This is a genomic window from Proteus sp. G2300 (assembly GCF_009915965.1).
GTDB classification, from domain to species: Bacteria; Pseudomonadota; Gammaproteobacteria; order Enterobacterales; family Enterobacteriaceae; genus Proteus; species Proteus vulgaris.
The window spans coordinates 1-115,343 of record NZ_JAABNK010000023.1 but is presented as its reverse complement, the minus strand read 5'-3'; the positions used below and the strand labels follow the sequence as shown (position 1 = coordinate 115,343).

101 protein-coding genes and 2 pseudogenes (1 of these 103 running past the window's edge) are annotated in these 115,343 nt (G+C 36.5%); 54 read left to right on the top strand and 49 right to left on the bottom strand.

Annotated features, from left to right (window positions below):
* The 11 genes and pseudogenes from GWI97_RS12065 to GWI97_RS12015 all read left to right on the top strand — a co-directional run.
* Positions 1 to 857, top strand: the 3' portion of a protein-coding gene (locus tag GWI97_RS12065; protein ID WP_224215490.1) for a LacI family DNA-binding transcriptional regulator. It extends 157 nt beyond the left edge of the window; only the last 857 of its 1,014 coding nucleotides appear in the window; its start codon lies off the left edge, out of view; its stop codon occupies positions 855 to 857.
* An 82-nt stretch (positions 858 to 939) separates the two neighbouring features.
* A pseudogene (locus GWI97_RS18635) lies at positions 940 to 1,809 on the top strand (AraC family transcriptional regulator).
* Between the two features lie 82 nt (positions 1,810 to 1,891).
* Positions 1,892 to 2,599, top strand: coding sequence for an AzlC family ABC transporter permease (locus tag GWI97_RS12055; RefSeq protein WP_052038502.1), 708 nt, complete (start codon positions 1,892 to 1,894; stop codon positions 2,597 to 2,599).
* The gene (locus GWI97_RS12050) at positions 2,596 to 2,910 is read left to right on the top strand and encodes an AzlD domain-containing protein (RefSeq protein WP_036936833.1); all 315 of its coding nucleotides are present in this window, start codon (positions 2,596 to 2,598) and stop codon (positions 2,908 to 2,910) included. The genes GWI97_RS12055 and GWI97_RS12050 overlap by 4 nt, the downstream gene beginning before the upstream one ends.
* A gap of 313 nt (positions 2,911 to 3,223) precedes the next feature.
* Positions 3,224 to 4,468: a PfkB family carbohydrate kinase gene (locus tag GWI97_RS12045; RefSeq protein WP_087802403.1), complete on the top strand. Its 1,245-nt coding sequence runs from the start codon at positions 3,224 to 3,226 to the stop codon at positions 4,466 to 4,468.
* Positions 4,468 to 5,412, top strand: a complete 945-nt coding sequence (locus GWI97_RS12040) for a tripartite tricarboxylate transporter substrate binding protein (protein ID WP_036936838.1) — start codon at positions 4,468 to 4,470, stop codon at positions 5,410 to 5,412. The genes GWI97_RS12045 and GWI97_RS12040 overlap by 1 nt, the downstream gene beginning before the upstream one ends.
* A gap of 31 nt (positions 5,413 to 5,443) precedes the next feature.
* Entirely contained in the window at positions 5,444 to 5,869 is a 426-nt protein-coding gene (locus GWI97_RS12035; protein ID WP_036936840.1) for a tripartite tricarboxylate transporter TctB family protein, read from the top strand.
* A 27-nt stretch (positions 5,870 to 5,896) separates the two neighbouring features.
* Positions 5,897 to 7,387 carry a tripartite tricarboxylate transporter permease gene (locus tag GWI97_RS12030; protein WP_036936843.1) on the top strand — a complete coding sequence of 497 codons (1,491 nt, stop codon included), beginning with the start codon at positions 5,897 to 5,899 and terminating at the stop codon, positions 7,385 to 7,387.
* A 140-nt stretch (positions 7,388 to 7,527) separates the two neighbouring features.
* The gene (locus GWI97_RS12025; protein WP_036936846.1) at positions 7,528 to 8,523 is read left to right on the top strand and encodes a dihydroxyacetone kinase subunit DhaK; all 996 of its coding nucleotides are present in this window, start codon (positions 7,528 to 7,530) and stop codon (positions 8,521 to 8,523) included.
* A 2-nt stretch (positions 8,524 to 8,525) separates the two neighbouring features.
* Positions 8,526 to 9,131, top strand: coding sequence for a dihydroxyacetone kinase subunit L (locus GWI97_RS12020; protein WP_036936849.1), 606 nt, complete (start codon positions 8,526 to 8,528; stop codon positions 9,129 to 9,131).
* Positions 9,132 to 9,149: 18 nt separating this feature from the next.
* A complete protein-coding gene (locus tag GWI97_RS12015) occupies positions 9,150 to 10,061 on the top strand; it encodes a dihydrodipicolinate synthase family protein (protein ID WP_036936851.1) in 912 nt (303 codons plus the stop codon).
* 116 nt (positions 10,062 to 10,177) lie between these two features.
* Here the strand turns inward: GWI97_RS12015 and GWI97_RS12010 are convergent, their stop codons facing one another.
* From GWI97_RS12010 to GWI97_RS11970, 9 genes are all read right to left on the bottom strand, one after another.
* Positions 10,178 to 11,146: a threo-3-hydroxy-L-aspartate ammonia-lyase gene (locus tag GWI97_RS12010; RefSeq protein WP_087802405.1), complete on the bottom strand. Its 969-nt coding sequence runs from the start codon at positions 11,144 to 11,146 to the stop codon at positions 10,178 to 10,180.
* A complete protein-coding gene (locus tag GWI97_RS12005) occupies positions 11,139 to 11,540 on the bottom strand; it encodes a RidA family protein (protein ID WP_036936855.1) in 402 nt (133 codons plus the stop codon). Before GWI97_RS12005 ends, GWI97_RS12010 begins: the two co-directional genes overlap by 8 nt.
* Positions 11,541 to 11,627: 87 nt before the next feature.
* Entirely contained in the window at positions 11,628 to 12,407 is a 780-nt protein-coding gene (locus GWI97_RS12000) for a hypothetical protein (protein WP_123822103.1), read from the bottom strand.
* Positions 12,408 to 12,545: 138 nt separating this feature from the next.
* Positions 12,546 to 14,996 carry a glycogen/starch/alpha-glucan family phosphorylase gene (glgP, locus tag GWI97_RS11995; RefSeq protein ID WP_161752000.1) on the bottom strand — a complete coding sequence of 817 codons (2,451 nt, stop codon included), beginning with the start codon at positions 14,994 to 14,996 and terminating at the stop codon, positions 12,546 to 12,548.
* Positions 14,997 to 15,040: 44 nt separating this feature from the next.
* On the bottom strand, positions 15,041 to 16,471 hold the full coding sequence (gene glgA, locus GWI97_RS11990) for a glycogen synthase GlgA (RefSeq protein WP_123822102.1): 1,431 nt from the start codon (positions 16,469 to 16,471) through the stop codon (positions 15,041 to 15,043).
* Entirely contained in the window at positions 16,468 to 17,811 is a 1,344-nt protein-coding gene (gene glgC / locus GWI97_RS11985; protein ID WP_052038503.1) for a glucose-1-phosphate adenylyltransferase, read from the bottom strand. Before glgC ends, glgA begins: the two co-directional genes overlap by 4 nt.
* A 30-nt stretch (positions 17,812 to 17,841) precedes the next feature.
* A complete protein-coding gene (glgX, locus tag GWI97_RS11980; protein WP_052038504.1) occupies positions 17,842 to 19,902 on the bottom strand; it encodes a glycogen debranching protein GlgX in 2,061 nt (686 codons plus the stop codon).
* Position 19,903: 1 nt separating this feature from the next.
* Positions 19,904 to 22,090: a 1,4-alpha-glucan branching protein GlgB gene (gene glgB / locus GWI97_RS11975; RefSeq protein ID WP_036936862.1), complete on the bottom strand. Its 2,187-nt coding sequence runs from the start codon at positions 22,088 to 22,090 to the stop codon at positions 19,904 to 19,906.
* A 365-nt stretch (positions 22,091 to 22,455) separates the two neighbouring features.
* The gene (locus GWI97_RS11970) at positions 22,456 to 22,680 is read right to left on the bottom strand and encodes a hypothetical protein (protein ID WP_036936864.1); all 225 of its coding nucleotides are present in this window, start codon (positions 22,678 to 22,680) and stop codon (positions 22,456 to 22,458) included.
* Between the two features lie 738 nt (positions 22,681 to 23,418).
* Between GWI97_RS11970 and GWI97_RS11965 the strand changes: the two genes are divergently transcribed.
* Entirely contained in the window at positions 23,419 to 23,988 is a 570-nt protein-coding gene (locus tag GWI97_RS11965; RefSeq protein ID WP_036936866.1) for an Ail/Lom family outer membrane beta-barrel protein, read from the top strand.
* Complete coding sequence (locus tag GWI97_RS11960) at positions 23,954 to 24,211, top strand: hypothetical protein (RefSeq protein ID WP_082239467.1); 258 nt, start codon at positions 23,954 to 23,956, stop codon at positions 24,209 to 24,211. Before GWI97_RS11965 ends, GWI97_RS11960 begins: the two co-directional genes overlap by 35 nt.
* Positions 24,212 to 24,310: 99 nt before the next feature.
* Here the strand turns inward: GWI97_RS11960 and GWI97_RS11955 are convergent, their stop codons facing one another.
* Together GWI97_RS11955 and GWI97_RS18475 are read right to left on the bottom strand one after the other, a co-directional pair.
* A complete protein-coding gene (locus GWI97_RS11955; protein WP_036936870.1) occupies positions 24,311 to 25,078 on the bottom strand; it encodes a GNAT family N-acetyltransferase in 768 nt (255 codons plus the stop codon).
* 236 nt (positions 25,079 to 25,314) lie between these two features.
* Positions 25,315 to 25,443: a hypothetical protein gene (locus GWI97_RS18475; protein WP_257474710.1), complete on the bottom strand. Its 129-nt coding sequence runs from the start codon at positions 25,441 to 25,443 to the stop codon at positions 25,315 to 25,317.
* 544 nt (positions 25,444 to 25,987) lie between these two features.
* On the opposite strand from GWI97_RS18475, the gene leuE reads away from it, so the two are divergent.
* The 4 genes from leuE (at position 25,988) to yqfB (ending at position 29,032) form a co-directional block, all read left to right on the top strand.
* Entirely contained in the window at positions 25,988 to 26,635 is a 648-nt protein-coding gene (gene leuE / locus GWI97_RS11950) for a leucine efflux protein LeuE (RefSeq protein WP_036936872.1), read from the top strand.
* A gap of 481 nt (positions 26,636 to 27,116) precedes the next feature.
* Entirely contained in the window at positions 27,117 to 27,737 is a 621-nt protein-coding gene (locus GWI97_RS11945) for a DNA-3-methyladenine glycosylase family protein (RefSeq protein ID WP_087802420.1), read from the top strand.
* Between the two features lie 65 nt (positions 27,738 to 27,802).
* The gene (gene ada / locus GWI97_RS11940) at positions 27,803 to 28,651 is read left to right on the top strand and encodes a bifunctional DNA-binding transcriptional regulator/O6-methylguanine-DNA methyltransferase Ada (protein ID WP_036936877.1); all 849 of its coding nucleotides are present in this window, start codon (positions 27,803 to 27,805) and stop codon (positions 28,649 to 28,651) included.
* Positions 28,652 to 28,711: 60 nt separating this feature from the next.
* Complete coding sequence (gene yqfB / locus GWI97_RS11935; protein WP_036936879.1) at positions 28,712 to 29,032, top strand: N(4)-acetylcytidine aminohydrolase; 321 nt, start codon at positions 28,712 to 28,714, stop codon at positions 29,030 to 29,032.
* 59 nt (positions 29,033 to 29,091) lie between these two features.
* Here yqfB and GWI97_RS11930 read toward each other — a convergent pair whose 3' ends face one another.
* Positions 29,092 to 30,825 carry an ABC-F family ATP-binding cassette domain-containing protein gene (locus GWI97_RS11930; protein ID WP_161750657.1) on the bottom strand — a complete coding sequence of 578 codons (1,734 nt, stop codon included), beginning with the start codon at positions 30,823 to 30,825 and terminating at the stop codon, positions 29,092 to 29,094.
* A gap of 656 nt (positions 30,826 to 31,481) precedes the next feature.
* Here GWI97_RS11930 and ddlA point away from each other — a divergent pair.
* The 5 genes from ddlA (at position 31,482) to GWI97_RS11905 (ending at position 37,024) form a co-directional block, all read left to right on the top strand.
* The gene (ddlA, locus tag GWI97_RS11925; RefSeq protein ID WP_036936884.1) at positions 31,482 to 32,582 is read left to right on the top strand and encodes a D-alanine--D-alanine ligase; all 1,101 of its coding nucleotides are present in this window, start codon (positions 31,482 to 31,484) and stop codon (positions 32,580 to 32,582) included.
* Between the two features lie 747 nt (positions 32,583 to 33,329).
* Positions 33,330 to 33,707 (top strand): lysozyme inhibitor LprI family protein, encoded by a 378-nt coding sequence (locus tag GWI97_RS11920; RefSeq protein WP_224215474.1) that lies wholly within the window; start codon positions 33,330 to 33,332, stop codon positions 33,705 to 33,707.
* A gap of 204 nt (positions 33,708 to 33,911) precedes the next feature.
* Entirely contained in the window at positions 33,912 to 34,445 is a 534-nt protein-coding gene (locus GWI97_RS11915) for a carbapenem self-resistance protein CarG family protein (protein WP_036936889.1), read from the top strand.
* 218 nt (positions 34,446 to 34,663) lie between these two features.
* Positions 34,664 to 35,464: a MetQ/NlpA family lipoprotein gene (locus GWI97_RS11910; RefSeq protein ID WP_036936891.1), complete on the top strand. Its 801-nt coding sequence runs from the start codon at positions 34,664 to 34,666 to the stop codon at positions 35,462 to 35,464.
* A gap of 276 nt (positions 35,465 to 35,740) precedes the next feature.
* Positions 35,741 to 37,024 (top strand): cystathionine gamma-synthase family protein, encoded by a 1,284-nt coding sequence (locus GWI97_RS11905; RefSeq protein ID WP_103004735.1) that lies wholly within the window; start codon positions 35,741 to 35,743, stop codon positions 37,022 to 37,024.
* Between the two features lie 251 nt (positions 37,025 to 37,275).
* On the opposite strand, the gene ydeE is transcribed toward GWI97_RS11905, so the two are convergent.
* The gene (ydeE, locus tag GWI97_RS11900) at positions 37,276 to 38,463 is read right to left on the bottom strand and encodes an efflux MFS transporter YdeE (RefSeq protein WP_036936895.1); all 1,188 of its coding nucleotides are present in this window, start codon (positions 38,461 to 38,463) and stop codon (positions 37,276 to 37,278) included.
* A 302-nt stretch (positions 38,464 to 38,765) separates the two neighbouring features.
* On the opposite strand from ydeE, the pseudogene GWI97_RS11895 reads away from it, so the two are divergent.
* Positions 38,766 to 39,118: pseudogene (locus tag GWI97_RS11895) on the top strand (acetyl-CoA carboxylase carboxyl transferase subunit alpha); the annotation flags it as partial.
* 359 nt (positions 39,119 to 39,477) lie between these two features.
* On the opposite strand, the gene fhuB reads toward GWI97_RS11895, so the two are convergent.
* The 10 genes from fhuB to GWI97_RS11840 all read right to left on the bottom strand — a co-directional run bounded on the left by fhuB (position 39,478) and on the right by GWI97_RS11840 (position 53,241).
* Complete coding sequence (gene fhuB / locus GWI97_RS11885) at positions 39,478 to 41,445, bottom strand: Fe(3+)-hydroxamate ABC transporter permease FhuB (protein ID WP_087802432.1); 1,968 nt, start codon at positions 41,443 to 41,445, stop codon at positions 39,478 to 39,480.
* Positions 41,435 to 42,343, bottom strand: coding sequence for an iron-siderophore ABC transporter substrate-binding protein (locus GWI97_RS11880; protein ID WP_082239468.1), 909 nt, complete (start codon positions 42,341 to 42,343; stop codon positions 41,435 to 41,437). The genes fhuB and GWI97_RS11880 overlap by 11 nt, the downstream gene beginning before the upstream one ends.
* On the bottom strand, positions 42,334 to 43,116 hold the full coding sequence (locus GWI97_RS11875; RefSeq protein WP_087802435.1) for an ABC transporter ATP-binding protein: 783 nt from the start codon (positions 43,114 to 43,116) through the stop codon (positions 42,334 to 42,336). Before GWI97_RS11875 ends, GWI97_RS11880 begins: the two co-directional genes overlap by 10 nt.
* A gap of 73 nt (positions 43,117 to 43,189) precedes the next feature.
* Entirely contained in the window at positions 43,190 to 45,274 is a 2,085-nt protein-coding gene (locus tag GWI97_RS11870; RefSeq protein ID WP_161750653.1) for a TonB-dependent siderophore receptor, read from the bottom strand.
* Between the two features lie 592 nt (positions 45,275 to 45,866).
* Entirely contained in the window at positions 45,867 to 47,465 is a 1,599-nt protein-coding gene (locus GWI97_RS11865) for an ABC-F family ATPase (RefSeq protein ID WP_036936904.1), read from the bottom strand.
* 216 nt (positions 47,466 to 47,681) lie between these two features.
* On the bottom strand, positions 47,682 to 48,311 hold the full coding sequence (locus GWI97_RS11860; protein WP_087802441.1) for an NAD(P)H-binding protein: 630 nt from the start codon (positions 48,309 to 48,311) through the stop codon (positions 47,682 to 47,684).
* Between the two features lie 6 nt (positions 48,312 to 48,317).
* Complete coding sequence (gene hutX, locus GWI97_RS11855; RefSeq protein ID WP_202609285.1) at positions 48,318 to 48,806, bottom strand: heme utilization cystosolic carrier protein HutX; 489 nt, start codon at positions 48,804 to 48,806, stop codon at positions 48,318 to 48,320.
* Positions 48,807 to 48,848: 42 nt separating this feature from the next.
* On the bottom strand, positions 48,849 to 50,195 hold the full coding sequence (gene hutW / locus GWI97_RS11850) for a heme anaerobic degradation radical SAM methyltransferase ChuW/HutW (RefSeq protein ID WP_052038506.1): 1,347 nt from the start codon (positions 50,193 to 50,195) through the stop codon (positions 48,849 to 48,851).
* Between the two features lie 20 nt (positions 50,196 to 50,215).
* A complete protein-coding gene (locus GWI97_RS11845) occupies positions 50,216 to 51,100 on the bottom strand; it encodes a heme/hemin ABC transporter substrate-binding protein (protein ID WP_272927551.1) in 885 nt (294 codons plus the stop codon).
* Positions 51,101 to 51,102: 2 nt separating this feature from the next.
* A complete protein-coding gene (locus GWI97_RS11840) occupies positions 51,103 to 53,241 on the bottom strand; it encodes a TonB-dependent receptor plug domain-containing protein (protein WP_036936912.1) in 2,139 nt (712 codons plus the stop codon).
* Between the two features lie 402 nt (positions 53,242 to 53,643).
* Between GWI97_RS11840 and GWI97_RS11835 the strand changes: the two genes are divergently transcribed.
* The gene (locus tag GWI97_RS11835) at positions 53,644 to 54,099 is read left to right on the top strand and encodes a YaiI/YqxD family protein (protein ID WP_036936915.1); all 456 of its coding nucleotides are present in this window, start codon (positions 53,644 to 53,646) and stop codon (positions 54,097 to 54,099) included.
* Positions 54,100 to 54,205: 106 nt separating this feature from the next.
* On the opposite strand, the gene GWI97_RS11830 is transcribed toward GWI97_RS11835, so the two are convergent.
* Positions 54,206 to 55,447, bottom strand: coding sequence for a TerD family protein (locus GWI97_RS11830; protein WP_123822100.1), 1,242 nt, complete (start codon positions 55,445 to 55,447; stop codon positions 54,206 to 54,208).
* Between the two features lie 172 nt (positions 55,448 to 55,619).
* Between GWI97_RS11830 and GWI97_RS11825 the strand changes: the two genes are divergently transcribed.
* Together GWI97_RS11825 and GWI97_RS11820 are read left to right on the top strand one after the other, a co-directional pair.
* Positions 55,620 to 57,020 (top strand): amidohydrolase, encoded by a 1,401-nt coding sequence (locus GWI97_RS11825; RefSeq protein ID WP_161751999.1) that lies wholly within the window; start codon positions 55,620 to 55,622, stop codon positions 57,018 to 57,020.
* 347 nt (positions 57,021 to 57,367) lie between these two features.
* Positions 57,368 to 59,020: a DUF4139 domain-containing protein gene (locus tag GWI97_RS11820; protein ID WP_226905418.1), complete on the top strand. Its 1,653-nt coding sequence runs from the start codon at positions 57,368 to 57,370 to the stop codon at positions 59,018 to 59,020.
* 186 nt (positions 59,021 to 59,206) lie between these two features.
* Here GWI97_RS11820 and GWI97_RS11815 read toward each other — a convergent pair whose 3' ends face one another.
* Positions 59,207 to 60,007 carry a helix-turn-helix transcriptional regulator gene (locus tag GWI97_RS11815; protein WP_036936924.1) on the bottom strand — a complete coding sequence of 267 codons (801 nt, stop codon included), beginning with the start codon at positions 60,005 to 60,007 and terminating at the stop codon, positions 59,207 to 59,209.
* A gap of 93 nt (positions 60,008 to 60,100) precedes the next feature.
* Here GWI97_RS11815 and GWI97_RS11810 point away from each other — a divergent pair, with 93 nt between their 5' ends.
* Positions 60,101 to 61,495: an MFS transporter gene (locus tag GWI97_RS11810; RefSeq protein WP_036936927.1), complete on the top strand. Its 1,395-nt coding sequence runs from the start codon at positions 60,101 to 60,103 to the stop codon at positions 61,493 to 61,495.
* A 315-nt stretch (positions 61,496 to 61,810) separates the two neighbouring features.
* Here GWI97_RS11810 and mnmH read toward each other — a convergent pair whose 3' ends face one another.
* Entirely contained in the window at positions 61,811 to 62,899 is a 1,089-nt protein-coding gene (gene mnmH, locus GWI97_RS11805) for a tRNA 2-selenouridine(34) synthase MnmH (RefSeq protein ID WP_036936933.1), read from the bottom strand.
* 266 nt (positions 62,900 to 63,165) lie between these two features.
* Here mnmH and GWI97_RS11800 point away from each other — a divergent pair, with 266 nt between their 5' ends.
* The 4 genes from GWI97_RS11800 to GWI97_RS11785 are packed head-to-tail and all read left to right on the top strand — an operon-like array spanning position 63,166 to position 67,803.
* Positions 63,166 to 63,447 carry a YtcA family lipoprotein gene (locus GWI97_RS11800; RefSeq protein WP_036936935.1) on the top strand — a complete coding sequence of 94 codons (282 nt, stop codon included), beginning with the start codon at positions 63,166 to 63,168 and terminating at the stop codon, positions 63,445 to 63,447.
* 3 nt (positions 63,448 to 63,450) lie between these two features.
* Positions 63,451 to 64,491 carry a multidrug transporter subunit MdtN gene (gene mdtN / locus GWI97_RS11795; protein ID WP_036936938.1) on the top strand — a complete coding sequence of 347 codons (1,041 nt, stop codon included), beginning with the start codon at positions 63,451 to 63,453 and terminating at the stop codon, positions 64,489 to 64,491.
* Positions 64,478 to 66,334 carry an FUSC family protein gene (locus tag GWI97_RS11790; RefSeq protein ID WP_087802450.1) on the top strand — a complete coding sequence of 619 codons (1,857 nt, stop codon included), beginning with the start codon at positions 64,478 to 64,480 and terminating at the stop codon, positions 66,332 to 66,334. The genes mdtN and GWI97_RS11790 overlap by 14 nt, the downstream gene beginning before the upstream one ends.
* Positions 66,334 to 67,803 carry a TolC family protein gene (locus GWI97_RS11785; protein WP_036936943.1) on the top strand — a complete coding sequence of 490 codons (1,470 nt, stop codon included), beginning with the start codon at positions 66,334 to 66,336 and terminating at the stop codon, positions 67,801 to 67,803. Before GWI97_RS11790 ends, GWI97_RS11785 begins: the two co-directional genes overlap by 1 nt.
* A gap of 72 nt (positions 67,804 to 67,875) precedes the next feature.
* On the opposite strand, the gene GWI97_RS11780 is transcribed toward GWI97_RS11785, so the two are convergent.
* Positions 67,876 to 68,964 (bottom strand): linear amide C-N hydrolase, encoded by a 1,089-nt coding sequence (locus GWI97_RS11780; protein WP_036936946.1) that lies wholly within the window; start codon positions 68,962 to 68,964, stop codon positions 67,876 to 67,878.
* 102 nt (positions 68,965 to 69,066) lie between these two features.
* On the opposite strand from GWI97_RS11780, the gene GWI97_RS11775 reads away from it, so the two are divergent.
* From GWI97_RS11775 to GWI97_RS11760, 4 genes are all read left to right on the top strand, one after another.
* The gene (locus tag GWI97_RS11775; RefSeq protein ID WP_036936949.1) at positions 69,067 to 69,480 is read left to right on the top strand and encodes a DUF6122 family protein; all 414 of its coding nucleotides are present in this window, start codon (positions 69,067 to 69,069) and stop codon (positions 69,478 to 69,480) included.
* A gap of 363 nt (positions 69,481 to 69,843) precedes the next feature.
* Complete coding sequence (yegD, locus tag GWI97_RS11770; RefSeq protein WP_036936953.1) at positions 69,844 to 71,196, top strand: molecular chaperone; 1,353 nt, start codon at positions 69,844 to 69,846, stop codon at positions 71,194 to 71,196.
* Positions 71,197 to 71,338: 142 nt separating this feature from the next.
* Positions 71,339 to 72,364, top strand: coding sequence for a threonine aldolase family protein (locus GWI97_RS11765; protein WP_161751998.1), 1,026 nt, complete (start codon positions 71,339 to 71,341; stop codon positions 72,362 to 72,364).
* 150 nt (positions 72,365 to 72,514) lie between these two features.
* Positions 72,515 to 72,778: a DUF3811 domain-containing protein gene (locus GWI97_RS11760; RefSeq protein ID WP_036936959.1), complete on the top strand. Its 264-nt coding sequence runs from the start codon at positions 72,515 to 72,517 to the stop codon at positions 72,776 to 72,778.
* 126 nt (positions 72,779 to 72,904) lie between these two features.
* Here the strand turns inward: GWI97_RS11760 and xylB are convergent, their stop codons facing one another.
* From xylB to GWI97_RS11740, 4 genes are all read right to left on the bottom strand, one after another.
* Positions 72,905 to 74,362, bottom strand: coding sequence for a xylulokinase (gene xylB, locus GWI97_RS11755; protein ID WP_036936961.1), 1,458 nt, complete (start codon positions 74,360 to 74,362; stop codon positions 72,905 to 72,907).
* Positions 74,363 to 74,434: 72 nt separating this feature from the next.
* Positions 74,435 to 75,751, bottom strand: a complete 1,317-nt coding sequence (gene xylA / locus GWI97_RS11750; protein ID WP_036936964.1) for a xylose isomerase — start codon at positions 75,749 to 75,751, stop codon at positions 74,435 to 74,437.
* Between the two features lie 10 nt (positions 75,752 to 75,761).
* Positions 75,762 to 77,237: a Na+/H+ antiporter NhaC gene (gene nhaC, locus GWI97_RS11745; protein ID WP_036936967.1), complete on the bottom strand. Its 1,476-nt coding sequence runs from the start codon at positions 77,235 to 77,237 to the stop codon at positions 75,762 to 75,764.
* Positions 77,238 to 77,243: 6 nt separating this feature from the next.
* Positions 77,244 to 78,413 carry a MalY/PatB family protein gene (locus GWI97_RS11740; RefSeq protein WP_161751997.1) on the bottom strand — a complete coding sequence of 390 codons (1,170 nt, stop codon included), beginning with the start codon at positions 78,411 to 78,413 and terminating at the stop codon, positions 77,244 to 77,246.
* 188 nt (positions 78,414 to 78,601) lie between these two features.
* On the opposite strand from GWI97_RS11740, the gene GWI97_RS11735 reads away from it, so the two are divergent.
* On the top strand, positions 78,602 to 79,768 hold the full coding sequence (locus GWI97_RS11735) for a XylR family transcriptional regulator (RefSeq protein ID WP_036936973.1): 1,167 nt from the start codon (positions 78,602 to 78,604) through the stop codon (positions 79,766 to 79,768).
* A 40-nt stretch (positions 79,769 to 79,808) separates the two neighbouring features.
* On the opposite strand, the gene GWI97_RS11730 is transcribed toward GWI97_RS11735, so the two are convergent.
* The 3 genes from GWI97_RS11730 to GWI97_RS11720 form a co-directional block, all read right to left on the bottom strand.
* A complete protein-coding gene (locus tag GWI97_RS11730; RefSeq protein ID WP_036936975.1) occupies positions 79,809 to 80,099 on the bottom strand; it encodes a VF530 family DNA-binding protein in 291 nt (96 codons plus the stop codon).
* 151 nt (positions 80,100 to 80,250) lie between these two features.
* Positions 80,251 to 81,855, bottom strand: a complete 1,605-nt coding sequence (locus tag GWI97_RS11725) for an MFS transporter (protein WP_161751996.1) — start codon at positions 81,853 to 81,855, stop codon at positions 80,251 to 80,253.
* 63 nt (positions 81,856 to 81,918) lie between these two features.
* Positions 81,919 to 83,787, bottom strand: a complete 1,869-nt coding sequence (locus GWI97_RS11720) for an amidohydrolase (protein WP_087802456.1) — start codon at positions 83,785 to 83,787, stop codon at positions 81,919 to 81,921.
* Between the two features lie 496 nt (positions 83,788 to 84,283).
* On the opposite strand from GWI97_RS11720, the gene GWI97_RS11715 reads away from it, so the two are divergent.
* Both GWI97_RS11715 and GWI97_RS11710 read left to right on the top strand, forming a co-directional pair.
* Complete coding sequence (locus GWI97_RS11715; protein ID WP_036936982.1) at positions 84,284 to 84,601, top strand: antibiotic biosynthesis monooxygenase family protein; 318 nt, start codon at positions 84,284 to 84,286, stop codon at positions 84,599 to 84,601.
* A 70-nt stretch (positions 84,602 to 84,671) separates the two neighbouring features.
* Entirely contained in the window at positions 84,672 to 85,385 is a 714-nt protein-coding gene (locus tag GWI97_RS11710; protein WP_036936984.1) for an ArsR/SmtB family transcription factor, read from the top strand.
* Positions 85,386 to 85,685: 300 nt separating this feature from the next.
* Here the strand turns inward: GWI97_RS11710 and GWI97_RS11705 are convergent, their stop codons facing one another.
* The 6 genes from GWI97_RS11705 to GWI97_RS11680 all read right to left on the bottom strand — a co-directional run bounded on the left by GWI97_RS11705 (position 85,686) and on the right by GWI97_RS11680 (position 90,770).
* Complete coding sequence (locus GWI97_RS11705) at positions 85,686 to 86,333, bottom strand: glutathione S-transferase family protein (RefSeq protein WP_036936986.1); 648 nt, start codon at positions 86,331 to 86,333, stop codon at positions 85,686 to 85,688.
* 141 nt (positions 86,334 to 86,474) lie between these two features.
* Positions 86,475 to 86,900 carry a glutaredoxin-dependent arsenate reductase gene (arsC, locus tag GWI97_RS11700; protein WP_036936988.1) on the bottom strand — a complete coding sequence of 142 codons (426 nt, stop codon included), beginning with the start codon at positions 86,898 to 86,900 and terminating at the stop codon, positions 86,475 to 86,477.
* A gap of 10 nt (positions 86,901 to 86,910) precedes the next feature.
* Positions 86,911 to 88,200, bottom strand: coding sequence for an arsenic transporter (locus tag GWI97_RS11695; protein ID WP_036936989.1), 1,290 nt, complete (start codon positions 88,198 to 88,200; stop codon positions 86,911 to 86,913).
* A gap of 51 nt (positions 88,201 to 88,251) precedes the next feature.
* A complete protein-coding gene (gene arsA / locus GWI97_RS11690) occupies positions 88,252 to 90,003 on the bottom strand; it encodes an arsenical pump-driving ATPase (RefSeq protein ID WP_087802459.1) in 1,752 nt (583 codons plus the stop codon).
* 12 nt (positions 90,004 to 90,015) lie between these two features.
* Positions 90,016 to 90,387 (bottom strand): arsenite efflux transporter metallochaperone ArsD, encoded by a 372-nt coding sequence (arsD, locus tag GWI97_RS11685; protein WP_087802462.1) that lies wholly within the window; start codon positions 90,385 to 90,387, stop codon positions 90,016 to 90,018.
* A gap of 47 nt (positions 90,388 to 90,434) precedes the next feature.
* Positions 90,435 to 90,770 (bottom strand): metalloregulator ArsR/SmtB family transcription factor, encoded by a 336-nt coding sequence (locus GWI97_RS11680; RefSeq protein WP_087802464.1) that lies wholly within the window; start codon positions 90,768 to 90,770, stop codon positions 90,435 to 90,437.
* A gap of 262 nt (positions 90,771 to 91,032) precedes the next feature.
* Here GWI97_RS11680 and dhaT point away from each other — a divergent pair, with 262 nt between their 5' ends.
* The gene (dhaT, locus tag GWI97_RS11675) at positions 91,033 to 92,196 is read left to right on the top strand and encodes a 1,3-propanediol dehydrogenase (RefSeq protein ID WP_036936996.1); all 1,164 of its coding nucleotides are present in this window, start codon (positions 91,033 to 91,035) and stop codon (positions 92,194 to 92,196) included.
* The gene (locus GWI97_RS11670; RefSeq protein WP_036936999.1) at positions 92,171 to 92,362 is read left to right on the top strand and encodes a hypothetical protein; all 192 of its coding nucleotides are present in this window, start codon (positions 92,171 to 92,173) and stop codon (positions 92,360 to 92,362) included. The genes dhaT and GWI97_RS11670 overlap by 26 nt, the downstream gene beginning before the upstream one ends.
* Positions 92,363 to 92,464: 102 nt before the next feature.
* On the opposite strand, the gene tehA is transcribed toward GWI97_RS11670, so the two are convergent.
* A complete protein-coding gene (tehA, locus tag GWI97_RS11665) occupies positions 92,465 to 93,451 on the bottom strand; it encodes a dicarboxylate transporter/tellurite-resistance protein TehA (RefSeq protein WP_036937002.1) in 987 nt (328 codons plus the stop codon).
* Positions 93,452 to 93,679: 228 nt separating this feature from the next.
* Here tehA and osmB point away from each other — a divergent pair, with 228 nt between their 5' ends.
* From osmB to GWI97_RS11645, 4 genes are all read left to right on the top strand, one after another.
* A complete protein-coding gene (gene osmB / locus GWI97_RS11660; protein ID WP_006536908.1) occupies positions 93,680 to 93,901 on the top strand; it encodes an osmotically-inducible lipoprotein OsmB in 222 nt (73 codons plus the stop codon).
* A gap of 384 nt (positions 93,902 to 94,285) precedes the next feature.
* The gene (gene ydfG, locus GWI97_RS11655; protein ID WP_103004748.1) at positions 94,286 to 95,035 is read left to right on the top strand and encodes a bifunctional NADP-dependent 3-hydroxy acid dehydrogenase/3-hydroxypropionate dehydrogenase YdfG; all 750 of its coding nucleotides are present in this window, start codon (positions 94,286 to 94,288) and stop codon (positions 95,033 to 95,035) included.
* A 100-nt stretch (positions 95,036 to 95,135) separates the two neighbouring features.
* The gene (locus GWI97_RS11650) at positions 95,136 to 95,492 is read left to right on the top strand and encodes a DUF1283 family protein (RefSeq protein ID WP_036937006.1); all 357 of its coding nucleotides are present in this window, start codon (positions 95,136 to 95,138) and stop codon (positions 95,490 to 95,492) included.
* A gap of 51 nt (positions 95,493 to 95,543) precedes the next feature.
* Positions 95,544 to 95,780, top strand: coding sequence for a DUF1161 domain-containing protein (locus tag GWI97_RS11645; RefSeq protein ID WP_036937009.1), 237 nt, complete (start codon positions 95,544 to 95,546; stop codon positions 95,778 to 95,780).
* A gap of 289 nt (positions 95,781 to 96,069) precedes the next feature.
* Here the strand turns inward: GWI97_RS11645 and bioD are convergent, their stop codons facing one another.
* The 3 genes from bioD to GWI97_RS11630 form a co-directional block, all read right to left on the bottom strand.
* Complete coding sequence (gene bioD, locus GWI97_RS11640) at positions 96,070 to 96,741, bottom strand: dethiobiotin synthase (RefSeq protein WP_036937012.1); 672 nt, start codon at positions 96,739 to 96,741, stop codon at positions 96,070 to 96,072.
* 196 nt (positions 96,742 to 96,937) lie between these two features.
* Positions 96,938 to 98,149 (bottom strand): sugar metabolism global transcriptional regulator Mlc, encoded by a 1,212-nt coding sequence (mlc, locus tag GWI97_RS11635; protein WP_036937015.1) that lies wholly within the window; start codon positions 98,147 to 98,149, stop codon positions 96,938 to 96,940.
* A gap of 128 nt (positions 98,150 to 98,277) precedes the next feature.
* On the bottom strand, positions 98,278 to 99,192 hold the full coding sequence (locus tag GWI97_RS11630; protein ID WP_087802471.1) for a LysR family transcriptional regulator: 915 nt from the start codon (positions 99,190 to 99,192) through the stop codon (positions 98,278 to 98,280).
* Positions 99,193 to 99,316: 124 nt separating this feature from the next.
* On the opposite strand from GWI97_RS11630, the gene GWI97_RS11625 reads away from it, so the two are divergent.
* From GWI97_RS11625 to tus, 3 genes are all read left to right on the top strand, one after another.
* On the top strand, positions 99,317 to 100,600 hold the full coding sequence (locus GWI97_RS11625; RefSeq protein WP_036937017.1) for an MFS transporter: 1,284 nt from the start codon (positions 99,317 to 99,319) through the stop codon (positions 100,598 to 100,600).
* A 111-nt stretch (positions 100,601 to 100,711) separates the two neighbouring features.
* A complete protein-coding gene (locus tag GWI97_RS18225) occupies positions 100,712 to 100,882 on the top strand; it encodes a hypothetical protein (RefSeq protein WP_158482381.1) in 171 nt (56 codons plus the stop codon).
* Positions 100,883 to 101,059: 177 nt separating this feature from the next.
* Positions 101,060 to 101,992: a DNA replication terminus site-binding protein gene (tus, locus tag GWI97_RS11620; protein ID WP_036937019.1), complete on the top strand. Its 933-nt coding sequence runs from the start codon at positions 101,060 to 101,062 to the stop codon at positions 101,990 to 101,992.
* Here the strand turns inward: tus and GWI97_RS11615 are convergent.
* Together GWI97_RS11615 and fumC are read right to left on the bottom strand one after the other, a co-directional pair.
* Complete coding sequence (locus tag GWI97_RS11615) at positions 101,985 to 102,341, bottom strand: hypothetical protein (protein ID WP_036937023.1); 357 nt, start codon at positions 102,339 to 102,341, stop codon at positions 101,985 to 101,987. The genes tus and GWI97_RS11615 overlap by 8 nt on opposite strands.
* A 77-nt stretch (positions 102,342 to 102,418) precedes the next feature.
* Positions 102,419 to 103,816: a class II fumarate hydratase gene (gene fumC, locus GWI97_RS11610; protein WP_036937027.1), complete on the bottom strand. Its 1,398-nt coding sequence runs from the start codon at positions 103,814 to 103,816 to the stop codon at positions 102,419 to 102,421.
* Positions 103,817 to 104,397: 581 nt separating this feature from the next.
* On the opposite strand from fumC, the gene GWI97_RS11605 reads away from it, so the two are divergent.
* Positions 104,398 to 106,089 carry a YdgA family protein gene (locus GWI97_RS11605; RefSeq protein ID WP_123822092.1) on the top strand — a complete coding sequence of 564 codons (1,692 nt, stop codon included), beginning with the start codon at positions 104,398 to 104,400 and terminating at the stop codon, positions 106,087 to 106,089.
* 97 nt (positions 106,090 to 106,186) lie between these two features.
* Here GWI97_RS11605 and GWI97_RS11600 read toward each other — a convergent pair whose 3' ends face one another.
* Positions 106,187 to 107,155, bottom strand: coding sequence for a VWA domain-containing protein (locus GWI97_RS11600; protein ID WP_087802476.1), 969 nt, complete (start codon positions 107,153 to 107,155; stop codon positions 106,187 to 106,189).
* Positions 107,156 to 107,788: 633 nt separating this feature from the next.
* Between GWI97_RS11600 and add the strand changes: the two genes are divergently transcribed.
* Both add and GWI97_RS11590 read left to right on the top strand, forming a co-directional pair.
* Positions 107,789 to 108,790 carry an adenosine deaminase gene (add, locus tag GWI97_RS11595; RefSeq protein ID WP_036937038.1) on the top strand — a complete coding sequence of 334 codons (1,002 nt, stop codon included), beginning with the start codon at positions 107,789 to 107,791 and terminating at the stop codon, positions 108,788 to 108,790.
* A 125-nt stretch (positions 108,791 to 108,915) separates the two neighbouring features.
* The gene (locus GWI97_RS11590; protein ID WP_036937040.1) at positions 108,916 to 109,350 is read left to right on the top strand and encodes a putative signal transducing protein; all 435 of its coding nucleotides are present in this window, start codon (positions 108,916 to 108,918) and stop codon (positions 109,348 to 109,350) included.
* Between the two features lie 98 nt (positions 109,351 to 109,448).
* Here the strand turns inward: GWI97_RS11590 and GWI97_RS11585 are convergent, their stop codons facing one another.
* Positions 109,449 to 110,438, bottom strand: coding sequence for a bile acid:sodium symporter family protein (locus tag GWI97_RS11585; RefSeq protein ID WP_036937043.1), 990 nt, complete (start codon positions 110,436 to 110,438; stop codon positions 109,449 to 109,451).
* Between the two features lie 22 nt (positions 110,439 to 110,460).
* Positions 110,461 to 111,504 carry an oxidoreductase gene (locus GWI97_RS11580; RefSeq protein ID WP_036937046.1) on the bottom strand — a complete coding sequence of 348 codons (1,044 nt, stop codon included), beginning with the start codon at positions 111,502 to 111,504 and terminating at the stop codon, positions 110,461 to 110,463.
* Between the two features lie 131 nt (positions 111,505 to 111,635).
* Between GWI97_RS11580 and GWI97_RS11575 the strand changes: the two genes are divergently transcribed.
* The 4 genes from GWI97_RS11575 to rsxC all read left to right on the top strand — a co-directional run.
* Entirely contained in the window at positions 111,636 to 112,103 is a 468-nt protein-coding gene (locus tag GWI97_RS11575; RefSeq protein WP_036937049.1) for a DUF2569 domain-containing protein, read from the top strand.
* A gap of 94 nt (positions 112,104 to 112,197) precedes the next feature.
* Positions 112,198 to 112,779: an electron transport complex subunit RsxA gene (gene rsxA, locus GWI97_RS11570; RefSeq protein ID WP_036937052.1), complete on the top strand. Its 582-nt coding sequence runs from the start codon at positions 112,198 to 112,200 to the stop codon at positions 112,777 to 112,779.
* Positions 112,779 to 113,405 carry an electron transport complex subunit RsxB gene (rsxB, locus tag GWI97_RS11565; protein WP_161751995.1) on the top strand — a complete coding sequence of 209 codons (627 nt, stop codon included), beginning with the start codon at positions 112,779 to 112,781 and terminating at the stop codon, positions 113,403 to 113,405. Before rsxA ends, rsxB begins: the two co-directional genes overlap by 1 nt.
* Positions 113,398 to 115,343 (top strand): electron transport complex subunit RsxC (gene rsxC, locus GWI97_RS11560; protein WP_161751994.1); only part of this gene is annotated, 1,946 nt, incomplete at its 3' end. The genes rsxB and rsxC, both read left to right, overlap by 8 nt.

The window sequence follows — 115,343 nt, the reverse complement described above, 5'->3', positions numbered from 1 at the left end:
AGTATCAGCCTAATATTCATGCTCGCTCTTTACGTGATAACCGTAGTTATGCATTAGGGTTGGTTATTCCTGATATTACTAACTATGGCTTTGCTTCTGTGGCGTATGAACTTGAAATATTATGCAGAGAAGCAGGTATTCAATTACTTATTTCTTGTACTGATGAAAATGCTGCTCAAGAAACGCTGGCAATCGAACATCTATTATCACGTCAAATTGATGGTTTGATTGTGGCTTCTTGTTTACAAAGTGATTTTGAATATCAACGTTTAAGTAAACAAATACCTGTTGTGTTATTTGACCGGTATTTTGAAGGAACAACATTACCTTTTGTTGTCACCGATTCAATAACGGCAACACAACAACTTATTGCAGAAATTGCTTCGACAAAAGGTATTGATGAATTTTATTTCCTAGGTGGGCAATCAACGCTTTCACCGACTAAAGATCGTCTTTTGGGTTTCACCCAAGGGCTTTCACAAGCACAAATCAATCTAAAATCAGAGTGGATCATACATGGGCATTATCACCCAAGTTCAGGTTATGAAATGTTTGGCTCTTTGTGTGCATCGCTAGGGCGATCGCCTAAGTTTGTTTTTACTTCTGCTTGTGGCTTATTAGATGGAGTGTTGCGCTATCTAAGTCAAAATAAAATAATGCAAAATGAAGTCTATTTAGCTGGTTTTGATGATCACTATTTGTATGATTCATTATCAATGCCAATAGATACTGTTGCACAAAATAATCCTGAATTAGCATCATATTGTTTCCGACTGGTTATGGGATTAATTAACCAGACAAACTTAGAAGTTCATCAAATTTTTGTTCCAGCAAAAATTCATCAACGACATGAGTAAGACTGAGCAATTTTATGCAATCATCAGTATAGTGTTTATGATACAAGCTGATGATTTTTACTGTTGATGGAGTCAATATTCAATGCGACAAGAGCAGGCTAAACTTATTCACCTTCCTGAGCTTAATCGTCTTGCTTATCTACAAGCTGAGTATTTACATCAAACTTTTTCACGTCATACTCATGAAGGCTTCTGTATTGGTGTAATTGATGATGGCGCACAACAGTTTTATCGTACAGGAAGCGAACATATCGCCCCTAAAGGCGATATTATTATAGTTAATGCTGACGAAGTCCACACCGGCTCCTCTGCGGTAGAATCAGGTTGGGCTTATCAGGCCATTTATCCTACACCGGAATATCTGCAAACATTAACGCGTGATCTACAACAAGAGCAGGGTGCAACACCTTGGTTTCCTGATGCTGTTATTCACGATCCCGGTTTAAGTCAACAACTTTTATTGCTTTTTTCATTACTGAGACAACCCAATAATTATCTTCTAAAAGAGTCTTTATTACTTTCCACAATGGCAATGTTGATTTTGCGTTATAGCAAAACAAGAACTCAAGCAAAGCCATTAAGCGTAATAGGTCAACGATTACAATGGATAAGTGAATAAATGAATGACACACCTGAAAATGAGTTTTCACTTAATACATTGGCTGAAATGGTGAATTTAAGCCCATGGCATTTTTTACGTCAATTTAAAAAAGAGATAGGCATGACTCCTCATGCTTGGCTTATTCAAGCACGGATTCGAAAAGCAAGACAATTACTCTCTTTAGGTCACACACTTACGGATGTGACACAACGTTGTGGTTTTTCTGATCAAAGCCATTTTCATCGTCATTTCAAAAATACCATTGGTGTTACACCAGGCAATTATTTGAAGGGGCTTCAATTGCCTTCTTCTTTGAAATCGCCACTGACTGTAATAAAAAAAACAAAATAGCAATTTTATACAAGCCCATTTATTTTTATTGACTGATAATCATTCCATATAGAATTGATGTCTTAGAAGCGAAGATAGATAAATGGTGAAAAATAATAATGAAAATAGGCAAATAATGCGTGCTTTTGGCCTAGGGGCTTTGCATGTCTTACCTTTATGTCTTGCTGTTATTCCATGGGGAATATTAGCCGGTTCAATGGCTGTTGATGCAGGGTTAACTTTTGCACAAAGTGTCGGAATGTCTGCCATTATTTTTGCGGGGGCGGCACAATTAGTGACATTAGGACTGGTGATTTCTGGTGCCGGTATGTTGACGATTATTGTTTCTGTTTTTTTTATTACTGCTCAACATCTTTTATATGGTTTAACCTTACGTCCTTATGTTGCCCATTTAAAATGGTATCAGCGTATTACCATCGGATTTTTACTGACTGACGAGCTTTTTGCCGTTTCAGCACAACCTAAAGTGAAATTAACACCCGCTTATATGATAGGTGCGGGATTGTGTTTTTATTTAGCGTGGGTGGCAGTCAGTATCGTGGGTATTATTATGGCCAGTCAAGTTTCTGATTTATCTCGTTATCATCTTGATTTCTCTATTGTTGCCACATTATTGGCAATTGTGATCCCATTAATAAAAACATTTAGTACTTTAGTGGGCGTGATCGTCTCTTTTTGCCTCTCAATTGTTTTCAATTGGTTGAATATAGAAGGTGGTGTCGTTATTGGGGGATTAACCGGTATGTTTATCGCGGTTTGTGTTGCGAAAATAAGAGGAGAACAAAAATGACATGGTCGTTATTATTAATTTTGGCACTCGTCATTTTCATGTTGCGTTATTTCTTTCTTGAACCGGCGATCCCCATTAAATTACCGTCAGTGATCAGACAAGCTTTAGGGTATTCTGCACCTTGTTTATTAACCGCTATTTGCGCGCCGATCGTGCTGTTAGAAAAAAGCGAATTTAAAGGTATTATTGACAATCCTTATCTTTGGGGCACCTTATTATGTGTTGGATTAGCGCTTAAAATACGTAATACCTTAGTGGTGGTTTTACTCACATTGGTAGGTTTTTATCTGCTCAATGCCTTTTTAAATTAAATACTCAAGCAATAGTATTTAACGTAATATTTACATTTAAAAATAATCTCTTTTGTATTAATATGTTTCGTTATCTTATCAGCCGTCTTTGAACGGCTGATTCTACCTCTCTTTTCTAGATGACTCTTCATTATTCGACTCGTTTCACCTCTCATTTTTAACGTGTACCAATTGATGTTGTGTTAAAAAAATGTGATCTAAATTGCTTGGATTTGGTTTTACTTCTGTTTTTGGTTTTTTGTTTTGAATACCATCGCAGAATCACAAGCCTGATATCCTTATTCTCGTTATCAATGATACGGAGGCACTTTATATGTTTTCAGAAGAACGGCGACAGGAAATCTACACCATCATCAGGGAACAAAAGAAAGTTAAAGTGGCTCAACTTGCGGAGAAATTCAGCGTGACGCTGGAGACGATTCGCAGTGATTTGAAATACCTTGAAGGAGAAGGGTTGATCAAACGTTGTCATGGTGGCGCCATACTAGGGAAACAAGAAATTAAAAAAATAAGTAAATTCAGTGATAGTTTTGATATTTCATGTTTATTGCACGATTTATTAATCGTTAGAGAACGTAAAGATAGAAAACCAGAAGGGAAAGTCTGTGTGTTAGGATCGTTTGTGGTGGATATTATCGCCAATGTCGAATCTTTTCCGAAAGTTGGTGAATTAGTTAATTCAAAAAGCAATTCGATAGGTCCTGGTGGTAAAGGAACAAATCAGGCGATGGCTGCTAGTTTTTCTGATGCTAAAGTCCATTTAATAACGAAAGTTGGTGAAGATCATTTTAGTAAATACGCTTATAAATATTTACAAGAAAGTGGTATTGATTCTTTCACTATTTTTCAAACAGAAACGGTGCCAACAGGTAGTTCGATTAGTTATTTAGCTGACAAAACACAAAACAATATTACAGCAACTTATTTAGGGGCAAATAATACCTTCTCTCAACAAGAAATTGATATTTCTTTGCCTTATGTAAGTGAAGCAGATGTGTTATTGCTTCAAGGCGAAATTAATATAGAAGCCAATATTAAGGCCGCCTTATTTGCTAAGTCGGTTAATAAAATCGTTATATTGAATGTTGCACCTTATAACGAAAATCTAAAACAACTTTATTTATATCTTGATTTTATTACTTTAAATGCAAACCAAGCATCGCATTGGGCTGATATTGAAATAAACGATATTAATGATGCAAAACAGGCGATCAGTATTATTTCCGGTGACGAAAGTAAGAAAGTGATTATTTATATGGATGAACTTGGTGTGGTTTATTTTGATGGTCGAGCCACATTCCATATTCCACCTATGCCATCATTACGTGTGGATACGATGGCAGCAACAGATGCGTTTAACGGCGCATTTGCTTCAAAGATAGCCGCAGGGGGAACAATGCATGAATGTGTCTTATTTGCTAGTGCTTTCCTCTCTGCCTTCATAGAACAAAAAGGCGTAACAGCAATGCCTGTCCTTTCTCAAGTGCAGGCTCGCCTTAAATCAAGGCTTGAAGATATTCGGCCTCAAATAATCTGCAATGAGAAAAGGTGCGTATAATGAAAAAAACACTTCTGGCATTTACCCTATGCAGTTCCATTTTTACACTTCCGGCTTTTGCTCAATATCCTGAGAAACCGATTACTATCATAGTTCCTTGGGCGGCGGGCGGTAATACTGATACAGTTGCACGATTAGCAGCGAAAGGACTACAAGAAGAATTGGGCGTAACGGTTAATGTCGTCAATAAAACCGGCGGTAGTGGTGTTGTAGGTCATGATGCGATTAAAAATGCAAAACCTGATGGCTATACGCTAGGAATTGCAACGGTTGAAATTACCATGATGCATCACCAAGGTATGACGAACTTAACCTATCAAGATTACACGCCTATCACACGTCTTGCTGTTATCTATGGTGGATTGCAAGTTGGAAAATCATCACCATTTAAAAATGCACAAGAAATTATCGATTACGCCAAAGCAAATCCGGGTAAGTTAAAAGCATCAGGCAGTGGCTTAAATTCAATTTGGCACCTTAATACGATTGGTATGTTGCGTGCGGCAGGGTTACCAGATAATGCTATTCGTTTTATTCCTTCTCAAGGCGCAAGTGCTGCATTACAAGAATTAGCATCAGGAGGTGTCGATATCGTGACTTCTTCATTAGGTGAAGCTGACAGTATGGTAAAAGCCGGTTTAGTGAAACATATGGCTATTATGTCAAACGAAAAATCAACTTTTTACCCTAATGTCCCCTTATTCAAAGAAGCCACACCTTACAATTGGGATCTGCAAGCATGGAATATGTTAGTGGCACCCAAAGGACTCGATAAAGAAGTGCAAGATAAACTCACCGCAGCCATGAAAAAAGTGTATGCATCAGGTGAATTAGCCGAATTTGCAAATAAACAAGGTTTTGAAGTTATCGAATTATACGGCGATGATGCCACTCAATTTATGGCCAATGAAGATAAAAAGTTTGGTGAAATTATAAAGAAATAACTGAGGAAACGGCTGAATAACAGCCGTTTTTATGCTTATGCTAAATCGTCATATTCTATCGCTAATATTTTGTTGCTTTGGTTTATTCCTTATTGTTTATAGCGCGTATTCATTAGGGGATTTTAGTGAATATGGTGCCGCGTTTATGCCTTCTATTATTGGCGGAGGCATGATTATATTTTCATTAATAGATATATTTTCACGTAAACAAGAAAGTGATATTCCATTGGTAACATGGCATGAAATAAAATTTGTCTTCTTAATTATCGGAATTATTCTTTTTTATGTATTCGCATCAGATTATTTAGGTTTTATTTTTACTGGGTTAATTATTACTGCACCATTAATGATGAAATATGCGATCGTAAAACCCATATACAGTTTTATTATTTCAGCTGGTGTGGTGTTAGGTGTGTATTACTTATTTACCGCTGTACTGTTAGTACCGCTACCTTAGCTATTTTCATAAATAGAGAACAACAGTATGGATATATTAATTAACGCACTTGCTTATATTGATTACACAACAGTTCTTGTCGTTATTGGGGCTTGTTTATTTGGTCTATTCGTTGGCGCTATTCCTGGATTAACGTCGACCATGGCTATTGCTTTAATGGTGCCATTTACTTTTTTCCTTGAGCCTATTCCAGCCTTAGCATTAATGATCTCTGTCGGGGCATCATCTATATTTGCCGGTGATATTCCTGGCGCATTATTAAATATTCCAGGTACACCAGCATCAGCAGCTTATACGAATGATGCACATTCTTTAGTAAAACAAGGCAAAACAAATCGTGTATTGGGCATGTCATTAACCAGTTCTGTCATTGGTGGCGTGATTGGAACAATTATATTAGCCTCTACAGCACCTCTATTAGCCGAATTCGCTTTAAAATTTAGTTCTTACGAATATATGTGGTTGTCTTTAATTGGCTTAAGCTGCGCAACTATTGTTTCAGGTTCACATATTAGAAAAAGCTTATTAGCACTGTTCTTTGGTATTGCATTAGCTACTATTGGTTATGATGAATTTACAGGACAAGCCCGTTTTACTTTCGGTGAAGTTTCTTTAATGCAAGGAGTCAGTTTTATTCCAGCCATGATAGGGTTATTCGCCATTTCTGGTGCGATTAAATATTACGTTGAACGTTGGAAAGAAAAGCAAGTTACATTGACGGAAGTGAATACTGAAAATGACTCTTACAATATTTTTAAAGGAGTGGGTTGTATTATTCGGCAGCGTAAAGGCGGTATTTTTCGTAGTGGGATCATCGGGACACTTATTGGTGCTTTACCTGGCGCTGGGGCAGATATTGCAGCTTGGATTTCCTATGCGGTTTCAAAGAAACTATCTAAAAAACCAGAGAAATATGGTCATGGTTCTGAAGAAGGCGTTGTTGATGCATCTGCCAGTAATAATGCCAGTTTAGCAGGAAGTTGGATACCATCTCTAGTCTTTGGTATTCCTGGTGATTCTGCTGCAGCAATTATTATCGGTGTATTGTATATGAAAGATATGCAACCAGGACCAACGTTATTCTTATTTAATCCTGATAAATTATATGCCGTATTTATTATCTTCTTTATTGCCAATCTTATTTTACTGCCCATTGCTTTTATTGTTGTCAATTTACTAAAAAAGATTGTTGCTATCGATAACGCGATTATTTACCCAGCAATTATCCTGTTTAGTATTGTAGGCTCTTATGCAATTACAAATACGATGTCTTCTATTGTGGTGATGTTGGTAATGGGTGTTATTGGTTATTTTCTTCAAGAACGAAAATTTCCAATATCTCCAATTATTCTAGGCATGATATTAGGCCCAATGTTAGAAAAGAATTTGCTCTCATCCTTAATGAAATCTGACGGTGATTTTATTAGTTTTGTCAATAGACCTATTTCAATGGTATTAGCCAGTGTGTTTCTTCTCATTGTTATTATGCAAATGAGAGGTGCATTGAAGTCTAAATAACGTATTTCGTTTTTATACCAAATAAATTAAGTATAAAGATACTTTTTCAGTATCAGGGAAAACTCATCTTAAATAAGTCAAATAACGTTTTTTTAAGATGTCAGAAATCAGCAGATAAATAAAAAATATCGGGTGATCACATGAAAAAAATATTAAATAAGCCAGAAAATTATGTCGATGAAACATTAGCGGGTTTATGCCTTGCTCATAGTGATATTTATCGTCAGCCACAGCCAAGATTGATTACTCGTTCACAAAAAGCGAATAAACCGAAGGTGGGCATTGTAACAGGTGGTGGTTCGGGTCACTTACCTGTATTTACAGGATATGTCGGTGAGGGCTTATTAGATGCAGCTGCTGTAGGCGATGTTTTTGCTTCACCGTCAGCGGATTTAATGACAGATGCCATTCGTGAAGCCAACAGCGGTTTAGGCGTATTACTGCTTTATGGCAATTACGGTGGCGATATCATGAATTTTGATATGGCGACTGAAACGGTAGATTTTGAGGATGATATTCGTTGTACAACCGTATTAGCCACTGATGATGTCGCTTCAGCAAAACCCGAAGAGGCGCATAAACGTCGTGGTGTGGCTGGGATGATTTATGGCTTTAAAATGGCAGGGGCTAAAGCACAGGAAGGTGCATCGCTTGACGAGGTGACTCGTATTGCTAAAAAAACTATGGAAAATACCCGAACAATTGGCTGTGCATTAACATCTTGTACCTTACCTGCAGTAGGACATCCCACCTTTGATATTGGTGAGGATGAAATGGAAATGGGCATGGGAATTCATGGTGAACCGGGAATTTGGCGCGATAAATTACGCAGTGCTGATGATATTGCTCAAGAAATGTTTGAACGTCTGCAAGCGGAATTATCACTCAAAGCCGGTGATAAGGTTTCAGTATTAGTCAATTCATTAGGCGCAACACCACTCGAAGAGCTCTATATTTTATATAACAAAGTTGCACAGTTTGTTGAAAAAACAGGCGCTACAATTATTCATCCATTAATCGGCCGTTATGCCACCTCGATGGAAATGACAGGGGCAAGTTTAACGTTGTGTAAATTAGATGATGAACTTGAAGCCTTAATGAATGCACCTGCTCATTGTGCATTTTGGAGAGTCTAGCGATGAATATCACTATTGATATGCTAAAACAAGGTGTTGAACGCATTGCAACGGCTTGTGAGCAATCTCAGTCAATGCTGTGTGAAGCAGATAGTCTGCTCGGTGATGGGGATTTAGGGATCACCATGCAAAAAGGGTGGCGACAAATTGCAGACGATGCACAAGATTGGCCTGAAGATTTAAGTAAAGTACTTTTTCAATGCAGTAAATCATTACAAAAAGCCTGTGCTTCTTCTTTTGGGACATTGCAAGCAACGGCTTTTATGGCAATGGCGAAATATTGCAAAGAAAATCAGCTACAAGAAATAGCACCCGCCGACATTTCACCACTGTTAACTGTTGCCTATCAAAGCATGATGGCAAGAGGAAAAGGGGAGTTAGGGCAAAAATCAGTACTTGATATTATTTACCAATTATCTGAAGCGCTAAAACCCGCTTTATCTCTGTTTGAATTAAAAACAGTAGCCTTACAGAGTATTGATAATACGCTTAATGAATTTCGTCAAAAACCTAATTTATTAGGTCGAGCGCGTATGTTCCCAGAAAAATCGATGGGTTTAGATGATCCTGGCATGTTGGCAATTAAAGTTATTGTTGAAGCAATCTGATTTAATAAAGGTCTTAATATGAAAAAATTATTTGGCGTTACAGTAGCAATGGTGACTCCATTTGATCCCAATGATCAAGTGGATAGTAAAGCGTTATCCGCATTAACTGACATGTTAGTTACTCAAGGTGTTGATTGTCTCTATCCTTGTGGCACGACAGGAGAGATGTTACGTTTATCAGCATCCGAACGTAAAAGCGTTGCGCAAACCGTTGTCGAAACAGCCAATAAACGCTTACCTGTCTTTATTCATGTTGGCGCAATGACACTAACCGAAACCCTTGAATTAGCGAAACACGCGGTAGAAATTGGTGCTGATGGCATTGGCGTGGTGACGCCACAATTTTTTGGTGCAACAGACAGAGAATTAGAAAACTATTTTGTGACGGTGGCAAACAGTGTGCCGGATAATTTTCCTGTTTATCTGTATAATATTCCACAATGTGCGGCAAATAATATCAAGCCAGAGTTAGCGGCAAAAGTGCAACAACAGTGTAAAAATGTAATTGGGATTAAATACAGTTTTGCTGATAATAATACAACTTTAAGTTACCTTGCTGTAGCTGATAATTTTTCAGTGCTTCATGGTTACGATAAATTATTCCTAGGTTTATTAGATGCAGGTTGTGATGGTACAGTTTCAGGTTGTGCCTGTGTTTTCCCTGAGCCATTTGTGAATATGTACAACGCCTATATTGCAGGTAATCACCAAGAAGCAAAACACTGGCAACAATTTTGTGTGAAATTTAGTGATGCACTTAAATCAGGTGCAAATATGGCAATATTTAAATCGGCACTGACTATGCGTGGCATAGCTGGTGGTCATATGCGTTTACCACAGCTCGACTTACTGCCTGAAGAAAATCAGCAATTAAAAGAGAATTTAGTGCAATTATGTCAAGAGGCGGGGATTACTTTTTCACTTAATTAAAAGAGACTAAGCAAAAAATACTTTCGTTATCTTAATTGAATGGTAATACATTTATATATCTTAAGCAGTATGAAAAAATAATTCATACTGCTTTTTTAATGATTAATAACATCTTTTTATTGTGCTAAAAAACGACCATATTGTGCGATATCGACATTACCACCGCTGATAATAATACCGATTTTCTTACCTTTTAATTTACCACCAAATTGATGAGTAGCCGCTAAACTTAAACAGCCTGTTGGCTCTACAATAATCTTCATACGCTGAGCATAAAATTGCATAGCAGAAATTAATTCTTCATCCGTTGCAGTTAAAATATCATCCACATTGTTACGAATAATCTCAAAAGTATAATTGCCTAAATGTTGCGTTTGCGCACCATCTGCAATTGTTTTTGGGGTATCAATATGGATGATTTCGCCTTTACGTAATGATTGTTGTCCATCATTTCCCGCTAAAGGCTCGACACCATATATTTTACATTGCGGTGAGAGAGCTTTGGTTGATAATAAAGAGCCAGAAAGTAAACCACCACCACCTAATGGAACAAATAGCATATCTAATTCACCAACTTCATCGAACAACTCTTTTGCAACAGTACCTTGCCCTGCAATAATATGGGGATGATCATAAGGTGGAATTAACGTTAATCCTTTTTTTTGTGCCAGTTGTTGGCCAATTTCTTCACGATTTTCTGTATAACGGTTATAGGTGAGCACGTGACCACCATAGCCTTTTGTCGCTTCTATTTTAGCCTTTGGTGCATCCTCAGGCATGATAATTGTTGCAGGAATACCTAATAGCTTTGCCGATAAGGCAATTGCCTGAGCATGATTACCTGATGAGAAAGTTACGACACCATTTTTACGTTGTTGATCATTAAATTGAGATAATGCATTCATCGCACCACGAAACTTAAATGCGCCCATACGCTGAAAGTTTTCACATTTAAAATAAAACTGCGCCCCTGTTAGTTCATTAATAGTACGAGAGGTTAAAACCGGTGTTTTATTAAGATAAGGCTGAATACGTTGATGAGCTTCAGCAACATCTTTATAGGTAGGAATAGGCAATTTATTCATAAGATTGCTCCTTGATCACCACGGCTTCAATTTCAATTTTACTGCCAAAATGGAGCTCTTTTACACCAGCAACGACTCTTGCAGGCCTATGTTCGCCAATCCATGTTGCATATAGCTTATTAACAATAGGCCATTCGTTAATATCTGTCACATAGACTTTAACTTGAACAATATCAGTTTTCTTTGCATTAATTCCGAGAAGACAAGCATTTAAGTTTTCAAGCACTTGTATGATTTGAATTTCAACTGGTTTGTCTGCTAAAGGTTTACCTTGTTTATCTAAAGGCAGTAATCCTGAAACAAACGACATATTATTTGCAGTCACAACATGAGAGTAATGCCCACCGGGTGAAGAGAGGGCTTCAATATTTCGTAGTGTAAGATGTGAGGCCATTTCGTTTTCCCATTTCACTTAAGTTAGATAAAATGTACACTTAACTATACATAATGTCTAATTTTAGATCAATAGTATCATTTATCGCTACAAGTTAAATGCATATTTAGGATAAAAAATGTTATCCTTTGTTTTATTATTTTCTTCTTGAGCTTTTTTTTCAATTATAATTTTAATAGCATCTTTTATTTTAAAAAAATTAACTTTTTGTTCATTTTTTAACAAATCATTGTAGATATTTTCAGCCAAAAAACAGTAAAAATCGTATTTTAAATGACAATCATTAGAAATCCCTAATTTATTTACAGCCTCTACTACGTCAGGAATATCTACTAATTGTTGAATAATAGTGCTTTGAGCCGCACCATTATTTAACTTTATATCTGCTCTATTAGCTATATAAAAAAATATACTTCTTTTACTCTCGTTAGGTATAGCAATATTATAATTTTTACATTGCTTATCTATTTCATGGTGAATTATTGAAGAAGGTAAAACTTCTTTTTCATCCTGACACCATCCAAAAAAAGTTTCATCTGCTTTTGCGTAAGAGTTTCTTAATTCTTTTGCAAATCCCTCTATATCTCCTTTGTTTTTATGTAAAACATCTTGCTTAAGATAAGTATTAAATATTTTATATATTAAGTCTTTACTGATTTTAGAAATATTTACATTTAGATCTATTTCATTTTTTTTGTAATCCATGGGGATCTCTAAACTTGTATTATTAATAGTTTTAATCTTATTTAAAATACTTTCATAATAATTCTCTTTAATGCCAATTTTAATTTTATTAAAAGTATTATCTAAAAAAAAAGAATTATGTAAATAAGGTTTGTTTTTAAAATGTTTTTCAATCTTCATCATAAATACTCCTTCATTCTTAATGCGAAGTTTGACAGAAGAAAAAAACAAGTTCTTTCATAAATAAAACCAATAAACTTAAACAAAAAACCGCGCATAAACCAAAGCGCGGTTACTGTTCTATCCTTATAAATTTAGCTTTTACAATGTAATCGCTGAAGCTTTCCAAATTCTTTGCATATATTCTGTTACTGCACGATCTGCAGAAAAATAGCCCATTTGACAAATAGTTAAAGCTGATTTTCTCAACCAAGCATTTTCATCTTGATAGAGCCGATCCACGCTATCTTGAGTGTCCACATAACTACGGTAATCTGCGAGCACCTGATAATGGTCGCCAAATTCAATAAGGCTATCAAAGATTGATTTATATTTATCAGGATTGTTTTGATTAAAGAAGCCATTGGCGATTTGATTCAGCACAGTATGCAACTCAATATCTTCATCGTAATAGCGACGTGGTGAATAACGCAGCCTTAATTCAGCGACTTCTTGTGCATTATGACCAAAAATAAACATATTTTCAAAACCAACATGTTCACCAATTTCAATATTTGCACCATCCAGAGTTCCGATAGTGAGCGCACCATTTAGCGCAAATTTCATATTCCCTGTACCAGAAGCTTCTGTGCCTGCTAAAGATATTTGCTCAGATAGATCTGCGGCAGGAATAATATGTTGCGCTAAACTCACACCGTAATTAGGAATAAAGATAATTTTTAGTTTATCTTTAATACGCACATCATTATTAATTTTCACAGAAATATCGTTGATAAGATTGATAATTTTCTTCGCATTATAATAAGCAGAAGCCGCTTTACCACCAAAAATAAACACACGAGGAACCCAATTTTGCTCTGGGTTTTGTAAAATACGATTATAACGAGTGATAATGCCTAACACATTGAGCAGTTGACGTTTATATTCATGAATACGTTTTATTTGCACATCAAATAACGCATCAGGATTAATCGTGATATTCAAATCTTGCTGAATAATGTTAGCCAAGTTTTGTTTATTTAATCGTTTTGAATCTTTTAGTTGGTGTAAGAAATTGTTATCTTTTACTAATGGCATTAATTCACCTAATTGCTCTAAATTGGTTCGCCAATAAGTACCAATTTGGTTATCAATGATTTGAGAAAGAGAAGGGTTGGCTAACGCTAGCCAACGACGTGGTGTAATACCATTAGTAATATTGCAGAATTTCTTAGGATAGATCATCGCGAAATCAGCAAATAATGATTGTACCATTAATTGGCTATGGAGCTCAGAAACACCATTGACTTGATGACTAATAATTACCGCAAGCCAAGCCATACGGACATTACGACCATTTTCTTCATCAATAATAGAAATACGGCGTAATAAGTCGTTATCCTCAGCGTGTTGTTCTCTAACGTATTTTAAGAATTTATCATTAATTTGGAAAATGATTTGTAAGTGACGAGGAAGCGAGCGACCAAGCATATCAACAGGCCAAGTCTCTAATGCTTCCCCCATTAATGTATGGTTGGTGTATGAAAATATATGAATGGTTTGTTCCCATGCTTCATCCCAGCTAAATCCGTGATTATCAATAAGCTGGCGCATTAATTCAGGAATAGCAAGAACAGGGTGAGTATCATTAAGATGAATGGCTATAAAATCTTTTAGATTATCAAAGCGTTGATGTAGATGGTAATGGCGTTGCAAAATATCTTGAACAGAGGCACTGACTAAAAAATATTCTTGCTGTAAACGTAACATTTTACCTGATATTGTCGAATCATCTGGATAAAGAATACGAGAGATATTTTCTGAGCGATCTTTTGTTTCTGTCGCCTCTAAGTATTCCCCTTTATTAAATTTACCTAAATTAAACGCACTATTCGCTTTAGCAGACCATAGTCGAATTGTATCTGTTGCCTGCGTGTTATAGCCAGGAACAATAGAATCATAGGGTTGAGCCATCACATTTAAGGTATCAACCCAATAATTATTTTCACCTTCTTGTTGTAAACGCCCACCAAAACCGACTTCAAATAACAGATCATAGCGAGGGAACTCCCAGGGATTCCCTTTTTCAAGCCAGTTATCCGCAACTTCATGTTGTTCACCATTTTCAATTTTCTGACGGAACATGCCGTATTCATAGCGAATACCATAACCTGTCACTGGATAACCTAATGTGGCACAAGAATCAAGAAAACACGCAGCTAAACGACCTAAACCACCATTACCTAAACCAGGATCAGGCTCAAGTTCAATTTGCTTTTCAAGATCAAGCCCTAGTTCTTTTAATGCACCTTTAACTTCGTGATACACTCCTAAAGAGAGCATCGCATTCGTTAAAAAACGGCCCATAAGAAATTCCATCGAAATGTAATAAACCTGTTTTACTTTCGGTGAAAGCTCCGCTTTGGTTGATTTCAACCAACGTTCAACTAAACGGTCTCGTATAGCGTAGGAAGTTGCATTTAACCAATCTGTTGGTGTGGCGTATTTAGGCGAAGTACCAACAATAAACATCAGTTTATAAACAATAGAACGCTTTAACGATTCAACGTCCTTATCTGGTGATGAATAATCAAATTCACATAACTTTTTCATTATAAATCTCTTTTGGTGATCCACAGGTCAAATAGACATCTTGTCTATAAACGGTGATACAGCGCTGCATATGCCTTAGCTGCTGTTTCCCAACTAAAAATAGTTTGGTTCATCGCATCTGTTTGAACTTGTTGCCATTGTTTTGGCATCTCCCACAGGGTAAAGGCACGATTGATAGCAAGGCGCAAATCATCAGGTGTTGCTTCATGGAAAACAAAACCTGTTGCTTGATGATGGGCTAGATTTTCTAATGAACAATCATTCACCGTATCAGCTAATCCACCTGTGTGTCTCACTAAAGGAAGTGCGCCATATTTCAAACCATATAACTGAGTTAATCCACAAGGTTCAAAACGACTAGGCATCATAATCACATCAGCACCCGCGACAATTTGGTGTGAAAAACTTTCGTCATAGCCAATATGAGTAGCAACATGTTGAGGATATTGTTGTTGAGCATGTAAAAATGCGGATTCAAGATGGCTATCACCTGTGCCTAACAACACAAACTGTCCAGCTTGATCAACAATATCGGGTAATACGTCAATCACTAAATCAAGTCCTTTTTGTGATGTTAAACGGCTCACAACAGCAAAAAGAGGGGCATTATTAACAGGTAAACCGCATTTTTTCTGTAATGCTGTTTTATTATCTAGGCGTTTATTGAGGTTGTTTACATCATAGTGACGTATAATTAAGTCATCCGTTGCAGGGGTCCAAATCGCTTCATCTATGCCATTTAATATGCCACTTAATCGTTGTTCATCCGTACGTTGACGCAATAAACCTTCAAGTCCATAACCAAATTCAGGGCGAGTTATCTCTTTGGCATACGTTGGGCTAACCGTCGTAATATGATTTGCATAAAACAAGCCCGCTTTTAAGAATGAAATTTGTCCATAATATTCCAGTCCATTAATTGAAAAGCTGTAATCAGGTAATTCAAGTTGATGCAGATGATAAGGTGAAAACTCGCCTTTATAAGCTAGGTTATGAACTGTAAAAACCGATTTTGCAGAGTAGTGTTTTACAGCCAAATAAGCGCAAGCTAGCCCAGCATGCCAGTCGTGAGCATGAACAATATCAGCATGCCATAAAGGGTCTAATCCTGTGGATAATTCACTGGCAACCCAACCTAATAGGGCAAAACGAAAAACATTATCACTATAAGCATGTTGATATTCATCGTGATAAGGGCTACCTGCTCGTTGATAAAGATGAGGCGCATCAATAAGATAAATATCAACACCTTGATATTGGCCATAAAGTAAAGAAATATTACCTACAAAAGTATCAACATTAGTAACTAATTTAAGATCAGCAATATTATCTTTAATCGCAGGAAAAGCGGGTATAACGACCCGCGCATCTAAGCCTATTTTTTTTTGCGCTAGGGGCAAAGAGCCCATAACGTCCGCTAATCCCCCTGTTTTTAATAGAGGGAATAATTCAGAACAACAATGAAGCACATTCACGAAAATGCCTCCTCATTTTGAGTTTTTTGTTCTGTGTTTTTTTCAGCGGAGTTTTCTTTACGTACCAATTGCTCAAGCATTTCTCTTGTAACGAGTACAATACCTTCTTCAGTGCGATGGAAACGGGCCGCATCATCTTCTGCATCCATACCAATGACGGTCCCTTCTGGGATAGTGCAACTACGGTCAATAATGCAACGTTTTAAATAACAGTGATGATTCACGGTAACATCTGGCAAAATAACGGAATCTTCAATATGGCAGAAAGATTCCACGCGAACTAATGGAAATAAGATTGATGAATAGAGGGTTGAACCATTGATAATACAACCGTCGGCAATCAATGAATTCATCATTTGTCCATGTTCGTCGTGATTATCTTGCACAAATTTTGCAGGTGGTAGTGGCGTCATAAAGGTGCGGATTGGCCAATCTTTGGCATACATATCAAGCTCAGGTGTCACTGAGGCTAAATCAAGGTTAGCAGACCAATATGCTTCAATAGTTCCTACATCACGCCAATAAGGTGGTACTGAAGGATCAGAACTGACACAAGAAAGTTCAAATGGATGAGCTAACACATCGCCACGTTCAGTAATTTTAGGAATAATATCTTGACCAAAGTCATGATGTGAATCAGGATCATGGCTATCTTCTTCTAGTAAATCAAAAAGATAGTCTCTATCAACTACATAAATACCCATACTTGCCAATGAATGATCGGGATCATCTGGAATACACGGTGGGTTAGATGGTTTTTCTAGAAAATTTAGCACTCGACGATTTTCATCGATGTCCATAATACCAAATTGGAATGCATCTTTTTTAGGTACTCGAATACAGGCAACAGTAAATTTTGATTTATTTTCAAAGTGGTCGAGCAATAAACGTGCATAGTTCATTTTATAAATATGATCACCAGCTAAGATCACCACGTATTTAGCTTTGTAGCTACGAAGAATATCAAGGTTTTGATATATCGCATCAGCCGTACCCATATACCAATGATCCGTATTACAACGTTGTTGAGCAGGTAATAAATCAACAAATTCATTCATATCTTCGTTAAAGAACGACCAACCACGTTGAATATGCTGAACTAAGGAGTGCGATTGATATTGAGTTATTACACCAATACGACGAATTCCTGAGTTAAGGCAGTTAGACAGTGTAAAGTCGATAATTCGAAATTTCCCACCAAAGAAAACCGCTGGTTTTGCCCGTTTTGCTGTCAATGCTTTTAAACGCGTACCACGACCTCCCGCTAAAACGAGTGCAATTGCCTCTTTAGGAAGTTGTTGTGCCAACATTAATTTTTGGCCTTGTTCTGTTGTCATCATAGTTATAGCACTCCAATCAAATTACTTAACTCAGGAGGAAATATTGGGTAATTTTTTAGTAGAAGACGGAATATCAAAAACGTTATTTCGCCAAAGAGTGATACTGTTAGGTTGTACTTCACAATGCTGAGACTGTGTTGGGTGACAAAGAGGCCAGCGAGTCGTATCAAGCAAGCAAGACCAAGATCCTTCAGGTAAAGAAAAAACAGCACTGTTTCTTAACGGATTAATCATTAAGATCCATTGTTGCGCTAAAAAAAGTTGTAATGGTGAGGGGGGAAGTTGTTGCCAATCTTCATGGCTCATTGATTGAGCATTTTGATTGAGCCAAATAACGTCTTCGCTATCTTCTTTCCACCATTTAAGCGAACTTAAAGGCGTAATTTGGTGACGTAATTCAATAAGGTGGCGAATGTAATTAGTTAAGTCATAAGGATGTTGAAACCATTTGATCCAACTGACTTTATTATCCTGGCAATAAGCATTGTTATTACCGTATTGCGTATTACCCACTTCATCACCGGCGAGTAAATGAGGAGTTCCTCTAGAAAGCAATAAAGTTGCCAACATATTTCGAATCGCAAGCAATCTGTGTTGACCTATTTTTTCGTTAACAATCAACCCTTCTTCACCAAAATTCACACTGTAATTGGTGTTGTGTCCATCTAGATTTGATTCTCCATTCTCCTCGTTATGTTTGTTCTGATAACTCACCAAATCCCGCAATGTAAAACCATCGTGGCTAGTGATCATATTGATACTAGAATAGGGGGGACGGCCGTTTTTATGGTATAGCTTTGCTGAGCCAGTAATGTTGTCTGCAAATATCGCAATAGACACATCGCGCCATAACCAAAAACGACGAATAACATCGCGATAACTATCATTCCATTCTGTAAATGGCACAGGGAAATGACTAACTTGATAACCATCAGAGCCTAAATCCCAAGGTTCTGCGATAAGTTTAATGCGTGAAAGAAGTGGATCTTGTCGAATAGCCGTTAACAATGGTGATTGCGTATCAAAATAAGGAACGCGACCAAGGCTGGTTGCTAAATCAAAGCGGAAGCCATCAATATGAAATTCGCTAACCCAATAGCGTAGACAATCCATTACCCATTGCACTGTTTCAGGGCGACTTAAATTTAAAGTATTGCCACATCCCGTCCAATTTTGAGCTTTATTTTCGTCGTTTAACCAATAATAACTTTGGTTATCAATACCACGTTGCGAAACAATATAACCTTCAAATTGGTCGCTTAATTCCGCTGTATGGTTAAATACCACATCTAAAATCACTTCAATATTGGCTTTATGTAAGCATCTTACGGCTTCTCGAAATTCATCAATAATATTCCGACCTGAATTGGAATAGTATTGGGTCGATAAAGCAAAGGGGGCTAATACGTTATAACCCCAATAATTTTTTAATCCAATCTTATGGAGATGTGGCTCTGTTAAATGATATTGAACTGGTAATAATTCTAATGCCGTAATGCCGAGCTTTTTTAGGTGTGAAATAAAAGCAGGGTGCCCTAATGCCGCATAAGTGCCTTGTAATTTTTCTGGTATTTCGGGATGTAGTTTTGTCAATCCCTTCACGTGTCCTTCGTAAATAATGGTTTCTGACCACGGTATATTTAAACGCTGATAAGTGCCTTTTTCTTTATAAGAATGGCAAAAACAGCCACTATCATCTGTGATAACTGCTTTAGGTGTAATCGCACTATCATCATGCTCTAATGCATTAAAAACAGGGGAGGTGTAAGGTAATGTATTATCAACAATACCAGTTACCTGTTTTGCATAGGGATCTAATAACAATTGTTGCGGTTGATAGAATAAACCTTGCTCTGGTGCCCAGACGCCTTCAACACGATAACCATAATGCAAACCTGGGCCTGCACCCGGTAAATACCCATGCCAAATAGCCCCCGTTTTGCCGGGTAATGGATAGCGGATCTCTTTGCCTGCTTTATCAAACAAGCAGAGTATGACTTTAGTGGCATTATCACTAAATAGTGTAAAATTTACTCCGTAGCCATCATAATGACTGCCCATAGGAAAAGGGCGACCATAGTCTAAAGACATATTAATCCTTCAATTTTAAATACAATGTCGCAAGTGGTGGTAGCGTCAATGACAATGAGTGAGGTTTACCATTTAATCCTTTTTCGGTTGTCTCAATTTCACCTAAATTTCCCACATTAGTTCCGTTGTAAAATTCAGAGTCACTATTGATTATTTCTTGATATATACCAGCTTTGTTTACACCCACGACATAGTTGTGATGAACGACTGGAGTAAAATTGCTGATAATAATCAATTCATTACCTTGTGTATCTTTTCGGCAAAAAGCAAAAACGGAATTATCATGATCGTCGACAGTAAGCCACTCAAAACCTTCACGCTCAAAATCACATTCATAAAGAGGGCTATTGGTTTGATAAGAAAGATTGAGGTCGCGTACAAAGTGCTGAATACCTTGGTGTGGGCTATTGGGTGTTTCTAGAAGATGCCAATCTAAACTACTGTCATGGTTCCATTCACGCCATTGGGCGAACTCGCATCCCATAAACAGCAATTTTTTCCCAGGATAAGCCCACATAAAACCGAGATAAGCACGTAAATTGGCAAATTTTTGCCAATCATTACCCACCATACGACCAATTAACGATCCTTTGCCATGAACAAATTCATCGTGAGAAAGAGGAAGAATAAAGTTTTCGTTATAGGCATAGAGCACGCCAAAAGTCATCTGATTATGATGAAATTTTCGATAGATAGGATCACGTTGCATATATGCCAACGTGTCATGCATCCATCCCATATTCCATTTGTAGTTAAAACCTAAACCCCCTTCATCTGGCGGTAAGGTAACACCTGGGAAATCAGTAGACTCTTCAGCAATCGTGATGATCCCAGGGCAAGTAGCGCCTAACAATTTATGGGTATAACGAAGAAAATCAATGGCTTCTAAGTTTTCGCGTCCACCGTGTTTATTGGGGATCCATTCACCTTCTTTTCGGCTGTAGTCACGATATAGCATGGAGGCGACAGCATCAAAACGGAAACCATCAAGTGCAAAATGTTCGTGCCAATACAATAAATTACCAGAAAGATAATTTAGTACCTCATTACGACCATAGTTATAAATTAAGGTGTTCCAATCAGGATGGAAGCCTTCACGTCTATCTGCATACTCATAGAGCGACGTGCCATCAAAATTACGTAAACCATAGTCATCTTCAGGGAAATGGCCAGGAACCCAATCTAAAATAACGCTAATTTCAGCCTGATGTGCCGCTTCGATAAAGTCACGGAAATCCATAGGCGACCCAAAGCGACGAGTTGGTGAATATAATCCTAAAGGTTGATATCCCCATGAACCATCAAAAGGATGCTCATTAATAGGCAATAATTCGATATGGGTAAAACCCATTTCTTTCACGTAAGGAATTAACTGTTCAGCTAACTCACGATAGCTTAACCAACTCTGATCGTCTGTATGTCGGCGCCATGAACCTAAATGAACTTCATAAATAGAGATAGGCGCATTACGCTGATTCGCGTGTTGGCGCGATAAAGGCATTGGCTTAACGGATGGTAACGTATTGATAATCGAGGCCGTTTCAGGACGTATTTGTGTTTCAAAAGCGTAAGGATCTGCTTTTAATCGACGTTCGCCATTAGCATCTAAAATTGCGTATTTATAACAATCTCCAAGATGGGCTTGTGGAACAAAAAGCTCCCAAATTCCACTTTCACGACGTAATCGCATAGGAAAACGTCTTTCATCCCAAAATGAGAAATCACCAACGACACTCACACTTTGTGCATTTGGTGCCCATACGGCAAAGGTAATTCCATCAATATCACCTAATTTTGTAGGGTGAGCGCCTAAACACTGATAAGGGCGAGAGTGATGACCTTGTGCTAAGAACCAAATATCCATTTCTTGCAGCAAAATACCGAATTGATAGGGATCATCAACGACACTTTGCGTATTATTTTCCCAAGTAACGTCTAAACAGTAACTAAAACGACGTTTACGTCGAGGAATTACGCCACAAAAAAAACCACTCGGATGTTTAAACTCTAATGTTGCGACTTTTCTGCCATTCTTTCTATCAATAACACTGACTGCAACAGCATCAGGTAAAAACGCACGAACCTCTAAACCTGCCGATGTTTCATGCATACCCAGAAGTGCAAAAGGATCAGAATTATACCCATTTATAAGTTTTTCTATTGCTTTTTTTGTCACAGCTACAGACATTTTATCGTCCTTCGTTGCCAGCGAATAAATTAATAAATTTTATATATAAATATCAGCATAGAACGTTAATTTAAGTTAAACAATAAGTGTTTTTAACAGATTATTTAAAAATATAATAATTATTATGGGTTAATATACTTGTTTTTTAATTTTAATTGATTGATTTAAATTGAGTTTTATGGGTGAGTAGATAAAAGTGGTGAATGATAAATACAGCACAAATAGTGTTTTTACCTAATCAAAAAAAAGAAGAGTAATATTAATTATCTTTAATAAAAAAATAATTAAGCGTTTTTAAAGAGAATACTTTATAGAAATGAAATCATTATTTTTATGAAAAATAAACACTTATTTCATTAGAATAATTAACTTTTCTGTTGTGAGAGCCATTGCTCAAAATCGAGATGTGTTTTTGTTTTTTGTATACTTAATGGCGTTAATACATAGTAATGAACAGGGGCAATTTGGATGGTAGGAAATAAAATCTCTAATGCCTCATGACTTATCTCATTTGATAAAATGGAAATTGGGCCAAATCGAACGCCAATGTCGTTAAGTTTATCAAAAACATCACTTAATTCTTGTGCCAATGTTAATGCATAGAGGGGAAACTCAACGTAAATCTTGTTTGTTAAATATTGTTGAAAAAAAATCCATCTTTTAAAAAGATGGATTAAATAGATCCCAGTGTTGAATAATGACAATGTACATTAATAATCTACTGGTCTTATTAAAAGAAATCAATCAATGCTAATCTTAATTATTAAAAAGTAATATAAAAATACAAAATAGAAGTATTTATTTATTTTTCGTCAGTAAATATCTTTCGAACCTTTATAGTAATTAGTGAAAAAATAAATTGATATATTTATAAAACTATTTGTCAAAAATTCTATTTGGGTGTTTTTTTATTTGTTTTTTTTTGATAAACTGCAGTCGATTTATAATTAATAATTCCAAATAAAATCTTTATTTTCATAGCCATATTACCCAACAAATGTTGGGTATTTTTTTATATTCATCATTTTATAGAAATATCATTGAATAAATTAAATTATTTATATCATTGAAGATTTGTGATTTTAATCACTCTATTTTAATGGTTTTTTTATATAAGATAATTATCTAAGTTTAATATCAAGCCTCAATGGTATAAATAAAGTTTGCTTTATATCTTGGTGCATTGATTGCGCTTTTTATTTAGTATAATTAATACCTTAATATTGTTATTAATTATATAAGGCATCAAGTTTTCTATAGGATTTTAATTTTATTAAAACTATTTTTATATTTAATTAGATTAATACAATCAAAATAAAAGGTGTTTTATGTTTAAAAAAATAGTTATCGGATGCTTATGTTCTTCATGCCTTTTTTTTAGCGTGAATGTTATGGCAACTAATGAGCAGACGATCTCCCTAGGGTATAGTCAAGCTAAGATAGAAGGTATTAAACTCAATGGGGTTAATCTTAATTATCATTATGAACTGAGTAATAATTGGGGGATAGTTGGTTCTTTCACATGGATGAAAGGCGATAAATATTATGCCGAAGAACAAGATAACGATGGATTCACTTCTTCTGCAAAGACAGATGTTAACTACGTTTCGTTATTAGCCGGACCAAGTTATCGTATTAATAATTTTGCAAATTTATATGGATTAGCGGGTATTGCTAAAACTAAATTAAACAATCGAGACTATGGAACTGATGATGGTTATATAGAAAGTAGCTATTACAAATATAAATCAACAGGTATAGCTTGGGGGGCGGGTATACAATTAAATCCTATAAATAACTTAGCTATAAATATTGGGTATGAAGGAACTAAATTTAGCAATAATGAGTTAAATTCCAAAATTCATGGTTTTAATGTTGGTGTTGGTTATCGTTTTTAAAATAGATAACAGAGCGCCAGCAAATTCTTACTATAGCTATCACTTTATTAAATATGCACTGCCTATAACAATTAGTGATTCGGTATGGTTAGGTACGGGGTGCATTATTTTACCTAGCGTAACTATTAGTGATAATTGTGTTATTGGTGCGGGCAATGTAGTAACAAAACCAATTCCAGCTAATTGTGTTGCTGTTGGTAATCCCTGTCGTGTAGTAAGATAAGACAAATCAGTGATAAAGACAAAACCGACACAGAAAGAAGGTTGAAACTTTAATGACTAAAACTCAAGGCTCAATAGCTTATTGAGCCTTATGATTAAGTTACTCTTTAATAAAACTTAAATAGTTAAAGAGTGATTTAAAACCAAACTTACGGTATAGCGCCAAACCATCTGCCGAAGCATCTAAGAAACAACGCTCGACACCTTGCTCACGGCAAAACTCTAAAACATGTTTAATCAAATGAGTAGCATAACCATTGCCTTGATAAGCAACATCTGTCCCAATATCATCAAAACGTGCTAATTTATCATGTAACGTCAGCGTTAATGACGATACGGGCTGGCCTTCAACTAACAGAGCATAATGGAAAATAGTCGCACCATTATCTAATGCTTTTTGGTGATAACGAATATATTCATTAACAATCGTATCATCGCTATCATCTCCCACAGGAAACGCTGTTTTTAACGGATGTGCCCATTGTTCGAGGTTATGATTGGTGAGAATAATATCGCATGGATTATTTCGATAAGAAGGGTAAACTGCTTCTGACAACGTTAAATACATGGCTGTTGTCATACCGTCACCGGTATAACCTGCATTTTTTATAATTTCTTCAAACTCAGGCAATAATGATTCAGGTAAAATCAAAATATGGCCTTTTTTCTGTGAAGAAAAAAGGGTGCTTGCTTGCTGGAACGCGCCTTCTGTTGCACCTTGACGTAAATAAATAAAGTTAAAAATTGGCGCATCCATAGGTGTCATAAAACAATGGGTATGATCACCAATGCGAATATTATTTTCACAAATTTCTGACCAAAAGGCTTTTTCTACTATTTTAAATTCTTTATACAGTTGTGCATCCATAATGGTTCTCTAGCTAAATCGTGATAAGCGATAAGGAGTTAATAGAGGATCCGCTTTTTCGTAAATCAGTGCTTGTGCATAACTAACTTACACAATAAAGGTGACAACGTCACGGTGATATGCATAGTAACAAGATATAATCCTTGGTAAGGAGAGTTTTCTCCAATAATGGGTGTTTCATCTTTAGGCATGAGTTTTTCACCAACAGCAACCAGTTTAATCGTTAGTTTACCTGTTTACGTAAAATTATCATAAAAAGTCGCTTGTGCATGGCATACAATGTGCTCAGGGTGACGTTCATCACTATTATCAATGTAATCTTCAGCCGCAATAATCTCATTTTGAGCAAAGTGACGTAACTCCATTTCTGGCGTTGAGATAGTATAGCGTTTCTACTTTTTTATGCTTAAATGTAAAAAACAGCACAGAATAATGGTTTAGAGAAAAGTAATCTTATTTATCATCTCACTTTTTATGCTAATACATTCAATGATATATTTATAAAAATCATTATTTTTCATAAGTATAGTAGCTATTCTTACTTCTATTTTGACAACATCTAACAGATATAGATCACAAAAAGAATAAAATCCCATAACACAAAACAAACAATAGGGTTTTAGCTCTGATGTTCATCGTTTTTATGGTCTATAAAACCATTATTGTTTTTTATTTTGAATTTTATTACTGTATAAATTTTAATTTCAGCATCATACTATAACGCAAGTTTAAACTAGATTTTCACTCTAAAAACAATCACCAAAATAGACTTATAAACTACTTTTTATTAATAAAAGTAGTTTAATTGACTTATCTTTAAGTTATATGGAGATTATTGTTTTACAAAAAAATTATTATAGATATGATGACTTATATATTCAGTATGTTATTTTTTGAAAAAGGCGTCGTATGTTAGAAAGTTTCGGTATTTCAAATATTTGGACATACCTTTTAGGCGTTATTTTTATTACTTTAGTACCAGGTCCAAATTCGATTTTCGTCCTTACTTCCAGTGCGAAGCATGGTGTAAAAGGGGGGTATAAAGCCGCTCTTGGTGTTTTTACGGGTGATGCATTATTAATTTTTTTGGCATTTTTGGGGGTTGCTTCATTAGTCAAGACTTCACCCGTCTTTTTTATTGTCATTAAATATGCTGGTGCTCTTTATTTAACCTACTTAGGATTAAAAACGTTATATGCAACGTTCCAAAAGAAAAAAGAGACCTCAGAACAAGTATCAGAAGTAACAGTAAAAGCAAAAGAGGGTCTTTATGTTAAGGCGCTATTTTTGAGTATGCTTAACCCTAAAATGATCATTTTTTATGTTTCTTTCTTTATTCAATTTATCGATCCTAAATATGAAAATGCGGGTGTTCCATTTTTTGTGTTAGGTGCAATTTTAGAAACATGTAGCATGATTTATTTATCAATTCTTATTTTTGGCGGAGTGGCTATTACGAATAAAGTAAAACATAACAAACGATTAGCTTCATTATCAAATAGTTGTATAGGTGCTGTGTTCTTACTTTTTGGTGCCAAACTTGCATTAACCGCTTAAAAAATTAACAGCTTAACAAGTAAAAAAGGTTACTTTAAAGTGACCTTTTTTGCTGTATACGCAGTAAAAATAAAAGCAGATACAGTAAAACTCATTGATTTTTTCATAAACCTAAAGTTGCTAATTTGTTTTTTAAATTTAAAGTGATATTTTTCATATTGAACCATAACGTTTAATACTGATGGTGATTGATTAAAATAAATATTAATAAAACCTATAAATTATAGGTAATTATTTAACTTATATTTTTTTATACATTTATATTTTTTATCATGCAATAAATAAGTATTTCTCTGTGAATTTAACAAGTTAAGAATAGTTATTAACTTTATTATTAACGACTTTTGCTTGCGGTATTGATATATAAATAATATTTATTTTATGAGAGCTAAATAACGGGAAAAGCAAGAAATGGAGTGCATAGTATCTCTATATTCACGTTATACTAACTTTAATGTTTCCAGTTTATCTGAGTGAATTTATGTACTTCCAGTATGGTGAAAAAGAAATAAACATCTTAAAGCAACGTGATAAGCGGTTAGCTGCACTCATTGAAAGAATGGGTAACATTAAGCGTCCACTTACCCCTGATTTATTTACAGCATTAGTTAAAAATATTATTGAACAACAAATTTCTGTTTCTGCTGCCATAACGGTACATCAACGGTTATTGAACTTATGCGAAGGCATCTATACTCCAGAACGTATTGCTATATTAACTGAACAAGAAATTCAGCAATGTGGTATGACAATGCGAAAAGCGGGTTACATTATTGGCATTGCAAATTCAGTCATTTCTGGTCAATTAGATTTAAATAAAATCCCCAGCATGCAGGATAAAGAGGTTATTGATACTTTGATTCAGTTAAAAGGCATCGGTATTTGGACTGCTGAAATGTTATTAATTTCATCGCTTAACCGACCAGATATTTTAAGTTGGGGGGATTTGGCCATTCAACGAGGAATAATGCGTCTGTATCATCATAAAACGTTAGATAAAGCGCGCTTTGAGCGCTACCGTAAACGATATTCACCTTATGGTTCTACAGCATCGCTTTATTTATGGGCATTATCTAAAGAGCCTGAGATTATTGCGCAATAAACGGAGTTCTTTATTTATTATGACTGCCGATAATAACCATAATCCCGTATTAAAGGACTGTCATAATGGAAAGTAAGCGTAACCAACTTATTGAGCAAGCCTGTCGTTTTATCGAAAAAAATAACGGTGATGTTTCGCTAGCTCGTATTGCTGAACATGTTATGGCAAGCCCATATCATTTTCATCGTCTCTTTAAATCAATTATGGGTATTACTCCAAAAGATTATGCCAATGCCTATCGCCAAAAATTAATAAAAAAAGCGTTGGCAGAAGATGGCAGTATTACAGAGGCAATTTATCAGTCAGGTTTTAATGCTAATAGCCGTTTTTATGAAAATGCAACCGCAATATTAGGAATGACACCAACGAATTGGCGTAATGGAGGTAAGAATATTGCTATCTTTTTTGCGATTGCGTTGTGTTCTTTAGGTAATATTCTTGTGGCTCAAAGTGAAAAAGGGATTTGCGCTATTATGTTAGGGGATGACGCTGAACAGTTATTGGAAGATTTACAAAAACAATTTCCTCTTGCTGAATTAATTGGTGCAAATAAAGAGTTTGAACAAATAATAGCGCAAGTCATCGGTTTTATTGAATTGCCTAAACAACCTTTATCTTTGCCTCTTGATATTCAAGGCACTGTTTTTCAACAAAAAGTGTGGCAAGCGTTATTAGAAATCCCTTTTGGTAGTACAATGACTTATCAAGAAATTGCCAATAAAATAGGTTCACCTAAAGCCTATCGTGCAGTAGCAAATGCCTGTGCGGCCAATAAGCTTGCCGTAGCGATCCCTTGTCATCGTGTTATTCGTCAAAATGGTGAATTATCAGGTTATCGTTGGGGTATCGAGCGTAAAGCGAAATTACTTCAAACCGAAGCATCAAATAATAAGACAATTGGCAAAAACACATAAAAGATAAATAAGGCGTGATAAGATACTTAGCAAATTATCAATTTATTCGTGAGTAATACGATGTCGTCAATTCCTACAGAAATTACTTTTTTTGAACGTTTAATACCTTCCATTCTTAAAGAAATCAAAGTCATTACTATCAGAGATGAAAGTGAAAGCCATTATAAACCAGGAAGCATTGTTGAATTATTTGCTAATGAACATCGTACTCATTATGGGAAATTGAAAATTATAGCGGTATCGCCTTTACGTTATGAGGATATCAATGAGTATCACGCGCAGCAGGAAGGTATGACACTTCCAGTGTTGAAAGCACTTATCAAAGATATTTATCCAACAACCCAGTCTTTATATCTTATTGAATATGAGTTAGTAAAATAAGAACAAATAAAAAAGGATCACGGTGTGATCCTTTTTGTTTAAACATAATTTTATCTATTTTAAATTAATTTAAGTGCTTGCTTTAGCTGGCTAATCTCTAATTTCCATTGAGTTTGCAAAGCCGGTTTTTGATGGTTAGTTTTACGCGCTAAATCAGCGTTTAATTTCTCTTCTAACTCAATTAACTTCAAGAGTTTTTCATCATCATGTGAGGCTAATGGTGTTGATGAGATATTCTGCAAATTATCTGCCGACTGAGCTTTAGATATTTCCTCAGCTGAAATAAACTGGTAAATCGCTTCAATATCATGATGCTCTGTTAAAACACCATGATGAATATACCAAAACCGATTACAGCTATTTTCAATCAATTCTCTATCATGACTAACCAATAGTACCCCTCCGGGGAATTGACTGATCTGTTCAGCTAATGCTTTTTTACCTTCCATATCAATATGGTTAGTGGGTTCATCTAGCATAAGAAAAGAATACTTAGCCAAACTCAGTCCAACAAACAATAAGCGAGCGCGTTCACCGCCACTTAGCGTGCTTACTTTTTGTCTATGACGTGCATAAACAAAGCCTGCGTTAATCAATGCCATTTTGCGTTGTTCATCTGTTAATGAAGCAAACGGTTTTAATGCATCAGAAAGGGTATCATTATCAATTAATTGCGCAATATTTTGATCGTAATAACCCAGTTCAACGCGAGGATGCAATCTTATTTCACTTTGTTTATGTGTTTTAACTGAACTATGTGACCAGATCATCTTTAGTAGTGATGATTTTCCGCTTCCATTAGCACCGATTATTGCCACTCGATCACCACTTTTAATACGCTGATTTTCGACAGTATATAAAGCTGGGGCATTTTCAGCAGGAATAACCGACAATTGGTTTAATTCACAAAGTTTATCCGCGCGTAATAACGTTCCTGAGAACTGTAATACCCATTGATTTCCTGCAGTGATTCCGGCTTGTTCATCTTTTAAACGAACAATATGTTTTTCCATCTGTTTCGCTTTACGAGATAAATTCTCGTTGTCATAAACGTGCCCCCATATGGCGAGTTGTTTCGCACTTTGGGTAATTCTATCTATCTCTTTTTGTTGAGCATCATGACGATGTTGCGCACTGATATCTTGTTCTTCTTGTGCAACTCTAGCTTGAGAGCAGGGCAAACGAAAAATAGATAGCGACTTATCACGAATGATCCATGTACAATTCGTCACGTTGTCTAATAACGTATTATCATGCGAAACCAAGATAAAACTGCCACGCCACTGTTGAAGAAATGCTTCCAACCATAAAATAGTCGGTAAATCGAGATGGTTACTCGGCTCATCAAGCAATAATAGATCAGGCTTAATAATTAAGGCTCTCGCTAATAATAAACGCGTATGTTGGCCACCACTTAATTGTGAAACGCGTAGATCTTTTTCATTAAACGTAAAACCCATTTCACTGAATAGCAACTCTGCGCGCCAGCCTTCAGATAATCGGTATTCTTCAGGAAGTTTATGAAGTATAGCATCCATTAATGTCATTGACTGTAGCGCTTGTGGCAGGTGCTGTTCTATATAGGCCATTACAATATGATTAGCAATAGAAATAACACCCTCAGTTGGTGTTAATTGGTGTGATAAAAGTTTTAATAATGTACTTTTGCCACAACCGTTATGGCCAATTAAACCAATTTTTTCACCTTTGATTAGGGCTAAAGAAATATCATTTAGTAATAAACCGAGGTTATTATGAAAAGATAGATTTTGTGTAGATAATAATGTGCTCATAGCTTACTCATATTTTAGGCGTAATAACGCCCTGGGGTAATATCTCGCGATAACCCTGTAAGCTGAGGAGAGGTCGTAGTTAACGTCGCTCAGGCAGGTTAACGCAGTAAAATACTGTGAAAGCCTGAGCTATGGCGATTACCAAAGAAGTGTGAGTATTCAATAAGATCACACAAAAGCATAATTAGCCTCCTTTTCTAAGTTTAAATGTTAATCGGTGAGCTGATTCTATCAAGATAGATTTCTTATATGCAATCTAATAACAAAGGTAATACGTGTTATTTCGTGTGAAAAACTATAATTTTGAAACTTTTTAAGGCGTTTAAGTTTATTGATCTTATTATCAATTTTTAAATACACAATATTTCTATCAATAACGGCACTTTTTTGATTGGTATTCAGTTGGACTATTTCATCTAAAGTCCATTTAAATTGATTGTTTTATATCAGGTATGGTGTTTAGCTTATGCAAATAGCATTGTTATCGTTATTGAGCAGTTATCGCTTAACAGCATGATGCTTTTACACTCTAAATCATAGAATTTCATCATTTTATCGTAATTTTTCGCAGATAAGAACTATCAACCTACATTGGGAGTTTTTATCATGATATATTGCTACTTATTCGCTATAGCTGTCCTATAAAAGGTTAGAAAATGAGTAAATTAAGAGTCGCTATTATTTTTGGTGGAAAATCCACAGAACATCAAGTTTCATTACAATCAGCAAAAAATATTATTAATGAATTAGATCGAACGAAATTCGACCTTTGCTTAATCGGTATTAATGAACAAGGCCAGTGGCATGAATATTCAGAAGCTGACTATCTACTCAATAGCGATAATCCTAAAACTATCTCATTAAGCAAACCATTAAGAGCGGTTGCTATTATTCCAGGTAGTGTAAAAAATCAATTTATTTCTTTAGAAGACGGTCAGGCACTGCCTCAAATTGATGTTGTATTTCCGATTGTTCATGGCGCTTATGGTGAAGATGGTACATTACAAGGTTTGTTACACATGATTGATATGCCGTATGTCGGCCCTAATATCATGAGCTCTGCCGCTTGTATGGATAAAGACATTACTAAACGCCTTCTTGATGGTGCTGGATTAGCGGTTGCACCTTTTATTACAATTATGGCGCACCAAATTAATGATATTTCTTACAATGAAATGGTTCGTCAATTAGGACTTCCTTTATTTATTAAGCCTGCAAATCTAGGTTCTTCTGTAGGAATAAGCAAAGTTAATAATGAAGAAGAATTTAATATGGCATTAGCAATGGCGTTTGAATACGACCTTAAAGTGATCGTTGAAAGTGCTATTGTAGGGCGTGAAATAGAGTGTGCCGTTTTAGGTAACGAAAATCCTGAGGTTAGTCCTTGCGGTGAGATCGTATTAAACGATGCCTTTTATGCCTATAACACAAAATATATTGATGACGATGGTGCAAAAGTCGTAGTTCCAGCCGTCATGAATGAAGACACTAGTTTACATATTCGCCAAGTAGCATTAAAAGCATACCGTGTTCTTAACTGCTTAGGTATGGCTCGTGTTGATGTATTCTTAACACAAGATAACCGCGTTGTGATTAATGAAATAAATACATTACCAGGATTTACCAATATCAGCATGTATCCAAAATTATGGCAAAGCGCAGGTTTAGGCTATCAGTCATTAATTACTAAACTAATTGAATTGGCACTGGATCATCATAAAAAAACGGCTATTTTGAAAACAAAGTGTGAACTTTAATTAAACTGAAAGCACGCTAAATTAAAATGTTTAGCGTGCTTTTTAGCTTTAGTAAATTGATTTTATTAAGTGTATTTTCGTGAGCCAGTTACACAAAAAATAACATCAATAGAACTAACAACATCAATAAATTGACAGATCCACGAAAAAATACCGTCGCTAAACCTAACCCAAAGAATATCGGTAATCATTGAACTGTTCTACCATTACAATCCTACCTTGAGAAAGGGAATAAGCGCCTTGTTCGCGCCAATTAATCACACCACCAATAATGCACCGTAAAAACAGATTAATTTGAAACATTTTTTCATCAGTCGAAATATCCTCAATGAGCAATAGGATTATGAACTTCTTTAACAAACATATATATGTATTAATTATCGTAATCGTTCTAATTAATCATTACCGTATAATTAAAGTAGGATACCATATCTATTTTGCTTAATGTTTCTATAAATAGTATTAATTGTTAAAAAAAAGAAATATTGAGTTATCATTTTTGAAAGTTTGTATTAAATGAGTATTTTCTACAAAAAAAATATCAGTATAATTACTCAAGAACAATATGAAACTTAGTTTTGATTATCTTAAATAGAGTGGTTTTACGTTATCTTCACGTAATTGTTATATAAGAAACATTGCTAAAATGATAAGGCTTTGACTTTATTTTTATCTTTTAGATTAAAAAATTAAAGGAACAGCATAAATATCTTTATCTATGTTTTTAATCAAAAAATGGACGATGTGATGAAAAAACTTATCCTATTAAGTGCAATATCTGGTGGTATACTATTTTGGTCTATTCATTTACAAGCTGATAACATTGATTGCCGAAATGCAGCAACACAAACTGAAATAAATCAATGTGTCTATCGAGATTTTCAACAAAAAGATGAAGAGCTTAATCGTATTTATCAACAATATTACACTAAGTTAGATGGAACTCGAAAAGAACAATTAAAACAAGCTCAGCTAGTATGGGTAAATTTTAGAGATCTCTCTTGCCAGTATGAAGCTGATTATTATCAAGGTGGTAGTTTAGCACCAATGGTATATAGCAGTTGTCTAAAAGATAAAACAAAAGAAAGAATTAGTGATCTTAAAAACTACATTGCTTTATATTAAATAAAATATTAAGTCATTCAAAGAATAAAAAATCAAAAAGGACTCTTTTTATAAAAGTCAAATGAGTCCAATGAGTATGTAAATATTTTATGAGTGATATGAATGTAAATTTTGTATTATTTTGAAACATAAAATGCCTTGACTAATCATTGTCACAAAGTAGTCTGATGCCCAAGTAATAAGTCAAAAAAAGAAGCGAATACAATGAATAATATATTTAAACTTGGGCTAGGATTACTTTTTGCATCATTACCTTTTACTTCAATATCAGCTGATATTAAACTGGAATATGGAATAAATCTTATCGATTTTAATGGTGACGGTATTCCCGATGTTGTGGTTAAATCTCAACGATCACTAAATGACTCTCCGTCTATTGATATGGTAACCGTTTATATCAAAGGTAGTGATCAAAAGGTGTATATTGTCCCATCCATATATGCAAATGCCTTAAGCCTTTATAACAATAAGATTACAGGCACCGATATCACTATCTCTGATTTTAAGTTCATTGAAAAAAAGGATAAGGTTGTGTTATTAAGTGCAGAAAAAGTAGGAAATAATTTACAAAAGCCTACACCTATTCGTTTTTCTAGCTATGAAATATCAGAAAAGAAAAAAAAGGATGAAATTCAGTTCAAATGGCAATTTAATCGTTATTGTGTCACTGAATTATCTTATCTTAGCGTTGAAGATGCATATTCTGATACTTGCATAAATAGAATAATTAATGAATAAATCTACAGATCATTAACAAATACATCATATTATGATGATTTTATTTTTTGTTTTATAAAACAATGAATTGTAAAAATATAAAGAAGATTCCTTTCTTTATATGCATTGAGTACTTGTATCATTTCTTGTTCCTTGTTATTAATCTATTGTTAGGATATTTCTTAATTAAAATGATATTAATCGTGCTGTTCTTATCGGGGGCTGTTTAAGAGGGAGATATGAAGGAAATTATTACAGGTTTACTTCTAGCCTCAATATCACTATTTACTGTATCTTGCTCTCAAGAAGATACACATAAAGTAAAGGTGGCAATTAATACAGGGCCTGATCAAGTGATTTGGGATGAAGTGATTCGTTTAGCAAAATTAACAGAAGGGCTAGACGTTGAAGTTGTCGCGTTTAATGATTATGAGCTTCCTAATAAGGCATTAAACAGCAAAGAAGTTGATGCGAATGCGTTTCAATCCATTCCTTACCTTCAAGCACAAATGAAAGAATATAATTATAAATTTCATATCGCGAGTAAAACATATATTTTTCCTTTAGCTGCATATTCTAAAAAAATTAGCGATATAAATGAATTAAGCTCAGGATCGCTTGTTGCGATTTCAAATGAAGTTAGTATGAAAGGGCGAGCGCTTTTATTACTAGCAGAAAACCATCTTATTACCCTCAATGAAAATGTTGGCTTTACCCCAACACTTGATGACATTATCTATAACCCCAAAGAAATTAAGTTCATTGAAGTTGATACACCCAAGCTCACTGAAGCATTAAATGATCCAATGGTGACAATGGCAATTATTAATAATAATTTTTCGTCTCAAATTGGGTTAATTGCAACTCGTGATGGATTAATTCTAGAAAATAAAAACTCGCCTTATGCTAATGTTATCGTAACCCGCGAAGATAACAAAAATGATGAAAATATAAAGAAGCTGATTTCAGTGCTTCACTCACGACAAATCGAGTTGAAGTTTAAAGAAATGTATAAAGGTGATGCAGTAAGAGCATGGTAATGACTTAACTAAAAGATAGAGAGAATCCTTTTTATCTTTTAGTTCCTATTTTTTTCTATCTACCTCTTCTTTTTACCTACAATAATTTGCTCTTATTTGGACTTTTTTGTCTAAATATTACTCAATTCTACTCGTTTCATTATTAACTCTTTTTTTTATTCCTAATTTCGCTATTTTTATATAACTGCGAGTTTTTATACTTTATAAAACATTCTAACAACATGAATTTTTTTCAGTATGATAACTCATCCTCCATTACACAGAAGAAATAAAAAAATGGCTGACGCTCAACTAAAAAAACAATATATCGGTGAACACAAACTTTCGCCTGAAACACTGATGATGAGTTATGGGTATGATCCATTACTTTCTGAAGGTTCAGTAAAACCTCCCATATTTTTAACATCCACTTTTATTTTTAAGAGTGCCGAAGAAGGCAAAGCTTTCTTTGATACCGTTAGTGGAAGAAAGCCTTTACCTGAAGGTGAAAAAGCAGGTTTAGTGTATTCTCGTTTTAATCAGCCTAATAGCGAAATTGTTGAAGATAGACTCGCTGTTTATGAAAATACACAATCTTGTGTATTATTCTCTTCAGGCATGTCAGCAATCACTACAACATTGATGGCCTTAACTCAGCCTGGCGATGTCATTTTACATTCTCAGCCTCTTTATGGTGGAACAGAGACATTAATTGCAAAAACGCTCGCTAAATTTGGTATTCAAGCTACGCCATTTACCGACGGCTTAAATCTTTCGTTGATCCAAGGACAAGCCGATAATGCTAGTCAAAAAGGACGAGTTGCTGTTATTTTTGCAGAAACGCCTGCTAACCCAACTAATTCATTGGTTGATATTAGCGCATTAAAAATTGTTGCCGAGACACTAGAAAAGAAACAGGGCTATCGTCCCATTATTGTTTGTGACAACACCTTATTAGGCCCTATTTATCAACACCCAATTGAGCAAGGAGCTGATATTTCCGTTTACTCTTTGACTAAATATGTGGGGGGGCATTCGGACTTAGTTGCCGGTGCTGCAATGGGCTCTCGTGAACTGATTAATCAAATCCGATTACTACGAGGTGCAATAGGAACACAACTTGATCCTCATTCTTGTTGGATGCTTGGACGCTCTTTAGAAACACTACAAATTAGAATGGAGAAAGCGAACCAGAACGCTTTATTAGTTGCAGAGTTTCTGCGTGATCATGAAAAAGTACAAGCTATTCACTATTTGCCTTTCGCAGATACAAATTCTCTTGAAGGTCAAGTGTTTGCAAAACAATGTACAGGCGCGGGTTCAACATTTTCATTTGATATTGTAGGTGGAGAGAGTGAAGCTTTCCGTTTTCTTAATGCGATGAAAATTTTTAAACTTGCAGTTAGTCTGGGAGGAACAGAATCTTTAGCCTGTCATCCTGGCTCAACAACTCATTCTGGCGTACCGATAGCATTACGGCATAATATTGGTATTCAAAACACTACAATTCGTTTATCTATTGGTATAGAAAATCCGCAAGATTTAATTACTGATTTATCTCAAGCATTAGCGAGTGTTTAATTAGACAATTTAATCCGTTTATATTGAAAAAACACCAGATAACAACCGAGTACCTGGTGTTTTTATTTTCATTTCCTCTGTTTTTGGATCTTAATCTATTCATCTTTAGTTAAACGACAAATATTCTCTACTTCAACTTCATCTAAAATAAAACAGATAATATTGTATTTATTGTTCTATTTATATCTCCCTACAAACTATGAAAAAAAGACACCTTCTAGGTGTCTTTTAGTCTGTGGGTTTTACGGAAATTAGAGTGCAATGACTCTTTTTTTACTGACATTCATTCCTTGTATCATGCAATACCAAGCTAATGCAGAAACGGCCATTAAAATCGCAAACAAAGAAATAGGAGGGAATGAGGTCAGAATAAAACCACTGGCTAATGGATTAAGAGCAGCGCCTAACCAACCTAATGACTGAGCAGAAAAATAGCTTGCTTTCATTCCTAACGGTGCAATGTTATCAATCATCATATACTCACCAGGTGCATAAATTAATTCACCTAAGGTAAATACAGCGATAGCTAATGCCCAAAAGATTAAATTGTTACCCGCAAACATAAAACCGAGTAAGCCCATCATAAAAAATAGCGTACCAAGCGTCATTAATTTACGTAGTCTTTCGGCTGTAACATGCTTACCTACAATATATTGTAAAGAAACGACAATAGCTGCGTTTACAGGTAATACAACTGCAATAACGGACTCTGCCAATTTCGCATCGTAGACGACTAAGATATATTGCGAGATACATGATGCAAAAGAACCAAATGTTAATGTACCGAAAAAAGTTGAGAGCACAAACCAACTCAATGCTCTATCTTTCAGCATTATTTTCGGGTCCCATTTCACACTATTTTCTTCAGCAGTATTTATTGCTTTAGAACGCTGAACGAATAACTGGATCATAAAAAGTGGAACGCTGGCAGAAATGGCAGCAAGCCAGAAGGGTAATTGTGTTCCATACATTAATAATAACGTGCCAATAGGTGGGCCGACCGTCCACCCCATATTGATAAAGGTATAGTTTAGAGAGAATATTTTAGGTTTCGCTGAAACCGATAAAGTTTCAGAAAAATAGGCTTTTAACACGGTTGAAAACACTAAATAGGAGCAGTTAATCACCGAGAAAAAGATAACCACTAAAACCGTACTATGAACCATAGGTATTGCAGCAAAGCCAAAGATAAACGTTATAATAGATAGCAACATATAACGTTTTTTCTCAAATTTATCCGCAAGCATCCCAAAGCCAAGGCTGAAAAAAATACCCGTTGTTAATGCAATCGACATGGCAATACCAATATCATCAACAGGTAATTGATATTCTCGTGATAAATAGATCGCCATAAACGGTAATGTTGCACCTCTGCCTATAGTAAGAAGAAGTGATGAAAATAGCAGTGCGGTTGTGGATCGTGTTTTTTGTGAGAACATATTATCTTTATTCTAATTATTTGTATTTTTCTGGATACGTTATAACTTGTGTGATTCTTTACGGGTGAAAAAAGAATAAATTCGTACTGTATATTAATACATGACTTAGTAATTACTGTATAGATTAAAATTAGAGAAAAAGCTCTTTTTATCTTGTCTTTTTTCTTGCTGACCTTGTAGTAAGATTTAATTATCCCATTTTTGATAATAGTGTTTATCAAATTCCTCTCTATCACCATATTGTTATTTTTTCTAAACTGAACCTATTATTGTTTTATTTACTGCATTAAATCGAGGTCGTTATGTCTGTTATTCATCTTGAATTTGAAAAACCTATTGTTGAATTAGACGAAAAAATAGATGCATTGCTTACTTTTAAGCAATCTCAAGATGAACCCACAGGTATTAATTTAGATGAAGAGATCGTTCGTTTAAGGCAAAAAAGTCTTTCGCTGACAAAATCTATTTTTACTGGTTTAGGGGCTTGAGAAATTGTGTAACTTGCTCGTCATCCCATACGCCCATATACCCTTGACTATATTAAAGCGATTTTTACTGACTTTCAGGAGTTAGCAGGTGATAGAGCTTACGCCGATGATAAAGCGATTGTTGGGGTTTGGCGCGATTAAATGAAATGCCAGTCATGGTGATTGGCATGGTATGCATGTCGTTGTTGATAATTTAGCTCATAGTGAAGAATATACCGCAAAAACACTGGGCAATATGCTATATCAACAATTTACCCAGTTACTAAACTAAATCTCACATTGTGACAACGTCACATTAAAGGTCTGCTTTTATAGAAAAGAGTGATCATAATATCATGATCACCCTTGCTAATTTATATTAAAGGTATTTTGTTATTTAACCGCTTTTTTGTGTATCTTGATAGAAAAACACAGATAGGTTTTCAACGCATTAATTATAAAAACAGTAAAAACCAGGCGTAATTAATAACGATCAAAACCTAAAAATATCAGCAAAAATAAATACCAATATCTTAGGCTTTTCAAATCAACGGCTACGATTTAATAACATTAAGCAAAGGAAATAGCTACCGCCTAAAATAGCGACTAAAGTGCCTGCTGCGATTTGTGCGGGGTAAATAAATATTTGTCCAAGCCAATCAGCCCAAACCATTAAAGTTCCACCAATTAATCCTGAAACCATTAATTGCGATTTAATTTTTTGAGCACCCAGCAAGGCCGCCATATGAGGAGCCACTAAGCCAATAAAAGCAATAGGACCTACCGTTGAAGTCACTAAAGCACATAATAGCGAGACAATAATTAATAATATAATACTTGCGCGCTCCGTATGTAATCCGCGAGCTGAGGCAAAACTTCGACTAATTGATATTAATGCTAGCCAACGTGTTAATAAAAAGACACATCCCACAATCAATGTAATTGCGAATGCAAAATAGAGAGCCTGTTCACTGTTAACGCGATAAGTCGAGCCAGATAACCACAGTAAGATTTTATAACTACTTAATGAGCCTTTGGCTAAGAAAAATTGAATAAAGGCTTCTAAGCTCGCGGTTAATGCAATTCCCGTTAATATTAAACTGGCTGGCGCATATTGGTGCTTTTTTCCTAAGATTAATAGAATAATCATCACAACACAGCTACCTAATAATGCAATTCCCCACTGTGATGTTTGTAAGGTGCTCCCTAAAATTAAGCTCGAAAAAACTAACGAAAAAGTCGCACCTGATGAAACCCCTAAAATATCCGGACTGGCTAATGGATTGTAAATTAAACGTTGTAAAATAACGCCAGCAATAGCTAATGCAATACCTGCAAATAACGCAACTAATAAACGAGGAGAGCGTAATGCCCATTGATAAACAGAAGGTATTTCCCAAAACCACTGATGCTCATTAATATGAATAAAAAGTGTAAGGGCTAACCCGAGCATTAATAATACAAATATTCCTATCACGGTATACTTTGATACTGTTTTAGTCTGAGAATAAAGAGAAATAGACAGCTGATCTTGAGCTCGCATCCTCTTTTGACTAAACCAAATTAATGCAGGAGCACCAATAGCGGCGGCTGTCACACCACTTGGAATAACTGTATTGAGCCACTGACCAATCCATATTGCCAAGCTATCTGTAATCAGTAATAAACATATTCCCATTAAGCCACTGGCAATAAGCTCTTGACGAGCAGTTCTTGCGCCTAATGTTCTGACAATATTAGGTGCAAGTAATCCTATAAAACTAATAACACCAACAACGGTAATCGACACTGAAACTAACCAAGTGCTTAATATAATAAAAAATACAAATGTAGGTAAAACAGGCAATCCCCGAGCCATTGCACCTTCATGACCTAAACGCAATAAAGTGAGAATACGAGGAGCAAACATAAAAATAAGTAAAACAGGTGTAATTCGAGGTAATAACCAAAAAAACATCTCCCAACCATCTTGAGCAAGATCTCCAGCACCCCACATAAAGATATTCTGGGCGAATTGAGCATTTAACGTCACTAATGCGGTTGCAATCGCACCTAATAAGATATTCACCACCATACCGGAAACAACAAGGGGTAAGCCGGTCATATTGCGAATACCTGCAATAATAATTACCAGAAAGAAGGCGAATAAAGCTCCCATTGTCGCAGCGAATGCGCTGTGATCAGCAACCCAATCTGTAAACCAGATATTCACAATAACTAAAGCTAACCAAGCGCCTGATGAAGTCCCTAACGTTAAAGGTGATGTCAGGTTATTTTGCGTTAATTGTTGCATTAAACTGCCGACAACACCGAAAATTCCCCCAATAAGCAGTGTCATTGCTAAACGTGGTAATTGAGCATGAATAAAAAAAACATCGGCAAATAGGGTCTTCGTGTCTAAATGCCCCAGTAAATACCATTGGCGAGATAATGAAAGAGAATTATCAATTTGTAAACTGGTAATACTTAGTAAGATGATTGCCAAAAAATAGAAAGAAAATTGCTTAATGTTCATTATTTGGTGCCATATCTAATAAGCTTTCTGTAATAGCTTCTGCCATTAACATTAACGATGTCACTCCGCCATAGTTCCATACAGGTTTCACGGAATGAAAATGCCCATTCTGTACAAATGGCATGGCTTGCCATAACACGGATTTTTGCAGTTTGCTTTCATCGGGGAATGGCAACATATAAAGGACGTAGCCTTGTTTAATATGTTGCAATACATTCATTCTTCGCTGATCAATTCCCCAAGGTTGAGGAGGTAATGATATGGCAGAATTTAGGCCTAACTTATTGACTACATAATCAGTTGTTGAATTTTCGGTGTATAAAAAAACAGAGGTTAATGTAGAAAAACGGATCACCTCCACTTCAGGCAACGTAATAAATGCCCGCTGTAATTTACACTTTAATTGCACAAAAATGCTGTCCATCTCAGCCAGTTTTTGTTGTGCAAGTGCTGTTTTTCCCAAAAGAGAGGCTAGAGTATTAAAATGTGCCAAAGCAACTTCAGCAGCATTATCTTGGCGAGAAAAGTTAGGCAAATACATGACAGGGGCAATAGTTTTTAATACAGGCAATAAATCTTGTTGTGAACTTGACGCCAAAATAAGATCAGGCTTTAACGATGCCATTTTTTCTAAATTAGGCTCTGCCCGCATACCCACTTCTTCAATCGAATTCGGAGCAACAGGGTGAGCGACCCATTGGTTATACCCAGCAATTTCAGTTGCACCAATAGGAATAACATCAAGTGTTAATACTTGTTCCAGTAAATCCCAATCCAAAACAATAATACGTTGCGGTATTTTATTATTATTTTGTGTAGCATTAACGATGGGCGTAATAAATAAAATAGGCAGACAAAAAAACAGTGATTTAATTATTTTTTGTAATATTACACGCATACCACTGCCACCTTATGTTGTTGTGAATCTTTATTATCAGGATGCTCAATCAGCTTAATGGGTGTTTCATAAAGTGCAGAAAGCCGTTCATCATCAAAAAGTAATGAAGCTTCACCTTCAAATGCAATTTTCCCTTTTTTAAGCGCGATAATATGAGTGGCATAACGTAAGGCAAGGTTAAGATCATGCAAAATAACGATAATACCAACATGTTGAGTTTGATTTAATTCACTCAATAATTCCATTAGTTGATATTGATGATGTATATCTAAAGCGGAAGTAGGTTCATCTAAAATTAAAATAGGTGATTGTTGAGCCAGTAACATTGCAACCCAAGCACGTTGACGTTCACCTCCAGATAAATCATCAGCGAGTGTGTCTGCAAAGGGAAGTACCCCCGCTTTTTCCATTGCCATTGTGATTATTTCATCATCTTTTCTATTCCAACGGCCCAATGTTCCACGCCAAGGGAAACGACCTAATCGCACTAATTCTTTTACTGTTAATCCCGCAGAAGCTGGCAGTTTTTGCGGAAGAAAAGCTATTTTTTTAGCTCGTTCACGTGATTTATAGTGTGAGATATTGCACTTATTCAGTGTGATAGTTCCACTATCTGGCGCTTGCTGACCAGATAATAAACTAACTAAAGTCGATTTACCTGATCCATTATGGCCAAGCACGATAGTTAATCCAGAATCTGAAATACGTAGTGAGGAAATTGATAAAATGGTACGCCCACCGCGAACCATTTGAATATTTGAGAGTTCAAACATGGTCACTCATTTATAAAATAATATTCCTCCATTTATTGTACGATTAGCAATAAATGAAGGAATAAGAAAAAAATTACCAACGATATTTAGCATTCAATAAAACAGAGCGAGATTGGCCGTAATAACAGTAATAATCACAACCAGAGAGATATTCTTTATCAAGAATATTGTTGATATTTAACTGTAATTGCCACTGTTTATTGAAGTTATAGATTGCAGCCATATCCCATAATGTTGCACTTGGTACTGTTAAATCACTGCTCTTCGGATTATCTTTAGATTTACCTAAATAACGCACACCTGTCCCTAAGATTAAATCTTGAGTCCCATTAACTGGAATAGTGTAACTGCCCCAAGCAGATGCGGTATGTTTAGGAATTAAGCCTGCTTGTTGTTTACCTTTATTACCTGTGTCATCGGTTTGCATATCGGTATAGGTATAATTGGCTTTTAACGCTAAACGTTCCGTTAATTGCATTTCACTTGTGAACTCCACGCCTTTAGATGTCACTTTACCGGTTTGTGTTGAAACAAAAGTCGTTGGGTTTGCAACAAGTGCATTCTTCTGTGTGATATCAAACCAAGCAATATTGAAGTAACCATCCATAAAATCAGGTGTGTACTTTATCCCTGCTTCAATTTGATCACCTTTTAACGGTTTATATAGATCGTTAGTCGCAGGGTCGATGGTGCTCATCACTTCAAAAGATTCGGAATAACTCACATAAGGAGACAGGCCATTATCTGCGAGATACATTAATCCTGTATTGAGACTGAATTCACTATCAGTACGTGATTTGTCCTCATTTTTTGCTTGTGCTTTATTTTCTGTTTTTACCCAATCTTGACGTACGCCCGCGACTGCAACCCAGCGATCGTCAAATTTAGTTTGATACTGTGAGTAAAGGCTATATTGTGTTTTGTCGATGGTACGATTGACATTATTAGCAGGATCAAGAGGGGTATATTTACCGTAAACAGGGTGCCACGGATTAATCGTACCAAAGTTGTAATTATCTTGCTCATCACCTTTGGTTTGGTGATATTGTAATTCAGCCCCTGCTAATAGCGTATGCTCGAAATTATCTGTATCCCATTCACCGACAACATTATTATCAAAAGAAATACTTTGATTTTTACCATCACGGAAAACAACACCACGATTCAGTTCTGTTGTAGCAATATCTGAATTAGGGAATGCATAGACACTACGCAATAATAGATCGTTATAACCATAATTTAGACGTTGAGAAAAACGCCAAACATCATTGATATTGCTTTCTAACAAATAACCCGCCGAAATTTGTGTACGTTTATATTTATCGTAACCTGGTTCGCCTAAATTCGTTGAAGGTTTAATTTTACCAAAAGGAGATGAAATTAATGTCCCCGCGGCAGGGAAGAAAGGATTGGTAGGTGTACCATCATCATGCAAATAGGTTGCCATAAAGGTCAGTGCTGTATTGTCAGTTAGATTAATTGCAACACTTGGCGCAAGGTAAATACGCTTACTATCTGTGTGAAATAATTCTCCGTCTGATTTTTTCATTAACCCAACAAGGCGGTAGCGCACACGTTTATCATCAGTGGCACTTGAAACATCAAAACCTAACCCACGTTGGTCATTATTTCCGACTTCAAGAAATACTTCATTTTGAGGCTTAAAGCTGGGTTTCTTTTGTACAACGTTAACCGCGCCACCTGGTGTCGATTCACCGAATAATACGGCCGAAGCGCCTTTTACCACTTCAATTTGTTCAAAACCATAAGGTTCAAGTAGCCATGTATAATAGCCATCACGAAAGAGACGACTATTATCTAAATATGTTGCCGCTTCAAAACCACGTACACGAAGCCAGTCAGTATCGTTATCAGCACCAAAGGGCTGAGAAACAACACCTGAAGTATAACGTAAGGCTTCATCGAGTTTTTGAGGAGCATGAGTTTCGAGATCTTTTTGGGAAATGACAGAAACAGATTTAGGTGTTTCTTGCAAAAGAGTATTTACTTTTAGAGCTTGAGCGCTAACCACAAGCTTCTCAACTTGCTCTGTTTTTGCTGTTTCTTCCGCAAAAGCCGGTGTTGCTGCAATAAAAGGAAGGGAGGCAGAACAAAATAATGCCACTGGTTTTAATTTAAATGCACAAAAATCAATCACAATAGGTCACCGAATAATAATCATTACTATTATCACTATTATTCATACAATCGATACTAAGGTAAATTAATTTATACAAAAATGTCTATAAATAATAATTTTTTGGGTTAATTAACTGATTGTATTCATCCAAACAAGGCGACCACCAACAGAAGTGCTACGATGTAGTGCATTATAGCTTAAACATAAAGTCCACATTTCTGCTACTTATTGTGAATAATTGCTCTGTTCATCACAAAATATAGCATCATTATTTTTTAATAATTTGGAGTTTCCCTGCGTTTAATTGCATACCACTTTGCTATTCCCACCAGATTTAGATAAAGAAACACAGATTGAGTTATTGGAAAAATACTTAAATAGAGAAGAAATATAAAAATGATGGTATTTCTTTATCTTTTAATCAAAATAAAGTATTCCTTATTTTTAAACACAAAGTTATCTATGAATTTATTAAAGATGATAAAAATATGAATGATATTGAAATTTACAAATAAGATTAATCATAAAATAGGGAATAAAATACAGTAAAAAGGCTCGATATATAGTTATCAAGCCTTTGATTATTTATCACTTTACCTATGTTATGAAATTAAAGCATCACACCTTTTTTCGCGAGGAACTCATCATAAGTTCCTTGGAAATTAGTCACTTTTTCAGGTGTAATTTCAATAATGCGGTTTGCTAATGAGCTAACGAACTCACGATCATGAGAAACAAAAATCAAAGTACCTTGATAGAGTTCTAATGCCATATTCAGTGATTCAATAGATTCCATATCCAAGTGGTTGGTTGGTTCATCCATGATCAGAATATTTGGTTTTTGCATCATCAGCTTACCAAATAACATTCTGCCTTTTTCACCACCTGATAAAACTTGAACTGATTTTTTCAAGTCATCTTGAGAGAACAGTAAACGACCTAATACGCTACGTACAGATTGCTCGTCGTCTTCTGGTTTCATCCATAAGCTCATCCAATCAAATACGGTCATATCTACTTCAAAATCAGTTGCATGATCTTGTGCATAATAACCAATATTTGAGTTTTCAGACCATTTTAAACGGCCTGTATCTGGTGTTAATTCACCGACTAATGTTTTAATCATCGTCGATTTACCCACACCGTTATTACCTAGAATGGCAACTTTTTCGCCCACTTCAAGCATCATATTGACGTCTTTAAATAGTGGGGCATTATCATCATAGCCTTTAGAGATATTTTCCACTTCAAGTGCATTACGGAATAATTTTTTATCTTGTTCAAAGCGGATGAATGGGTTTTGGCGGCTTGACGCTTTAACTTCAGCTAATTGAATCTTTTCAATTTGCTTAGCGCGAGAGGTTGCTTGACGTGATTTAGATGCATTAGCGCTGAAGCGACTTACGAAAGATTGTAATTCACTAATCTGTGCTTTTTTCTTCGCATTATCCGCTAATAAACGTTCACGCGCTTGGGTTGCAGCAAACATATATTCATCATAGTTACCCGGATGAACGGCTAATGCGCCATAGTCAAGGTCAGCCATGTGCGTACAGACCATATTTAAGAAGTGACGATCATGGGAAATAATGATCATGGTACTGTTACGTTCATTTAGCGTTTGTTCAAGCCAACGAATAGTATCAATATCCAAGTTATTCGTCGGTTCATCCAGTAACAAAATATCAGGATCAGCGAATAGAGCTTGTGCTAATAACACACGTAATTTCCAACCCGGTGCGACTTCGCTCATCGGGCCATTATGTTGTTCTAATGGAATGCCTACATTTAATAATAATTCGCCAGCACGAGATTCAACGGTATAACCGTCCATTTCGCCGAATTTTACTTCCAGATCGGCAACTCGTAAGCCGTCTTCTTCACTCATTTCTGGTAAGTTATAGATGCGTTCGCGCTCTTGTTTAACTTCCCAAAGTTCAGTGTGACCCATAATCACGGTATCAAGTACTGTATATTCTTCATAAGCAAATTGGTCTTGTTTTAATTTGCCAAGGCGCTCATTAGGATCAAGAAATACGTTACCGCTACTTGGTACTAAATCGCCACCTAAAATTTTCATAAAGGTTGATTTACCGCTACCGTTAGCCCCGATTAAACCATAGCGATTTCCGCCACCGAATTTGACAGAAATGTTTTCAAACAGTGGCTTTGAGCCAAACTGCATAGTGATATTATTGCTGATTAACAAGACGAATACTCATTATTAGTGAATGACAAAAGGTAATGGGGCCGCATTATGCCACAAATTCCCCCCATTAAGACAGTAAAGTGACAAATGACTATTGAGGAAATTTCATTGTAAGCAGAAAACGCATCATAATGTGAGCTGTTGACCATAATAAAAGCAAGAAAAAAGAGATAACACATAGGTTATCTCTTAAGGTAATTGTATGGGTATTAATATCTATGATTTAGTTGGCACTAAACCCGGTTCAACCACCGCATAAACTTGATCGTCTAGCAGATCAGCATCCATAAGTTGAGTCACTAAACGTGCGACATCACGACGATTAACTAAGCCGTGAGTCTCTTCATATTGATAAAGCTGAGCTTTACCCGTTTCTTCACCATTCAGTAATCCGCCAGGTCTTACTATCGCATAATCAAAACGGCTAGTTTGCAGCCATACTTCAGCTAATGATTTTTCTCTAACGGCTTGACCAAAAGTTGCTTTTGCTCTGTCAGATAAGGCAACCCAACTATCGCCACAACCTAAAGAAGAAACCATGAGCATCCGTTGAAAACCCATTCTTTCTGCAGTATCAATCACTGTTCTATGCGCAAGATAATCATTTTCACCGCCCATTGTGGAAATAATGTCTGCTTCTTTTCCCGCTAGTGTTAAAACAGCTTCAACCGCTTTAACGTCAATCGCATCACCGATGACGGTTTTAATTCCTTTCTTTTCTAAACGCTTCGCAGCTTCTTGGTGACGAACTAAAGCCACAATAGGGCGTTGTTGTGCTACACCAATATCAGCAATATGTGCACCAACACCTTTGCCACCAGCGCCAAAAATAATCCAAGTTTTCACGCGTGATTATTCCTCATTTAATTGTTGTGCTAATTGACGGAAGGCTGATAATTGCTCTGGCAATAATTGACGATGTTCGTCTCTGCCAAGGAAAACCTTAAACATAGCAACGCCTTGTTGATTGAAAAATAAGATAGAGGCGGTATCCATCCCCATAAACTTACGTTCAATCATCGCAATAGATTGGCAATTTTCGGCTTTAATATGGCCTGTCATTCCTTTTTTGCCCCGTAAGTTAAAATAGCCATGACGATGAAAACCACTTGGCAATTCACCGCTAAACTCTAAGATAACATCTTGAGTATGCACAAGCGTGGTGACATTACCCCATTTCATCACACTATCCCATACAGTATCGAATTTCTCGCCACGTATTAATGAGCGTAATGGCAAATGTCTCACAACCTCCAACAATGTGGTATTAAATTGTGTTGCAATAGTTTCCAATGTTCCATCAGGCTCAGTCATTAAAAATTGTTGTAACTCTGTATTCATGATGTTGTTTCCATCTTCTAATTAATATTCAGGGTAATAAAATTAACGAGGCGTATTTAACTGCAAAATTAATTGCTGTAAGGATGTCAGCAAGTTACTTGCCCAAAATCGACCTTCATTAGTCAATTTCATACAAAGAAAATCGTCTTCAACAAGACCTGCTTGATACCATTGATTTAATAAAGGAGAGAGTAGCGTCGCTTGTGGGCTTAACTTGGCCAGATCAACACGGCCACACTCAATGCCAGCTTGTAACTCATGACGCCAACGAAAACCACTATCGGTTGCACGACTCATCATCATTAAGGGTTTTTGGCTATCTGTAATTTTTTGATAATAATTGTCTAGTGATCGCTCAATCATCCATGAATAACCATTCACTGTGCCACCAGCACCTGAGCCAAAAGCTAGGCAATCTGCCCCTTGTTTGATTAATAAGTTGTAAAGATTGCGCTCGCGGGTTGTTCTTGCCCAATGGCTATTACTGATCTGACGCCAGCCCACATTTTCCATAAAATCACAACCTTGAAGATAAAGATCACGCCTTTGTATTGGCGAAGGCACAGTAATTCGTTGATTTTCAACCGCTTTACCTAATGGTGTATTAGGCAATAAATTCAATGCATAGAGATCAACACCATCTAAACCAATATCATGAGCAATAGTGAGATCTTCTTGCCAGTTCGTCGCATCTTGCCCAGGTAATCCAAATAATAAATCACACACCACCGCAGCACGATCGCGTAAACAAAGCCCTTTCATAAATTTGGCAGCTTCTTCACCCGTTGAGGTTCTCGCCATTCGTTTACGAATTTTGCTGTTAAAGGTTTGAATACCAATAGAAAAACGGTTTGCGCCTGCATCTAAACAAGCATCGATACGGTTATCATCAAAATTTAAAACTCGACCTTCAAGAGTGATTTCGCAGTCAGGAGCCAAAGGAAGTGATTGCCTCAAATGCGTGATCACACGATAAAGATCTTTGGCCGATAATGCAGAAGGGGTTCCCCCACCAAAATAAACTGCATGAATTGGTGCTGATTGATAAAGTAAACTATCTGATTCAGCCGATATCTCACGCAGTAATGCATCGGTATAGCGCGAACAGGCTTCTTCATGATAGTTATTTTGATAAAACCCACAAAAGGTGCAATGTGTTGCACAAAAAGGGATATGAATATACAACAAACGTTTACAGGCTGGCGTTTTACTTTCTAATAAGGCTTGCCATGTGGATTGCTGCTCTTCTTTTGCGATAGGCACAGAACCACGCCATGGCATGGTGGCGTGTCTATCACGGAAAGGGCTATCACCTTCTAAAGCGAAATGAGCAGTAAGATCAATTTCAGCAGAAGGGGGGATAATATGTGTTACGACTGACTCTTTCATTATTAAATCATTCCTACTTATTATTCAGCATTATTATCTTTTAGTGGATCAGTGGGATAAAATTGTTGATGCAATAACTCTACGGCATCCACAATACGAGGCCCCATTCCCAAAATAAGGGATTGATCAATTTCGATAATGCGTTGATTTTTCCATGCTTGAGTCATCGACACTCCAGGTACAGAAGCTAATCCCTCAGATGCTCTTATTGTGCCCGTTTGATTTTTCTGACTTTGTGTCGTGATAACAATTAACTCTGGATCAGCGGCAATAATGGCCTCTGCGCTATAGATACGATAATTCTCGTGTGTTGCGATATTCTCACCGCCAGCTAATTGAAGGATCGCATCTGCGACACTGGTTTTCCCTGCAACTTGAGGAATTCCACCTCCCGGTGAAAGAAAGAACATCACTTTTACTTTCTGTTTAATTTGATTATTTTTAGCGTTAATAATGGCTAAACGGGATTGTAATGAATCAATTAATGCATCGCCTTGTGTCTGCTTATCCAGAGAAACGGCTAACGTGCGGATGTTTTGAAGCATTAACTCAAAGGTTGCTGGCGTTCTTGGTAAAGAAATCACTTTAACGTTATGTTGTGCAAGCTGACGTAAGACCATTTTAGGCTCAGCATCATCCCATGTTACAAAAGTAGAAGGGCGTAGAGATAAAATGCCTTCAACACTTAACTGTTTCCAATACCCAATATGAGGCAATACCTGTGTTTGTTCGGGGTAAGAAGTGGTTTCATCAACACCAACAACCTTATTGCCAGCATCCATGGCATAAATTAATTCCACAATAGCTCCCCCCGCAATAACCCAACGGTCATTTTTTATATTCTCTTTTGCCGTTAAGCTAAAAGGCAGCAATAATAAACTGAGAATCATTAATATTTTGTTCATCGTTAAAATGCCCATGTCAGACCAACTGCAGCATTAATACCCGTAGCAGGAATAGATTCATGAGCTGTTTGATAACGCTTATTTAAAATATTATTTAAATCAAAGTTAATACGATATTGATCGTTATGGCCAAACTCACTACTAAGTGAAAGGTTTACCGTTGCCCAACCAGCGTAATGTTGTTTGTTTTCAGGATTCCGATGATCTTTCGCTTGCGTTGCAGATCGCAAATATAAATCTGACATTAAATTCATATTATTGAGTAATAAGAGATGTTTAGCTCCAATACGCGTCGTGACTGTAGGTTCTCCTGTATCCCATGTTTTTAGGGTTGGAGTAATAAATTGACGGCGCATCACATTGGCAGAAACATAAGGTGTAATTGACCAACCTTGATATTGTGCCATTACCTCCATGCCATATGTCTTTGCTCGGTCAATATTGTCATAATAGAAGTAATCTGCTCGGCCTGTTTTGCTATTCCCTTCACAAATACGTTCTCCTGCACAAGCGACTGAGGTGATATAATCTTTTGCTTCAGAATAATAAATGGCGCTATCAATATACCAATTATTACCTTTATAACGCGCACCAAACTCCACATTATTAGAGTGTTCAGCCTCTAGGTCACGATTACCATAAGTCACCGCACCACCCGCCGTAGTGTTCATAAATTGCTGAACTAATGTAGGGAATACATAACCTTGTGCAAATGCAAGACGCAGCTCAGTATCTTTAAATCCGGAATAACGTAGATTGGATGAAATAATAAAAGCATTATCTCTGACGGATGTAGAAGACAACGCCTTATAGTTTGTGCCTGTTTTATTATGGTGAACAGTTTCATCACCACTTTGTAATTCTGATTTCAACCAATATTGTCTGGCACCCATTGCCCATGACCAATCATCTGCTATTTTCCAATCATTTTGAGCAAAAATAGAGATATTGGTTTGTTTACTGCGGTTATGTAATAGAGATTGCTTTTCATAATTTACAGCTGGTGGAAATCCTGTTGTACTATTTGAAGATGTTTGGCCAACAGAGGTTTGTTTTACTTTATCTTGTTGATATTGTGCGCCTAAAATTAGTTCATTATTTGCAGGTAATGTAAAGTTTGCCTGCATAGTCATTCCATAAGTATTCTGTGTATCCTCCGACTGTGTTCGGTTTTTAACAGTTAAATTACCAATCCTTGGGCTACCTGTTGGCGTAACGACACCAACGCGGTTTTCAAATTTTCGTTCAATTTGCTGTGTATAAGCATCTATATGAAGCTTTTTAAAATAATCAGCATCAATATCATAATCATAAAATAAGCCGATTTTTTCACGCTCAAGCTTAGGAACTTTAACGCTAAATTCTTGGTATTTTCCTTCATCCGCATAATAAGATTGTGTGGATAAATCATAGCGATCAAGCGAAAGTCCAAATTTGTGTTTATCAATTTTATAGCCTAGCCATGCACCTTGACCGTTATTTCTAAAATGTGTATTAGGTAAACGTCCATCAGGGGTGTCTCTGTCACCATGATCGGCATAACTCCCATTAAAGCGGTATTCAAAATCGCCTATTGTGCCTGAAATTAATGCAGACTCTCGCCATCCCATCGTCGCTGAGTCATAAACAACTTTAATACTGCCACCAAAAGGCTTATCGCCACCTTTTTGGGTGATTAAATTCACCACACCACCAATAGCTTGTGAACCATAAAGTACGGAATAGGGGCCTTTAACCACTTCAATACGCTCTAGTGCCGATTCATCGATTAAAATACCTGCACCAAAATTTTGACCACCTCGTTGATAGGTAACTTCTTGCCCATCAACCAATAAAAGTACGCGTGATGAAGCCTCACCACGGATGCGAATTTGTTTACGGCCGGCGAGGCTATTATCCGTCACTTCAACACCAGGAATATCACGCAATTGATCCGCAATAGAAGAAGCCGTTGATTGACTTAATGACTCTTTATCAATAACTTGAATAGTTGCAGGGCTATTCCATAAAGAGGAAGCGCTACGTGTTGTAGTGACAACCAGCGTTTCTTCTTTAGGTGATACGGTATTAGCAATGGCATATTGAGAGAGTGAGAGTGTTAGAGCAGATAATACGAAGCAAGATTTAAATTGAATACACATAGTTACAGACCTTAATGAGATCAATAATGATTATCATTTGCTTTATAATTTAACTTTTAGTATTCAGCAACCTAAAAATAGCAAATAGAATACATCTTTGATTTAGATCAAAGTAAAAATATGATTTCATGCACATTAGGTGCCTAAATAAACAAAAATGGCATAAAAAGAAGGGTTTTAAGCCCACTTAGTGCTGTTATTTTAGGTTGGGCATTATTAGGGCTACAATTAACTGGCTTACACATTATCGGTATGATTTTGATATTCGTGAGTATTTGGATTAATCAACAGTCAGAAAAACGAGCAAGAGCAAAGCTTTAATCACTTAGTTAGAATTATTGTGTTATTTTAACCCTCTTAACCATGCAATAGTTAATACAGAATAATCAAGAGAGAGTTGTTATGCCTATATGGGTTGATGCTGACGCATGTCCTAAAGTCATCAAAGAAGTGTTATATCGAGCAGCAGACAGAGAAAAAATGATCATCACTTTTGTTGCTAACCAACGATTAAGCGTACCTGCATCGCCTTTTTTACGCACATTACAAGTTTCTGCTGGATTTGATGTTGCGGATAACGAAATTGTCCGCCGTACCAATAAAGATGACTTAGTGATCACTGCCGATATTCCATTAGCGGCTGAAGTGATTGAAAAGGGTGCGGTTGCGCTAAATCCTAGAGGTGAACGATATACTGAAGCAACTATTCGTGAACGCTTAAATATACGTGATTTTATGGATACGATGAGAGCCAGTGGTATTCAAACGGGGGGACCTGCAAGCCTAAACCAACGCGATCGCCAGCTTTTTGCTAATGAATTAGACAAGTGGCTATTACAGCAAAAAAGACGTACTTAACTTCACGAATTATCATCTCTTTAAATAGAAAAACGAGCATTTTAATCATTGCCCGTTTTTCTTTTTTTAAGATAAACGCTAAGTTATTTCTTTTTTTATAATGACATTAAACATAACGTTTTTTGCCTAGCATACTTGGTTTCTTTCCTTTAAAAACATGAGGGCCATCCATCGTTAATTTAAGCTCATCACCAATACGTGTTAACCAAGGAGTGGCTTCACTGCCTGCTCTTGATGTCACACCAGAAGGTTTTAACGTAATACTGTCTTGATCGATTTCAATAATACCAATGACATAGGTGTAAATCATATTATTGAAAAAGCCTTTTTTGTATTCACAAGAGCACTCAACGATTTGATTACCATATTCCATGCGCATTGTCGGTTTTAATGATGCAACAGAAACACAACCATTACTAATAGCAGAATAAACACTACAAACTAATGCCACTTTTCCGCCCATTAATTGAGAAATAGCGGGGTTTATTTCAACAGTCTCACAACCGAGCTGATCTTGACTAACACTAACCACATCACCAGTATGGAAAACAAAAGGATCGGCATTAAAAGCACCACTTTTATCTGGTGCTTGAATAATAGACATTTGACCATTGGGGCGCAAAATACCCACACGAAGATCTAAATCATCGTTATCCTTACCATCACCATTATCTATCCACGTTGCACTGACTAAAATACGTTTAGGTGCATCACTCCCTTTTAGTAAAGAAACACGGTGGCTACTCTCTGGTTTCGTCAGTTTCACTACGCTTTTTTGTATATTAACAGATGGCGTGGGCTTAGGGGCAATAACTGGGGCTGGCTCTTCGACTTCAATACCATAAAGATCACATAGCCCTGCAAGTCCTGATGCAAAACCTTGCCAAACAGAGCGAACTTTATTTTGTCCGTTTCGAATATACAGTTCTAAAACAATAATGCCCGTTTCTTGCGAGAATTGGCTTGGAGCTAATTCAATCACGTCATTATTTATCAATACTTGTGCTTTTAATTGCGCCACAACAGCAAAACCGCCAGCACTTCCATCTTGTGTCAAGGTAATGGCTATTTTGGTAATATTGGCAGGTAAACGGGATAAATCGAAATCAATGCTATGAATAACTGATGAACCTTGAGTAACAGGTGCAATAAATGATGCAGCACCAGATACATGATGAGGGGCATTAAAAAAAACCATATCATCATCATTTACAACTTTGCCTGACTCTGTAACTAAAAAAGCAGTCAGATTAATATCAAGGTTATTGCCTACTGCATGAGAGACTCTAACTTGTCCTTTATTTTCACTTAGTGATGTATTTTCACCTGGTTGTAATATTTTACTCATTAAACCGCTCCTTGATTGATAAGACTAACTGCAAGAAATTGGGATGAAGGAAGTGATAATAACTTCAATTAATTATTTATTCGGTGATCTCTTTCACTTTCATTAGATATCAAAAGCCAATGAATTTATTTATAATCTTAGGGAAATTTTCCCATCAAGACGAGAGGTAATGATGTCATTTTCTAAATCTATGCTTGCTTTGGCTGTAATGGCGGTCTCTTTTTCCAGTTACGCGACAAAACAGGCTGATTTGATGATAGTTGACGGCACTGTTCTAACTATGGATCAGCAAAATAAAATAATTGAACAAGGCACGGTTGTCGTAAAAGAAAATAAAATTATTGCCGTGGGTGGCCCTGAACTTTCTAAAGAATATCAAGCGAATAAAGTACTTGATGTTGATGGTGATATTGTTATGCCCGGTTTGATTAACACTCATACTCATGGCTCTATGACAGTATTTCGTTCATTAGCGGATGATGTTCCTGATAGACTTCACCGCTATATTTTTCCTCTCGAAAATAAAATGGTTTCTCGTGAAATGGTTAGAATTGGCGCGAACCTTGCGAATATCGAGATGGTAAAAGGTGGCGTAACAACTTATGTTGATATGTATTATTTTGAAGATGAAGTAGCTAAAACCGTTGATAAAATGGGGAATCGCGCTGTATTAGGAGAATCTGTTATTAATTTCCCTGTTGCTGATGCGAAAACACCAGAAGAAGGTATTCAATATGCAGTGAATTTTATTAAAGAATATAAAAATCATCCTCGTATTATCCCTGCTTTTGCTCCTCACGCACCTTATACAAACACAACTGAAAGCCTTCAGAAAATAGCTAAACTATCCATAGAACTAGATGTACCGGTAATGATCCATTTAGCTGAAACTGACCGAGAACAAGAAGAAATTGCCAAACGAACAGGCGGTAAAAGTCCTGTTCAATATATGGCAGATATCGGAGCGTTAAATAATAAAATTATTGCGGCGCACGCGATTATGGTTGATGAAAAAGATATTGATTTATTGAAAAAATATGATGTAGGCGTTGCTCATAATATCAGTGCTAATACAAAATCGGCTAAAGGCGTTGCGCCTGTCTTGACTATGTTAGAAAAGGGCGTTCGCGTTGGTTTGGGAACAGATGGTCCGATGTCGAGTAACACGTTAACAACGATGAACGAACTAAATCTTGTGGGTAAAATTCATAAATTAGAGAATAAAGATCGTGCAGCAATGCCACCTTTAACGGTTGTAGAGCTGGCAACTATGGGTTCAGCAAAAGTCTTGCATATGGAAGATAAATTGGGTTCATTAGAATCTGGGAAACTTGCTGATATCATAGTTGTTGATACGAAATCACCTAATATGGTGCCTATGTATAGCCCTTATGCTGCATTAGTTTATGGTGCAAATGGCAGTAATGTCCGCCATACCATTGTAGATGGTAAAATCTTAATGGAAGATCGCCAACTCTTAACAGTTGATGAGAAAGCGATTATTAAAGAAGCACAAGATTTCTCTGATAAAGTACGTAAAACGGTTATCGATAGTGGCGAAGTGGTTAAATAAAAATCGATATCAAACATCTTTATCCTAGGCAGTTTGCTTTTAAACTGCCTTTATTATCATTAAAATATTTCTCTTATTTTTATCCAAACAGGACTAATTAAGATCAAATAACTACTAAATTCTTCACCATTACTAAGATAATCTTGATTATTTATAATGGTTATTTTACCTAATGCAGTAACATCCTGTTTTATCGTAATTTCTACAATCTCATATCATTTTCTCTTTAAGTTTATTCTGTTATCTAAATTATTAGAGATGCAATACTATCTCAATATACTTATACAATAGTGCATTCCTATTTAGCATCCTAGCGACACTGCTCATCAACTATGGATAGAATAAAAATGATGATTAAACCTAATAAACTCACTTTGTCACTTTTTACATTATCGATTATTAGTGCATCTAACGCTTTGGCTAATGAACCTGACTCAGCAGAGCTAACTAAAACGCTTTATCAAGATATAAAACTTAATCAAGCTACTATTTTCTTACGAGGCGCAGAGCTTGAAAATAGTACAACGCTCAATTTGCCAGCAGGGCAAAGTGAAGTCATTTTATCAAATGTTGCAGATAATCTTGACCCAAGAAGCCTATCAATTAGCCTTGATAATGACGATGTGATTATTAACACCATTAATGTTAAGAAAATCCCTATTGCTCCTAGTTACCCTCCTGAAATTGCAGTATTGATGGAAAAACAGAAAGATATTAATAAGCAAATTGAAGAATTAAACATCAATATTAATGTGGGTGATGAACAAATTGCATTACTTAAAGATAAATCATTCTTTGGTTATGGTGATACTCAAACATTAGAGCAATCATCACAAAAATTTGATTTTATTAGCCAAAAAATGACATCGATTCTTAATCAACAAAAAGCAACTCGAGAAGAAATCGCTGAACTCACTGAGCAATTAGAAGAATTAACTCGTAAATTAGAGATTGATATGCCAGTGATTGCAAAAGAGAAAACACAAATTGTTTTATCGGTAGGCACATCAAAAAATATTACCAGTAAAATGCAAATTTCTTATATAACGCCTGATGCAGGATGGTCGCCCGCTTATGATATTCGAAGCCAAGGGATGGATAAGCCGATATTACTCACCTATAAAGCAGACGTTATTCAAAATACGGGCTTAAATTGGGATAAAGTTAAACTGGTTTTAACATCAACTAATCCCTCACTTAATATCACTGCGCCAACCTTATCACCTTGGTATTTATCTCTTTACAATGATAATGCTAAATTTAGAAAAGACAGTATGAGGATGGTAATGCCTGCACCTGTTGCTGTGATGAGTGCTGAAGTTTCGAGTCGAGCTCAAGAGGAAAAAATGAACAAGGGAGTCACTCGATATGTTACAACCAATAATAATGGTATTAATTTAAGTCACGCCATTGCTTTACCTTATACACTAAAAAATAGTACAGAGCCTAATACTTTGGTTATTAATCAAAAAGAGATAACCGCAGATTACCACTATTTAAGCACGCCCAAATTAGTCGAAGAAGTTTATTTACAAGCTGAAATTAAAGATTGGGAAAACTTAAATTTACTTAACGGTCGGGCGAATATCTACTATATGAATAGCTTTGTCGGTAATAGCTATATTAATACTGATGAGTTAGTAGAATTACTTAGCATTCCACTTGGAATAGATAAGAACATTCAAATTAGCCGTATTAATAATGAAAAAATAAGGAAAGAACCAATCTTTATTGGTACTACCATTGAACAAAAAGAAAGCTATACCATTAAAGTAAGAAATACATATAACACACCTGTAAAAGTGACAATTTACGATCAATTACCACTTAGCCAAGAAAATAACATTAACGTGACAAACGCTGATTATAAAGATGGTGTACTTGATAAAGATACAGGTGAAATAGAGTGGAATATCATGTTAGGAGCAAAACAAGAAAAATCCTTACCGTTAAATTATACGCTTTCTTATCCTAAAAACAGACAAGTTATGGGGCTATAATTACGATTTTCAGGTTGATCAAACAAAAATAGAAAAGGGTACAATTGCACCTTTTTCTATTTTAAGTAAACACTACTATTTTGAGTAAGTATAGAAAAAAATAACAGTAAACTTTTAAAGAGTATTTTTCTGCATAAACTGATTAATACTATTTTCCATTTTGGAAATAATATATTTATCCTATTATCAAAAATGATCATGTTTTTTAGGAATATACACTAAGATTCGATTATATTTTTCCAAATCAAATGCTAATGACGTATATTCATAACACTCTTTTTTATTGTCAAAATTTAGTGTTCTTGTTCCATCGCAAGGTGGATATATCTCGTGTTTTTCCCACATACGCTTAAATTCAGGCGACGAACAACTTAATGTAGCAATTAAATTTCGAATATTAGGGTCATTTTTTGTTCTAGCGTGATCACGGCGAAAGCTAGCCAATAATCTATCAGCGATATTTTCCCAATCATCAATACGTGTTTTATAACGAGGATCCATAAACAACAAGTAAAGATAATTACGATTTTCAGCACTATGATCTGAAAAATGGAAATACTTATCAGCTTTTGGATTATAAGCCAAGACATCCCAATGTAGGTTTAAAACATAACAGAGATATTCTGATGGCAAATCTGACAAGATCCGTAAAATAGTTGCAGGGACTTGATGTTCTGTTACACCAGTTTCTGTAGGCTCTCGCATATGCGATAATAAATAAAGATGTTGTCTTTCAGCGCTATTTAATCGTAACGCACTCGCTAAGTTATCTAAGAATTGACTTGATACGCCAATATTTCGTCCTTGTTCAAGCCACGTATACCAAGTCAACCCAACCCCCGAAAGTGCAGCGACTTCTTCTCTACGTAACCCAGGCGTGCGACGGCGCCCTGTACCAGGCAATCCGACAGTTTCAGGTGAAATACTTTGTCTTTTAGTTCGCAGAAAATCTGCTAATTCAGGGCGCGTTCGTTTTCTCTCTGTCATAGCCTATTGCTTCTAGTAATAGTATAAATGGTTAAATTGTATCAGGATAAGCAACTCATTATAGTCTCATTTCTTTAATTAATGAGACAAAAAATGAACAGACAACAACGTATTGCCTTATTTGTCCTGTTATTAGCGGGATTTGTAACTATTTTTGATTTATTCGTTGTTAATGTTGCGATTGTAAATATAGAGAGAACACTCAATGCAACATTAACAGAGCTGACACTCATTATCGTGGGATATGAATTAGCCTTTGGGTTATTACTCATCACAGGAGGCCGATTAGGTGATATTTATGGCCGTCGTACTCTTTACCGTATTGGTATGTTCGGGTTTACTGTGACATCAGTATTATGCGCTATTTCTCCCAATGCCATTTTTCTTGTTATAGCTCGTTGTCTTCAAGGATTGACGGCTGCGCTATTATTTCCTCAAGTATACTCAAGTATTCGTCTTAATTTTGACGAGGCACAAGCTAAAAAAATATTTGGTTTATTAGGTATGACGTTAGGATTAGCTGCAATAGCAGGACAGGCCTTAGGCGGATTGTTAATATCACTCAATGTTTTTGGTCTTGAATGGCGTACTATTTTTTTAATTAACCTTATTATTGGTATTATTGCATTAGGATTTTCTCGTTATTTAATTCAAAGTGAAGCTTTAGATTATATAAAATTAGATATAGGGGGAGTTATTTTATCGGCTTGTGGCATCTCTTTCACCTTACTTCCTTTATTAATGTTACCTATCTGGGGATGGAAATTACATAGCACACTGTTTTTTCTTTTCGGACTCATATTGTTAGTACTTTTCATTTACTATGAAAATAACTTAAAACAACAAGGAAAACAGCCTCTTTTTGATCCCTTTTTATTTACTAATAATCAATATGTCATTGGAATAGGGATTGTTGTTTGTGTCTATGCAACATCATCAGCTTTCCCGATGATGATGTCGATATTATTACAAAGTGGATTTAAACGTACAGTACTTGATTCTGGATTAATTTTTGTTCCATCAAGTATAGGATTTGTTCTTTCATCATTATTAACCCCCAAATGGGTGAAAAAAATGGGTGAAAAAATTATTTATTGGGGGGCTACTCTTTACGCTTTAAGTTATATTTCTTTGATTGTAGGGGTTTATTATTTAATATCACCAGAAAATAGCTCTTTTGTGATCCCATTTCTGTTTTTAGTTGGATTTACTCAAGGGATGATAATGACACCAATGCTTAATTTAGTTTTAGCGAAAGTTAAACCCGAATTTATTGGGATTGCTTCAGGGTTAACAGCAACATTACAACAAGTTGGAGCAGCGCTAGGCGCAACTTGTGTTTCAATTATTTTACAATTTAGCCTGAATCACGCATTCTCAACAGAGGTGATTGAACAATATAAAATAGCTTTTAGTTTTAGTATGATTTTTAATTTTCTTATGGCTATATGCGCCACATTTTTATTAAGGAAAATAGTACATAAATAGTCAATCATCTTATATATAATATCACTTATGCGCTCACGATTAGTGAGCGTTTTTATTATGGTATTAATAATTCAGGAATATGTGCTTACCTTTAATTTTTCAAACAAAGGGCAGGGAATTAATATTAATCGGTTTGTTTTTCTTGAACTTTCTTTAGCGGTCGCTTTTTTCTTTGCTTTTATAATAATCTTAGGGCTATGGTTATATGGAGTTAGAACTAAAAAAAAGCAAAGAGATTAAAAGCCCCTGTAACATAAAATTACAGAGGCTATCCCTTTAAAGCTAAAAATATTTAATACAAAAAATATTATCTATTTAATGGTTTTTAAACCACATTATTATCTCTTCATAACTGCCTTGGTAAATAATTTTATCTTTCTTTTTGCTCAATTGATAACGATACATAGGATCATAATATTCTTTAAGTAAAGGCGTTAACCAAGAAAAATGGGCTTCTGTATTTGCACTTTTTTTCTGTATTTCTAACGCATTTTCTAGCAATTGTGTCAATTCCGCAGCCCGCTGAGAGCCAAGTCGACGACGTATAGCGAATAAACCATGATGTAAATAATCACTGTAAGCCTGCCAGCCTTGTTCTTCGCCATAAACTTCTAAAAAATCGTGGGTCATACGATCAAAATATTCAGCTTTTAAACGTTCAATGCGTTGTTCTAGTGGATCATCAACAACAACAATTGATGCTTCTGTCATTTTTGCTCTTAGCGATTCAGGTAATCCATTCGCACCGATAGCGCGACCTTCATCTTCAAGCACCCAACGCGTATATTTTTGTGATTTTTTCAACATTTCGATACCAAGATGGTTTTCAAATGTTGCTTGAGGAAATTGTTCTTCAACAGTACGGCCAAAAGAAGAACCTCGATGATGAGCAATACCTTCAAGATCAATACCTTCAGGTAATGAACGCACTAATGTCGTTTTTCCATTACCAGTACATCCACCAATAAGAATAATAGGGCGCTGAACGAATTCATTGGTCATTTCAATAATAGTCTGCCTTAACGCCTTATATCCTCCTTCAATTAATGGAAAATCGATGCCTATTTCTTTAAGCCATTGCTGAACGATATGAGAACGCATTCCGCCACGAGCACAGCAAATATAACCATTAGGGAATTGCTCGCAAGCTTCACGCCAAGCAGTAATCCGTTTATCACGAATTTCACCACTCACTAATTGATGTCCTAAATCAACCGCTTTTTGTGAGCCTTGTTGTTTATAACAAGTCCCGACAGCAGCACGTTCTTTATCATTCATTAAGGGCAGATTGATAGCGTTAGGGATAGAACCTTGATTAAATTCAATAGGTGCACGCACATCAATGATGGGGGTGTTATTAGCAAGAATATGTCGAATATTTTGATCTGAAAACGCTAATTCCATAATAAAAATCGTAATATCTAGTCAGGCTGAAAGATTAGCTACTATACTCTTAAAATCATATAACGCCCATAATTACAGTCATATTGAAAACGAAGCTCTACCTTCAATAAGAAAAATTTAAGATAAAGCTATGGATTGAAGTATAAAAAACATCTAACATTTATTCGATATGATGTTTTAAATTAATTCATTAAACAACTGTAAATAAAAACACTATAGTGTTTAAACGAACAAAAAATTTATCGAAAAATGACAGGTACATTACCTTGAACATAATAAGAAAATATTATCGTGTTACTAGCGTGAGCATAATTGCATTACTGTTGTCTGGTTGTTCTCAAGGCCATTCTCCTTTTATTACTCTGTTGGGCGCCTATTTTCCATATTGGATGTTATGTACCGTTATCGGCTTATTAGGGGCTTTGGTTATACGTGTATTACTTATCTATTGGGGTATTGATGATAATTTACCGCTCCCTTTGATTTTTTATTTTGCGATATTGTTATCAATTTCTTTAACTATCTCTTTATTTTATTTTTCTTATTAAATTATGGATAAAAAAATCAAAAAAAAGCTAGCTATTATAATCACTGTGATTGTTTTTATGATCACGCTCATCTTATTGTGGAAAAATATTCAGTTATCAGCGCTAAATCCACTCAGTGAAGATGCAATAATTGATGCTAATAAAATTAACATATCTTCAACTGTACCAGGACGAATTAGCGCTATATATGTCAAAGAAAATAGTAAGGTCAATAAAGGGGATTTATTATTTACAATCGACCCCACCATGTATGCATTGAGAGTTCAGCAAGCAAAAGAGCAACTCATGATTGCTGAAGCAACATTAAGTAATAAACAACGTATTATTATTGCAGAAACATCAAATTCAGAAGTGGCTGAAGCGCAAATAAAACGTGCTGAAGTCAATTTGTTATTAGCGACGCAGTCACTCCATAGATTAGAGCCGTTATTAGCAAAAGGGTTTGTGACTGCACAACAAGTTGATGATGCAAGAACATTAAAACATGATGCAGAAGTCACATTAAAACAAGCACAAAAACAAAACGTTGCCTCAGAGGCCTTAATTAATAATACCGATTCAGAAGTAGCATTAGTGAAATCCTTAAAAACCTCACTGGCAATGGCTGAATGGGAATTAAGTAACACAGAGGTGAAAGCACCAAGTAATGGCTATGTTGCTGGATTAGTGCTGTCACCGGGAGAATTTATTATTTCTGGGCAATCTGTTTTTACCTTAATTGACACGGATACTTGGTATGCTTCAGCTTATTTTAAAGAGACAGATTTAAATAATATAAAAATAGGTAGTTGTGTGGTTATTTATTCAATGATTGACAATAAACACCCCATTAAAGGTAAAGTAGAAGGAATTAGCCGAGGGATCATGTCAACTGACCTTATTAATATCCCAAGGGACTTGCCTTATGTACCTAAATCACTGAATTGGGTTAGAGTTCAACAACGGTTTCCTGTTAAAGTCACAATCACCAATCCACCAGAAGATCTTATGCGGGTTGGGGCTACAGCCACTGTCAATATAATAGCTAACGATGATGATTGTTAAACCGTCCCTCATAGTGAAACAAGTTAAAAAAGACTTGTTGCCTTTTGATTTTCGTTTAGCGACAACTTGGCGCATCGCACTGCTTTGCGCCTTAATGGCTGCTATTGCGATGATCTATGAAATTCCCGAATCTGCCATAAGTTGCTATCTAATTATTTATTTAATCAAAGCCGATGCAGTACAAAATATATTATTATCTATTGGCGTTATTATTTTATGTTCTATTGTAGTGTGTGTTATTTTTTTACTTTTTAACCTCACAATACAAAATATTATTTTACGCTTCTTTTTTATGGCTTTATTCTCAGCCGTTTTTATGTATTTAGCATCTGCAAGTAGCCTTGGTGATATTGGTAATTTAGTTGCTTTAGTTATCGCTTTTTTAATGACTTTAATTGATGATGTACCCGTAGGGGATGTTGCAACAAGAGCACTACTTTATGCGTTACTGATGGCTGTATCTCCAATGCTATTAGTTATTTTATTTAATTTTTTTGTTGGTATTAGCCCTAGAAAATTACTGTTAAACAGAATCGCCTCACGCTTTTCTACCGCAAGCGATTTCTTTTTAGGAAGAAAAGAAAGCCAACTCGAAATCAGTGAATTACTGAGTACCCAAACAGAATGTAAACGCTATTTAATGTTTATAAAAATATTTTATTTGCGAGGAAGAGAGGATATTCACTGGTTAGAGAATATAATTGATAATTCTTATCAGATATTAATTATGTCGTTAACTTTTGATAAAAACACTCCAGCTTCTATACGTTTTCTTCTTTCTAAAAGATGTTTAGATCTTGTCGATTGCTTCACGCATCATCAAATAGACAAAATAAAAGATAAGCAACAAACTCAAAATAAAATAAGTAAACTTCAATTATTAAATACTTTTGATAAGATTTTATTTAATAAAAGAGAAACTAAGTCTGTACAGAAAAAAACACCTTTTTTTGTTAGTGATGCATTTACAAATCCTAACCATAAATACTTTGCGATTAAAACTACGATAGCCGCAATTCTATGTTATATTTTTTATGATTATTTTAAATGGCAGGGTATTCATACTGCAATGATAACTTGTTATGTCGTGGCATTAACATCTGTTGGTGAAACAGTCCATAAATTAACATTGCGGATCACTGGTTGTCTAATTGGAGCACTAATTGGCATGATTTCACTGCTCTATATTATCCCTAATTTATCTGATGTTTTTGAGCTGATGGTACTGATATTTTTCTGTCTATTGCCCGCAGCATGGGTTGCTGTTGGTAATGAGCGTATCTCTTATGCTGGTGTACAAGTTGGGTTAGCATTTTTATTAACAACATTACACGGATTTAAACCTAGCTTTGATATGAATGTGGTGTCTGATCGTATTCTAGGGATTTTGTTGGGTAATATCGTGATGTATATTATTTTCACAAAAGTATGGCCAACAAGTATTATTAATACTATATACAAACAAATTAGTTCTATTTTAGATAATTATACTGAATTAAGATATTCGACAAATAAAAATGATATGTTAGATTTAGTTTCATCCGTAAATGAATCTATTACACAATCGAAGGGTAATATAGACTTACTCATTTTCGAAAAAGAAGATAGCGCAAGAAATAAGAATATAACATTTTTTTTCAAAACATCATTAAATAAAATTTCTTACATTAGTTATCATAATTACGCTCATAAATTTATTTTTGAAGATAAACTCTCTTATTCACAAATCAATGAAGAATCAAAGGATGAATTTAAAAAATCGATTCTTAATAATGAATTAAAAACATTACCAACAAATGAAAGAGAGCGTGTATTTAAACATTTAATAAGAGAAAAATCATAATGATAAATTTAGTCATTAATAATAAGAAAAATATTCTGTCCTCTCTGTTAAGCCTATTACTTGTTGGTTGTATTGATACGAGTAGCTCATTTAAACCGTATTCTCAACAACCTATTAATTATGATAATACAAAATATATTTCTTCATCTACTGAGCAATATTTATCGCCAACGCAAGAAAAAACAACTAAATCCAGTTATGCATTAGCTGATCTTATCGATTTAGGACAACAAAATAACCCAGACACACGTATTGCGTGGGAATTAGCAAAAAAATCAGCAACTGATATTGGTATGATAGAAAGCACATATTTGCCAATTATTACAGCAACTGCACTAGCAGGGTATCAACATGGGAAAATCGATTTACCTAAAAATCCTATTATTGATGATATAAAAACATCGAGTAGTGCTTTTATTCCCGCACTCACATTTAGATGGCTTATTTTTGATTTTGGTAAGCGAGGGGCATTAGTTGATGCTGCTAAACATACTTCTTTAGCAACAAACCTTAATTTTAATCTGATGCATCAGAAAATTATTCATGATGTCTCCGTTGCATATTTTAGTTATGGTGCAGCACAAAAAAAAGTGAGTATCACTCGAAATGCCCTCCAGAGAAGCAAAGACATTTTATATGCCGTTGAACAAAAAAGAGCGAAGGGATTAGCAACGGTATTAGATGTCGCATTAGCTAAACAACAAGTCGCACAAGTTGAATTACAAAACGTGTTAGCCAAAGGTCATGAAAAAGATCAATATCAAATTTTACTGTCTGCTATTGGAGCATCACCTTTTGAAAAAATAACCGTTAATTATGCCGATGATAATTTACTTCCTGATGATATTTCACCATTAACTCATGATGTGATCAAAAAAGCACTTGCACAGCGTCCCGATGTTTTAGCGCAATATGAATTACAGCAAGCGGCCATCAAAGCTGCTGATTCCGTCAAATCAGACTATTTTCCTAAAGTCTATCTTGCTGGCGCGCTTGCAGGAGGAACAGGTAGCTTTGATGTGCAGGGATTGCCCGATATTAGCCAAAGAACTTCATCTTCTAATATCCTGATTGGAGTCAGTATTCCATTATATGAAGGCGGAATGCGTCAGTCTCGAATGGTAAATGCACAGTCAGAGATCCGATTAGCGCAAGAAAATTTACGTAAAAGCCAAGATATGGCGATAAAAGAGATTTCAATAAGTGAAAATACACTCAAGTCAGCACTTGAGGCAAATAAAGCCTCTAAAAATTTAGTAGAGACGACTCAATTAACATATACCGCTAGTGTTGAATTTTATCATAATGGGTTGGGAACCGTAACCGACATTAATACCGCTGAGATTGCATTATTAAATGCACAAATGTCTCAAATTGATGCTTATACAGGATCACAAATTGCAGCTGTTGATTTAGCGTTTGCATTAGGCGAAATCGATAAAGCATTGCCTAATTCAGTATCACGCTAGAATACTTGCTTTTTGTTATTGTATTAGAGGCGGTATTAATAATTCGCCAACCTCTAATACAACGATAAAAGATTATTTATTCAAGTTAATCTGTTCAAAAACAGGTTTATTCATATCTTTAAATTGTGAAAGAGAATACTCGGTATAATTTATATTGTTATAGCCTCTTATTTTCATCACACCATTCGTTAAATCAGATAGCGTAGTCCAAACAGTGTATTCTGTTTGTAGCTGGCTACTAGTGCTTTGACTTTCTCCCATAACATCAGCCGTGATATTTTTCGTTCTATCAAAACGATTCATAATGTGCGCTAGGGTATTCATCGCTTCTGATGTAGATCCCGCTTTAGGTGCGTAGGTTGAAAAATAAGCGGCACGAATAAAACGACCGACAGACGTATCTGATGAGGGTAATTGAGATGTTGCAATACCACTATCAGGCTGTACTACATTGATATTTGCAAGTTTTCCTGAAGATTTATCGATATTCGTTAATTGACTATAATTGTTAAGGTTAGTTAAGTGCCAAGGAAAGTCTGGGCCATTTGTCATTACACGGGTTGGATTTTGATAAACATGTAATTTACCGTTTGTGGCTTCAATAACAATGCTGCCTCCTTTTTTATCATAAAAAGCATAGTGAAAAGGGGATTTTAAGTTACCAAAGTTTTTTAATACAGGAGCCCAAAAATAACCTGATTCAACTGCTTTTTGTACTTCTTCGACCGTTGAGAAATTAGCTAATGCCCATTCACCTAGCGAAGTCACAGGAATAGCTTTATCATAATCCTTTTTATCAAGAGGTGATAATTCAGCGTCTGTTATCATATTTGCACTAAATGATAAACCTGCACTATTTAAACCTTGTAATAAGTTATGATCATCGCCATCAAAAAAGATATCTGTTGTAACGGCTAATATGTCATATTTATTGCTATAACTTAGACTATCTTCACCATTAGGAGCTTTCTTTGTGAATTGTGTATTTTTAGGATAATAGGTGACCCATGAAGGTAAATCAGCGGTCAGTTCAAGTGTCCTACCTTGATAAACATTGTTATTTTTATCGAGTATCGCCAAACTAGAGCAGGCTTCACTTGCCATAGAAACAGCGAGTAATGAGGATAACAGACCAACCAATATTTTATTGCGTTTCATTATAAATTCCTTAAATAAACAACTCCTTTAAATTTAGTTCAAATAAAAAAGACAACAACTATTTGGTAATTAAATGACAAATATTTTTAGAGAATCGGAGATTTTGTGATATTTGAAATCAGTAGAACAATTTTACACTACAGCTTACATTTTCTGGCACCCATTTTATTAGGTTATTTTTTCTGGCGTAAGGATTGGAAGATAGCCTCACTGCTTATGATCGGAACAATGGCCATTGATATTGACCATTTGCTAGCAACACCTATTTTTGATCCCAATCGTTGTAGCGTTGGATTTCATCCATTACACACGGGTTGGGCCGCTTTGGTTTATTTGGGTATATGGTTTTTACCCTCATGGAAATTAAAAGCCATTGCAGTAGGATGTTTATTCCATTTATTTACCGACTCGGTTGACTGCTATTTAGGGGGATTAAAACCCAACCTAACAATAACGATGAGTTGTGATAAAAATTACTTTATATCCAATTTCAGTAATAACTTTATTAGTCAAAAATAGAAAAGGGGTGGTGGATAAACCTCCCTTTATTTTTATTTAAATTGCTTAGTAAATTTTATTAATACACCACCAGCAATCAATAAAATACCTATTAAAATAATGCCTTTATTTATGCAAAAGTACCCAGAGCTTGATGTACAACTTTATATCAAGCTGGCTTAGAGTGGATTTTTTATCAAAGAGGTAAAAAATATAGCCATATTCCTAAAGGTAGTTATCGTGCCAATAACAGTTAAGCCCCCCATACACTAAATTACTTGTCTCATTGACACTCTTTTTGACTTTATAATCTGGTGGTAATTGCAAAAGTCTTGAGGTAGAGTGCTCAGTCTTTTTTTTAATGAAGTCTATTGGGGAGGTTGAATGTTTATAGGCTTTGATTACGGAACATCAAATTGTTCTGTTGCAATCATGAAAGAGGGAAAACCGATTCTTTTGCCTTTAGAAGGTAATGATGTCTATATTCCTTCAACCCTTTGTGCGCCAACCCGTGAATCTGTTTCTGAGCACTTATTTCGCCATTTAAATATTAAACCTTCCAGTGAGATTGGCGAACAATTACTCAGAAAATCGATTGCATTTAATCGAGAAGAGGATATTGAATTAGTCCCTGAAGATATTCTTTTTGGACAATCTGCATTGAGTTTATATCTGCGTGATCCTCGTGATGTCTATTACGTTAAATCACCTAAATCTTTTTTAGGGGCTTCGGGCCTGCATGATATACAAATTAGCTTCTTTGAAGATTTAGTTTGCGCCATGATGGCCAATATTAAACATCAAGCAGAAAAAAGCACACAAGAAGCGATTACAGATACTGTTATTGGCAAACCGATTAACTTTAATGGGTTAGGTGGTGAAGCGTCAAATAAACAAGCAGAAAGTATCCTTATTCGAGCAGCAAAACGCGCGGGCTTTAAGAATATTATGTTTGAATTTGAACCCGTGGCTGCAGGGCTTGAATATGAATCAACGTTAACTAAAGACCAAACGGTATTAGTAGTTGATATTGGCGGTGGTACAACGGACTGTTCATTAATTCAGATGGGCCCTAGCTATCAAGGTAAAACGGATCGTTCAAACACCTTACTTGCTCATAGCGGGCAACGTGTTGGTGGTAATGATCTTGATATTTACCTTGCATTTAAACAACTTATGCCTTTATTTGGTATGACCGGATTAACTTCTTCAGGTATTAAATTACCGCTGAAACAGTTCTGGGATCCTATTGCGATTAATAATGTAGAAGCACAAAAAGATTTTTATTCTCGTCAAAACCTAGCCGCATTAAATCAGCTAAGACGAGATGCTAAAGATCCTGAGAAAATAGCCCGCCTAATCGAAGTGTATAATGAGACATTGGGGTATAGTATCGTTAGACGTGCCGAAGAAGCTAAAATTGCCTTATCAGATTCTCCTGAATATATTGCTAATATCACCTTATTAAGCGAAACATTAGAGTGCACTATTGCGCGAGAACAAATGGTTGGATCTATTGAGTCACCAAAAAGTAAAATGATTGAATTAGTAAATGACGCTGTTCGTCAAAGTGGTGTAAAACCTGATGTTATTTTTATGACTGGAGGGTCCGCGCGTTCACCTATTTTATCTCAGGCGATAGAACAGCAACTACCTAATATTCCTATTGTGAAAGGGAATGATTTTGGTTCCGTTACTGCAGGATTAGCTCGTTGGGGCGAAGTTTGTTTTAAATAATAAGCCGTAAATAATCCGTTTTAAATGCCTTAATTTTTCAATATATTAAAGCGCTTTACATTGAATCAACGTATTGATTAGATGTAGAGCGCTTTTTCTTTATCAAGCACAATAAAAAACACAACATTTAATAGGAGAAAACATGTACCGCTTCCAAAATGATTATAATGAAATTGCACATCCTGCGGTCATGAAGGCAATCACGGATACAGTGGGGCAACGCTATGATGGTTATGGTATGGATACACTTTGTCATCAGGCCGCTAAATTAATAAAACAGCGTATTACACAAAACGAGGCTGATATTCACTTCTTTAATGGCGGTACTATCACCAACTTAACGGCTATTTCTCATTTTTTACGTCCACACCAAGCTGTTATCTCTGTCAGTACTGGACATATCGCTACACATGAAACAGGCGCGATTGAGGCAACTGGGCATAAAGTTATCACCACATTTTCGGCGGATGGTAAATTAACGCCTGCATTATTAAAACCCATTCTTGCTGAACATAACGATGAACATTGGGTACAACCCAAGCTTGTCTATATTACAAATGCTACCGAAATTGGTACGGTTTATCGCAAAGCAGAACTACAAGCACTGCGTAATTTCTGTAATGAGCATAACTTGTGGTTGTACCTTGATGGTGCTCGTTTAGCCGCAGGGCTTATGTCTGCACTAAGCGATCTCACTATTGAAGATATCGCAAACTTAACAGACGCCTTTTATATTGGTGGCACAAAAATTGGTGCAATGTCAGCGGAAACCCTAGTCATTTGTCATCCGACATTGAAAGCTGATTTTCGTTTTAGCTTGAAACAAAAAGGGGGATTGCAAGCTAAAGGCTGGTTATTAGGTGCCCAGTTTGAAGCATTATTTAATGATGATCTCTATTTTAAATTAGGCAAACATATTAATGACATGGCATCGCAATTAACGGAATTCTTCACCGCACAAGGTTTTGATTTTTTAGCCCCTCCAGAATCTAACCAAATATTTGTTATTCTACCTAATACTATTGCAGAAAAATTAACTCAACAGTTTGTTTTCCATAGTGTTTTACTTGAAGAACCTAACTTGAGTTGTTTACGCCTTTGTACTTCTTGGGCAACAACACAGCAAGATATTGATAGTTTTAAAAGCGCATTTCTCCAATTAGCTTAACTCTCTCATTTCAACTTATCATTATGCATTACGCGTTTATTTCGGCGTAATGCATTTTCAATGTAATAAGAATTTAAAATATAGTGATGGTGAGGCACTTTAATGATGTTATATTAAAGACTCCTCACTCAACATAGGTAGGGTAATAGCATGAAGAAACTGACACTCCAAGAAATGACAGATGCCCAACAAATGCGAGTAAGAACCCGAATAGGTCAAGAAAGAAAAAAATTAGGGCGAGAATTAACTAATGCCGAAATGAATAAAGTCAAAGATTCCATTATTACCGAAATCTCCCTCGAAGTTGAAAAAGCCACCAAAAAAGCACAAACCCTCAAAAAGAAACAAAAACGAACCCCAAGTGATGAAACCTACAGTTGGTCTGCCCAAAATCATCGTAGCGGATACCGTTAATCTTTTAATTAGCCCTGGTATATTTATCAGGGCTAAGCCATAAATTCCGAGTACTCTGAACAACAACACCTAATAAAGCGTCTAATGGTGCAAGTAATACATCACTAATAATCAATACCAGTTTTCCTATTGTATTTCCATTGTATCAATTAATGCATATAACTTTTTAAAAGCATGATATTTTTTTTCGTATGCTTTATGTCTTTCTAAATTGGGTGTATGGCGTTTTTCAAGCTTAGGCTGAGAAAGAATAACCCGTGATGAATGTACGGGATTTACCGCTAATTGTGCTAGTCTTGCAGCACCAAGCGCAGGGCCAACATTACCATCTTGACGATAATCAAGGGTTTTTCCTGTAATATCTGCAAGCAATTGTCGCCAATATTCACTTCTGGCACCACCGCCAATTAAGGTAATGTTATTGGCTAATTGTCCAGCATTATCAGCGACTTCAATCCCTTGTCGTAAGGCAAAACTCACACCTTCAAGAACAGCCTGGCATAAGTCGACACGTTGATGTTCATGGGTTAATCCCCAAAATACACCTTTCGCATTTGGGTTGTTATAAGGTGTCCGTTCACCGGAAAGATAAGGCAAAAAGAGTAGAGGGCTATCAACAAAAGTCGCGTGTTCAACTTCTTCAAACATCGCACTTACGCTTTCAATACCTGTTACTTTGCATACCCAATCAAGGCAGGATGCTGCACTCAACATCACCGACATTAAGTGCCAAGTATTAGGTAAAGCATGACAAAAACTATGTACCGCATTATCACTATTTTGAAGAAACTTTTCGCTAACCACAAAATAAACACCTGATGTACCTAAAGAGAGTATCGCTTGGCCGGGTTGATAAACCCCAACACCAATGGCTCCTGCGGCATTGTCTCCGCCACCAGCAATAATAGGCACCTGCTTCATATGCCATTTTTTAGCCACATCAGCTAACAGATAACCGGTGATTTGATTACCTTCAAATAAGGTTGGCATCTGACGGCGCGTTAATCCGGTTGCGCCTAAAAGTTCATCACTCCAATCACGTTTTTGCATGTCTAACCAAAGCGTACCTGCTGAATCTGACATGTCACTGGCAAAATTACCGGTCATCTTCCAGCGCAAAAAATCTTTAGGTAATAAAACATGTGCAATACGTTGAAAAATTTCAGGTTCGTTTTCAGCAACCCATTGTAGTTTAGGCGCTGTAAACCCTGGCATGACTAAATTACCGGTGATTTTTTTAAACTGAGGATATTGTACTTCAAGTGTCTGGCATTGCTGAAAACTACGGCCATCATTCCATAAAATAGCAGGGCGCAAAACTGCTTGTTGATCATCAAGTAAAACGGCACCATGCATTTGCCCACTTAACCCAATCGCTTCTATGTGTTCCATCGGAAAACGACGTCCGAGGTCAATAATGGCTTCTTCTGTAGCATCCCACCATTGCAGGGGATCTTGTTCTGACCATTGAGGGTGAGGGCGTGATATTGCTAAAGGAACTGAGTGAGTGGTGACAACGTCACCTTTTTCATTCATGATGATCGCTTTAACACTCGATGTGCCTAAATCTAACCCTAAATACATGAAGTTACCTCATGATGTTTATTTGATATATAAACACAGCGGAAAATCCGCTGTGTTATAGCCATTGAGCAATTACCCAAAAATATAGCGATTCACTAAGCTTTCTAACATTTCTTGACGCCCACTTTGTAATTGTGGCGCTAATGTGTTGCTTTGTGCGTATTTCGCCACATCCTCAAGACTTAATTTACCTTGTAGGATATTTTGGCCAAATTCGGCGCTCCAGCCTGAATAGCGCTGTGCCGTGAATTTATCAAGGCCACCATCTTGGATCATTCTTGCTGCAATGCGCAATGCCATTGCCATCGTATCCATTCCTGAGATATGTCCATAGAAGAGATCATATTTATCGTTGCTTTGACGACGAACTTTAGCATCAAAGTTTAATCCACCTGTTGTAAAGCCTCCTGATTTCAGAATTTCATACATCACTAATGCATTTTCTTCAACGCTGTTAGGAAATTGGTCTGTATCCCAACCTAATTGAGGATCACCACGGTTAGCATCAACAGAGCCTAAAATCCCCAACGCAATCGCAGTAGCAATTTCATGATGGAAGCTGTGTCCCGCTAATGTCGCGTGATTCGCTTCAATATTTACTTTCACTTCTTTTTCAAGACCAAACTGTTTTAAGAAGCCATAAACGGTTGCAGTGTCATAATCATACTGATGTTTCGTTGGCTCTTGAGGTTTTGGCTCAATCAGCAATGTGCCTTGGAAACCAATTTTGTGTTTATGCTCGACCACCATCTGCATAAAGCGACCCAATTGTTCTCTTTCTTGGCGTAAATCGGTATTTAACAGGGTTTCATAACCTTCACGTCCGCCCCATAATACATAGTTTTCTCCCCCCAGTGCTTTTGTCGCTTTCATCGCTTCACACACTTGTGTTGCGGCCCATGCAAAGACATCAGGATCAGGGTTCGTTGCCGCACCGGCGCCATAACGAGGGTGAGTGAAGCAATTTGCGGTTCCCCATAATAACTTAACGTTGGTTTCTTCTTGTTTTTTCGTTAATACATCGGTGATCGCCGCCATGTTAGAAATATATTCATTGATGCTATTTCCTTCAGAAATCACATCGACATCATGAAAACAATAGAAAGGAACATTTAGCTTATGAAAGAACTCAAAGGCAATATCGGCTTTACGCTTAGCTTGTTCTAAAGCTTCACCGGGTATTTGCCATGGTCTATCAAACGTCCCGATACCAAACATATCAGAACCATTCCAGCAGAAGTTATGCCAATAACAAGCGGCAAATCTGAGGTGATCTTCCATTCGTTTACCCAAAATAATCTCATCAGGGTTATAGTAACGAAACGCTAATGGGTTATCGCTTGTTGTGCCTTCATATTGAATTTGTTCAATTTTATCAAAGTAAGACATGGAACCGTCCTTATTTAGTATCAAGTTGTAATTCTGAATGTGATCCAAGCTCAGCAGTCATTTCTTCCTGCTCTTCTGGTGTTAATTTGGCAATACCAAAGCCCGTAAAACCCCACAGCATGGCAAAGAAGATGCCACTCCAGCACAATACAGCCCAAGGTAAGTAACTTAAGGTGGCAACACCTAACGTACCCGCCATATAAGCGCCTGCGGCAGTCCACGGTAAAATAGGTTCAAAGATAGTGGCGGAGTCTTCTACAGTACGCGCCAGATTTTTAGGATGTAAGCCGCGTTCAATGTAGGCACCACGTAACATTTCGATAGGAATAAGAATGGAGATTTGTCCGTTACAAGTCACACCAATCATGGTTAGTCCGCAAGCAATAGTGGCTAAAATCATTGAACCTGTTGAGTGCACCATTTTTAACAATGCATGGACAATCACTTCTAATGCGCCACTTAACGATAAAGTACCAGCAAAAGAGAGGGCACAGAAACAGATAAGCAAGGTGCTCATCATGGAGTTCATGCCACCGCGATTTAGTAAATTACCCAATAATTCAGGGACTTCTTTACCTTGTATCATCGAGACATTAAAGCCATCAACCGCACTTTTTACGATGTCATGTAAACCAAAACCTTGAATAAGATAAGCGTTAAGCATTGCGATAGCGGCAGAAGCTAACATCACTGGGATAGTGGGTTTTTTCGTGACTGAACCATATAAAATGACTAATACTGGAATGAGAAGAATAAAATTGAAGTTATAAACATTCTCAAGACCATTTGTAATTAATGTCACTTTTTCTGGCACACCTTGACCCGCTAAATCGCCATTCATGCCATAAACTGTCATCACAATCGCCGTTAAAATCAGCGAAGGCAGAGTGGTGTAAAGTAAGTGCCAAATATGTTGATAAAGGTCAATCCTCGCTGCCATTGCGGCAAGGTTGGTATCACCTGATAATGGTGAAAGCTTGTCACCAAAATAAGCCCCAGCAACTACAGCACCGGCTGTGGCAGCAAGATTTGCTTCCATGCCCACAGCAACACCCATAAAAGCGACCCCAATGGTTCCAGCAGAACCCCATGAAGTTCCCGTACAGACCGACACCAATGATGTGACCAATAATGCCGTAACATACAGCATTTCTGGGCTGATCATTTTTAAGCCGTAATAGATCATCAGTGGAATAGTACCACCAATCATCCATGTACCAATTAATAGACCTACACTGATTAAAATCAGCAAGGCTGGCATGGTTTTAGCAATCTTTTGTGAGATAGCGGTTAAGATCTCGTCATAGCGAAACCCCAACCGTTTTACTAACAGTGCAGCCACAACGGTCGAAAGCACCATCAATGGTTCTGGGGGTAAATCAAAAGCGGCATAACCGCCTCCTAATAACACCACCATCGTGAGAATAGGAAAGAGCGATTCAATAAGTGTAGGCGTTCTCGGGCTGTTTATCGTTTGCGTTTTCATTGTAATTTATTCCAAACTGGCGTGAGGTAAGGTACGAATAAGCCGAGTGAAAACGGTTTCTAATATTGAACGAGGCGTCGCGATATTAATGCGGAAAAAACCATCCCCAACCGCACCAAAACCGCGCCCCCAACTCATTTCTACTTCGGCTAATGAAACAAACCAATGTTTTAGTTGTTCTTCAGTTAACTGCATTTTTTGGTAATTAATCCATAGCATGTAAGTGCCATGACTTTGTGTGATAACCCAATTGGGAAAGTGGCGTTCACATTGTTCTTTTACCCAACGTCGATTATCAGCAAGGTACGTTTTTAATTCACTAAGCCATTGTTGGCCTTGTAAGGTATAAGCTTGTAAAAAAGCGGGAACAGAAAAATACCCTGGATTATGAATACCTACGGCAATCAAGCACTGTTTAAATTTTTCACGATATTCAGGGTTAGCAATCACAATATTTGCTATCTCAAGTCCCGCTAAATTGAAGGTTTTAGCTGGGGACGTGCAAATAAAAGAGTGCTGTTCTACATAGGTGTTTAAGGACGAAATAGGGTGATAGATAGCATCGTCAAAGACAAAATCTGCATGTACATCATCAGAAATAATAAAAACGTGATATTTTTGTGCGAATTTCGCTATTTTTATTAAATCAGCTTGTTGCCATACTGTTCCTGTTGGGTTATGCGGTGATAGCAAAATAAAACAAACAGACTGTTTAAATTTATTTTCTAGATCGTCAAAATCAATTTCATAATAGCCATCACGATAAATTAATGGACTTTCTAATAGATCGCGGTGATTTACACAAACGGTATGACTAATAGGATGGTAAGCAGGTGATAAGGTTGTGATTTTATCACCAAGGTGTGTGAAATTTTGAATATAAAGCGAAACGGCCTGAATAACACGAGGACAAAAAACAATAGATTCGGGAGCAACAGTCCACTGGTATTGCGTTTTAAACCAATTTATAGCCACCTCATTCCAATTACAGCTAATGTCGGTATAGCCATAAATCCCTTTAAGATTAAACTGAGTTAATTCATTAATAATAAAATCAGGTGCTGGAATATCCATATCTGCAACAGATAATGGAATAACGTTCTCATTACTATTACACCATTTCGCGCTATAGGTATTTTGCCTAGAAATTAATTTATTAAAGTTATTCTGATACATGAAAAATCTCCTCGGCAATCATGTTTAAAAACAAAATACGCGTTGTAATTAACATTGGTTATTCCTATTTTTTACTTTGCTATTACGAAATTTGGCTTGTGTGATAGTAATCACATAGCGATAAAAGTAAGTTCGAGCAAAATTAAAGCTGTGGTTTAATGCGTGGCTAGGTGATCAGGTAGAGTAAAATGAAAAAAGATAAATACTTTCGTATTGTGCTGTTATTCAACGCTAATAAAGTGTATGACCGCCAAGTGGTTGAGGGTGTTGGGGAATATCTTCAAGCATCACAGTGCCATTGGGATGTATTTATTGAGGAAGATTTCCGTACTCGACTTGATAATATAAGCCATTGGGTTTGTGATGGCATTATTGCGGATTTTGACGATCCGATTATTGCGAAACATTTAAGCCAATCATCGTTAGCGGTAATTGGTGTAGGGGGCTCTTATCATCAAGAAGAAAACTATCCCCCAGTGCCTTATATCGCTACAGATAATTATGCCTTAGTTCAGCAGGCTTTTTTGCATCTAAAACAAAAAGGGCTTAAGCATTTTGCTTTTTATGGTTTACCCGCGAAAGATCACCCTCATTGGTCTAATGAGAGAGAACACGCTTTTCGCCAATTAGTCACTAGAGAAAAATATCCGGGTATTGTTTATAATGGCATGGATATTACACAAGAAAATTGGCAACATGCACAAAATCGTTTATCTGATTGGATACAAACATTGCCACCACAAACAGGGATTATTGCTGTTACCGATGCACGAGCACGTCATTTACTGCAAGTCTGCGATAATTTAACTATTAATGTACCTGAAGAAATCAGCATTATCGGCATTGATGATGAAGATATGACACGTTATTTGTCCCGTATTGCCTTGTCTTCTGTCGTACAAGGCTCACGGCAAATGGGGTATTTAGCCGCGAAGCTGTTACATCAAACTCTAGAAGGGCATGTAACAGAGAAACAACAAAGAATATTAGTTCCTCCCGTTAAAATTGTTGAGCGTCGCTCAACTGATTTTCATTCTTTTAACGATCCTACCGTGGTCCAAGCCATGCATTATATTTATTACAATGCCTGCAAAGGGATAAAAACAGAGCAAGTATTAGATGCTGTTAATATGTCGCGTTCTAATTTAGAGCAACGCTTTAAAAAAGAGATTGGTAAGACAATTCACACCGTTATTTATGAAGAAAAACTCAAACGTGCTCAAAATTTATTAACTACCACAACACTTGCAATCCAAGAAATTTCAGTAATGTGTGGCTACCCATCATTACAATATTTTTACTCTATCTTTAAAAAAGAATTAGGGATGACACCCAAAGAGTTTAGGGATGAGTGATAATGATACTATCAGCACTATTTTATTGATTCATTGAGTGTTACTTTCGACGGCTATTTGCCCAAGGATCACAATCAGAGTGATCGATAACTTCAATCACATCATCAAGATCTTCTTCAAGAGAATCAAGATAGAGCGCCTCTACTTCAGCACGTGCCCAAGGAGTTCTACGCAAAAACTTTAAACTTGATTTCACACTAGGATCACTTCTAAAGCAGTTGATCTTGATCAGTTGACCTAATTTAGTCCAGCCATATTTGGCCACCAGCGCATTGACCTGCATCTCAAGTGTGACACCATGTAGCGGATCTTTAGAAATATGTCCTGTCATGATTTTCTCAAATATGTTGTTTTATTAAAATTTCAAGATAAGAAGCGGTGCAGAGTACAAGAAAGTCGTGGGAGTATCAATAATTAGCTTATTAAACCAAGCCATTAAGCTAATCTATTCGATAGGCTTTAATGACTTGGTAAAAGGTTAATTACTTTTTGCGCGAACGCGAAAAAGCAGAAAAAGAGTGTGTCGCTTTTTTATTACTAATTATTTTATCTAATTGTTGTTGCAACTGTTTATCATCCATTGTCGCACGATCATGTTGACGAAGATGTTCAGCCCACGAGGCTACCATAAAGGTTTCCATATAAGTCTGAGTGTCTTTTTCCATAATGGCATCAGATGAAACAAAAAGTCCCCATGAGTAACCCCCATCTCTTAGCCGAACTGTTTTTAGTTGATTCATTAAATTGAGAAATTGTTCGCGATGAGTTGCATCAATTTGATAATTTACAGTAATTAATACAGGGCCTTTATCCGTTGTAATTTCAATAAGTTCATTATCAAGAGTAAAATGTTCTGAGTGCTGTAAGTTAATGTTGTCATGTTCTAATTTTACACGTAAAACACACAACCAAACTAAAATAATCCCGACGGTTGCACACAATAAGGCTACTGTCACAGAGGTATGTGAGGCAATTTGCCCCCAAACAAGAGAGCCTAATGCCATTGAACCAGAAAATACTGTTAAATAGAGTGCAAGGCCTCTAGCTCGTACCCAATTAGGCAATGCCGTTTGTGCTGAAACCATTAATGTAGAAAGGGTGATTATCCAACTAAATCCTGCAAGCATACTGGCGAAAATAGCAAGATATCTTGAAGTCGCACTGGCAAAAATAAATAACACCAACGCAGTCCCCATTGTACCAATAGCGATTAATGTACTAGTACTTAGTTTTTCACGTAATGTTGATAAACTAAATGCGCCCCCCACTGCACCAATACCAATGCTGGTAGTTAATAAACCGTATAATGTGGCATCCCCGTGTAATGATACCCGTGCTACTAGCGGTAACATTGCCCAATAAGCACTGGCAAAAATAAAGAAGCTGGTGGCTCTTATAATCGTTTTAATCAGTGCGGGACTATAACGCGCATAGCGTAAACCGGAAATCATCGCCGCAACAACAGACTCAGCAGGGAGTTTACCTTCTTCTTTTTGCTCACCGTCCCACCACCATACAGCAAGAATAATAGCAATAAAGCTTAGGGCATTAAGTAAAAACGGTAAATAAAGACCCACTTGAGAAATTAAAATACCAGCAAGTGCGGGGCCTATTGCACGGCTAATATTAATTCCCATACTATTTAAGGCAATACCCGATTTTAATTCATTTGGTGCAACAATACTCGGCACAATCGCTTGCCATGCTGGGCCTAAAAATGCCGCTCCAGAACCTAAAACAAAGGTAATGAATAATAACCAGCCAATGCTAATAACATCGAAATAGACCAGAACTGCCAATAATGAAGCCGCGCAAAGCATCAATATATTGACAAAAATAAGTAATTTTCGTTTATCAAAAATATCAGCAATTGCACCTGCTGGAAGCGCCAATAAGAAAACAGGTAATGTTGTCATGGCTTGAATAGCCGCAATCATAACGGGATCGGGGCTTAGGTTTGTCATCAACCAACCAGCGCCCACATCATTCATCCAAGTACCAATATTAGAAAATAGCGTTGCTATCCATAATATGAAGAAAACACGATTACGTAAGGGTGACCATGCAGAGGTACGTTGCGTTGCCATTGTCTTATCTCTCTTTGTTTGAGATGGTCAGTAAATCATTACCGACCCTCGTTATCATAAAAATTAGAATGCAAAGCAAGAACAGCCTAAAGCGCCCCAAAATGCATTATCATCTGAAATAGGAATGGATGATTGGCGAGCAATATCATGTTGATGCCCATGAACATGGCAAGCCCCACAACATTGATGTAACTGATTTAACACCGCCGTTTTTGTTTCTTGTTGTAAATAAGAGTAATGCCCTGGGACTTTGATCACTGGAGACCAATCGGGTAATACAGGAATAGAAGGGGGCGTTAATGATGAGAATGCGCCATTGGCATACACAATCTTACCATCCACTACCGTTAAAAGTGATTCAATCGCTTTGATCTCATTTTCAGGTACTCGAAAATAATCCGCTGAAAGGGCGATAAAATCGGCAAGCTGACCTGCTTTAATTTGCCCCTTTTTACCTTGTTCATTAGAAAACCACGAACTTCCCATTGTCCATAACATAAGCGCAGTATCTCTGTCTAAACGATTATCACTGTCATACATTTGCATACCCCCGACGGTACGCCCTGACACTAACCAATAAAGCGCTGTCCACGGATTATAGCTAGCAACACGAGTTGCATCCGTACCTAATCCAACAGGTACTTCTGCATTTAGCATTTTGGCAACAGGCGGTGTTTGTTTCAGTGCTTTTGTGCCATAACGTTGTGCAAAATATTCACCTTGAAACGCCATCCGATGCTGAATAGCTAATCCACCGCCAAGTGCTTTAACGCGTTCAATATTTTTTTCACTGATGGTTTCGGCGTGATCGAAAAACCAATGTAATCCATCAAAAGGGATCTCTTTATTCACTTTTTCAAAGACATCTAACATGCGACTAATGGATTCGTTATACGTAGCATGCAAACGAAATGGCCAGCGATGCTCAACTAAATGACGGATCACTTTTTCTAATTCCGTTTCCATATTTTCAGGAAGGTCAGGCCTTGGTTGTAAGAAGTCCTCAAAGTCGGCGGCAGAAAAAACTAACATTTCACCTGCACCGTTATGACGGTAGAAATCACTGCCATCGCCAGGTGATACCATTGATGTCCATTGTTGAAAATCTTCAAACTCTTGTTTGGGTCTTTGAGTAAATAAATTATAAGCAATACGAATAGTTAATTGGTTGTTCTTAGCTAACTCATCTACGACTTGATAATCTTCAGGGTAATTTTGAAAACCACCTCCGGCATCAATTGCACTCGTCACACCAAGACGATTCAATTCTCTCATAAATTGACGAGTTGAATTGACTTGATATTCAAGGGGTAATTTAGGGCCTTTTGCTAATGCAGAATAGAGCAACATAGCGTTGGGTTTTGCTATTAATAATCCAGTCGGGTTACCATGTTCATCACGCTGAATTTCTCCCCCTGGTGGATTAGGTGTCTCTTTGGTATAACCAATCGCACGCAATGCGGCTTTGTTAAGCAATGCGCTATCATAGAGGTGTAAGACAAAAACCGGTGTATCTGGAGAAACCGCATTAATTTCATCCAGCGTTGGCATACGGCGCTCTGCAAATTGAAATTCACTCCAACCACCAACAACACGCACCCACTGTGGTGACGGTGTCACTTGTGCTTGTGACTTTAGCATATCAAGAGCAATAGAAAGAGAAGGTACACCTTCCCAACGTAATTCAAGGTTATAGTTTAATCCACCGCGGATAAGATGAAGATGTGAATCATTAAGCCCAGGAATAATAATATGGTTTTTTAGATCAATGATTTTTGTTTCTGTATTTTGAAACTGCAACGCTTCATCATTTGAACCAATAAAAAGAAATTTACCTTGATGGACAGCTATCGCTTGAGCGATAGGCTTTTCTCTATCAAGAGTATGGATCTCACCATTGATAAATATTTCAGACGCGAAAGTTTTATTCATGATTTTTGATTTCCTATTTAAAAAGAATCAATCCTTTTGTTAAATAAAAGGCGTGAGCGTACCGTGCTTTATCAGCAATACAGATAACTATTTCTTTTTTAAACAAATTAAAAAATAAGCAAGTAAGTTTTTATTTTTATTTTAGTGGGCTTATTAAATTGTAGCTTAAGTTCATTTCATTACTATTTAAAACATTTGCTTTAAGGGAACAAAAAAAATGAACAAAAAACCGTTTACAGTCTAATACCGTTATCAATTTGTTCTTTTATAAGTCAAAATCATACTCAGCAAGCCACCGGAAATAAGAATAAGGTGTGTAAAAATTTCACTTAGCGCTACCTCCATTCTCTGTCATTGTTGCATAACATTACTGTTTAAAGCCAAAGCACGCAAAACTGACAAATAAGGTAACTTTTTAGTATTCATTTCAACAGTTATCGAAATGTGGTTCTTTTTTTTGAATATACTTATTCTCACTAAATAAAGGAGAGCACAAATGATTGCCGTAATATTTGAAGTGAAAATTAAACCCGGAAAACAGGCACGTTATTTATCTTTAGCTGCTGATTTAAAAGCATTACTAATGGATGTTGAAGGATTCATTTCGATAGAGCGCTTTCAAAGCTTATCGACAGAAGGGAAATTATTATCACTTTCTTGGTGGGAAACTGAAGAGGCCATTTTACAATGGAAGATAAATATTTCACATAAAAGTGCACAAAAAGAGGGTCGTGAGTCTATTTTTGATTTCTACAAAATTAGTATTGTTTCCCTTACTCGAGAATATTCATTTAACACAGAAGCCCGTCATTAAATAGACGCATATCCTTGCTACAATAATGTTATTACTCCAATAATACGCTATCAAAGAGTTGAAATATCAAATGACTAAATCAGAAATAAAATCGGAATATCAGCACTCAGTAGAGTCAGCAATAGCTACCGTAGGGGCTGCAATATCTGATATTTCCAGAGTCAAAATACTCTGCGCATTGATGGATGGAAGGGCGTGGACAGCCACTGAATTGGGTATTGCGGCTGATATTTCTGCTTCTACAACCAGTAGTCATTTATCCAAGTTACTAAGTAGAGGCCTGATTTCTGTAATATCTCAAGGAAAATATCGTTATTTCCGATTAGCTAACGATGAAATTGCAAAAATCATTGAAAATCTTATGTATTTTTCACCTAATCATATTTCACAGGCGAAAATCACAACCCCAAAAAATCTAAGAAAAGCACGAACTTGTTACAATCATTTAGCGGGTGAAATCGCTGTTGATATTTATGATTCGCTTTGTCGGCAAAAATGGATAACAGAAGATGGGCATGCTATTACTGCGCTAGGTGTTGAACAATTTAAAAATATAGGTATTGAGTTACATACAAAACATGCACGCAATATTTGCTGTCCATGTTTAGATTGGAGTGAACGCCGTTTTCATTTAGGAGGACAAATTGGTGCCACTTTTCTTAATTATGCAGAAGCGCAGGCATGGTTAATACGACATCAAGGATATAGAGAAGTCACGATCAGCAAGAAAGGTTATAAAGCGTTGACTCAATATTTTAATGTAAAAAGAAAAGAAGAAAAATAGGCGGGGTAAAACCAATTTTCAGAAATAACAAAAACAGGTAGGACATATAATACGTTACCTATTCAATTTAACATAATATACATTATGCGAACTTTGGTATCTAAATACTGATAGACACTGAAATCTCTGTTTTAGGCTGATCGATTATGTTGATTCATTCTTAACTTAAGGCTTATTCGCCAATGCTTTTTCTTCATTCACAAAGAGTTTTAATAATATCTTTTTAGATATCACAACTTCAGCAAAGTTGATTTGAGTGACTTCATTATAAGACATATCGCTGATATGACATTTTGGCTGTTACTTTGTTGCTGGCCGAAGTTCATCATACGAAATAGCGACATGCTCACGATATGCAGGTCTCTTAAGAATTCGTTTATAATAAGCTTCAATGTGTGGTAGTGATTTTCTCTTTATATCAATATCATAATAACGATATAAAACATGTCCAAATTGGATATCTGCAAGTGAAAAATGTTCACACGCCAAATAATCTCTAATAGCGAGTATCTCTTCAGCAATCATTAAGTTATTTTCAAATTGGTCAATAGCCAATCTAATTGCTTCTGCATCCTGCAATTCATTTGGCGTACGAGCAACACGCCAAAAGATAGGCGCTGTAAATGCCAGAGCGATATTTAACTTTGACCATTCCATCCATCGGTCAACTTCTGTTCTCGCCAGTAGATTATTAGGCCAAAAATGCCCTGTTCCATATTGATTAGCCAGATATCGCAATATTGTCCCTGTTTCCCATAATGGAGGATTACAACCATCTTGTAACACAGGAACAGTACGGTTTGGATTCAAACGATAAAATTCGTCAGTGTCAGTCCCACCATAACGATGCCCAATATCATATCTCTGATAAGGCAATCCTAACTCTCCAATACACCACATGAGAGCTTGTACGTTAGATGATGTTTTACGACCCCAAACCGTTAGCAATTGAGTTTCTCCAGAAGATAATTCGATATATCTACAATAATACAGGTATAAATAAGAACATTTCAACTTTGCTGAAAGGCAGGATCCTTATAATGTACTCTATGCTAAAATAGAGAGGAATATATAACTAAAAAAGTTAATTTATACCAACTTATCACCTTTATCATTAACAACTTGTTGCCCATCTTCTTTTGAAAAAGCCCCTTTTTGCTTTTCGGGTAAAATATCTAATACTATTTCAGAAGGTCGACATAGGCGAGTTCCTAATGGAGTGACAACAATAGGTCTATTGATCAGTATGGGATATTGCAACATATAATCAATAAGCTGTTCATCCGTCACCTTAATATCGCCAAGGCCGAGCTTTTCATAGGGTTCAACATTTTTTCTTAATAATGATTGAACTGTTATCCCCATATCCTTAATGAGTTTCTTTAGGATCTGTTTCGATGGTGGCGTATCGAGATAATAGATAATTGTTGGTTCTGCACCACTATTTCTTATCATTTCAAGTGTGTTTCGCGAAGTGCCACAATGGGGATTGTGATAGATTGTAATATTATTCATATTGTCACCACTAATTCATTAATGTAAGCCTAAGAGCTAATGCAACTAATGTCACTGTTAGCACAGGAATGGTCATAATAATGCCGGTCTTAAAGTAATAGCCCCATGTAATGGTCATATTTTTTTGTGATAGAACATGTAGCCACAATAATGTTGCCAAACTTCCTATTGGGGTAATTTTGGGGCCGAGATCTGCACCAATAACATTGGCATAAATCATCGCTTCTTTAATTAAACCGGTTGCATTACTGCCTTCTATTGATAAGGCACCAACAAGAACGGTTGGCATATTGTTCATAATTGAAGATAAAAATGCGGTGATAAATCCCGTACCTAGTGTCGCTTCCCATATTCCTTTTTCTGCCAACACATTGAGTATTTCTGATAGATAATGAGTCAAACCAGCATTGCGCAAACCATAAACGACTAGGTACATACCCAGAGAGAAAATCACGATTTGCCAAGGTGCTCCTCGTAAAACTTTTTGAGTATTAATCGTTTTTCCTTGTGCCGCGATAAGCCACAATATGACTGCACCTGTTGCTGCAATAGCGCTAATTGGTATACCTAGAGGTTCTAGTATGAAAAAACCAAGTAATAAAAGAAGCAATACCAACCAGCCTGCTTTAAATGTTTTCACATCTTTAATTACTGTCGCAGGCATCGCTAATTTTGATGTGTCATATTGCTGAGGAATATCTTTGCGGAAAAACCAATGCAACATAATTAACGTTGCAATAATAGCCGCTATATCAACAGGGATCATTACAGAAGCATATTCTGTAAATCCGATATCAAAAAAATCAGCTGAGACAATATTGACTAAATTAGAAACAATTAAAGGCAAACTTGCTGTATCTGCAATAAACCCTGCTGCCATAACAAAGGCTAATGTTGTACCTTTACTAAATCCAAGCGCTAACAACATCGCAATGACTATAGGTGTTAAAATCAGTGCTGCACCATCATTGGCAAAAAGTGCTGCAACAGATGCTCCGAGCAGGATGATATAGCTAAATAAAAGCCGTCCTTTACCACCGCCCCATTTTGCAACATGAAGTGCAGCCCATTCAAAGAAACCACTTTCATCAAGAATAAGGCTAATGATGATAACAGCAACAAATGTTGCGGTTGCATTCCAGACGATATTCCAAACCACAGGAATATCTTGGAGATTAATGACACCTAATAATAGTGCGATTAACGCACCCATTGTGGCACTCCAACCAATCCCCAATCCTTTGGGTTGCCAAATAACAAAAGTGATTGTCAAAATAAATATTAATAAGGCGATAAACATAAAAACCTCAATCAGAAAGCAAATTTAAAGCGCCTTCTGCTAGAAATAAAATTAATCCGCGAGTCTGCTTAATGCTGAAACACCCACCGGTTCTTGTTCCTGTAGTGGAACAATGGCCACTCGTTTAGCAAGCGAGTTAACCACTTTTTCAATCTGTGGTATTTCCTGTTCAGCTCTAGAAAGTAATAATGGTGACGTTGTTTTTGTCGTAGATAGACTGTTATTAATCACCCATGCCCACGGATAAATACCTGCTCGTATCAAATCATTTTGCAAGTTTTCGGCTTCAAGAACGGGAGTTGTTTCAGCTAACGTCGTGATAATCACTTTCGTTCGTGTTGGATCCTGCAATTGCATCATAGGGGTAAGAAAATGGCCTTTTTCCCCCATTTTTTTTGCAATTTCTTTATGGTAAGCACCGGTGGCATCTAGTAAGAGCAATGTGTGGCCAGTCGGAGCCGTATCCATAATCACAAATCGATGACTAGCTTCACGGATTATCCGAGAAAAAGCCTGAAAAACAGCTATTTCTTCAGTACATGGAGAGCGAAGATCTTCCTCTAATAATGCTCGCCCTTCAGCATCGAGATCTTTACCTTTTGTTTCGAGGACATGATGACGATAACGTTCTGTTTCCGCTATCGGATCGATTCGACTGACCTGTAAATTCGGTAAACTCCCCTTTAATGTGTTTTCGAGATGAGCTGCGGGATCGGACGTTGTAAGATGAACATCAGCCCCCTGTTCTGCGAGTTTGACTGCTATTGAGGCTGCTATTGTCGTTTTTCCTACGCCGCCTTTTCCCATTAACATGATCAAGCCATGCTTCTGTTCTGCAATTTCTTTAACTAGAGAGGATAATTTCGGCAACATCAAATCTGCATTAGATTTTTTAACCAAGGGTAATTCTGATCCTTGATTAGACAAAAGTTGAGCTAACGCTTCAATTCCCACCATATTTTGTACACGTAACATAAGTGTATCTGTTGGTAACGATTGAAGGATTTCGGGCATATTCTGTATTGCAACTTGCTCTCTAAGATAAAGTGCTTTTGACAATTCATCATCAACAGAAACGGCTGATTCAGGAAAAACACCATTAATCACTAATTGCTGATTTTTAACACCAAGAGAAGATAGTTCAGTATACGTTCGTGCAACTTCACGAAGTGCAGCAGATTGTGGTCGTGCAACAAGTATTAATCGTGTTAGCTGTTTATCACTCAGAGCATCAACTGCCAGACTGTATTGCGCACGCTGTTTTTCTAATCCAGACATAGGCCCAAGGCAAGATGCCCCATCGGGATTATCACGAATAAAATCACGCCAGGCGCCAGGTAGTTGTAATAATCTTATTGTATGACCCGTTGGGGCGGTATCAAAAATAATATGATCGAATTTACCCGTGATTTCTTTATTAGTTAGTAGCCCTGTAAATTCATCAAATGCGGCTATTTCCGTAGTACAGGCGCCTGATAATTGCTCTGTAATACTTTGAATAACGGCGTCAGGTAAACTGCCTTTAATGGGAGCAATAATTTTATTTCGGTACTCTTTGGCCGCAACTTGCGGGTCTATTTCTATGGCTGAAAGATTGGGTACAAGTGAAATTTGCTTAATACTATTGCCAATAGTTTGTGAAAATACTTGCCCAACATTAGAAGCAGGATCTGTGCTGACCAATAAAACTTTTTTTCCTCCCCTTGCTAGCTTAATCGCTGTTGCACATGAAATAGATGTCTTACCTACACCACCTTTTCCCGTAAAAAAAAGATAATTTGGTGCATTTTCTATAAATTTCACAATATTTCTCCTTTAACAACAACCACTATTGTTTCCACAACAACTACTTTTTTTCACATCGGGTTTATTGTCATTTGTATAATTAATACCAAACCATCTTGCTAATTCACTGCGTTTGGGATAGCGACCCGTTAAAACAACTTCATCATTAAGTAAAATAAGCGGTAAGGCTTCTGTACCCGCGGTTTCAAGAAATGCTTTTGCTTTTAAATTATTAACAAATGCCATGGGCTCTTGCCCTAGATTGAAACGTCGAATATTCGCCCCTTGCTTTTTTAACCAATCAACATCAGTAGCAAAATTAACTAATGCTTGATCAACATCGGTGCCACAAACACCTGTGCTACAACATAATGCGGGATCAAAGACTTCTAGTTTTTTCATATCGATACCTCATATCTGATTTTTCATATATGTTAAATTAAAAAATTTTATTCAGAACAGCAGCTCACGGCTCCTTTCTTTTCAATCGTTCGAAGCAAATCTGATACCCGATTTTTCTCTGCCTCATAGGTGATTTCAATCATATTTTTTACCCACGATAGTAATGTAGGAGACAAACGATAATGAACCCATTTTCCGTGTTTAGAATCAAGTAACAGTCCACTTTCTCGCAACATAGCTAGGTGGCGAGACGTTTTAGGTTGAGATAAATTTAAGGCTGTATAAATGTCACAAACACACAACTCGCCGGATGCTTTAAGTAGCAACACAATATCTAGTCTTGTTTGATCACTTAATATCTTAAATAATTGCAACGGTTCCATATTTGCTCCTTTCTTTAATAGGCTCTAACGTACACCTGCAAAATACATCTGTCAAAACATATATGTTTTGGCGGATGTGTTTTTACTTAATCATGCTCTATTAAAGGAGCATATCCTGTTGACTTATATCAAATGAAGCAAAGTTAAATGAATCGTTTCACCTTATTGATGAGCTACCTCTCTTGACTTAATAACCTACGGGGTGAGAATGCACTAATACTTTAATTTTTCTAAATAATGTTCTGATATTGGAAGGTTTATTATGAGCTATCGTATGTTTGATTACTTGGTACCAAATGTTAACTTTTTTGGCCCAGGTGCTATCTCTGTTGTTGGCGAACGTTGCAAATTATTGGGCGGTAAAAAAGCCCTATTAGTAACGGATAAAGGCCTGAGAGCTATCAAAGAAGGTGCCGTAGATAAAACTATTGGTTATTTAAAAGAAGCGGGCATTGATGTTGCCGTATTTGACGGTACTGAACCTAACCCAAAAGACACTAACGTACTTGACGGTCTTGCAATGTTCCGCAAAGAACAATGCGATATGATAATTACCGTCGGGGGCGGTAGCCCACATGACTGCGGTAAAGGTATTGGTATTGCAGCAACGCATGAAGGTGACCTTTATAATTATGCTGGAATTGAAACGCTAACAAATCCACTTCCCCCTATTATTGCCGTGAATACAACCGCAGGTACCGCCAGTGAAGTGACTCGCCATTGTGTTCTGACCAATACAAAAACAAAAGTCAAATTTGTTATCGTTAGCTGGCGTAACCTCCCTGCTGTTTCAATTAACGATCCCCTATTAATGATTGGCAAACCTGCTGGACTGACTGCTGCAACGGGTATGGATGCTTTAACTCATGCAGTTGAAGCTTATATTTCGAAAGATGCTAACCCTGTCACTGATGCTTCAGCGATCCAAGCAATCCGTTTAATTTCTCGCAACTTACGTCAAGCCGTGGCGTTGGGTACAAATCTGAAAGCCCGTGAAAATATGGCTTATGCTTCACTTTTAGCAGGTATGGCATTTAATAACGCTAACCTCGGCTATGTTCATGCCATGGCTCACCAGTTGGGTGGATTATATGATATGCCACATGGTGTGGCTAATGCTGTATTACTCCCACATGTATTACGTTATAACCTAATTGCTAATCCAGAAAAATTTGCAGATATTGCTGAATTTATGGGCGAAAACGTGACAGGATTATCCGTAATGGATGCTGCTGAACGAGCTATTGCGTCTATCGCCCGCCTTTCTTCGGATATTGGCATTCCACAACATTTAAGTGAATTGGGTGTGAAAGAGTCTGATTTCCCATATATGGCGGAAATGGCACTTAAAGACGGTAATGCATTCTCTAACCCACGTAAAGGTAATGAAAAAGAGATTATTGAAATTTTCCGCCAAGCATTCTAATTTTTCTGAAAAATATCCGTCAGCTATGTTTTCTGTTGGCGGTTTTTTTAATGAGGCTTTATTACAAGAAAAAGTATTTTTAACCAGATTAGATAAAGGCCTTTTAGAATTAACATCACCTGATAATACTGTCGCTATTTTAGGCAAAAAGCCTATTAGAATTTAATTCATGATAATCTTAGCTTTCTAACTTATTTTTTATTATTTCCGGCATTAAACAAAAAGAGCCTAATTTTTCACTTAGGCTCTCCTCTTTTTTATGTGGTACTCATACCACTTTAGAAGGACTGTATAACTGTTTCAATCCTTTAAAAAACCATAATAATGAATGCCAAATAAGTAATAAAATAACAGCATTAGCAAAAATAAATAGCGCCGTTGATAATAACTGCATAAAGTCACTAGTAGATGTCATACTCATATTTAATGAGGCTTTTGCTAATGCAGAAACACCAAAAGAGAAACTCCAAAATGGCAATGAAAACGGTTGTTTCACAAACCAAGGAATTAGTCTCAGCATAAATAAAAGTTGTAATAACCCATAACCTAATAACATTTTTGCGAAGAAGTCGATATGATTATCATTAATTGCTAAGTAAGCGCTACAAGCCACTAAAGCGGGCGCGAGTTGAATGCCAAATGAAAGACGTGATTTCTCATCCATTAATCCATCACTGCGTATTCTTTTTAAAATAGTAGGCTCTAAACTTAGCCATGAAAAAACGCCAGCCCCAAAAAATAAAATACCCAAATCATTAAAACCAAATGCACCACATGCCATGGCGCAAATGAAGTTATTGGCAACCGTTGGTAAATATAAAACAGGTGTGGTGGCTATTTTAGGGTATTCCCCTTTCCACTGAGAACCAATTAACCAACTGGAGTAAGCTAATTGAGCTACAGCTCCAAGACTAAACAGTATGAGTGAAAAGAAAGGTAAATAAGGATTTAGTCCTATCGAAACTAAAACGGTCGTTGCTGGAAATAAGCTAGTAAACCCACTTGCAACGGGATGTTTAATTTCATCGAGAATACTTTGTCGATGAAATAGCCCTTTGCTTAGTAAAAATAGCGTAAGTGTTAGCCAAACCAAACACCCCACACCGATAAATATTTCACCAATATAAGCCGGATACTGATGCTCTTTAGCAGCATAGCGCCATGCCATTCCCGTACCTATCATTCCTAATACTACACCAAAATAGCCTGATGTGAATTGTGATGAGATTTTTTTTAGTTTATTTATCAATATCATACTTTTATTTTAACTCATGTAAATGACATAATGCATTGATGTTTTGTTCTGAGCATCAACGAATACTAGAAATAATAGATTTTATTTTTATAAAATGCATTTAAAATAAATGTTACCAGTAATGACTCACTTTAAGAGTTTTCCCCCTCCTGTTCCCGAATATTCTGATGCTGGTATAAATACGATAACGATATCTTTATATTGTCCTTTATTTTGGAGTTTATAAAAATGAATATCACGTTAAAAAAGATTGGAACACTGTGTGTCGCTTCTGTTCTGCTTTTTTCACTTGCGGGTTGTTCTAGCATGACAAAACGCGACCGTAATACAGCGATTGGAGCCGGTGCTGGTGCCATCGGTGGTGCTATTTTGACTGACGGTAGTGCATTAGGCACTATTGGCGGTGGTGTCTTAGGTGGCGTTATTGGCCATCAAGTAGGTAAAAAATAGCTGAGCTTGTCTTATTGCACTAGACTGAGCTTATATTCTATTGGCTCAGTCTAGTTACGTGCTATGCTAAAATATTCTGCATTTAATTAGTTGTTGAATGGTAAAATCACTTATCTTTCCACTTAAAAAATCTCTGATCCTCAATGAGATTAACCTTCCTTTTTTTGTCCATCACTTCTATTTTTATTTAAAAACAATTCAATAGTCGGATTTTATTCTGTGAGCTAAAAGCAAAAATACCGATTATTATCAAAGATAAAAATCTTTCGCATCAGAAAAGAACCTTGTTTTTAGACTGATTTATCACAAACCTTACTTTTAAACTTGACTCTTTTTAGTGATAGCCTTTTACTTTCAATTATTATAACTATCGAGGGTAATTAAATGATTATATTTATTACGGGAGCTTCTGCTGGTTTTGGTGAAGCTATAGCTCGTCATTTTATCAGCCATGGACACAGTGTTATTGGTACTGCTCGCCGTTTGGAAAAACTGATTAATTTACATAAAGAGCTGGGAGATCAATTTTACCCCCTACAATTAGATGTTACCGATAAAAAAGCCGTGAGTGAGATTTATACTCAATTACCTGAAAAATGGCGCACCATTGATGTATTAGTAAATAACGCAGGTTTAGCATTAGGACTAAATACCGCCGATAAAGCGAGTCTTGATGACTGGGATACGATGATTGAGACAAATAATAAAGGTCTTGTTCATGTGACTCGCGCCATTCTTCCTTTTATGGTAGAAAGAAATAAAGGTCATATCATTAATATTAGTTCAACCGCCGCATCTTGGCCTTATTTGGGTGGCAATGTTTATGGTGCAACTAAAGCCTTTGTTAAACAATTTAGCTTAGGGTTACGCGCTGATCTTCAAGGTAAAAAGGTACGTGTCACCGATATTGAACCAGGCCTTGTTGGTGGTACAGAATTTTCATTAGTTCGTTTTAAAGGTGATAGTGATAAAGTTGAACAAACATATGCAAACGCAAATGCATTAACTCCAGAAGATGTTGCAGAGGCAGTATATTGGACAGCAACATTACCAGCTCATGTCAATATTAATACCTTAGAAATGATGCCCGTTAGCCAATCATTTGCCGGGTTAAGTGTTCATCGGCAAAATTAAATGCACTGAAAACTCATTTTTTATTAAGGCATCAGCTATAATTATTAAGATATAATAGCCATTGACTGTAATAGCGACATAACATTAGAGGATAGCAACTATGATCAATACTCTAACTAAGAAACCAATGGCAAGAACGATATTGTTCTCCTTATTTCTTAGTTTATCTGTGTCTTCTTTTTCTTCTATTGCCGCCTCTACCAATGTAACCATTAATGGTAATGGCTATGACAATGTCTTAGATAAAGAACAAGCTCGACAACTGAAAGAAGACTGGGATCAAAAGCGTGAGCTTCGTACCCAAGTCAATCAGCGAGAAAAAATTGAATTTAATAAAGTAGATAAAGCCATTGATGAGCGAGATGCTTGTCTGAAAAGTGCAAATGTCTACGCTTATTGGGAGCCAGAAACACGTCGCTGTTTAGACAGTAATACTGGGCGCCCTGTTAATCCGTAAGAAAATCGTGAAACAGTGATGTTTTACTTTGTAAAACAAGGAGAGAGTAATATGAAAAAATATATCTTTGCAGTAATGGCAACCCTTATGGCATTTGCCCCGTTAGCAGCAAATGCAGGTTGTGATGAAGTTGTTGAGTCTATTCAACAAAAAATTGTCAATAATGGTGTCCCCGCAGCTAACTTTACTTTGACTGTCGTTGAAAACGACCAAGTTGCACAAACAGAAGGTAAAGTGGTAGGCACTTGCGAGAATGACAGTAAAAAGATCATCTATACTCGTCATTAATGTTTTATTGATAAAAATGTGTAATTAAAAAAGGGCGCATTATTAGCGCCCTTTTCCTTTTTTACTTAAAAAATTGAGTATCTAACTGATTTAAACTACTTTACTTAATTTTTTTCCGTTTTTTCTTTAATCTTACATGTTCTTTTTATCATTATTCCGATTTTAAGCAAGATTTAGAAAAAACAAAAATACCCAATGAATTTACTCATCAGGCATTTAAAAGTAACAAGTTTGGTTCCGTTAAAAAACGGGGAACTCAATCCACTTCGTTACTTATTTATATTCTCTCTTAAGCAGGTACCGCGATATCCAACTGGCTTAAATCAAGGTAACAAGAGAGATCACGTTCTTCAGGACGTAATAAATACGGGATTTCACCAATCAGCGGCGCAGGAATATGCTGAGACAGCCTTTCCACAATTTTCGCGTAATAAGGTAATCCTGGATTTATTCTGTTAGCAACCCAACCGACTAATTTCAAACCATCGTTGATAATAGATTGTGCTGTTAATATTGAGTGATTAACACAGCCTGGTTGAATACCGACAACCAAAACAACTGGAATTTGTTCTTTTACCACCCAATCAGAATAAAAAGTATTATCATCAAGCAGATAACGCCAACCGCCATTACCTTCGATAACAACACACTCTGCTTTTTTACTTAAATTATCGAGCTCATTTGAAATCTTATTAAAATCAATTTCATTTTCGCTAACATAGCAATTATCAAGCAAAATAGGATTAATTTCGTCGTAGCGAACTTCAACTGGCGATGAATTATGAATAATCATCGCATCATGATTACGTTCACCATCAGCCGTTTCATGTAATTCTGTTGCAATAGGCTTAAAACCCACTGCCGTTGACCCGCCACGATTTAATGACTGAAGAAGTGCTCGGGTCACAACAGTTTTACCCACGTTGGTATCTGTCCCCGTAACAAAAAAGCGTGTTAACATATAATTTACTTCCGTTATGACAGATAAATCAGGTTCATAAAAAATGACAGAGATTAGAGTTTAGGGTAACACTGTTTCTGGTGGCTTGAGGTAGCTCAATTTTTTAGTTAATTGGTCTAAAATAGAGAATTCGTTAATGATCAATTGAGGTATTTACGCTTGCAAAACACTTCCGTTACGATTTTTTTCACTTAATTTAGCCTTGCATCAACTCAATTAACAAAGAACCGTTGTACAGAGCCTCTTTAACCAATGAGGCAGCAGGCAATGTTCCTTTATTTCTTAACTCTGTTTCTTCAATAATTAACGATTGTGTATAACGAGGCATGGCATGATGTTGAACATGGTTCAAGATCAAAGGAAAAAGAATAGACTTTGCTCGACAAAGAGGTGAACCAATTAATATTTTTTGCGGATTAAAGATATTAATCATCACGGCAAGAATAAACCCCAATCGCTGAGCGACTAAACTCACTATCTTAAGAGCTTGTTTATCTCCAACTAATATTGCATCACACAATGTCTCAATGGTAATAGGATATTTGTTTAACAATGAGGAAGGATCCTCTTGAGCTAATAGCTGGGCTTTTTTAATTAATTGAGGAATTGCAATTTCTGTCTCTAAACACCCTTTCGCACCGCAATAACAGTTATTGTCAGAGTCAGTAACTTTAGTATGCCCAATTTCAACCGCACTGTGGCTATGAGAATGTAATGTTCGTCCATTACTAATGATACCGGCACCCACGATGTCATCAATGACGATTTGCAGAACATCTGAATTATTTTTTGCGGCACCATATAAAGACTCGGCCATTGTCCATGCGGTCACACTATGCTGTAAGAAAACGGAAACTCCCGTTTTTTCATGAATTTTATCAGCAAGGGGAATATCTTTAACATCATAATAAGGGGAGCTATGAATAACACCACTAATGGGATCAACAATCGCATTCATTGTGATACTAATTGCCGTCAATCTCTCAACATGAGATTGATAACGTTCGAAAAATTTATCAATAGCAAGTAAAAAGTGATTAAGGAAGTCATTACTATTTTCTTTAGGAAAATCAAACGTATCTTCAGTAACAAGTTTACTGTCTAATTCTCTTAAACTAAAAAGTAAATTACCTTTATTGACGCGGATACAGAGAAATTGCCACCCTTGGCTTTCGAGTTTTAACCCTACAGCAGGTCTCCCACGAAATCCCACATCTGGAAACTCAGTTTCGTGAATAAGATGAGTTTCAACTAATTCTCGCGTAATTTTGGTAATACTCGCGGGAGCCAGCTCTGCTTTTTTTGACAGTGAAATACGAGAAATAGGACCATGTTCATCAATCAAACGAAAGACTGTGCCAAGATTAAACTGTTTTACGTGATCGATGTGGCTAGGTTGATTCCCCATTGAATGTCATCCTTAATAAGGAGCCATCATTAATTCGAGGCTCTAAATAATTCATTACCGATTATGTCGTTAATTTGTGATAATTGTACAATACTTACATAAAAAGCGTGATCAAAAACACAGATAAATCAAGATTTTTGGTGTTCTAAGATATTTTTTAATAACAATTGCGTTAATCGATTAGCCGCTGCGGGTATTGTGCGTTTTTTATGAGAAACCAACCAAACTTCAGAAAAAGCCTGTGAATTAGCAAAATGCAGGTAATGCACGCCATCGACTTTCATTCGAGTGAAAGATTTAGTCACAATCGATATACCTAACCCTGCGGCAACTAACCCTAAAATCGTCATGGCTTCGCCCGCTTCTTGTGCAATAGTAGGGGTAATTCCTGATAAACTCAGTAGCTGAATAATCTCATCATAAAGCGCTGTGCCTACATCTCTTTCAAAGAAAACAAAAGGATATTGTCCAATATCTTGAATATTAACCCCCGTTTCTTTGTAAGCAAGTAAGGGATGTCCCTCATACACAGCTAAAATAAAAGGCTCTCGAAACAACAGCTGGTGGTGTAAATTTTCGGGTAATGTGGTATTTCGCATAATACCGAGATCAATACGCCCTGTAAGCAATGGTGAAATTTGTTGCTTTGTATTCATTTGATGCATATGAATGCCGACTTCAGGATAATTTTCTCTAAATTGCCGTAAACTCAAGGTTACCAAATGCATAAAAGGAGTTGTTGATGTAAAACCTATCGATATTTCACCTAACTCGCCTTTTTCCATTCTAGCTGCACGTGTTGCAGCTGCGTTGACCTGCGCCATAATTTGATAAGACTCTTTTAAAAACATTTGCCCTGCAGGGGTTAGTGCAACAGAACGGTTAGTTCGTTCTAAAAGCCTGGCTCCTATTTCGCTTTCAAGTGCTTGTATTTGTTGGCTCAAAGGGGGTTGAGAAATATTCAATCTTTCCGCTGCTTTACCAAAATGAAGTTCTTCAGCCACAGCAATAAAATAACGTAAATGCCTCAATTCAATGTTCATATTTACCTACATGACTATTGATACTTTAAAAGTCTTATTTCAAATAATTAATATATTAGACAAAAAAATCAAATATTTCTAACATTGACATAAATCAAATTTAAGTAATGGAAGTTTAATCAATATGGATAATCACGAAATAGACAGTAAAAGTATGAGCTTAGGCACTGATATTTCAGACAATACATCGTGTATAAAAAAGCCTGCTCATCGGCAATCTCCTCCTAAACACTATATTCAGCGAGATGATGCTCTGTATATAAAAGTGACGGTGTCATTTTTCATGGTTGGATTAGCGACTTTTGCCTTACTCTATTTTGTACAACCCATATTGCCAGTGTTATCCGACGAGTTTTCAGTGAGTCCTGCAACCAGTAGCCTAGCGCTTTCCCTTTCTACGGCTTTAATGGCGTGTGGATTATTAATCACAGGCCCACTTTCCGATGCATTTGGTCGTAAAAATGTCATGGTTATCGCATTATTTTGTGCTGCCTTTTTCACATTATTAAGCGCGATGATGAATAGCTGGACAGGTATTTTAATTACTCGCGCCTTAGTGGGACTTTCATTAAGTGGTGTTGCAGCTGTGGCAATGACCTATTTAAGTGAAGAGATCCACCCTGCTTATTTAGCATTATCGATGGGGTTATATATTAGTGGCAACTCTATTGGGGGTATGAGTGGGCGTGTTATTACTGGGGTATTAAGTGATTATTACTCTTGGCGTTTATCTGTGGTTATTCTTGGTATTTTTGCACTGTTTGCTGCTGTGACTTTCTGGAAAATATTACCTGCGTCTCAGCACTTTAGACCGACTGCATTAAAACCGCGAAATCTTCTTATTACCACAAAGCTACATTTTAGAGATAAAGGATTACCTCTGTTATTTATTGAAGGTGGTTTATTAATGGGAGGATTTGTCACTTTATTTAACTATATTGGGTATCGCTTATTAGATGCGCCTTATTCATTAAGTCAGACAACCGTGGGGTTGATTTCTATCGTGTATTTAAGTGGTACTTATAGTGCATCAAAAGCGGGATTATTAACCACTAAATATGGCTTAGGAAAAGTGTTTATTGCAGGTATCTCTATGATGTTAATTGGCATATTGATTACCTTAATTGAATCATTACCAATTATCTTTGTTGGTATGCTTATCTTAACAACAGGTTTTTTTGCAGCTCATGCCGTAGCAAGTAGCTGGGTTGGTCGTCGCGCTAAACGAGGACGAGCTCAAGCCTCTTCACTTTATCTTTTTACTTATTATGCTGGTTCAAGTCTTGCAGGTACACTCGGTGGCCTATTTTGGGTAAGCTTTGGTTGGTTGGGCGTTGGGATGTTTATTGCTGTTTTAATGTTAATTGCCTTACTCATAGCGTTGCACTTAAACAACGTTGCTCAATAATAAAATACGATCATGACAAAGTGCGAAATTGGATTAACACTATTTAATGTTGTCGATTTTGCACTCTCTTCTTAAGGTATAGGCCTATACTTTAGATAAGGATTAGCCATTATGCCACCAATAAAATATCCTATTGCCCTGCTATTTCTCTTTCTTACCTCCATTGCAAGTGCATTCACAGAAAACTGCCCTCCGATAAAACCAGACTGCGATGCGTTTCAAGAGCCAATAACGAGGGTGAGTGAAAAACAGGCTCATATTGCATTAAAAACCATCAATTAAATGAGCTTTAAGAAAAAGATCATAAAAAAATGCCCTTTTTACGGTATGCTGTATAAATAAACAGTATACTGTGTTTTTGGCATTTTCTCCCTGTCAAGCAATGTACTTTTCACTGAAGTTAATGTATTGTTTTAAATAGTGGCTTATTGCATGTTGTAACTAAATAAGGATGTGAAGATGAGTAAGTATGATTTTATAGAACAATTTAATCTCTGTTTTAAACAATTAGAAACAGAGATTAATGCACTAATTGAAAAGCTGAAAAAACTAACATTATTACCTTCAGCTGTTTTTGAATTACCCGATATCACGAAAGAAGAAGAACATGATGACGTTACACGAGTGACAGTGTCACCTAGTTATAATGAAGACGCACGTGAATTGACATTAAAACTAATGGCCAATTTGTTTATTTATGACAATGCACCGCATATCAGCAGTAAACGTGCTATTCGTTTACCTGGCGTACTTTGCTTTGGTACTAATAACATTGAATTTAAGTCAGTAAAAGGCGATATCGAGCGCATTAATTCATTAAAAAAACAGCTTTCAGATATCGTGACTAAAGAGTCTGGGATTTCTAAAGAAGAACGTTTTGATTTTGTACATAATCAGTTAAAAGGTTTAATCACACTAAATGCTTATCGCACCCTCACCCTAGTGGCTGATCCTGATACTGTACGTTTTGGTTGGGCAAATAAAAATATTATTAAAAATTTAACGCGCAATGAGGTTCTATCTCAATTGGAAAAAAGTCGAGAAGCCAATCGTGCTGTATCGCCGTATACCCGTGAACAGTGGGCAGAGCGTATTGATAAAGAGATAACCACCCTTTCCCAATTACCTGAAAATGCAAAATTAAAAATAAAACGCCCCGTAAAAGTACAACCTATTGCTCGTGTTTGGTATTCGGAGCTTCAAAAACAAGTGCAATATGCGTGTCCCTTGCCTTTATTAGCTTTCTACATTGATAAAGAGAGCGATTTTAAACCGATTATTGGCGAACTCCCTGATTATGATGCCGATAACATTCAAATTCGCCATCGCCCTAAAGCTAAGAAGTTACAACTGATTATTCCAAGAATGCATTTATATCTTGAAGTTAATTAATAAGCTTAATCGAACTTCCTTGAAGGATTTGTATAATGTTATCATTAAGATGAATAAATTGGTTATCTTCAATTTTCAAATTAATGGAGATCACTACATTATTTTTTAATACAAAAATCATTTTTTCTCGCGTTAACGTAATACGCTCAAGGCTATTAATAGCTTCAATATCAGATAAATGTGTCATTAAACCGATAGAATTATCAATACCTTCATCTTCATCATCAAATCTTGAAAGAATAATGAAATGATCAGGAGAAACAGCATCATCCCCTATTCCTATAATGGTGACATCATCTTCGACATAACAATTAATTTCTGTCGCAGTAAACGTAATTTCTTCAGTCATTATTTTTCCTATCAGATCTAAAAATCCCGCCATTATAGCGGGATTTAATTTCTGCATTAAATAAGTGTTAAATACACTTATTTTTTCATACTACCAACCATATCTTCAGGGCGAACCCAGCTATCGAATTCTTCCGATGTAAGATAGTTCAGTTTCAGCGCAGACTCTTTCAATGTTAAGCCTTCTTTGTGCGCTTTCTTCGCAATTTCAGCGGCTTTATCGTAACCGATATGAGTATTTAACGCAGTAACTAGCATTAATGATTCATGCAGTAGTTTATTGATACGCTCACGGTTTGGTTCAATACCAATTGCACAGTGCTCATTGAAACTACGCATACCATCAGCCAGTAAACGAACTGATTGTAAGAAATTATCAATGATCATTGGGCGATAAACGTTCAATTCAAAGTTACCTGATGCACCACCAATGTTAATGGCGACATCATTTCCCATAACTTGAGCACATAACATTGTTAGTGCTTCACACTGTGTTGGGTTAACTTTACCTGGCATGATCGAACTCCCAGGCTCATTTTCTGGAATAGCGATTTCGCCAATACCACAACGAGGGCCAGACGCTAACCAGCGCACGTCATTAGCAATCTTCATTAATGAAGAAGCCAAACCTTTTAATGCACCATGTGAATGAACTAATGCATCACAGGTTGCCAACGCTTCAAATTTATTAGGCGCCGTTACAAATGGCTGACCCGATAATTCAGCAATACGTTTAGCCACACGAACTGCGTATTCTGGATGCGTGTTTAATCCTGTTCCTACAGCAGTACCACCCAATGCTAACTCGCAAACATGAGGAACAGAATCATCTATATGTTTGATGCTGTGCTCAAGCATAGCAGCCCAACCAGAGATCTCTTGCCCTAATGTCAGAGGTGTCGCATCTTGCAGGTGAGTACGACCAATTTTAACGATGTCATGGAAAGCTTCTGCTTTCTCTTTAAAGACTTTCAGCAGTGATTTTAATTCTGGCAATAAATCCTGACGTAATGCAATAACAGCAGCGACATGCATGGCAGTTGGGAACACATCATTTGAACTTTGACTTTTGTTAACATCATCATTCGGATGGATTTTGCGTTCCATGCCACGGATACCACCAAGGATCTCACTACCACGGTTAGCTAACACTTCATTCATATTCATATTTGATTGAGTGCCAGAACCTGTCTGCCAGATTGCTAATGGGAATTCAGTTGGATGTTTGCCGGCTAATACCTCATCTGCTGCAGCAATAATTGCATCAGCACGTTCTTTAGGTAATAAACCTAAATCCATGTTTACACCTGCGGCTGCTTTTTTAGTAAGAGCAAGCGCATGGATAAGTGCAACAGGCATTTTTTCAACTGAAATACGGAAGTGTTCAAGAGAACGCTGCGTTTGAGCTCCCCATAACTGGTCAGCGGGTACTTCGATTTGTCCCATTGAGTCTTTTTCAATGCGAGTGGCTGCCATTTCAATCTCCTTAAGTACACAGAATAATTGATTAATTCCGAATCACTTTTTAGTAAATAACTCGGATATCACTATCATGCCATAAACAGAATAATAAATATGAGAGCTAAAGCGAGCTTATGAAATTTATAACAGAATGAAATCTGTTGATTTTTCTGGAAAAATACGGTTAGTCATCTTATTTTGTGACTACAGTTAATTATTTAAGCTTTCATATTTATATCCATATTTATTATGAGCCTTTATTATTCATCATAAATAGAATCTCATCACAATTAAATATTGTCTAAATCGAAAAAAGAGTAAAAACAGACGTTTTTAATGCTTATTTAATTTATCTTATAAATCATATCCATTTTGCTTTAAACTCATTATGTTAGCGAGTAACTAAGTAAGTTCTGATTGCGATTTTATTCCACTAAATCTATATTTACAGTTAATATAGGTGGCGATGTATATATGTGGATTATCTATATTTAAATTTAGTAAAAATTATCACCAATTTATCGGGTTGTTTAAAGGTTACAAAACAGCCTTTATAACGTACATCGCCGGATGTACACAGAGGATGGACTAGAATTATGAAGAAATCGCTTGTCGCTGTTGGTGTTATCGTCGCACTAGGTGTTGTATGGACCGGTGCTTCGTGGTACATGGGCAGCAAAATTGAAAGTCGCTTACAGGAAGAAACGAAACTCGCTAATGTCCAGTTAGCGCAACTTGCTAAAAATGCACAATTTGGCACTGATATTAAACTTGAAATTCGTGACTATAAAAAAGGGGTATTCACCTCTAATGCAGACTTTGCTGTCGTGATTTCAAAAGATGCTAGTGAGGTCGTTGAAGGCCAAGATAAAAAAGTAGAAGAAGTCATCTTCACTACTGACATCGATCACGGTCCATTCCCTCTTTCTGATCTAGCTAAATTTAATTTAGCACCAAAATTAGCCGCAATGAATAATACGTTGGTCAACAATGATACAACTAAAGAATTATTCAAACTAACTAAAGAGAAATCTCTTTTTGATATCCATACTTCTTTGGCTTTTGATGGAGCAGTATCAGGTGAAGCTAAACTGAACCCTATCGATTTCACTGAAGACGGAGGTACGGTTAAAACAACACCTTTAACAGTTGAATTCTCATCGGATAAAACCGCATCCAACTTCACTACCTCCGTAAAAGGGGATCAAGTTGTTGTGACTAAAGATGGGGAAGAAACTTTTACACTTAAAAATATTGCGGGTTCTGTCGTCGGAACTAAAGTTAATAACGATCAATATTTATTTAATGAACAGTTATTAAGCTTTGCTGAAATTACACATACCAGCAAAGATAAAGCGTCAGATTTCTCACTGAACGATTTTTCTCTGACAACAAAAAGCGATATCAAAGATAAGTTCTTTAACTTATCTCAAACTTACTATTTTAAATCATTGAATGTTGGCGGATTAGAGTTTGGCTCGGGTAAGTTTGGCTACTCGATTGATAAAGCTGACACCGATGCAATGTTGCTGTTAACCAAAGTTTATAACAACTCGTTATTACCTTGGAACAAATACCATTATGGCAACGATGATATGGTAGAAAAAGCGGTTCGTGATGTACTGGAAAAAGGTTTAGTTTTCCGTATTGATGAAGCGTCTTTAACCAATAAAAGCGGTGCGAGTAAACTAAGCTTTAATTTAGACTTAAATGCATTTAACGTTAAAGTATTAGAAAGCCAACAAAAATCACCGGCAGAATTATTTAACTACCTGTTTAAAAACATCGATTTCAACGTTGATTTATCTCTTCCAATGTTAGCTGAATTCCGTAACTCCACTCAATACCTTGATGCGGCTCGTTACCAAGAAACCGCATTAACAGATGCTGAGAAAAAAGAAATCGAAACAACCACAGCGGCCGATATTGAACAGTTAAAAACTGAGTTACAACAAAATATCAATCAAATTTCTCAAGATGAAAAAGAAGCATTACCGCTGATGTTACTTGCACAAGATGGTAAAGCATTAAGCCTGAAACTGAACTATGCGGCAGATAAGTTCACTATGAATGGCAAAACGTATTCGTTTGATGAGTTTATGGAAGTGACTCAAGCACCTCAAATGTTAGGTTTAGCGGCAATGTTATTCGGTATGGGTGCATCATCATATGATTACGATGACTCTGATTATTCAGAAGAAAGTTATCAAGAAGAGATGACTGAAGATCCAGCGATTATCGAAGAACAAGAAATCTTAATTCCTGAGCAACCAGCACAAGCTCAATAATTAATTTCTGTTAAAATATAATCGATTCGAACTAATAAATAAGAACACCCCATTCATGAATAATACAATGGGGTGTTTTTTTAAGCTCGTATTTTAATTAACAATCACAATCTTTAGCCGGAGGGTGGTGATTGCCCCATTCATCTTTACAGCAAGAATCAATGGTTTTATTAATTATTCCTGCAAGTGTATTTACTGTTGAAATAATAGAAGTTAATTGTTCACAAACATGGCTACAGTTAGATTTTTTATCATTCGGTTTAGGAATGTTTGGTAGCGTTAAACTATCACAGAGGATCTCTTGTAATACTAAAGAGAAATTCGCAATACCTGTAGTATAAATATAAGAGCGCCCACCTGTTTGCTCCGCTAAACGTACATACTCTTTTGTTACACGATCTCTATCAGCTACACTTGGAAAACGATCGAGGTTCGTTGCACTATCGTCTGGCGTTCCTTGGTAGGTATATACTTTGACTTTCTCTTGTTGGGCAACGGCAATTGCTTCGTCATTTTTTATCTTTGCCGCGTTGGTCAATACACCTCCGCCACCTTCCATACCTTCATCACCCAAAACAAATACTGCTCGACGAGCACCATCACGCCAATCAAAATATTTACTTAAATCAATCACGGCACGGCATAAATCTTCTTTATTACCCGCATGATCACGCCCATCAGCCTCTTTAAAAGGTTTTCTTGCCTGTAAGCGACTTTCAGGTACTCCCAGTGCTTTTAAATAATCACTGGCTGATTGATCAAATTTAGTGCCATCCCATGTACCTTCAATACCCAAAAAGGTCACCCGAAGTTTGGATGGGCAATTTTCCAGCGCTTTTTGTATTGCAATATCAATATCTTTACTTAAATCAGATGATTCATCAGACATTGAACCACTAGTGTCAATTACAACAACTAAATCTAATGCAATTGCACCATCACCAGTAACAACTTGTGATCCATAAGTAAGATTATTTGCTGATGAAGGCGGTAATATTTTAGAAATTGACTGGTGTTGTATTATATTATCATTTTTTTCAAGATTTAAATTAGTGTGCTCATTCATATTTATACACCTTTAATTTTAAATAATTAGGATTTAAATTAAAAATAATTATTATGGGAATAATTATATGCTGTTAAATATATCTATTTAATCGCAATATATTATGACGTTAATACCTTATTCCTCATCCCTTATTTAATAAAAGAGATATTATGTTTTTTGTTTCTATTTTATTCTGTTATTTATTATAAAAAGTGCTTTCTATTCTTTACTCAAAAGTATTAAAAAATAAAACAAGTAATTTATTGAATAAGATAATAATATTTAAGCTATTTTTTACTTGATTTTCTCTTGTAAACCTATCAAAAAAATTGATAAGACATTTCATTTATAATGATAATTTTATTTTAAACTGAAAATCTAACATATCAATTTTCTTGATAATACACGTCAATTACATTGAATGTTGTAGCTAATAAATAAACATCCCTCTTTTCTATTTTTTATTTTTTAACTTAAATTTGAGAAAAAAATGCATTTTTAGTTTTAAAAGTAACCAATTTAAGTTTATTTGTTAGTGAATAAAATAAAAATCAGTCATAATAATCTGCAACTTATTTATATTTACCCAATTAAAAGAAAATCACTATAAACGATAGATTTTCATTATTTCTATTAAAAGGAAAATAACACGTGATTGACACACAGTTGCCTTTAACCGATTTACATCGCCATTTAGATGGTAATATCCGCCCTCAAACTATTTTAGATTTAGCAAAACAACACAATATTGCGCTTCCCGCTTATGAGTTAGAAGCTTTGCGCCCTCATGTACAAATTACAAAAAATGAGCCAAGTCTTGTGAGCTTTTTACAAAAATTAGATTGGGGTGTGGCGGTTTTAGCAGACTTAGATGCGTGTCATCGTGTTGCTTATGAAAATGTGGTGGATGTGGTTAATGCGGGGATTGATTACGCTGAACTGCGATTCTCACCTTATTATATGGCAATGAAACACCAGTTACCGGTTGAAGGTGTCGTGGAAGCCATTGTTGATGGTGTGCAAAGCGCACTGCAATCACACGATGTAGATATTCGTTTAATCGGCATTTTAAGCCGTACTTTTGGTGAAGATGCTTGCCAACAAGAATTAAATGGATTACTGAAACATCAGGATAAAATTATCGCACTTGATTTAGCGGGTGATGAATTAGGCTTTCCGGGCCACTTATTCCAACCTCATTTTAATCGTGCTCGTGAAACAGGCTGGAATATTACCGTTCATGCTGGTGAAGCTGCTGGTGCTGAAAGTATCTGGCATGCAATTAAAGAATTAGGTGCAGATCGTATCGGTCATGGTGTTAAGGCTATTGAAGATCCTCGTTTAATGGACTACCTCGCCGAGCATCAAATTGGTATTGAATCTTGCTTAACCTCGAATATTCAAACCAGCACTATTAATTCATTAGCAGAACACCCTCTAAAAACCTTCTTAGAGCACGGTATTATTGCATCACTTAACACAGACGATCCCGCTGTTGAAGGTATTGAATTAAAACACGAATATAACATTGCAGCACCAGCCGCGGGATTAACACCAGAGCAAATTCGCCAAACTCAAATCAACGGATTAAAAATGGCGTTTATTAATCAAATTGAACGTGATGCATTAATTAAAAAAGTCAGCTTACGTTAATATTTATTTTATTAAAACCATCTGTTATCAGGTGGTTTTTTATATTTGTTAGAAATAGATGGAATTATTAATGACTCTTAGATTAAAATTGGTTTTCAAGAAAAATTCATCATTAAGATAAAGCAATGTGGAACATTCACCCAACAAGAGGCCATTATAAATTATTAACTCAATATTTATCACCGATTGATGCTTCAATTGAAGCGGGGCTTCTTCAATCTGAAGGTATCGATATCATTCTTTTAGATGAAAATATTGTTTGGAATAATCAGGTCTATGCTCAAGCAAATGGTGGAGTAAAACTGCTTGTTAACGATAAAGAATTTGAACAAGCTCAAGCCATACTTCATGAACTCTACCAAGGCAAATATAATATTAACGAACAACGAGAACCCATCGATGGTGAATTAAAAACAACGGTAAGAAATAATAAAACAGATTATTTGAATATGGGGTTTATTTTCTTAATTTACTTTGTATTAGGTTTACCTCTTCCATTAAAGTCACAACCTTCCTCATTATTAGATAAAAAAGAAAATAATAAAGATCATAGTGAATAAGAAAAGCATCGATAATAATTAAATCGATGCTTTTCTTATAGTTACCTAATAATAAAGATTTAACTAATGCTATTGATTACCCATCCAGCCTAAATATGTTATTTCTTTTCAGCTTCTCTAGCTTGATTTGCATAACGCTGTGCTAATACAGCACAAACCATTAATTGGATCTGATGGAATATCATTAATGGCAATAACATGACCCCTACTGTTGCAGCAGGAAATAACACGTTCGCCATAGGTACACCATTCGCTAAGCTCTTTTTAGAGCCACAAAAAACAATGGTAACTTCATCCGCTTTATTAAAACCAAGCAACCTTGCACTGTATACATTCACAAAAATAACAATTGTTAACAAGATACAACTCACTATCGCAATCGTTAACAGTGACCAACCGTCGATTTTATGCCAAATTCCTTCAACCACCGCTTCACTAAATGCCACATAGACCACCAGCAAAATAGACGAACGATCCGTACTATTAACTAATTTTTTATGATTATCAACCCAACGACCAATTAAAGGGCGAGATAAGTGACCTATAATAAACGGCACCATTAATTGAAGTAAAATCGACTGGATCGCCCCTACAGTATCAAAATCATCTACTGAGCCTTGCGTTTGCATTAAAAAACCCACCAGCACAGGTGAAAGAAAAACCCCTAAAATACTGGATGCAGATGCACTACAAATAGCGGCGGCTACATTTCCTCCGGCTACCGAAGTAAATGCAATGGCTGATTGAACCGTTGCAGGAAGAGCACAAAGGTACAAAAATCCCATATAGACCGTCGGCGACATCCATTCAGGCACAATCACTTGTAATCCTAGCCCTAAAATAGGGAAAAGAATAAAAGTACTGGCAAATACAGTAAGATGTAAACGCCAATGCCCAATCCCTGCTAGTATCGCTTCTCTAGAAAGTTTCGCACCATGCAAGAAAAACAGTAGTGCGATGGCGCCAGTTGTCAGATATTGAAACAGAGTTTTAATATCGCCTCGTGCGGGTAATAGCGTTGCTAATGTCACCACACAAATCATTATCATGAGAAAAGGGTCAAGTTTTAATTTTTGCCACCAAGACATTAGATTGAGCGCTCCCTTTAGCTTATAGCGTAATAGTTTGTTTTAAACGATTTGAAATTTCGCCCGCTTCAATTAAACGCATAATAGTTGTTGCTTGTATTGGCGTAACAGGGTTTTCTTCACCCAAGGTAATTGCACGATAAACTTGTTGATAATAAGCCGGATAATCACCAGAAAGTGTAGTCAGTGTGGTTGTCTCTAACTCGCCAGACGCTGACAGTATTGTTAATTCACCATCATGACTGTCCATTCCCCAATTATAAGTTTGATTAGGGAGATAACCGGCTTTTAGGGCGTCTTCTTGAGTATCTAAACCATATTTAACATAACTTCCTTTTGTTCCATGAATAGCAAAAATAGGTGTTGGAGATGCAACTAGCATAGACGCATGAAGAACAACTCTAAGATTGTCATACTCTAATAATGCATGAAAATAATCGGCATTTTTTGCATTAGGACGTAATTGAGCGATATCTGCTGTCATTGCTTTAGGTTCACCAAAAAGACAAACAGCTTGATCAAGAAGATGAGGCGCTAAATCATACCAAAGCCCGCCACCAATTCCCGCATCTTCTCGCCAACGTTGACGCACGGTTGGACGAAAACGATCAAAATGCGCTTCATAGGCACTAATCTCACCGAGTGTTTTATCCGCTAACAGTTTTTTAACTGTTAAAAAACCAGAATCCCAACGACGGTTATGAAAAACAGAAAGTAGCTTGCCTGCATCTGTTGCTTGTTGAGTCAACTTTTCAGCTTCTTCCAGTGTTAGTGTAAACGGTTTATCAACAACAACATGTTTACCTTCAGCCAGAGCCTGTGAAGCTAACGAATAGTGAGTATTATTCGGCGTTGGAATAATAATTAAGTCTATTGAGGGATCATTAATAAGTGCTTGAGGGTCTGCATAAACCGTGATGTGAGGAAAATCTTGTTTGACTTTATTTTCATCAGAACTTGAAATTGCACTGAGATTTAAGCCTTCGGTTGTTGTAATTAAGGGAGCATGAAAGGTTTTACTTGCATAACCATACCCGATAATCCCAACATTGAGTTTATTTGCCATAACCCTATCCTATTTTTATCCGCTTTTTTATTAACAAAAATCACTTTCACTTTTGTAGCTAAATAAATAATAACAAAGTTTGTGATAATATCCTGTTTAGTTCTATACACATGAGTAGGAATAATTTATTAATGAAATTTGATCTCAAAGCAAACGCGCAAAATAATCCCTCAGGAAAAGCGCCTATTACAGGGTGGCTACTCGCGCCATTGGCTTATATGATCTTATCAATTGTTGGCTCAGGCTTGATGTCAGTTCTCTACGTTCTTAAATATTTTGCGGATTTTTCGATCCTCCACCAGCTTCCTTTCCATTTAATATCAAGTTGGTATCTTTCTGCGCTCACCACTTGGGTGATGTTCGGTTTTACAGTATATCTACTACGTCAATTCTTTTATCGCGCGAAAAATTTTCCACGTCTATTTATTTTATGGTTACTTATCAACTTACTATTAGCGATAAAAAGCTTCGGCTTTGCGCCTGTAGATGATCAAACAGCGTTAAAATCGCTTCTATGGTCTGTTTTCTCGACGGTCTGTTTTGTGCCTTATATCAAGTATGCAAAGCGTGTTCGTGAAACTTTCACACAAGTTCGATAACTTCGCACCTTTACCCTTGATATTATATACGCTTGTTTAGCCTCTTTATTTCAGGAGGCTTTTTGTTTCTCTGTTTAACAATTTTGGCATAACAATGACTGATTACTTGCTTCTATTCGTCGGCACCGTATTGGTGAATAACTTTGTACTCGTCAAATTCCTGGGTTTATGCCCTTTTATGGGTGTATCAAAAAAATTAGAAACCGCAATCGGTATGGGATTTGCGACAACCTTTGTTATGACTCTTGCCTCGATTAGTTCGTGGTTGATGGATAATTTTATTTTAGTTCCTTTGGACTTACTTTATTTACGCACACTAAGCTTTATTTTAGTTATTGCAGTCGTTGTACAATTCACTGAAATGGTCGTAAGAAAAACAAGCCCAACACTCTATCGTTTATTAGGGATCTTCTTACCTTTAATTACCACGAACTGTGCTGTATTAGGTGTGGCATTATTAAATATCAATCAATCACACACGTTTATGCAATCTGCTGTTTATGGTTTTGGTGCTGCCGTCGGCTTCTCTCTTGTAATGGTATTATTTGCCGCCATTAGAGAAAGATTAGCAGTGGCCAATGTCCCTGCGCCATTTAAAGGTGCATCAATTGGTTTAATTACCGCAGGTTTAATGTCTCTCGCCTTTATGGGTTTTAGTGGTTTGGTGAAACTGTAATGAATTCTTTATGGATAGCAATTGGCGTGCTAGGTGCGCTAGGTCTTATCTTTGGGCTAGTTTTGGGCTATTCTGCACGCCGTTTTAAAGTGGAAGAAGATCCTATTGTTGAAAAAATAGATGCTATTTTGCCACAGAGTCAATGTGGGCAATGTGGCCATCCTGGTTGTCGCCCTTATGCCGACGCGGTTGCAAACAATGGTGAAATGATTAACCGTTGTGCGCCGGGTGGCGAACAAGTAATGTTAAAAATCGCAGAATTAATGGGGGTTGAACCTCAGCCACTTGATGGTGACGAAGAAGCATTAAATCCCGTTAGAAAAGTCGCTTTAATTGATGAAGATAACTGCATTGGATGTACTAAGTGTATTCAAGCCTGTCCTGTTGATGCCATTGTTGGTGCAACACGCGCAATGCATACGGTGATTGAAGACTTATGTACAGGGTGTGATTTATGTGTCCCACCTTGCCCAACAGATTGTATTACCTTAGTACCCGTCAAAGTGACAACCTCAAATTGGAAATGGGATTTAAATACTATCCCTGTTAAGAACATTCCAGCAGAGCCTGAAGAAACACCTGAAGATGAACCGTCATTAAAGACGGAGGATAACGCTCATGTTTAATCTCTTTTCGTTATTTAAAAAAGATAAAATCTGGGATTTTAAAGGCGGTATTCATCCTCCTGAAATGAAATTACAGTCAAGTCGTACACCAATGCGTATAGCACAATTGCCTGATGAAGTGATTATTCCTATTCATCAGCACTTAGGTGTACCGGGGCAACTTTGTGTCAGCGTAGGTGAGCATGTTTTAAAAGGACAACCTTTGACCAAAGGTGTTGGCAGAACATTACCTGTTCATGCATCTATCTCGGGCACTGTCGTTGCTATAGAACCCTTTCCAAGTGCTCACCCATCAGGGTTACCTGAAATAGCCGTAAGAATTCAATCTGATGGTAAAGATGAATGGCGAGAGAAATCACCTATCATCAATTACCAATTAGAAAATAGAGATACGTTACTTAACCGTATCCATGAAGCAGGTATTGCAGGATTAGGGGGCGCAGGATTCCCAACTGCATCAAAATTAAAAGGCGGTGGCGACCTCGTTAAAACACTCATCATTAATGCAGCAGAGTGTGAACCTTATATCACAGCAGACGATCGCTTAATGCAAGAACATGCTGATGAAGTGATTGCTGGATGTCAGGTCTTAATTCACCTACTCTGTCCTGATGAAGTGTTAATTGGTATTGAAGATAACAAACCTGAAGCTATTGAAGCATTGAAACAGGCATTAAATGCCGTACCTGATGAGAAACGAATTTTTATTCGAGTCATTCCCACAAAATATCCCTCTGGCGGTGCTAAACAACTGACCAAGATCTTAACGGGTAAAGAAGTACCATCAGGGGGACGTTCATCTGATATTGGTGTATTAATGCAAAACGTAGGTACGGTAGTCGCCATCAAACGCGCCATTATTGATGATGAGCCTTTAATTGAACGTGTTGTCACAGTCACGGGTAATGGTGCTAAAACACCGGGTAATTTTTGGGTACGTTTAGGTACCCCTATTTACTCATTGCTAAAACAAGCCGGTTTTGTTGCAGGCTCTGAGCAAATGGTGATTATGGGGGGGCCTTTGATGGGTTTTACCTTACCAGACTTAAATGCTCCTGTTGTTAAGATAACCAACTGCCTACTTATCCCTTCAGTTGAAGAGATGGATACAGATAGTCTTGAAGAAGCCTGTATCCGTTGTGGTCATTGTGTCGATGCTTGTCCAAGTGGTTTACTGCCTCAACAACTTTACTGGTTTAGTAAAGGTAAAGAGCATGAGAAAGCACAACAACACAATTTATTTGATTGTATTGAATGTGGTGCTTGTGCGTTTGTTTGCCCAAGTAATATCCCGCTGGTTCAATACTATCGTCAAGAAAAAGCTGAAATACGTGAAATTGATGCGGAAGCCAAACGCGCAGCTGAAGCGAAAGCGCGTTTTGAAGCCAAAAAATTACGTATGGAACGTGAGAAACTTGAGCGTGAAGCAAGACATCAACGTGCCGCAGTTAAACTTGATGATAATGAACATAATGAAGTTCAATCTGCGCTCTCTCGTGTAAAAGAAAAACAGAGTATCGGTAAAATTATTTCTGTGAAAGCAGGTGAAGAGCCAGATAACACAGCTGCTATCGCCGCACGTAGAAAGCGTAAAGAGGAAGTCAGAGCAAAACAAGCAGCTAAATTAGCACAGCAAAAAGCATTAGAAGCCTCAAATGATAATACAGTAAGTGACAACGAAGATGCTGATCCGCGCAAAGCAGCTGTTGCTGCAGCATTGGCGCGTGTGAAAGCCAAAAAAGCACAGCAAACTTCTCAAGCAACGCCAACTGTTGAAGCCCCTGCTGAAAGCGCTGAAACCGAAGAAGTCGATCCGCGCAAAGCGGCTGTTGCTGCAGCATTGGCGCGTGTGAAAGCCAAAAAAGCACAGCAAGCTTCTCAAGCAACGCCAACTGTTGAAGCCCCTGCTGAAAGCGCTGAAACCGAAGAAGTCGATCC

Coding starts and splice junctions, on each gene's coding strand:
- GWI97_RS12055 (WP_052038502.1), top strand. CDS start 1,892: ATGGTGAAAAATAATAATGAAAATAGGCAAATAATGCGTGCTTTTGGC.
- GWI97_RS12050 (WP_036936833.1), top strand. CDS start 2,596: ATGACATGGTCGTTATTATTAATTTTGGCACTCGTCATTTTCATGTTG.
- GWI97_RS12045 (WP_087802403.1), top strand. CDS start 3,224: ATGTTTTCAGAAGAACGGCGACAGGAAATCTACACCATCATCAGGGAA.
- GWI97_RS12040 (WP_036936838.1), top strand. CDS start 4,468: ATGAAAAAAACACTTCTGGCATTTACCCTATGCAGTTCCATTTTTACA.
- GWI97_RS12035 (WP_036936840.1), top strand. CDS start 5,444: ATGCTTATGCTAAATCGTCATATTCTATCGCTAATATTTTGTTGCTTT.
- GWI97_RS12030 (WP_036936843.1), top strand. CDS start 5,897: ATGGATATATTAATTAACGCACTTGCTTATATTGATTACACAACAGTT.
- GWI97_RS12025 (WP_036936846.1), top strand. CDS start 7,528: ATGAAAAAAATATTAAATAAGCCAGAAAATTATGTCGATGAAACATTA.
- GWI97_RS12020 (WP_036936849.1), top strand. CDS start 8,526: ATGAATATCACTATTGATATGCTAAAACAAGGTGTTGAACGCATTGCA.
- GWI97_RS12015 (WP_036936851.1), top strand. CDS start 9,150: ATGAAAAAATTATTTGGCGTTACAGTAGCAATGGTGACTCCATTTGAT.
- GWI97_RS12010 (WP_087802405.1), bottom strand. CDS start 11,146: ATGAATAAATTGCCTATTCCTACCTATAAAGATGTTGCTGAAGCTCAT.
- GWI97_RS12005 (WP_036936855.1), bottom strand. CDS start 11,540: ATGGCCTCACATCTTACACTACGAAATATTGAAGCCCTCTCTTCACCC.
- GWI97_RS12000 (WP_123822103.1), bottom strand. CDS start 12,407: ATGATGAAGATTGAAAAACATTTTAAAAACAAACCTTATTTACATAAT.
- glgP (WP_161752000.1), bottom strand. CDS start 14,996: ATGAAAAAGTTATGTGAATTTGATTATTCATCACCAGATAAGGACGTT.
- glgC (WP_052038503.1), bottom strand. CDS start 17,811: ATGATGACAACAGAACAAGGCCAAAAATTAATGTTGGCACAACAACTT.
- glgX (WP_052038504.1), bottom strand. CDS start 19,902: ATGTCTTTAGACTATGGTCGCCCTTTTCCTATGGGCAGTCATTATGAT.
- glgB (WP_036936862.1), bottom strand. CDS start 22,090: ATGTCTGTAGCTGTGACAAAAAAAGCAATAGAAAAACTTATAAATGGG.
- GWI97_RS11965 (WP_036936866.1), top strand. CDS start 23,419: ATGTTTAAAAAAATAGTTATCGGATGCTTATGTTCTTCATGCCTTTTT.
- GWI97_RS11960 (WP_082239467.1), top strand. CDS start 23,954: ATGGTTTTAATGTTGGTGTTGGTTATCGTTTTTAAAATAGATAACAGA.
- GWI97_RS11955 (WP_036936870.1), bottom strand. CDS start 25,078: ATGGATGCACAACTGTATAAAGAATTTAAAATAGTAGAAAAAGCCTTT.
- GWI97_RS18475 (WP_257474710.1), bottom strand. CDS start 25,443: ATGGAGTTACGTCACTTTGCTCAAAATGAGATTATTGCGGCTGAAGAT.
- leuE (WP_036936872.1), top strand. CDS start 25,988: ATGTTAGAAAGTTTCGGTATTTCAAATATTTGGACATACCTTTTAGGC.
- GWI97_RS11945 (WP_087802420.1), top strand. CDS start 27,117: ATGTACTTCCAGTATGGTGAAAAAGAAATAAACATCTTAAAGCAACGT.
- ada (WP_036936877.1), top strand. CDS start 27,803: ATGGAAAGTAAGCGTAACCAACTTATTGAGCAAGCCTGTCGTTTTATC.
- yqfB (WP_036936879.1), top strand. CDS start 28,712: ATGTCGTCAATTCCTACAGAAATTACTTTTTTTGAACGTTTAATACCT.
- GWI97_RS11930 (WP_161750657.1), bottom strand. CDS start 30,825: ATGAGCACATTATTATCTACACAAAATCTATCTTTTCATAATAACCTC.
- ddlA (WP_036936884.1), top strand. CDS start 31,482: ATGAGTAAATTAAGAGTCGCTATTATTTTTGGTGGAAAATCCACAGAA.
- GWI97_RS11920 (WP_224215474.1), top strand. CDS start 33,330: ATGAAAAAACTTATCCTATTAAGTGCAATATCTGGTGGTATACTATTT.
- GWI97_RS11915 (WP_036936889.1), top strand. CDS start 33,912: ATGAATAATATATTTAAACTTGGGCTAGGATTACTTTTTGCATCATTA.
- GWI97_RS11910 (WP_036936891.1), top strand. CDS start 34,664: ATGAAGGAAATTATTACAGGTTTACTTCTAGCCTCAATATCACTATTT.
- GWI97_RS11905 (WP_103004735.1), top strand. CDS start 35,741: ATGGCTGACGCTCAACTAAAAAAACAATATATCGGTGAACACAAACTT.
- ydeE (WP_036936895.1), bottom strand. CDS start 38,463: ATGTTCTCACAAAAAACACGATCCACAACCGCACTGCTATTTTCATCA.
- fhuB (WP_087802432.1), bottom strand. CDS start 41,445: ATGAACATTAAGCAATTTTCTTTCTATTTTTTGGCAATCATCTTACTA.
- GWI97_RS11880 (WP_082239468.1), bottom strand. CDS start 42,343: ATGCGTGTAATATTACAAAAAATAATTAAATCACTGTTTTTTTGTCTG.
- GWI97_RS11875 (WP_087802435.1), bottom strand. CDS start 43,116: ATGTTTGAACTCTCAAATATTCAAATGGTTCGCGGTGGGCGTACCATT.
- hutX (WP_202609285.1), bottom strand. CDS start 48,806: ATGAATACAGAGTTACAACAATTTTTAATGACTGAGCCTGATGGAACA.
- hutW (WP_052038506.1), bottom strand. CDS start 50,195: ATGAAAGAGTCAGTCGTAACACATATTATCCCCCCTTCTGCTGAAATT.
- GWI97_RS11845 (WP_272927551.1), bottom strand. CDS start 51,100: ATGAACAAAATATTAATGATTCTCAGTTTATTATTGCTGCCTTTTAGC.
- GWI97_RS11840 (WP_036936912.1), bottom strand. CDS start 53,241: ATGTGTATTCAATTTAAATCTTGCTTCGTATTATCTGCTCTAACACTC.
- GWI97_RS11835 (WP_036936915.1), top strand. CDS start 53,644: ATGCCTATATGGGTTGATGCTGACGCATGTCCTAAAGTCATCAAAGAA.
- GWI97_RS11830 (WP_123822100.1), bottom strand. CDS start 55,447: ATGAGTAAAATATTACAACCAGGTGAAAATACATCACTAAGTGAAAAT.
- GWI97_RS11825 (WP_161751999.1), top strand. CDS start 55,620: ATGTCATTTTCTAAATCTATGCTTGCTTTGGCTGTAATGGCGGTCTCT.
- GWI97_RS11820 (WP_226905418.1), top strand. CDS start 57,368: ATGATGATTAAACCTAATAAACTCACTTTGTCACTTTTTACATTATCG.
- GWI97_RS11815 (WP_036936924.1), bottom strand. CDS start 60,007: ATGACAGAGAGAAAACGAACGCGCCCTGAATTAGCAGATTTTCTGCGA.
- GWI97_RS11810 (WP_036936927.1), top strand. CDS start 60,101: ATGAACAGACAACAACGTATTGCCTTATTTGTCCTGTTATTAGCGGGA.
- mnmH (WP_036936933.1), bottom strand. CDS start 62,899: ATGGAATTAGCGTTTTCAGATCAAAATATTCGACATATTCTTGCTAAT.
- mdtN (WP_036936938.1), top strand. CDS start 63,451: ATGGATAAAAAAATCAAAAAAAAGCTAGCTATTATAATCACTGTGATT.
- GWI97_RS11790 (WP_087802450.1), top strand. CDS start 64,478: ATGATGATTGTTAAACCGTCCCTCATAGTGAAACAAGTTAAAAAAGAC.
- GWI97_RS11785 (WP_036936943.1), top strand. CDS start 66,334: ATGATAAATTTAGTCATTAATAATAAGAAAAATATTCTGTCCTCTCTG.
- yegD (WP_036936953.1), top strand. CDS start 69,844: ATGTTTATAGGCTTTGATTACGGAACATCAAATTGTTCTGTTGCAATC.
- GWI97_RS11765 (WP_161751998.1), top strand. CDS start 71,339: ATGTACCGCTTCCAAAATGATTATAATGAAATTGCACATCCTGCGGTC.
- GWI97_RS11760 (WP_036936959.1), top strand. CDS start 72,515: ATGAAGAAACTGACACTCCAAGAAATGACAGATGCCCAACAAATGCGA.
- xylB (WP_036936961.1), bottom strand. CDS start 74,362: ATGTATTTAGGGTTAGATTTAGGCACATCGAGTGTTAAAGCGATCATC.
- xylA (WP_036936964.1), bottom strand. CDS start 75,751: ATGTCTTACTTTGATAAAATTGAACAAATTCAATATGAAGGCACAACA.
- nhaC (WP_036936967.1), bottom strand. CDS start 77,237: ATGAAAACGCAAACGATAAACAGCCCGAGAACGCCTACACTTATTGAA.
- GWI97_RS11740 (WP_161751997.1), bottom strand. CDS start 78,413: ATGTATCAGAATAACTTTAATAAATTAATTTCTAGGCAAAATACCTAT.
- GWI97_RS11735 (WP_036936973.1), top strand. CDS start 78,602: ATGAAAAAAGATAAATACTTTCGTATTGTGCTGTTATTCAACGCTAAT.
- GWI97_RS11730 (WP_036936975.1), bottom strand. CDS start 80,099: ATGACAGGACATATTTCTAAAGATCCGCTACATGGTGTCACACTTGAG.
- GWI97_RS11725 (WP_161751996.1), bottom strand. CDS start 81,855: ATGGCAACGCAACGTACCTCTGCATGGTCACCCTTACGTAATCGTGTT.
- GWI97_RS11720 (WP_087802456.1), bottom strand. CDS start 83,787: ATGAATAAAACTTTCGCGTCTGAAATATTTATCAATGGTGAGATCCAT.
- GWI97_RS11715 (WP_036936982.1), top strand. CDS start 84,284: ATGATTGCCGTAATATTTGAAGTGAAAATTAAACCCGGAAAACAGGCA.
- GWI97_RS11710 (WP_036936984.1), top strand. CDS start 84,672: ATGACTAAATCAGAAATAAAATCGGAATATCAGCACTCAGTAGAGTCA.
- arsC (WP_036936988.1), bottom strand. CDS start 86,900: ATGAATAATATTACAATCTATCACAATCCCCATTGTGGCACTTCGCGA.
- GWI97_RS11695 (WP_036936989.1), bottom strand. CDS start 88,200: ATGTTTATCGCCTTATTAATATTTATTTTGACAATCACTTTTGTTATT.
- arsD (WP_087802462.1), bottom strand. CDS start 90,387: ATGAAAAAACTAGAAGTCTTTGATCCCGCATTATGTTGTAGCACAGGT.
- GWI97_RS11680 (WP_087802464.1), bottom strand. CDS start 90,770: ATGGAACCGTTGCAATTATTTAAGATATTAAGTGATCAAACAAGACTA.
- dhaT (WP_036936996.1), top strand. CDS start 91,033: ATGAGCTATCGTATGTTTGATTACTTGGTACCAAATGTTAACTTTTTT.
- tehA (WP_036937002.1), bottom strand. CDS start 93,451: ATGATATTGATAAATAAACTAAAAAAAATCTCATCACAATTCACATCA.
- osmB (WP_006536908.1), top strand. CDS start 93,680: ATGAATATCACGTTAAAAAAGATTGGAACACTGTGTGTCGCTTCTGTT.
- ydfG (WP_103004748.1), top strand. CDS start 94,286: ATGATTATATTTATTACGGGAGCTTCTGCTGGTTTTGGTGAAGCTATA.
- GWI97_RS11650 (WP_036937006.1), top strand. CDS start 95,136: ATGATCAATACTCTAACTAAGAAACCAATGGCAAGAACGATATTGTTC.
- GWI97_RS11645 (WP_036937009.1), top strand. CDS start 95,544: ATGAAAAAATATATCTTTGCAGTAATGGCAACCCTTATGGCATTTGCC.
- bioD (WP_036937012.1), bottom strand. CDS start 96,741: ATGTTAACACGCTTTTTTGTTACGGGGACAGATACCAACGTGGGTAAA.
- mlc (WP_036937015.1), bottom strand. CDS start 98,149: ATGGGGAATCAACCTAGCCACATCGATCACGTAAAACAGTTTAATCTT.
- GWI97_RS11630 (WP_087802471.1), bottom strand. CDS start 99,192: ATGAACATTGAATTGAGGCATTTACGTTATTTTATTGCTGTGGCTGAA.
- GWI97_RS11625 (WP_036937017.1), top strand. CDS start 99,317: ATGGATAATCACGAAATAGACAGTAAAAGTATGAGCTTAGGCACTGAT.
- GWI97_RS18225 (WP_158482381.1), top strand. CDS start 100,712: ATGCCACCAATAAAATATCCTATTGCCCTGCTATTTCTCTTTCTTACC.
- tus (WP_036937019.1), top strand. CDS start 101,060: ATGAGTAAGTATGATTTTATAGAACAATTTAATCTCTGTTTTAAACAA.
- GWI97_RS11615 (WP_036937023.1), bottom strand. CDS start 102,341: ATGACTGAAGAAATTACGTTTACTGCGACAGAAATTAATTGTTATGTC.
- fumC (WP_036937027.1), bottom strand. CDS start 103,816: ATGGCAGCCACTCGCATTGAAAAAGACTCAATGGGACAAATCGAAGTA.
- GWI97_RS11605 (WP_123822092.1), top strand. CDS start 104,398: ATGAAGAAATCGCTTGTCGCTGTTGGTGTTATCGTCGCACTAGGTGTT.
- GWI97_RS11600 (WP_087802476.1), bottom strand. CDS start 107,155: ATGAATGAGCACACTAATTTAAATCTTGAAAAAAATGATAATATAATA.
- GWI97_RS11590 (WP_036937040.1), top strand. CDS start 108,916: ATGTGGAACATTCACCCAACAAGAGGCCATTATAAATTATTAACTCAA.
- GWI97_RS11585 (WP_036937043.1), bottom strand. CDS start 110,438: ATGTCTTGGTGGCAAAAATTAAAACTTGACCCTTTTCTCATGATAATG.
- GWI97_RS11580 (WP_036937046.1), bottom strand. CDS start 111,504: ATGGCAAATAAACTCAATGTTGGGATTATCGGGTATGGTTATGCAAGT.
- GWI97_RS11575 (WP_036937049.1), top strand. CDS start 111,636: ATGAAATTTGATCTCAAAGCAAACGCGCAAAATAATCCCTCAGGAAAA.
- rsxA (WP_036937052.1), top strand. CDS start 112,198: ATGACTGATTACTTGCTTCTATTCGTCGGCACCGTATTGGTGAATAAC.
- rsxB (WP_161751995.1), top strand. CDS start 112,779: ATGAATTCTTTATGGATAGCAATTGGCGTGCTAGGTGCGCTAGGTCTT.